Annotated in this window: 108 protein-coding genes and 1 tRNA gene (1 of these 109 running past the window's edge); 69 read left to right on the top strand and 40 right to left on the bottom strand. The window is 34.7% G+C overall.

The window, feature by feature from the left end; genetic code table 11:
* The 3 genes from mscL to VI621_RS02335 all read right to left on the bottom strand — a co-directional run.
* A protein-coding gene (gene mscL, locus VI621_RS02345; protein ID WP_324216787.1) for a large conductance mechanosensitive channel protein MscL crosses the window boundary here: on the bottom strand, positions 1-7 show its beginning. The gene continues 407 nt to the left of window position 1, outside the view; the window shows 7 of its 414 coding nt (coding positions 1-7); its start codon is at positions 5-7; its stop codon lies off the left edge, out of view.
* 94 nt (positions 8-101) lie between these two features.
* Positions 102-2,546 carry a bifunctional UDP-N-acetylmuramoyl-tripeptide:D-alanyl-D-alanine ligase/alanine racemase gene (locus tag VI621_RS02340; RefSeq protein ID WP_324216786.1) on the bottom strand — a complete coding sequence of 815 codons (2,445 nt, stop codon included), beginning with the start codon at positions 2,544-2,546 and terminating at the stop codon, positions 102-104.
* Between the two features lie 3 nt (positions 2,547-2,549).
* Complete coding sequence (locus VI621_RS02335) at positions 2,550-3,179, bottom strand: thymidine kinase (protein WP_324216785.1); 630 nt, start codon at positions 3,177-3,179, stop codon at positions 2,550-2,552.
* A 102-nt stretch (positions 3,180-3,281) separates the two neighbouring features.
* Between VI621_RS02335 and VI621_RS02330 the strand changes: the two genes are divergently transcribed.
* Positions 3,282-4,277 (top strand): hypothetical protein, encoded by a 996-nt coding sequence (locus tag VI621_RS02330; protein ID WP_324216784.1) that lies wholly within the window; start codon positions 3,282-3,284, stop codon positions 4,275-4,277.
* 69 nt (positions 4,278-4,346) lie between these two features.
* On the top strand, positions 4,347-5,048 hold the full coding sequence (rsmI, locus tag VI621_RS02325) for a 16S rRNA (cytidine(1402)-2'-O)-methyltransferase (RefSeq protein ID WP_324216783.1): 702 nt from the start codon (positions 4,347-4,349) through the stop codon (positions 5,046-5,048).
* A gap of 9 nt (positions 5,049-5,057) precedes the next feature.
* Here the strand turns inward: rsmI and ade are convergent, their stop codons facing one another.
* Positions 5,058-6,680, bottom strand: a complete 1,623-nt coding sequence (ade, locus tag VI621_RS02320) for an adenine deaminase (protein WP_324216782.1) — start codon at positions 6,678-6,680, stop codon at positions 5,058-5,060.
* A gap of 153 nt (positions 6,681-6,833) precedes the next feature.
* Here ade and recJ point away from each other — a divergent pair, with 153 nt between their 5' ends.
* Entirely contained in the window at positions 6,834-8,531 is a 1,698-nt protein-coding gene (recJ, locus tag VI621_RS02315) for a single-stranded-DNA-specific exonuclease RecJ (protein ID WP_324216781.1), read from the top strand.
* 24 nt (positions 8,532-8,555) lie between these two features.
* On the opposite strand, the gene VI621_RS02310 is transcribed toward recJ, so the two are convergent.
* The 6 genes from VI621_RS02310 to VI621_RS02285 all read right to left on the bottom strand — a co-directional run bounded on the left by VI621_RS02310 (position 8,556) and on the right by VI621_RS02285 (position 13,583).
* Entirely contained in the window at positions 8,556-8,960 is a 405-nt protein-coding gene (locus VI621_RS02310) for a DoxX family protein (RefSeq protein WP_324216780.1), read from the bottom strand.
* 29 nt (positions 8,961-8,989) lie between these two features.
* Positions 8,990-9,757: a UDP-2,3-diacylglucosamine diphosphatase gene (locus tag VI621_RS02305; RefSeq protein ID WP_324216779.1), complete on the bottom strand. Its 768-nt coding sequence runs from the start codon at positions 9,755-9,757 to the stop codon at positions 8,990-8,992.
* Between the two features lie 23 nt (positions 9,758-9,780).
* The gene (locus VI621_RS02300) at positions 9,781-10,233 is read right to left on the bottom strand and encodes a 6-carboxytetrahydropterin synthase (protein ID WP_324216778.1); all 453 of its coding nucleotides are present in this window, start codon (positions 10,231-10,233) and stop codon (positions 9,781-9,783) included.
* A gap of 156 nt (positions 10,234-10,389) precedes the next feature.
* Complete coding sequence (locus tag VI621_RS02295; protein WP_324216777.1) at positions 10,390-11,157, bottom strand: enoyl-CoA hydratase/isomerase family protein; 768 nt, start codon at positions 11,155-11,157, stop codon at positions 10,390-10,392.
* On the bottom strand, positions 11,157-12,398 hold the full coding sequence (locus VI621_RS02290) for an NAD(P)/FAD-dependent oxidoreductase (protein ID WP_324216776.1): 1,242 nt from the start codon (positions 12,396-12,398) through the stop codon (positions 11,157-11,159). The genes VI621_RS02295 and VI621_RS02290 overlap by 1 nt, the downstream gene beginning before the upstream one ends.
* Before the next feature lie 102 nt (positions 12,399-12,500).
* Entirely contained in the window at positions 12,501-13,583 is a 1,083-nt protein-coding gene (locus tag VI621_RS02285) for a class I SAM-dependent methyltransferase (protein WP_324216775.1), read from the bottom strand.
* A 206-nt stretch (positions 13,584-13,789) separates the two neighbouring features.
* Here VI621_RS02285 and VI621_RS02280 point away from each other — a divergent pair, with 206 nt between their 5' ends.
* The 31 genes from VI621_RS02280 to VI621_RS02130 all read left to right on the top strand — a co-directional run bounded on the left by VI621_RS02280 (position 13,790) and on the right by VI621_RS02130 (position 42,787).
* Positions 13,790-15,310 carry an aromatic amino acid ammonia-lyase gene (locus VI621_RS02280; RefSeq protein ID WP_324216774.1) on the top strand — a complete coding sequence of 507 codons (1,521 nt, stop codon included), beginning with the start codon at positions 13,790-13,792 and terminating at the stop codon, positions 15,308-15,310.
* A 64-nt stretch (positions 15,311-15,374) separates the two neighbouring features.
* A complete protein-coding gene (gene fabG, locus VI621_RS02275; RefSeq protein WP_324216773.1) occupies positions 15,375-16,106 on the top strand; it encodes a 3-oxoacyl-ACP reductase FabG in 732 nt (243 codons plus the stop codon).
* A gap of 14 nt (positions 16,107-16,120) precedes the next feature.
* Positions 16,121-17,341 carry a beta-ketoacyl-[acyl-carrier-protein] synthase family protein gene (locus tag VI621_RS02270; protein ID WP_324216772.1) on the top strand — a complete coding sequence of 407 codons (1,221 nt, stop codon included), beginning with the start codon at positions 16,121-16,123 and terminating at the stop codon, positions 17,339-17,341.
* A gap of 9 nt (positions 17,342-17,350) precedes the next feature.
* The gene (locus tag VI621_RS02265) at positions 17,351-17,602 is read left to right on the top strand and encodes an acyl carrier protein (RefSeq protein ID WP_324216771.1); all 252 of its coding nucleotides are present in this window, start codon (positions 17,351-17,353) and stop codon (positions 17,600-17,602) included.
* Positions 17,603-17,606: 4 nt separating this feature from the next.
* Positions 17,607-18,482, top strand: coding sequence for a lipid A biosynthesis acyltransferase (locus VI621_RS02260; RefSeq protein WP_324216770.1), 876 nt, complete (start codon positions 17,607-17,609; stop codon positions 18,480-18,482).
* Positions 18,483-18,598: 116 nt separating this feature from the next.
* Complete coding sequence (locus VI621_RS02255; RefSeq protein ID WP_324216769.1) at positions 18,599-19,507, top strand: dialkylrecorsinol condensing enzyme DarA; 909 nt, start codon at positions 18,599-18,601, stop codon at positions 19,505-19,507.
* An 11-nt stretch (positions 19,508-19,518) separates the two neighbouring features.
* Positions 19,519-20,652, top strand: coding sequence for a beta-ketoacyl-ACP synthase III (locus VI621_RS02250; protein ID WP_324216768.1), 1,134 nt, complete (start codon positions 19,519-19,521; stop codon positions 20,650-20,652).
* Positions 20,653-20,657: 5 nt separating this feature from the next.
* On the top strand, positions 20,658-21,092 hold the full coding sequence (locus tag VI621_RS02245) for a hypothetical protein (protein WP_324216767.1): 435 nt from the start codon (positions 20,658-20,660) through the stop codon (positions 21,090-21,092).
* A 6-nt stretch (positions 21,093-21,098) separates the two neighbouring features.
* A complete protein-coding gene (locus VI621_RS02240) occupies positions 21,099-21,563 on the top strand; it encodes an ABC transporter permease (protein ID WP_324216766.1) in 465 nt (154 codons plus the stop codon).
* The gene (locus VI621_RS02235) at positions 21,560-21,964 is read left to right on the top strand and encodes a hypothetical protein (RefSeq protein ID WP_324216765.1); all 405 of its coding nucleotides are present in this window, start codon (positions 21,560-21,562) and stop codon (positions 21,962-21,964) included. The genes VI621_RS02240 and VI621_RS02235 overlap by 4 nt, the downstream gene beginning before the upstream one ends.
* Complete coding sequence (locus VI621_RS02230) at positions 21,964-22,962, top strand: BtrH N-terminal domain-containing protein (RefSeq protein WP_324216764.1); 999 nt, start codon at positions 21,964-21,966, stop codon at positions 22,960-22,962. Before VI621_RS02235 ends, VI621_RS02230 begins: the two co-directional genes overlap by 1 nt.
* A 64-nt stretch (positions 22,963-23,026) precedes the next feature.
* A complete protein-coding gene (locus VI621_RS02225; RefSeq protein WP_324216813.1) occupies positions 23,027-23,725 on the top strand; it encodes an ABC transporter ATP-binding protein in 699 nt (232 codons plus the stop codon).
* A complete protein-coding gene (locus tag VI621_RS02220; protein WP_324216763.1) occupies positions 23,715-24,998 on the top strand; it encodes an ABC transporter permease in 1,284 nt (427 codons plus the stop codon). Before VI621_RS02225 ends, VI621_RS02220 begins: the two co-directional genes overlap by 11 nt.
* Positions 24,973-25,422, top strand: coding sequence for an acyl-CoA thioesterase (locus VI621_RS02215; protein ID WP_324216762.1), 450 nt, complete (start codon positions 24,973-24,975; stop codon positions 25,420-25,422). The genes VI621_RS02220 and VI621_RS02215 overlap by 26 nt, the downstream gene beginning before the upstream one ends.
* Before the next feature lie 140 nt (positions 25,423-25,562).
* Positions 25,563-26,699, top strand: a complete 1,137-nt coding sequence (locus VI621_RS02210) for a beta-ketoacyl synthase N-terminal-like domain-containing protein (RefSeq protein ID WP_324216761.1) — start codon at positions 25,563-25,565, stop codon at positions 26,697-26,699.
* Positions 26,700-26,701: 2 nt separating this feature from the next.
* Positions 26,702-27,316 (top strand): 3-oxoacyl-ACP synthase, encoded by a 615-nt coding sequence (locus VI621_RS02205; protein WP_324216760.1) that lies wholly within the window; start codon positions 26,702-26,704, stop codon positions 27,314-27,316.
* Between the two features lie 2 nt (positions 27,317-27,318).
* Positions 27,319-27,576 carry a phosphopantetheine-binding protein gene (locus VI621_RS02200; protein ID WP_324216759.1) on the top strand — a complete coding sequence of 86 codons (258 nt, stop codon included), beginning with the start codon at positions 27,319-27,321 and terminating at the stop codon, positions 27,574-27,576.
* Between the two features lie 3 nt (positions 27,577-27,579).
* Positions 27,580-28,776 carry a beta-ketoacyl-[acyl-carrier-protein] synthase family protein gene (locus VI621_RS02195; RefSeq protein ID WP_324216758.1) on the top strand — a complete coding sequence of 399 codons (1,197 nt, stop codon included), beginning with the start codon at positions 27,580-27,582 and terminating at the stop codon, positions 28,774-28,776.
* The gene (locus VI621_RS02190; protein WP_324216757.1) at positions 28,776-29,834 is read left to right on the top strand and encodes a beta-ketoacyl synthase N-terminal-like domain-containing protein; all 1,059 of its coding nucleotides are present in this window, start codon (positions 28,776-28,778) and stop codon (positions 29,832-29,834) included. Before VI621_RS02195 ends, VI621_RS02190 begins: the two co-directional genes overlap by 1 nt.
* Positions 29,828-30,601 carry a polysaccharide deacetylase family protein gene (locus tag VI621_RS02185; RefSeq protein ID WP_324216756.1) on the top strand — a complete coding sequence of 258 codons (774 nt, stop codon included), beginning with the start codon at positions 29,828-29,830 and terminating at the stop codon, positions 30,599-30,601. The genes VI621_RS02190 and VI621_RS02185 overlap by 7 nt, the downstream gene beginning before the upstream one ends.
* On the top strand, positions 30,591-31,223 hold the full coding sequence (locus VI621_RS02180) for an outer membrane lipoprotein carrier protein LolA (RefSeq protein ID WP_324216755.1): 633 nt from the start codon (positions 30,591-30,593) through the stop codon (positions 31,221-31,223). Before VI621_RS02185 ends, VI621_RS02180 begins: the two co-directional genes overlap by 11 nt.
* Entirely contained in the window at positions 31,189-31,821 is a 633-nt protein-coding gene (locus VI621_RS02175) for a hypothetical protein (protein ID WP_324216754.1), read from the top strand. Before VI621_RS02180 ends, VI621_RS02175 begins: the two co-directional genes overlap by 35 nt.
* A 14-nt stretch (positions 31,822-31,835) precedes the next feature.
* A complete protein-coding gene (locus VI621_RS02170; protein ID WP_324216753.1) occupies positions 31,836-32,441 on the top strand; it encodes an outer membrane beta-barrel protein in 606 nt (201 codons plus the stop codon).
* Between the two features lie 14 nt (positions 32,442-32,455).
* Complete coding sequence (locus VI621_RS02165) at positions 32,456-32,827, top strand: 3-hydroxyacyl-ACP dehydratase (protein WP_324216752.1); 372 nt, start codon at positions 32,456-32,458, stop codon at positions 32,825-32,827.
* Position 32,828: 1 nt separating this feature from the next.
* Positions 32,829-33,314 (top strand): hypothetical protein, encoded by a 486-nt coding sequence (locus VI621_RS02160; RefSeq protein WP_324216751.1) that lies wholly within the window; start codon positions 32,829-32,831, stop codon positions 33,312-33,314.
* A 10-nt stretch (positions 33,315-33,324) separates the two neighbouring features.
* The gene (locus tag VI621_RS02155; protein ID WP_324216812.1) at positions 33,325-34,503 is read left to right on the top strand and encodes a DUF2062 domain-containing protein; all 1,179 of its coding nucleotides are present in this window, start codon (positions 33,325-33,327) and stop codon (positions 34,501-34,503) included.
* A 10-nt stretch (positions 34,504-34,513) separates the two neighbouring features.
* Complete coding sequence (locus VI621_RS02150; protein ID WP_324216750.1) at positions 34,514-38,182, top strand: 1-acyl-sn-glycerol-3-phosphate acyltransferase; 3,669 nt, start codon at positions 34,514-34,516, stop codon at positions 38,180-38,182.
* A complete protein-coding gene (locus VI621_RS02145) occupies positions 38,183-39,712 on the top strand; it encodes an NAD(P)/FAD-dependent oxidoreductase (RefSeq protein WP_324216749.1) in 1,530 nt (509 codons plus the stop codon).
* Positions 39,712-41,376 carry a C45 family peptidase gene (locus tag VI621_RS02140; protein ID WP_324216748.1) on the top strand — a complete coding sequence of 555 codons (1,665 nt, stop codon included), beginning with the start codon at positions 39,712-39,714 and terminating at the stop codon, positions 41,374-41,376. Before VI621_RS02145 ends, VI621_RS02140 begins: the two co-directional genes overlap by 1 nt.
* A gap of 2 nt (positions 41,377-41,378) precedes the next feature.
* Entirely contained in the window at positions 41,379-42,668 is a 1,290-nt protein-coding gene (locus VI621_RS02135; protein WP_324216747.1) for a phenylacetate--CoA ligase family protein, read from the top strand.
* 45 nt (positions 42,669-42,713) lie between these two features.
* A tRNA-Ala gene (locus tag VI621_RS02130) sits at positions 42,714-42,787 on the top strand.
* A gap of 156 nt (positions 42,788-42,943) precedes the next feature.
* Here the strand turns inward: VI621_RS02130 and VI621_RS02125 are convergent.
* The 10 genes from VI621_RS02125 to VI621_RS02080 all read right to left on the bottom strand — a co-directional run bounded on the left by VI621_RS02125 (position 42,944) and on the right by VI621_RS02080 (position 54,728).
* The gene (locus VI621_RS02125; RefSeq protein WP_324216746.1) at positions 42,944-43,531 is read right to left on the bottom strand and encodes a hypothetical protein; all 588 of its coding nucleotides are present in this window, start codon (positions 43,529-43,531) and stop codon (positions 42,944-42,946) included.
* Between the two features lie 176 nt (positions 43,532-43,707).
* Positions 43,708-44,115 carry a hypothetical protein gene (locus VI621_RS02120; protein WP_324216745.1) on the bottom strand — a complete coding sequence of 136 codons (408 nt, stop codon included), beginning with the start codon at positions 44,113-44,115 and terminating at the stop codon, positions 43,708-43,710.
* A 17-nt stretch (positions 44,116-44,132) separates the two neighbouring features.
* Complete coding sequence (locus VI621_RS02115; protein ID WP_324216744.1) at positions 44,133-45,281, bottom strand: DUF6371 domain-containing protein; 1,149 nt, start codon at positions 45,279-45,281, stop codon at positions 44,133-44,135.
* A 1-nt stretch (position 45,282) separates the two neighbouring features.
* A complete protein-coding gene (locus VI621_RS02110) occupies positions 45,283-46,857 on the bottom strand; it encodes a phage/plasmid primase, P4 family (RefSeq protein WP_324216743.1) in 1,575 nt (524 codons plus the stop codon).
* Between the two features lie 3 nt (positions 46,858-46,860).
* Positions 46,861-47,127 (bottom strand): hypothetical protein, encoded by a 267-nt coding sequence (locus VI621_RS02105; RefSeq protein WP_324216742.1) that lies wholly within the window; start codon positions 47,125-47,127, stop codon positions 46,861-46,863.
* A 4-nt stretch (positions 47,128-47,131) separates the two neighbouring features.
* Positions 47,132-47,413 (bottom strand): helix-turn-helix domain-containing protein, encoded by a 282-nt coding sequence (locus VI621_RS02100; RefSeq protein ID WP_324216741.1) that lies wholly within the window; start codon positions 47,411-47,413, stop codon positions 47,132-47,134.
* Positions 47,414-47,518: 105 nt separating this feature from the next.
* Complete coding sequence (locus VI621_RS02095; protein ID WP_324216740.1) at positions 47,519-49,099, bottom strand: hypothetical protein; 1,581 nt, start codon at positions 49,097-49,099, stop codon at positions 47,519-47,521.
* A gap of 87 nt (positions 49,100-49,186) precedes the next feature.
* Positions 49,187-50,437, bottom strand: a complete 1,251-nt coding sequence (locus VI621_RS02090; RefSeq protein WP_324216739.1) for a phage integrase SAM-like domain-containing protein — start codon at positions 50,435-50,437, stop codon at positions 49,187-49,189.
* 272 nt (positions 50,438-50,709) lie between these two features.
* On the bottom strand, positions 50,710-51,255 hold the full coding sequence (locus VI621_RS02085; RefSeq protein ID WP_324216738.1) for a hypothetical protein: 546 nt from the start codon (positions 51,253-51,255) through the stop codon (positions 50,710-50,712).
* A gap of 62 nt (positions 51,256-51,317) precedes the next feature.
* Positions 51,318-54,728, bottom strand: a complete 3,411-nt coding sequence (locus tag VI621_RS02080; RefSeq protein ID WP_324216737.1) for a hypothetical protein — start codon at positions 54,726-54,728, stop codon at positions 51,318-51,320.
* A gap of 533 nt (positions 54,729-55,261) precedes the next feature.
* Between VI621_RS02080 and VI621_RS02075 the strand changes: the two genes are divergently transcribed.
* Positions 55,262-55,957 carry a hypothetical protein gene (locus VI621_RS02075; RefSeq protein WP_324216736.1) on the top strand — a complete coding sequence of 232 codons (696 nt, stop codon included), beginning with the start codon at positions 55,262-55,264 and terminating at the stop codon, positions 55,955-55,957.
* Between the two features lie 147 nt (positions 55,958-56,104).
* Here VI621_RS02075 and VI621_RS02070 read toward each other — a convergent pair whose 3' ends face one another.
* Together VI621_RS02070 and VI621_RS02065 are read right to left on the bottom strand one after the other, a co-directional pair.
* Positions 56,105-57,361: an aspartate kinase gene (locus tag VI621_RS02070; protein WP_324216735.1), complete on the bottom strand. Its 1,257-nt coding sequence runs from the start codon at positions 57,359-57,361 to the stop codon at positions 56,105-56,107.
* Complete coding sequence (locus VI621_RS02065; protein ID WP_324216734.1) at positions 57,361-57,834, bottom strand: GNAT family N-acetyltransferase; 474 nt, start codon at positions 57,832-57,834, stop codon at positions 57,361-57,363. The genes VI621_RS02070 and VI621_RS02065 overlap by 1 nt, the downstream gene beginning before the upstream one ends.
* Before the next feature lie 202 nt (positions 57,835-58,036).
* Between VI621_RS02065 and fbp the strand changes: the two genes are divergently transcribed.
* Positions 58,037-59,038 carry a class 1 fructose-bisphosphatase gene (gene fbp / locus VI621_RS02060; RefSeq protein ID WP_324216733.1) on the top strand — a complete coding sequence of 334 codons (1,002 nt, stop codon included), beginning with the start codon at positions 58,037-58,039 and terminating at the stop codon, positions 59,036-59,038.
* A gap of 73 nt (positions 59,039-59,111) precedes the next feature.
* On the opposite strand, the gene VI621_RS02055 is transcribed toward fbp, so the two are convergent.
* Positions 59,112-59,543, bottom strand: a complete 432-nt coding sequence (locus VI621_RS02055) for a TerB family tellurite resistance protein (protein ID WP_324216732.1) — start codon at positions 59,541-59,543, stop codon at positions 59,112-59,114.
* A gap of 194 nt (positions 59,544-59,737) precedes the next feature.
* On the opposite strand from VI621_RS02055, the gene VI621_RS02050 reads away from it, so the two are divergent.
* From VI621_RS02050 to VI621_RS02040, 3 genes are all read left to right on the top strand, one after another.
* Positions 59,738-60,331: a HupE/UreJ family protein gene (locus tag VI621_RS02050; RefSeq protein ID WP_324216731.1), complete on the top strand. Its 594-nt coding sequence runs from the start codon at positions 59,738-59,740 to the stop codon at positions 60,329-60,331.
* A gap of 175 nt (positions 60,332-60,506) precedes the next feature.
* Positions 60,507-60,953, top strand: a complete 447-nt coding sequence (locus VI621_RS02045) for a dCMP deaminase family protein (protein WP_324216730.1) — start codon at positions 60,507-60,509, stop codon at positions 60,951-60,953.
* Positions 60,937-62,514, top strand: a complete 1,578-nt coding sequence (locus VI621_RS02040; RefSeq protein WP_324216729.1) for a S41 family peptidase — start codon at positions 60,937-60,939, stop codon at positions 62,512-62,514. The genes VI621_RS02045 and VI621_RS02040 overlap by 17 nt, the downstream gene beginning before the upstream one ends.
* A gap of 6 nt (positions 62,515-62,520) precedes the next feature.
* Here VI621_RS02040 and VI621_RS02035 read toward each other — a convergent pair whose 3' ends face one another.
* The 3 genes from VI621_RS02035 to VI621_RS02025 are packed head-to-tail and all read right to left on the bottom strand — an operon-like array spanning position 62,521 to position 63,952.
* Positions 62,521-63,129, bottom strand: a complete 609-nt coding sequence (locus VI621_RS02035; protein WP_324216728.1) for an FAD-dependent oxidoreductase — start codon at positions 63,127-63,129, stop codon at positions 62,521-62,523.
* 5 nt (positions 63,130-63,134) lie between these two features.
* The gene (locus VI621_RS02030) at positions 63,135-63,335 is read right to left on the bottom strand and encodes a hypothetical protein (RefSeq protein WP_324216727.1); all 201 of its coding nucleotides are present in this window, start codon (positions 63,333-63,335) and stop codon (positions 63,135-63,137) included.
* Between the two features lie 41 nt (positions 63,336-63,376).
* Positions 63,377-63,952: a MarC family protein gene (locus tag VI621_RS02025; RefSeq protein ID WP_324216726.1), complete on the bottom strand. Its 576-nt coding sequence runs from the start codon at positions 63,950-63,952 to the stop codon at positions 63,377-63,379.
* 162 nt (positions 63,953-64,114) lie between these two features.
* Here VI621_RS02025 and VI621_RS02020 point away from each other — a divergent pair, with 162 nt between their 5' ends.
* The 8 genes from VI621_RS02020 (at position 64,115) to VI621_RS01985 (ending at position 75,562) form a co-directional block, all read left to right on the top strand.
* Positions 64,115-64,681 carry a DUF3109 family protein gene (locus VI621_RS02020; RefSeq protein ID WP_324216725.1) on the top strand — a complete coding sequence of 189 codons (567 nt, stop codon included), beginning with the start codon at positions 64,115-64,117 and terminating at the stop codon, positions 64,679-64,681.
* 265 nt (positions 64,682-64,946) lie between these two features.
* Complete coding sequence (locus VI621_RS02015; protein ID WP_324216724.1) at positions 64,947-65,924, top strand: ribonucleotide-diphosphate reductase subunit beta; 978 nt, start codon at positions 64,947-64,949, stop codon at positions 65,922-65,924.
* Positions 65,925-66,088: 164 nt separating this feature from the next.
* A complete protein-coding gene (locus VI621_RS02010) occupies positions 66,089-66,691 on the top strand; it encodes an REP-associated tyrosine transposase (protein WP_324216723.1) in 603 nt (200 codons plus the stop codon).
* 276 nt (positions 66,692-66,967) lie between these two features.
* Entirely contained in the window at positions 66,968-69,349 is a 2,382-nt protein-coding gene (locus VI621_RS02005) for a ribonucleoside-diphosphate reductase subunit alpha (RefSeq protein ID WP_324216722.1), read from the top strand.
* A gap of 347 nt (positions 69,350-69,696) precedes the next feature.
* Entirely contained in the window at positions 69,697-70,602 is a 906-nt protein-coding gene (locus tag VI621_RS02000) for a hypothetical protein (protein ID WP_324216721.1), read from the top strand.
* A gap of 229 nt (positions 70,603-70,831) precedes the next feature.
* Entirely contained in the window at positions 70,832-71,335 is a 504-nt protein-coding gene (locus VI621_RS01995) for an RDD family protein (protein WP_324216720.1), read from the top strand.
* A gap of 72 nt (positions 71,336-71,407) precedes the next feature.
* Entirely contained in the window at positions 71,408-72,751 is a 1,344-nt protein-coding gene (locus tag VI621_RS01990) for a deoxyguanosinetriphosphate triphosphohydrolase (RefSeq protein ID WP_324216719.1), read from the top strand.
* An 87-nt stretch (positions 72,752-72,838) separates the two neighbouring features.
* Positions 72,839-75,562 carry a T9SS-dependent M36 family metallopeptidase gene (locus VI621_RS01985; protein ID WP_324216718.1) on the top strand — a complete coding sequence of 908 codons (2,724 nt, stop codon included), beginning with the start codon at positions 72,839-72,841 and terminating at the stop codon, positions 75,560-75,562.
* A 59-nt stretch (positions 75,563-75,621) separates the two neighbouring features.
* Here VI621_RS01985 and VI621_RS01980 read toward each other — a convergent pair whose 3' ends face one another.
* Together VI621_RS01980 and VI621_RS01975 are read right to left on the bottom strand one after the other, a co-directional pair.
* Positions 75,622-76,572, bottom strand: coding sequence for a DUF3078 domain-containing protein (locus VI621_RS01980; protein WP_324216717.1), 951 nt, complete (start codon positions 76,570-76,572; stop codon positions 75,622-75,624).
* A gap of 39 nt (positions 76,573-76,611) precedes the next feature.
* Entirely contained in the window at positions 76,612-78,381 is a 1,770-nt protein-coding gene (locus tag VI621_RS01975) for a 1-deoxy-D-xylulose-5-phosphate synthase (RefSeq protein WP_324216716.1), read from the bottom strand.
* Positions 78,382-78,935: 554 nt separating this feature from the next.
* Here VI621_RS01975 and VI621_RS01970 point away from each other — a divergent pair.
* The 8 genes from VI621_RS01970 to VI621_RS01935 all read left to right on the top strand — a co-directional run bounded on the left by VI621_RS01970 (position 78,936) and on the right by VI621_RS01935 (position 88,973).
* Entirely contained in the window at positions 78,936-79,667 is a 732-nt protein-coding gene (locus tag VI621_RS01970) for a DUF3784 domain-containing protein (RefSeq protein WP_324216715.1), read from the top strand.
* A 299-nt stretch (positions 79,668-79,966) separates the two neighbouring features.
* Positions 79,967-80,557, top strand: coding sequence for a DUF6705 family protein (locus VI621_RS01965; RefSeq protein ID WP_324216714.1), 591 nt, complete (start codon positions 79,967-79,969; stop codon positions 80,555-80,557).
* 280 nt (positions 80,558-80,837) lie between these two features.
* The gene (locus tag VI621_RS01960; protein ID WP_324216713.1) at positions 80,838-81,686 is read left to right on the top strand and encodes a CPBP family intramembrane glutamic endopeptidase; all 849 of its coding nucleotides are present in this window, start codon (positions 80,838-80,840) and stop codon (positions 81,684-81,686) included.
* Entirely contained in the window at positions 81,683-82,354 is a 672-nt protein-coding gene (locus VI621_RS01955) for a hypothetical protein (protein ID WP_324216712.1), read from the top strand. The genes VI621_RS01960 and VI621_RS01955 overlap by 4 nt, the downstream gene beginning before the upstream one ends.
* Positions 82,355-82,860: 506 nt before the next feature.
* Positions 82,861-84,648, top strand: coding sequence for a serine hydrolase (locus tag VI621_RS01950; RefSeq protein WP_324216711.1), 1,788 nt, complete (start codon positions 82,861-82,863; stop codon positions 84,646-84,648).
* A 131-nt stretch (positions 84,649-84,779) separates the two neighbouring features.
* Entirely contained in the window at positions 84,780-85,652 is an 873-nt protein-coding gene (locus tag VI621_RS01945) for a hypothetical protein (RefSeq protein ID WP_324216710.1), read from the top strand.
* A gap of 142 nt (positions 85,653-85,794) precedes the next feature.
* Entirely contained in the window at positions 85,795-88,449 is a 2,655-nt protein-coding gene (locus tag VI621_RS01940; protein WP_324216709.1) for a DUF7619 domain-containing protein, read from the top strand.
* Between the two features lie 80 nt (positions 88,450-88,529).
* Entirely contained in the window at positions 88,530-88,973 is a 444-nt protein-coding gene (locus VI621_RS01935) for a nucleoside deaminase (RefSeq protein WP_324216708.1), read from the top strand.
* A 116-nt stretch (positions 88,974-89,089) separates the two neighbouring features.
* Here VI621_RS01935 and VI621_RS01930 read toward each other — a convergent pair whose 3' ends face one another.
* The 3 genes from VI621_RS01930 to VI621_RS01920 form a co-directional block, all read right to left on the bottom strand.
* Positions 89,090-90,751 carry a S8 family serine peptidase gene (locus VI621_RS01930; protein ID WP_324216707.1) on the bottom strand — a complete coding sequence of 554 codons (1,662 nt, stop codon included), beginning with the start codon at positions 90,749-90,751 and terminating at the stop codon, positions 89,090-89,092.
* A 63-nt stretch (positions 90,752-90,814) separates the two neighbouring features.
* Positions 90,815-90,964, bottom strand: a complete 150-nt coding sequence (locus tag VI621_RS01925; RefSeq protein WP_324216706.1) for a hypothetical protein — start codon at positions 90,962-90,964, stop codon at positions 90,815-90,817.
* 103 nt (positions 90,965-91,067) lie between these two features.
* Positions 91,068-92,762, bottom strand: coding sequence for an AraC family transcriptional regulator (locus VI621_RS01920; protein ID WP_324216705.1), 1,695 nt, complete (start codon positions 92,760-92,762; stop codon positions 91,068-91,070).
* Between the two features lie 483 nt (positions 92,763-93,245).
* Between VI621_RS01920 and VI621_RS01915 the strand changes: the two genes are divergently transcribed.
* The 7 genes from VI621_RS01915 to VI621_RS01885 all read left to right on the top strand — a co-directional run bounded on the left by VI621_RS01915 (position 93,246) and on the right by VI621_RS01885 (position 97,966).
* Positions 93,246-93,707, top strand: coding sequence for a hypothetical protein (locus VI621_RS01915; RefSeq protein ID WP_324216704.1), 462 nt, complete (start codon positions 93,246-93,248; stop codon positions 93,705-93,707).
* A gap of 67 nt (positions 93,708-93,774) precedes the next feature.
* Entirely contained in the window at positions 93,775-94,896 is a 1,122-nt protein-coding gene (locus tag VI621_RS01910) for a hypothetical protein (RefSeq protein ID WP_324216703.1), read from the top strand.
* Positions 94,897-94,908: 12 nt separating this feature from the next.
* Positions 94,909-95,364 (top strand): hypothetical protein, encoded by a 456-nt coding sequence (locus VI621_RS01905; RefSeq protein ID WP_324216702.1) that lies wholly within the window; start codon positions 94,909-94,911, stop codon positions 95,362-95,364.
* An 18-nt stretch (positions 95,365-95,382) separates the two neighbouring features.
* Positions 95,383-96,546, top strand: coding sequence for a hypothetical protein (locus VI621_RS01900; RefSeq protein ID WP_324216701.1), 1,164 nt, complete (start codon positions 95,383-95,385; stop codon positions 96,544-96,546).
* A 109-nt stretch (positions 96,547-96,655) separates the two neighbouring features.
* A complete protein-coding gene (locus tag VI621_RS01895) occupies positions 96,656-96,997 on the top strand; it encodes a type II toxin-antitoxin system RelE/ParE family toxin (RefSeq protein WP_324216700.1) in 342 nt (113 codons plus the stop codon).
* 4 nt (positions 96,998-97,001) lie between these two features.
* Complete coding sequence (locus VI621_RS01890) at positions 97,002-97,310, top strand: helix-turn-helix transcriptional regulator (RefSeq protein ID WP_324216699.1); 309 nt, start codon at positions 97,002-97,004, stop codon at positions 97,308-97,310.
* 212 nt (positions 97,311-97,522) lie between these two features.
* A complete protein-coding gene (locus tag VI621_RS01885) occupies positions 97,523-97,966 on the top strand; it encodes a nucleoside deaminase (protein WP_324216698.1) in 444 nt (147 codons plus the stop codon).
* Positions 97,967-98,013: 47 nt separating this feature from the next.
* Here VI621_RS01885 and VI621_RS01880 read toward each other — a convergent pair whose 3' ends face one another.
* Positions 98,014-99,558 (bottom strand): ribonuclease E/G, encoded by a 1,545-nt coding sequence (locus tag VI621_RS01880; RefSeq protein ID WP_324216697.1) that lies wholly within the window; start codon positions 99,556-99,558, stop codon positions 98,014-98,016.
* A 401-nt stretch (positions 99,559-99,959) separates the two neighbouring features.
* A complete protein-coding gene (locus VI621_RS01875) occupies positions 99,960-100,250 on the bottom strand; it encodes an HU family DNA-binding protein (protein WP_126743351.1) in 291 nt (96 codons plus the stop codon).
* A 132-nt stretch (positions 100,251-100,382) separates the two neighbouring features.
* On the opposite strand from VI621_RS01875, the gene mutY reads away from it, so the two are divergent.
* The 4 genes from mutY to gldD are packed head-to-tail and all read left to right on the top strand — an operon-like array spanning position 100,383 to position 103,809.
* Complete coding sequence (mutY, locus tag VI621_RS01870) at positions 100,383-101,426, top strand: A/G-specific adenine glycosylase (protein ID WP_324216696.1); 1,044 nt, start codon at positions 100,383-100,385, stop codon at positions 101,424-101,426.
* Between the two features lie 46 nt (positions 101,427-101,472).
* On the top strand, positions 101,473-101,913 hold the full coding sequence (locus VI621_RS01865; protein WP_324216695.1) for a single-stranded DNA-binding protein: 441 nt from the start codon (positions 101,473-101,475) through the stop codon (positions 101,911-101,913).
* A gap of 23 nt (positions 101,914-101,936) precedes the next feature.
* A complete protein-coding gene (locus tag VI621_RS01860) occupies positions 101,937-103,238 on the top strand; it encodes a gliding motility-associated protein GldE (RefSeq protein WP_324216694.1) in 1,302 nt (433 codons plus the stop codon).
* Positions 103,239-103,245: 7 nt separating this feature from the next.
* The gene (gene gldD / locus VI621_RS01855) at positions 103,246-103,809 is read left to right on the top strand and encodes a gliding motility lipoprotein GldD (RefSeq protein WP_324216693.1); all 564 of its coding nucleotides are present in this window, start codon (positions 103,246-103,248) and stop codon (positions 103,807-103,809) included.
* 69 nt (positions 103,810-103,878) lie between these two features.
* Here the strand turns inward: gldD and VI621_RS01850 are convergent, their stop codons facing one another.
* On the bottom strand, positions 103,879-104,271 hold the full coding sequence (locus VI621_RS01850; protein WP_324216692.1) for a heavy-metal-associated domain-containing protein: 393 nt from the start codon (positions 104,269-104,271) through the stop codon (positions 103,879-103,881).
* A gap of 122 nt (positions 104,272-104,393) precedes the next feature.
* On the opposite strand from VI621_RS01850, the gene VI621_RS01845 reads away from it, so the two are divergent.
* Positions 104,394-105,260: a DMT family transporter gene (locus tag VI621_RS01845; RefSeq protein ID WP_324216691.1), complete on the top strand. Its 867-nt coding sequence runs from the start codon at positions 104,394-104,396 to the stop codon at positions 105,258-105,260.
* Positions 105,261-105,308: 48 nt separating this feature from the next.
* Here the strand turns inward: VI621_RS01845 and VI621_RS01840 are convergent, their stop codons facing one another.
* Both VI621_RS01840 and VI621_RS01835 read right to left on the bottom strand, forming a co-directional pair.
* Positions 105,309-107,351, bottom strand: coding sequence for an insulinase family protein (locus VI621_RS01840; RefSeq protein WP_324216690.1), 2,043 nt, complete (start codon positions 107,349-107,351; stop codon positions 105,309-105,311).
* A gap of 13 nt (positions 107,352-107,364) precedes the next feature.
* Positions 107,365-108,693 carry a pitrilysin family protein gene (locus tag VI621_RS01835; protein WP_324216689.1) on the bottom strand — a complete coding sequence of 443 codons (1,329 nt, stop codon included), beginning with the start codon at positions 108,691-108,693 and terminating at the stop codon, positions 107,365-107,367.
* Between the two features lie 264 nt (positions 108,694-108,957).
* Here VI621_RS01835 and rplU point away from each other — a divergent pair, with 264 nt between their 5' ends.
* Positions 108,958-109,584, top strand: coding sequence for a 50S ribosomal protein L21 (gene rplU / locus VI621_RS01830; RefSeq protein ID WP_324216688.1), 627 nt, complete (start codon positions 108,958-108,960; stop codon positions 109,582-109,584).
* Between the two features lie 30 nt (positions 109,585-109,614).
* Positions 109,615-109,875, top strand: a complete 261-nt coding sequence (rpmA, locus tag VI621_RS01825; RefSeq protein ID WP_126743342.1) for a 50S ribosomal protein L27 — start codon at positions 109,615-109,617, stop codon at positions 109,873-109,875.
* Positions 109,876-109,940: 65 nt separating this feature from the next.
* Here rpmA and VI621_RS01820 read toward each other — a convergent pair whose 3' ends face one another.
* From VI621_RS01820 to ahcY, 4 genes are all read right to left on the bottom strand, one after another.
* A complete protein-coding gene (locus VI621_RS01820; RefSeq protein WP_324216687.1) occupies positions 109,941-110,303 on the bottom strand; it encodes a hypothetical protein in 363 nt (120 codons plus the stop codon).
* 291 nt (positions 110,304-110,594) lie between these two features.
* A complete protein-coding gene (locus VI621_RS01815) occupies positions 110,595-111,179 on the bottom strand; it encodes a hypothetical protein (RefSeq protein ID WP_324216686.1) in 585 nt (194 codons plus the stop codon).
* A gap of 434 nt (positions 111,180-111,613) precedes the next feature.
* The gene (locus VI621_RS01810; RefSeq protein ID WP_324216685.1) at positions 111,614-113,938 is read right to left on the bottom strand and encodes a patatin-like phospholipase family protein; all 2,325 of its coding nucleotides are present in this window, start codon (positions 113,936-113,938) and stop codon (positions 111,614-111,616) included.
* Positions 113,939-114,178: 240 nt separating this feature from the next.
* The coding region (gene ahcY / locus VI621_RS01805) for an adenosylhomocysteinase (protein WP_324216684.1) at positions 114,179-115,343 on the bottom strand (1,165 nt) is incomplete at its 5' end.

Here is a 115,343-nt window from a genome sequence, read left to right as displayed (position 1 = left end):
ATCCCATAATGTATTTGTTTTGAGTTAAAAACGATTTGTTTTGTAGTACTAAATTAATGAAAATTAATTTATATTTTAACATAATATTGAAGCTTTAAACTTTATTCTCTGTAAAACACGCGTTTTACTCGTTGGGAAATACTGGTAAGTATTTCATAAGGAATGGTCTGTAATTTATCGGCAATAAAAGAAACGCTTGGGTTTTTGCCAAAAATAATCACTTCATCACCTTCTTTACAGTTAATTCCGGTAATGTCCACCATTAACATATCCATGCAAATGCTGCCAACAATGGTTGCTTCCTGATTTTGAATCATCACGTAACCTATGCCATTGCCCCAATGTCTTGAAATTCCGTCGGCATAGCCAATGGGAATGGTCGCGATTTTGGTTTCTTTTGTAGCTGAAAAACGTCTTCCATAACCCACGCTTTCCCCAGTTTGAATGGTTCTTATTTGTGAAATGATCGATTTTAAAGTGCCTACATTTTCTAAATATTTTTGTTCTTCTGGATCATTGGAAACCCCATACAAACCAATGCCTAAACGAACCATGTCGTATTGTGCTTGAGGAAAATTGCTGATTCCCGAAGTATTCAGAATATGACGAATCGGGTTGATGTGCAATTCATCTATCAATTTTGAAGATAATTTTTCAAATAAATCGATTTGTGCATGTGCAAAATCAGTGTGTTCCAAATCGTCGCTCGTGGCCATATGCGATAAAATACTTTTTACCTCAACAGTTTGGTTTTCTTTTAAAGCAGCAATTAATTCTTCAATAGTATTGGCTTCAAAACCCAAACGATGCATTCCAGTATCGAGTTTTATATGAATAGGATAGTGTTGTAATTGTTTTTGTTCAGCAATTTTCAGGAAGGCTTTCAATCCTTTCAAACTATATATTTCAGGTTCCAAATGATGTTGAATAATCGCTGAAAAGCTCGTGTTTTCAGGATTCAGAACCATAATAGGCAAATCGATTCCGGCATTTTTCAATGAAATTCCTTCATCGGCAAAAGCCACGCCTAAATAATCGACTTTATGATGCGAAAGCAGTTTGGCAATTTCAAAACCGCCGCTTCCATATCCAAAAGCTTTTACCATAACCATCAATTTGGTATTGGGTTTTAGTTTCGATTTATAGAAATTCAGATTATGACTAATCGCGTTGAGGTTAATTTCCAAAACAGTTTCATGCGTTTTTTCTTCTAACAATACAACGATTTTTTCAAACTCAAAAGTCCGAGCGCCTTTAATCAAAATAGTTTCGTTCCCGAAAGATAAACTGTCGAAACCGGCGATAAATGCTTCCGTATTCTTGAAAGTGATGCAGTTTGAAAATTTGTCTTTGAATGCAGAAATGGTTTCTCCAATTCCAATAATTCTATTGATTTTATTGGAAAGAACCAATTGGGAAACTTTCGTATACAATTCCTCATTAGACCAACCACTTTGAAAAATATCCGAAAGGATCAGCGTTTTCTTTTTGTGCTGTTTTTGACTCTCCAGAAAATCCAAAGCAATTTTCAAAGACTGAAAATCCGAACTGTAACTGTCGTCAATTAAGGTCGAATTATGAATGCCGTTTTTGACTTTCAAACGCATTTCCACCGGATATAATTGCGCCATGCGTTCCTGAATGGTTTTTTTATCATAGTCAAAATGCAATAAAACCATCAAACAGCTAATGGCATTTTCCGTGGAAGCTTCGTCCTGAAATGGAATTTCAATCTCGAAATCATTACTCTGATATCGAATTTGTAAAGCCGTTTTATCAGCATTTGATTTTTTGGTGATAAATACATCGGCACTTTTATCTGTAAAACTCCAGCTAAAAGTCTTTATGTTGGGATTGATAAAAGGATCAACCTTTTTATTTTTATTGTAAATGAGCACTTTTACATCGATGAAAAGTTTCAATTTTGCTTTTATTTTTTCATCAAAATCAGCGAAACCTTCATCATGAGCCGAACCAACATTGGTTAAAACGCCAAGGGTTGGTTTGATGATTTTCTCTAACTTTTCCATTTCATTTACGGTCGAAATCCCGGCTTCGAAAATCCCTAAATTGTGTTTTTCATTGATGGAAATTACCGATAACGGAACTCCAACCTGCGAATTATAACTTTTCGGACTTCTGATAATATGGTAATCGGGACTTAACAGAAAATTCAGCCATTCTTTAACGATCGTTTTTCCGTTGCTTCCGGTTATTCCAATTACTGGAAAATGAAAGAGATTACGGTAATATGCGGCAAATTTCTGTAAAGCGTCCAAGGTATTTTCGACCAGAATAAAATTGGCTTTGCCTTCCACTTTTTTTGGAATATGGGTCACAACAAAATTCCGAACCCCTTTCTGGATTAACTCCTCAATATAAATATGGGCATCATTGTTGGGTCCGACCAAAGCGAAAAAAAGTGTAGTAAGGCCATTTTGCATCGAACGGCTGTCAATCGAAATATGATCAATCGTCATTGCATCTGAATTCCCAAACCATTTGGCATGAAGGATCGGGACGATATTTTGTATGTTTAAGCTCAAAAGTTACTCTTTGCTTTTTTTGTTTTTAGATTTCTCTACTTCTTCTTTTTCCTGATTTTCCTTCATGGCATAAAAGTAAGCGGCGCGGCTCAAAGGCTCGTATTCTTCGGTTTCGCCAAGCATCACCAGTTTGTCGCTATCGGCTTTTCTGAAACTATAATGTGCTAAATTTCCGGTGCGGGTGCAAACGGCGTGTACTTTGGTTACGTATTCGGCAGTAGCCATCAAAGCAGGCATTGGACCAAAAGGGTTGCCTTTGAAATCCATGTCTAATCCGGCGATGATTACCCGAATTCCCTGATTGGCGAGGTCGTTACAAACCCTAACAATTTCATCGTCAAAAAACTGGGCTTCATCAATTCCCACTACATCGCAGCCTTGAGCCAGAATCGCAATATTTGCTGCGGCAGGAACTGGCGTGGAACGAATTTCATTGGCATCGTGCGACACCACCATTTCGTCATGGTAGCGGGTATCGATAGCGGGTTTGAAGATTTCGACTTTTTGCTTGGCAAATTGCGCTCTTTTCAATCTTCGGATGAGCTCTTCGGTTTTGCCGGAGAACATCGAGCCGCAAATGACTTCGATCCACCCAAATTGTTCTTTATGATTTACAGTATTTTCGAGAAACATTTTGTATTTTTCTGCTCGTAAAAATGAATAGTTTTTATTACTTTGTAACGAAAACAAATTTATTAAAAAAGACACGTCTTATTCACTATAATTCTAAAAGTTATGAAAAAAAAGTTGGAAGCCGATTTAATCAGCATCGCACACAGAATTTTAAAGCTTAAAAACAAATCAGAACTCATTCAATTACATCAGGAAACGCAAAAACTGTATGAGAAATTGTCTGTTCTGAAATTTGTTGAAGAAAATTTTTCTGATGTAAAACCAACCATTGGTCATGCTGAAATAGAGGAAAAGTTAGAAACGGCATTTAGCGATGATGACAAAGTTGTTGGAGGAATACCAGAATATGCTGTTGAAAGTAATATTGAAGCTGCTCCGGAAGTAATTGTAGAAGAAAAAATCGAGGAAGAAACCATTGAAACCACTCCTGAAATAATAGAGGAAGCAGTAGCCGAAGAAATTATCGAAACGGCACCTGAGAAAGAAGAAGAGACTGTTGAGGAAACTATAGTTGAAGAAGTTCCTGAAACCATTGCGGAAGAACCAATTGCTGCAATTGAGGAAAAAGCCGATTTCGAACCTCATTTCGAATTGTTTAAAGAAGAAGCTGTTTTAGAAGTGCCAGAAACGAAAAACGAAATGAAACAAATTTCTTTTGAAGATTTGTTAGGTGGCTCACACTCTGAACCGATATTTGAACGTGTTCAAAAAATAGAAAAAACAGAAGAAAAAGAAATTGTACCTCAGGCAGAAGCAGAAGTTTTTGCTGAAGTAGAAACTCCTGAAGAAATTAAACCGGAAGAAGTTGTTTTAGATAAAGAAGAAACTAAATTTGAGTCAAAATCCATCTCAACAAATGACAATGCTAACAAAATCATCACTTTTGGTCTGAATGATAAAATTGCATTCGAAAAGCAATTATTTGGAGGAAGCAGCGAAGATTTAAACCGCGTGGTTTCGCAATTGAGTACATTTGACACCTTTGAGGAAGCACAGAATTTCATAGAAGATATGGTGAAACCGGATTATAATAACTGGGAAGGAAAAGACGATTATGCACAGCGTTTTATGGAAATTGTAGAGAAAAAATTCGCTTAAACATATAAAATACCATCTTTTAATAAACACGAATTCAATTAATGAAATTCATGTTTAACTTTTAAATTTATGTCTAAACTATATATCGTTCCCACGCCCATTGGCAACCTCGAAGACATGACCTTCAGAGCCATTCGAATCCTCAAAGAAGTCGATTTGATTTTGGCTGAAGATACCCGTACCAGCGGAAAACTCTTGAAACATTTTGAGATTGGCACGCACATGCACAGCCATCACATGCACAATGAGCACAAAACGATAGAGAATATTATTTCGAGATTAAAATCGGGGGAAAATATTGCCTTAATTTCCGATGCGGGAACGCCTGCGATTTCCGATCCCGGATTTTTGCTGACCCGTGCTTGTGTGGAAAATAAAATTGAGGTGGAATGTTTGCCGGGAGCCACCGCTTTTGTTCCGGCTTTAGTGAATAGCGGTTTGCCCAATGATAAATTTGTTTTCGAAGGATTTTTGCCTGATAAAAAAGGAAAACAAACCCGATATTTGGCTTTAGCCGAAGAAACCAGAACCATGATTTTATACGTTTCACCACATAAATTAGTAAAAACGTTAGCCGAATTTATTACTTATTTTGGTGCAGACCGTCCCATTTGCGTTTCCAGAGAGTTGTCGAAATTACACGAAGAAAACGTTCGCGGTACAGTTCGGGAAGTGTTAACCCATTTCGAAAACAAACCGCCAAAAGGCGAAATAGTTGTCGTTCTCGGCGGAAAAATTGCAGAAAAGCAAAATAAGAAGGAAACAGAATAATTTTTTTATTTACTGGATTTCCAAATTCACGAACGAAAAAGTATTCCCGCTAAACAATCCTTTGTCTGATAATTTCAAATCAGGGATTACCAAAAGTGCCATAAAAGAAAGCGTCATGAATGGCGCTTTTAAAGTACTGCCAAATTCTTTAGCCATAGCGTCTATTTCTTCATACAAAGCACCAATTTCCCAACCGTTTTTATGACTCATTATTCCGGCAACGGGTAAAGCGATTGCCTTTTTTTCGGAACCACTCACGGCGCAAATTCCGCCTTTATTTGCTATAATAAGATTTACCGCTTTACAAATTTCTTCGTCCGAAGTGCCTACGACAACTATATTATGACAATCGTGCGCTACAGAACTCGCAATAGCCCCTTTTTTCAATCCAAAGTTTTTGATAAAAGCGATGGCGGGTTTTGTGTTTTGATATCGGTTAACCACAGCCATTTTCAAAATGTCGTTTTCTGTATCCGAAACGAATTTTCCTTTTTTAATAAGGGAAGCATGATGAATTTCATTGGTAATCAATTGTCCTTCCAGCGCTTCAATTACCCTGATTGTTGACGCAGAACCTGAAACTTCAAAATCACTTACTTCTTTTGCGGTAATGTTGAAATTATTAGGGGTTTCAAAATCAACGTGTTTTACAAATGATTTCCCGTCTTCAGCCACCAATTCACCATTGATGAACGTTTGTTTTACTTTAAAATTAATCAAATCTTCGACAACAATAAAATCGGCAGCATCGTTTTCTTTCAGTAAACCCACGTTCATATTGTAATGTTTCACCGGATTGACGCAAGCGGCCTGAAGCACTTTAAAAACATCAATACCTTCGGCAACGGCACGTACACAAAGGGCATTGATATGACTGACAATCAAATCATCGGGATGCTTGTCGTCGGTGCAAAACATCATGTTTTCGTAATTTTCCGAAAGTAACGGAATTAACGTATTGAAATTTTTAGCGGCACTTCCTTCACGGATAATCACTTTCATCCCAAGAGATAATTTTTCCTGTGCTTCATCAAAAGTAAAACATTCGTGATCGGTCGTTATTCCTGCTGAAATATATTTTTTGATGGGTTCACCACGTAATCCGGGCGCATGTCCATCAACGGGTTTGTTGAAATGTTTCGCCCATTGAATTTTCTTTAAAACTTCTTCATCATCAAATAAAACACCGGGATAATTCATCATTTCTGACAAATAATAAATATCGGGTAAAGCCAGTAATTCTTTAACATCATCGGAATCTATAATCGCTCCGGCAGTTTCAAAAGAAGTCGCAGGAACACAGGAAGGAGCTCCAAAATGAAATTTAAAAGGCACTTTTTTACTGTTTTCAATCATATAATAAACGCCTTCTTTACCCAAAACATTGGCAATTTCATGCGGGTCAGAAATGGTGGCGACAGTTCCGTGAAGTACGGCAATCTTGGCAAATTCGGAAGGAACAAGCATGGAACTTTCGATGTGAATATGAGCATCAATAAATCCGGGAAGGATATAGTTTTTATTCTGATGCTCTTTCGCTGTTATCGAAACGATTTTTTCGTTGTCGACAGTGATTTCTCCAGAATAAATGCGTTTGTTTTCTATATCTACAATTTGTCCCTGAATTTGCATTGACTTCAAAAATTATTAGTGAGGGGCAAAAGTAACTCATTTTTTATCATAATTGATAAAATGATTTATTCCTGATAAAAAAGAAATTGTTGTTCTATTTGAAATTTATAGTAAATTTGGTTTTCAAGTATAAGCCACCTTAAAAGAAAACAGATGCGTTGGAATCTCAAACCAAAACCGGAATCCCAGAAAGTGAAACAGCTTGCTCAGGCTTTGAATGTCGAAGAATTTGTGGCAACGCTTTTGGTACAACGCGGCATTGAAACTTTTGAGGATGCCAAAAACTTTTTCCGTCCATCTTTAGATCATTTGCACAATCCGTATTTGATGAAGGATATGGATAAAGCCGTTGCCAGGATTGAACTGGCGATTGCCAATCAGGAAAACATTCTCGTTTTTGGCGATTATGATGTCGATGGAACAACGGCAGTTTCGTTGGTTTCTTCATATTTAAAAACGTATTATCCAAATATAGCCACGTATATTCCGGATCGTTATGATGAAGGATACGGTATTTCTTTCAAAGGAATTGATTTTGCCGAAGACAACGGAATTTCGCTGATTATTGCGTTGGATTGTGGTATAAAATCCATAGATCATGTAGGGTATGCAAAAGAACGAAACATAGATTTTATCATTTGTGACCACCACCGGCCAGGCCAATTTTTACCGGATGCGGTTGCTATTTTGGATCCAAAAAGAACCGATTGCGATTATCCGTATGATGAATTGTGCGGTTGCGGGATTGGTTTTAAACTCATTCAGGCTTTAGGTGAAAATCGCGAGGAAACCATTGAAGATTTAATGCCCTATCTGGATTTGGTCGCCACGGCTATTGCTGCCGATATTGTTCCGATGACAGGAGAAAATCGGGTTTTGGCGCATTTCGGGTTGGAGGTTATCAATTCCGATCCGCGACCTGGAATCAAAGCGTTGATAAATCAGATAAAAAAGAAAACCTTGGATATTACCGATGTCGTTTTTATCATTGCGCCGAGAATTAATGCAGCCGGACGTATCAAACATGGGAATCATGCGGTCGAATTATTATCGGAATTTAATTTTGAGCAGGCACAGCAATTTGCCTCTGAAATCGAGAAATACAATTCGGACCGTAAAGAGTTAGATAAGCAAATTACCAAAGAAGGATTGTTACAGATTGAAAACAATTTGGAGCAAAAACGATTTTCGACGGTGGTTTTTCAGGAAGACTGGCATAAAGGTGTAATTGGAATCGTTGCTTCCCGATTGATAGAAACGTATTACCGTCCGACTTTGGTTTTTACCAAAAGCGGCGATAAACTGGCGGCTTCGGCACGTTCGGTAAAAGGTTTTGATGTGTACAATGCTTTGGAAGCCTGTTCGGAACATTTGGAACAATTTGGCGGACACATGTATGCTGCCGGAATGACTTTGAAAGAAGAAAACTATTCCATATTTAAAGAAGCTTTTGAAAAAGTGGTCGAAGAAACCATCCATCCCGATATGCTGACACCGGAAATTTCTGTTGATGCCGAAATAGATTTTGCTGATATTTCTCCAAAATTCATACGAATTCTAAAACAATTTGAACCTTTTGGACCTCAAAATATGACACCCATTTTTCTTTCTAAAAATATAAAAGACACAGGATACGCTAAGAAATTAGGCGCTGATGATGAGCATTTAAAACTTTTTGTAAAACAAAATAATTCCGAAGGTATAGCCGCTATCGGATTCGGATTGGGAGCTAAAATAGATTTGACCACAAATCAGCAACCGTTTCAGTTAGTTTATTGCATCGATGAAAATGAGTGGAATGGGAAAGTTACGATTCAATTGCGATTGAAAGATATTCAAGCAGAAGATTAGCCGATTTTGGATTTGATTTTGTTTCTAACCGCCGAATTTAAGTAATGGTTTTGGATTTGAAAGAGCGATTAAGAAATACCCTAAAACGAGTAATAGACTGTATTCGACACCTCCGGAACCTCCACCAACAACAAACCATCCGTTTACAGCATGGACTAACAATATACCCATAATTATTTCGCAAATAAACAGCAAGCAGAGCCATTTTGCAAAATAGCCCAAGATGATTAGTATTGATCCCACAATTTCTATAATCGTAAGCGACCATGCGATTACAGACCCTGCCACAAAATGATTGCTTTCCAAAAAGATTCCAAATCCCTCAACACCGCCTGAAATTAAGCGGAACAATCCATGGATCATAAGAAATAAGGGAAAGATGATACGGAAAATTTGTAAAGATTTTTGTGGAGAAAGGTTAAATGTCATATTGTGTTTTTTAAATGATGGCCTTTTGACTAATCTGTTTTGTTTTCGTATTTTTTCAATTCAAAAGTTTTACCATCAAAAACGCCATAAGTAAAATAACCAATCCAGTCGCCTAAATTAATGTATTTGGAATTCTCGCCGACCTGAATTTCCAAGGGTAAATGGCGATGCCCGAAAACGAAGAAATCATAATGTTGGGTTTCTAATTTCCGTTTGGCATAAAGCACCAGCCATTCGTTTTCTTCTCCCAGAAATTTCACATCTTCATCACCTGAAATCAGTTTGTTTTTTACCGAAAGATAATGTGCCATTTTTACGCCAATATCAGGATGTAACCATCTAAAAAGCCATTTTGAGAATGGGTTTTTAAATACTTTTTTCATTCTTTTATACCCTTTGTCGCCGGGACCTAAGCCATCGCCGTGACCAATCAGAAATTTAGCATTATTGAAAACGAATTCTTTATTAGTGTGATAAACAGAAATGTTTAGTTCTTTTTCGAAATAGTCGCTCATCCATAAATCATGATTACCTACGAAAAAATAAATGGGAATCCCGCTGTCACGGATTTCTGCCAGTTTTCCAAGTACTCTGACAAAACCTTTGGGTACTACCGTTTGGTATTCGAACCAAAAATCGAACAGATCACCTAATAAAAAAATAGCTGCAGCATCAACTTTCACCTCATCAAGCCAAGCCACGAATTTTTGTTCCCGCGGGAAACTTAATTCTGGGGTTGGAGCTCCAAGATGTTGGTCGGAAGCAAAATAGACTTTTTTATTTTCGGATAATTGCATGAGGCTAATTTAGGAATTTTGAATTACAGATTATCACTGGCGTACCATTCTGCAAAAGAAGTGTCGGTTTCCTGAAGTTTTAGGGAATGTAATTCAATTGAAATTGGTAAACGGTTTTTAATTCTTTCGGCAAAATCAATCACCATATTTTCGCTGGTGGGTTGATAGTTTACCAGAATCACATCGTGTCCGCGACTTTTCAGTTCATTAGCCAATTCTAAATGAGGCGTATTTTTGTTAAAAACAGTAGCGTGGTCAAATTGATCTACGATTTCTTCTTTTACAATTTTTTTTAAGTCAGTAAAGTCAATCACCATTCCGAATTTTACGTTGGAAGAGTCCGTAATAGGCGTTCCGATGACCGTAACCGAAAGTTTGTAACTGTGTCCGTGAACATTTTTGCACTTTCCGTCATAGCCATAAAGGGCATGTCCGGTTTCGAAACTAAACTGTTTGGTGATTCTGATTTTACTCATTGCTTTGCGTTTGAACGGCAAATTTAGTGAATATATTCTTGAGAAGGGAAGTTGTATTATAGTAAGAATGCTCTAGTCTTGCCAGAAACTATATCTTTATCTGTTTAAACAAAGTAGAAAAGATATAGCGATTGCAGGAAATAGCTTCAAATGATATTATTTCTTGAATTGCGTCAATGCTTTTACCGTAAAATCAGACAACACCAGTCTTCCGGAAATAGCCGCTCTTTCTGGCAATAAAGTGTCCCATTTTTCGGTGCCTTCCCACAATACTTTTTTCATTTCAGATAAAGCTTCCGGGTTATAGCTTGCCAATTTGGAACAGAAAAGATCCAATTCATTATCTAAATCTTTTACATTGTCAAAAACTTTGGCATACAATCCTTTTTCTTTTGCCCAATAGGCATTTTGCCATTCATGTGCGGCCAGCGTCATTTCAGCTAAAGCAGCTTTTCCTATTTTTCTGGAAACGGCGGGTTCAATCACAAAAGGACCTATTCCAATGGCTAATTCCGATAATTTTATCGCGCTGTCTACAGTTGCCATCGCATAATCGCAGGCTGAAGCTAATCCGACACCGCCTCCAACTGCTTTCCCGTGAATACGGCCAACAATCAGTTTGGAGCATTTTCGCATCGCATTAATTACATTGGCAAAACCGGAAAAGAATTTTGCGCCTTGTTCCAAATTAGAAACTGCGAGCAATTCATCAAAAGAAGCACCGGCACAAAATGCGCCTTCGCCTTCACTTTTTAAAAGAATAATGGTCACTTCGGGATTGTTGCTTAATGCATTTAGTTCATCCGTGAGGCGTTGCAATAGTTCGCTCGGAAAGGAATTGCTTGCCGGATGGCCGAATTCCAACGTTGCGATTTTGCTTTCGATTTTGGTATATAAAGTTCCGTTGGGTCTGTCAGTAGTCATTATTGTCCTTTTTCAAGATTAATCATATGCGCCATATTCTTAATTACATTGTCATGTTTTTTTACAAAAGGGTTGTCCTGATTCCAAACATAACCTGCTAAAACCGCACATATTTTTCTTTTGGCATCCGGATTTTCGGGCTGATGAAAAAACAAGGTTTGAAGATTTCCGGTATACCATTCTTTTACATAAGTCGTAAAAACATTGATGCCGCTTTTCATGTATTCTGAGAATTCTGTTTCCCAGTTTACCGTTTCGCCATTCAATTCTCTGTGAATTAATTTGGCAGCCAACATCCCGGATTCGGTAGCAAAAGCAACTCCTGAGGAAAAAACAGGATCTAAAAACTCCGAACTGTTTCCAGTTAAGGCAAAACCATCACCATACATTTGTTTCACTGAACGCGAATAGTTTTCTAATTTCACAGGCTCGAATAAGAATTCGACACCTCCAAAACGTTTGATGTAAAAATCAGATAATTGAATGGCATTTTTCAACGCTTCTGCATTCTCTTTATTTTCTGAAAGAGAATTGATAAATGTAGTCGGGCCAACCACTCCAAGACTCGTATTGCCATTGGAGAAAGGAATTACCCACAACCAAACTTCGGTTTCCAAAATATCAAAAGAAATCAAAGTTCCTTCTTCGCCTTCAGGCCTGTTAATGTCTTTTACATGGGTAAAAATAGAAGAATGCGGATCTAATTTGGATGGCGTGTCTAAGTCTAATAATCGAGGAAGCACACGGCCATAACCACTGGAATCAATGATGAATTTGGCATGAATTTCTTTAAGATTTCCGTCTTTGTCTTTAACAACAGTGGTAGAGTTTTTTCCTTCGAAAGCTACCGAAATCACTTCGCTTTCAAATTCTAAATCAATTCCTTTTCGGATTACTTCCTGTGCTAAAGTATTGTCGAAATCGGCTCTCGGCACCTGCCAGGTCCAATCCCAGCCTTCTCCGAACTTTTTACTGAAATCAAAAACACAAATTTCTTCGCCACGAATAAAACGGGCGCCTAACTTTTTTTCGAAATTCATGGCATCGAGTGCGGGAAACAAACCGGCTTCTGCAAAGTGATCCATCACACGAGGAATAAGGCTTTCGCCAACGACCAATCGTGGGAATTTTGTTTTTTCAACCACTTTTACCTTTACACCATTATTGTGCAAATAGGACGAAGACACACATCCCGAAGGACCTGCTCCAATTACTAATACATCCACATATTCTTGCAGCATAATTTGATTTTCTTTTATTTACAAAGGTATAATTTATTGCTCTTGTAATTTAAAATCTGTTTTTCAGTCGTTTACAAGATTTTTATTTTTATGATTTACGCCTTATGAAGCTTTTTTACACTTGATAAGGGTGTGACTCATTCCGATGATTTCGTGCATTTCTGCAACAACAAAGCCAGCTTTCTCAATCACTTGTAAAATATCCTGTGAATGAAACATTTGACTGTTACCATTTGCGACAGCGGTAAAATATAAAGAAGTAGCATGCAAGCTATAGGTAGAAGCCTGGAATTTCTGTAAATCCCAAAAGGTTTCCAAAATATAAAAACTGGCATCTTCACTCATTGCATCATGGGCTCTTCTGAAAAGACCATAGATTTCGTCCAGAGAAAAACAATCTATAAATTGACTCATCCAAATAATGTCGTTTCCTTTTGGAAAAGGAATCTCGTTATTCAGTAGATTGGTGTCGATAGCTGTGATTCTGTCACTGAAACCGGCTTCTGCAATGTTTTTTCGTGCTACTTTGGTTTGTCCCGGTAAATCTAAAATAGTTATTTTTACCGTTGGATCGTATTGCGCACATTGCATCGAAAATTTTCCGGTGTTTCCGCCAACATCCAAAAAAGTCTTAGGATGATTGTTAAATAAAATCGGCATTATTTCCGGGAAAGTATAATCGGAATAAAAATGATCGAATTCAAACCAACTTTTTTTAATTTTTTCCGGTAGTTCAGATAATCCTTCATAAACGGTATCCCAATTTCCCAATTCTTTCAATCCTTCCGGTTTTCCATTTACAATGGATGCTTCGAGGTGATTGATGGCAAGATAATTTACGTCCTGTGTAAAATCCATATTGACATTAGTCATTTTATCTCTCAAAATAAAATAACCTGTTTTTGTTAGAATAAATTCATTGTCTTTCAAATAAACCATTTCTAAACTTAAGCCTGCTTCTAACAGTACTTTTACGCCGTAAACAGATAATTTCAATGCTTCGGCAATGGTTTCGATACTGGCTTTATTTTTTTCGAAAAGATATTCTAAAATTCCTAAATTTCTAAGTGCTTTCGCTGCTTGGAACATAATGGGAGCAAAAGCAATTTTCTGTGCATCTAAATTTGCTTGTACCACATTTTTTTTATCAGAACCATAATCCTTCATTCCTACTGCTTCCTTCATTTTTTGTTTTTTGTTTAATACACAAACCTCTTCGTGTTGAAATTAGATCATATAGGTAAGATTTAACCTAATCTGTTATAAATAATAGGCTTGCTTTTCTATACTTAATGATATTGTATTACATTTGCGAGTTCAAATTAACCACATAATTTTTAAATAAAAAAGCAGACTTAGCATATAATTCTGTTAAAAAATAACACTGTTGAATGGGCACAATAAATGAATATTTAAGCTTAAATGATTTTGAAGCTATTGTTTTTAAGAATGATGAGGTAACTATTAGCGATACCGTTGCAAAACGGGTAAATGAAAGCTTTGATTTTTTAAAAGAATTTTCAGAAAACAAAGTCATTTACGGTGTAAATACTGGTTTTGGGCCGATGGCACAATACCGTATTAAAGACGAAGATCGTTTACAATTGCAATACAACCTGATTCGAAGCCATTCCTCAGGAACCGGAAAACCATTAAGTGCAGTTTGCGTAAAATCGGCAATATTGGCCCGTTTAAATACGCTCTCTTTAGGGAATTCCGGAGTTCATCCTTCGGTAATCCATCTAATGGCTGCATTGATTAATAAAGACATAACGCCTTTAATTTTTGAACATGGCGGTGTTGGTGCCAGTGGCGACTTGGTTCAGTTGGCCCATTTGGCATTAGTCTTAATTGGCGAAGGCGAAGTTTTTTACAAAGGGGAAAGAAGAGCAACAAAAGAAGTTTTCGAAATTGAAAATCTTCAGCCGATTCAAGTCGAAATTCGTGAAGGATTAGCCTTAATGAACGGAACTTCCGTTATGACAGGAATCGGAATTGTCAATGTCCATCATGCCGAAAAATTATTGGATTGGTCCATCAAATGTTCTTGTGCGATTAACGAAATCGTTCAGGCGTATGATGATCATTTATCTGCGGAATTAAACAATACAAAGCGTCATTTTGGTCAGCAGGAAGTTGCGCAACGCATGCGCGAAAATTTGACTGACAGTAAATTAGTACGAAAAAGAGAAGATCATTTATATACGGGCGAAAATACCGAAGATGTTTTTAAGGAAAAAGTGCAGGAATATTATTCTTTACGTTGTGTTCCACAAATTTTAGGTCCTGTTTTTGATACAGTTAAAAAGGTTGCGGAAGTTTTAGAAAACGAAATCAACTCGGCAAACGACAATCCGATTGTGGATGTAAAAAACCAACACGTGTATCACGGCGGAAATTTCCACGGCGATTATATTTCTTTGGAAATGGATAAATTAAAGTTGGTTGTCACCAAATTAACGATGTTGGCGGAACGCCAGTTGAATTATTTATTGAATTCAAAACTCAACGAAATCTTGCCTCCGTTTGTGAATTTAGGAACATTAGGATTCAATTTTGGGATGCAGGGCGTTCAATTTACCGCCACATCAACCACAGCAGAAAATCAAATGTTGTCCAATTCCATGTATGTGCACAGCATTCCGAATAACAATGACAATCAGGATATTGTGAGTATGGGAACCAATGCGGCAGTAATTACAGGAAAAGTAATCGAAAATGCCTTCGAAGTGTTGAGCATTGAGTTGATAACGATTGTTCAGGCGATAGATGCTTTGGGTTATAAAGACGAAGTATCTTCGGTTACCCGAAAAATGTACGATGAGGTAAGAGCCATTATCCCGGAATTCAAAGAAGACCAAGTGATGTATCCTTTCATTCAAAAAGTGAAAGAGTACCTGATGGCCGAGTAATATAAAATAGTTACAAATAAAAAACATATCTTATTTTTAGGAATAAGAACAATAGGAATAACGTATGAAATGTGCATTAGTAACAGGTGGTTCAAGAGGTATCGGAAGCGCGATTTGTCAAAAATTAGCGGAAGACAGCAGTTATCATATTTTGATTAATTACCAAGCCAATAAAGAAGCGGCCGAAAAAACATTGGAAGAAGTAATCAAAAGAGGAGCAACCGGAGAAATTATCCAGTTTAATGTTTCTGATTTTGAAGAAGTAAAAACCGCATTAGCAAAATGGGAGGAAGCAAACCCTGAAGCTATTGTAGAAGTAATCGTAAACAATGCCGGAATTAACAAAGACGGATTATTCATGTGGATGACACCAACCGATTGGAGCGATGTAATCAACACCAGTTTGAACGGATTTTTCAACGTGACGAATTTTTTTATCCAAAAAATGCTGCGTAATAAATATGGTCGTATCGTGAATATGGTTTCGCTTTCCGGCGTAAAAGGAACTGCGGGACAAACCAATTATTCAGCGGCAAAAGGAGCTGTAGTGGCTGCAACCAAAGCGTTGGCGCAAGAAGTGGCAAAACGAAAAATTACCGTAAATGCGGTAGCTCCTGGTTTTATCCGTACGGATATGACGAGTCAATTAGACGAAAAAGAATTAATAAAAATGGTGCCGGCAAATCGTTTTGGCGAAGCCGATGAAGTAGCCGATTTGGTTAGCTTTTTAGTTTCAAAAAAAGCAAGCTATATCACCGGTGAAATCATCAACATAAATGGCGGAATATATTCATAACTTTAGTTTAAAAAATGGATAGAAGAGTAGTAATTACTGGAATGGGAATTTATTCTTGTATTGGCACTTCATTAGAGGAGGTAAAACAATCTTTATATGAAGGAAAGTCAGGAATAATATATGACGAAGAAAGAAAAGAATTTGGTTTTCGCTCTGCTTTAACAGGTATGGTGCCAAAACCGGATTTAAAAAATTTACTCAGCAGAAGACAACGAATCAGCATGGGCGAAGAAACGGAATTTGCCTATATGGCGACCATCGAAGCCCTGAAAAATGCTAAAATCGAGGAAAGTTTTTTCGATGAGAATGAAGTCGGAATCCTTTACGGAAACGATAGCGTTTCCATGGCGGTTGTGGAAGCGAATGATATCATCAGAGAAAAAAAAGACACGGCATTAATAGGCTCCGGAGCGATTTTTAAATCGATGAACTCCACCGTAACCATGAATCTTTCCACAATCTTCAGGTTACGAGGCATTAACCTTACCGTAAGTGCCGCTTGTGCCAGTGGTTCGCATTCGGTTGGATTGGGTTATTTTCTGATCAAGAATGGACTACAAGACACCGTAATTTGTGGCGGTGCACAAGAAATCAATAAATACGCGATGAGTAGTTTTGACGGTTTGGGCGTTTTTTCTCCCAATGAAGCCAATCCTACCAAAGCATCCCGACCATTTGACGCGTCCAGAGACGGATTAGTGCCAAGCGGTGGCGGGGCAACCTTAATTTTAGAAAGTTACGAGTCGGCCATAAAACGTGGTGCACCCATTGTTGCCGAAGTTATTGGCTATGGTTTTTCATCGAATGGCGGACACATATCAACACCAAATGTCGAAGGACCGGCAACAGCAATGAGACGCGCTTTGGACCAAGCCGGTTTACAGCCAAGCGCTATCGATTATATCAACGCCCATGCGACATCAACACCAGTTGGCGATGCGAATGAGGCTAAAGCAATTTTCGAAATTTTCGGCGAAAGCAATCCGCCAGTGAGTTCCACAAAATCAATGACAGGGCATGAATGCTGGATGGCGGGAGCGAGTGAAGTGATTTATTCGACATTGATGATGCAACATTCTTTCGTCGCACCAAACATTAATTTGGAAAATCCGGATGAAGACTCAAAAAAATTAAATCTGGTTACGAGCACCATAAATAAAAAAATTGATATATTTTTGTCGAATTCCTTCGGATTCGGAGGGACCAATTCAGCATTAATAGTTAAAAAAGTATAATTTTCAGAGATGAATAAGACAGAAATGATAGAAACAATTAACGGTTTCTTAATAGAGGAATTTGAAGTAGATGGTGATACAATTACTCCGGAAGCGAACTTAAAAGATACTTTAGGACTAGACAGTTTAGACTATGTTGATTTAGTGGTAACGGTGGAAATGAATTTTAAAGTAAAACTGGGAGAAGCCGATTTCGTTGGAATCGCATCTTTCCAGGATTTCTATGATTTAATAGAAAACAAAATAAAAGCAAAGGGATAACCTGATGAGTGAGTGGGACGGAAAATCTAGAGGAACACTGTTAGGCTATAAAATATTTATTTTTTGTATTAGGAAGTTAGGAATAAGGGCGGCGTATGTTGTGCTCTATTTTGTAGCTTCCTATTATTTTTTATTCCTGAAAAAAAGCAATCAGTCCATTTTTTATTACTTCAGAAATCGGCTTAACTATTCGTTTCTAAAGTCGAAAATAATGGTGTTCCGAAGCTATTATACTTTTGGGCAAACCATAATTGACAAAATGGCTATTTCAGCGGGTTTACGAAATAAATTCACCTATGAATTTGATGGTGAAGAGATTTTATTCAAATTGCTGGCCGAAAAAAAGGGAGGCGTTTTAATTAGCGCACACATCGGAAATTTTGAAATCGCGGAACATTTTTTTGGTGAAATAGATCTGAATTGCCAAATCAATTTAGTGACCACGGATAATGAACATTCGGTTATCAAGGAATATCTAGAAAGTGTTTCCACCAAATCAAAAATCAAATTTATCATCGTAAAAAATGATTTATCACACATTTACGATATCAATAATGCACTATCCAACAACGAATTAATTTGTTTTACGGGCGATCGATATTTTGAAGGGGTAAAATGTCTGTCAGCTCCGCTTTTAGGAGAAGAAGCAAATTTTCCGGCAGGACCTTTTTTAATCGCTTCAAGATTGCAGGTTCCCGTGGTTTTCGTTTACGTGATGAAAGAAGCCAATTTGCATTACCACCTGGTTGCAACCGAAGCAAACACCAAACATCGTGATGAAAAAGGATTGCTGAATGCGTATATCGAAAGTGTGGAATCCATATTGAAAAAATATCCATTGCAATGGTTCAATTATTTTGATTTTTGGAATAAATTTTAAAATTAACAACTTTTTCCTTTCCGTATTCGATTTTTTACTTGAAAATGTTAATAGAATTCAGCTATTAGGATAAATTACATTTTTTTTATTAGATTTGTTTTTTTAAATACCAAAAAATGAAAAGTGTCCTTGTTGTTTATTATTCTCAATCAGGGCAATTGGAATCCATTGCAAAAAACATTGCAAAGCCACTTTTGAATTCGAATGAGATTACTGTTGTATTTCATGAAATTCAGATGGAAAAACCCTTTCCTTTCCCATGGAATAACGAGGATTTTTTTGATGTTTTTCCGGAATCTTTTTTGCAAATCCCAACAACTTTAAAACCAATTTCTCCTGAAATTTTAAATACAAAATTTGACCTGATTCTGTTGAATTATCAAGTTTGGTATTTGTCTCCTTCCATCCCTGTAAATTCATTTTTAAAAAGCCCGGAAGCTAAAATACTTTTAAATAATACACCGGTTATAACTATCAGCGGATCCAGAAATATGTGGATCATGGCTCAGGAAAAAATCAAATTTTTGCTAAAACAAAACAACGCTCAACTCAAAGGAAATATCGCTTTGGTTGATCGAGCCGGAAATTTAATTAGCGTTGTCACTATATTTGACTGGATGCTTTCAGGAATTAAAAGAAAATATTTAGGGATTTTTCCATTGCCGGGGGTTTCAGATAAAGACATTGAAGAATCATCAAAATTCGGGGAAGCTATTCTTTCAGGTTTAAAGGATAATAATTTGGAGAATTTACAATCCAAATTAGTGGAACTTGATGCCGTGAGAATTAAACCATTTCTAATTACTGTAGATAGAACAGGAAACAAGATTTTTAAAATGTGGTCCAATTTTATCATTAAAAAAGGAGAGTCAAGAAAAACATGGCTCAAAGTTTTTAAAGTGTATTTGTTTGTTGCAATATGGGTAATCTCACCAATAGTGTTTGTGTTTTACCTAATTTTTTATCCATTGATGCTAAATAAAATAAAGAAAGAAAAATCGTACTATAAAGGAATAGTAATTTAAAATTAAAGAATATGTTTGATGTTTATATAACAAAGACAAGTAAATTTTTACCCAATAAAGTTATTTCTAATGATGAAATGGAATCTTATTTGGGCTTAATCAACAATACAGTTTCAAAAGTAAAAAGCTTGATTTTAAGAAATAATAAGATTACTTCTCGCTATTATGCCTTAGATAAAAACGGAAAAGCCACACACACCAATGCTGAAATGACTTTCAACGCAATTGAGGCTTTATTTGACGATGATTTTACAAAAGATGATTTAGAAGTTTTGTCTTGTGGAACTTCATCGCCGGATTACTTGTTGCCTTCTCATGCTTCCATGGTTCATGGATTTTTTAAAAACAAATCAGTAGAATTAAATTCATCAGCAGGTGTTTGTAATGCTGGTATGAATGCGCTGAAGTTTGGTTTTTTATCAGTACGTTCCGGAAATTCTAAAACGGCAGTTTGTACAGGTTCAGAGCGATTTTCGTCCATGTTGCTTGCAGACCGGTTCGAATATGAGGTTGTCAATTTAGAAGCACTCGAAGAGCAACCCATACTTGCTTTCAAAAAGGATTTTTTACGTTTTATGTTGTCAGATGGTGCATCTGCCTTTTTATTGGATAATGAACCAAAAGGAAAAACTCCATTAAAAATAGAGTGGATGGAAGCGTATTCTTTTGCACACGAATTAGAAACCTGTATGTATGCCGGTGGAGACAAATTAGAAAACGGAGATATTAAACCTTGGTCTGATTATAAGACGGATGAATGGTTAGAACAATCTGTTTTTTCAATAAAGCAAGATGTTAAACTTTTAGATGTAAATATAATTGTAAAGGGAGCGGATTGTATAAAAATGGCATTAGAAAAAAATAATGTTAAACCAGAAGATGTAACATATTTGATGCCTCATATTTCTTCCTATTATTTTGAAGACAGATTGTTAAATAGGCTAACAGAAATAGGTATTGATTTGCCAAAAGAAAAATGGTTTATAAACTTGAAAGATGTTGGTAATGTTGGTGCTGCTTCCGCTTTTTTAATGCTGGAAGAATTAATGAATTCAGGCCGTTTGAAAAAAGGAGATACAATATTGCTTGCTATACCGGAAAGTGGCAGATTTTCTTATGCACTAGCCTATTTAACGGTTTGCTAAATTCTGTGAGTGATTCCAATTCAATATTTGATAAAGATTTTGTGGAAAATTTGATTCCGCAAAAATTCCCATTTGTAATGGTGGACAAGCTTTTGATGTTTTCAGAAAATGAAATAACGGCTGGATTTACGGTTCCGGAAAATAACATCTTTGTAAAAGACGGGATTTTTCAGGAAGCAGGCTTAATTGAACACATGGCGCAATCGGTGGCATTATACACCGGTTATGAATATTTTTTAAAGCAGGAACCAGCGCCTACGGGTTATATTGGAGCTATAAAAACAATCGAAATTTTACAATTACCAAAATTGGGCGAAGAAATCGAAACCACCGTAACGATTCTCCATGAATTTATGGGCGTTACTTTAGTGGATATTGTTGTAAAATTAAATGATAAAGAAATTGCCCGCAGTCAAATGAAAACCGTTTTGGCAAACTAAATAAATATGCAGCATTACGAAAACACCATTGAGATTCAAAACTATCTGCCTCATCGCGCGCCGATGCTTATGGTTGATTTTATTTTGGAACTCAGTGAACTGGAAGTAAAAACGATTTTCGAAATTAAAGAAGACACGCTGTTTGTAGAAAATAATATTTTTGCAGAAATAGGCTTAATCGAAAATGCGGCTCAAACCTGTTCAGCAATCGTTGGCAAATCGTATTATATTGATGAAAATGATGGAAAAAAAGACAATGTAAATGTAATTGGTTTCATCAGCGGCATTAAGAAATTAAAAGTATATCAGTTGCCTAAAGTGGGAGAAGCCATTCAAACGAGTGCCACTCTTGATTCTCGTTTTGACTTTGAGGATTATAGTGTTTGCACCATGTTATGCACGACTTTTCATGATTCAACAATGCTTTTTGAAGCAGAAATTAATTTATTTATTCGAGAAGGAAATAGATGAAAAAAGAAGAAGTACCACAGGATATAGGAAATCTTTCAAATAAAAACATGAAAGAATTGGTTTATGCAACCGATGAGAATGGAAATTATACTACCGCTTTAAGTACCGGTTGGGAGCCAAAAACCATTGCGCTTTCTAATTCTATCGAAGAAATTAAAGAACGCGTTGCTATTGCAAAAGAGCAAATAAAAAGGGGGAAATCAAGCCCAATCTTTTATTTTATGGAATTGAACAGAATGGACATTTCCACATTATCCAGCTATGTCGGAATGTGGCAATGGCGCGTGAAAAGACATTTTAAACCCAAAGTGTTCGCGGGATTAAGCGATAAAATCTTACAGAAATATGCTGAAACTTTTGCTATTTCAATTGCCGAATTAAGAAATTTTAAAACAGATTAATGGAAACTAATTTTACACATCATCAATCTGCTCATTGCGAAAATGGGGTGGCCTCCAATTTATTAAAATTCAATGGTTTGAATATTAGCGAACCAATGGTTTTTGGAATTGGCTCCGGTCTTTTCTTCGTTTATTTGCCATTTCTAAAAATCAATTATGCGCCAGCGACCAGTTACAGGCCGATGCCGGGACAAATTTTCAATAAATTGGCAAAACGATTGGGGTTAAAAATAAAGCGCCAAAAATTTTCAAGTATTGCCAATGCCACTAAGGCTTTAGACGAAAATTTAAAAAATAATATTCCCACAGGATTACAGGTTGGTGTTTATAACCTGACCTATTTTCCGGATGAATATAGGTTTCATTTCAATGCGCATAATCTGGTGGTGTATGGCAAAACGGAAACCGATTATCTAATCAGCGATCCGGTTATGGAAACTGTTACCACATTGACACACGAAGAACTCAATAAAGTGCGTTTTGCCAAAGGGGCTTTTGCGCCAAGAGGACAAATGTATTACCCGATTCAAATTCCTGAAACAGTCGATTTGAAAAGTGCCATCATCAAAGGAATCAAAAATACCTGTCGTGATATGCTGGCTCCAATGCCGATTATTGGTGTTCGGGGAATTAAAATGGTATCCAGACAAATCAGGAAATGGCCAGTTAAACACGGAACCAAAAAAGCGAATCATTATTTGGCTCAAATGGTGAGAATGCAGGAAGAAATAGGAACCGGAGGCGGAGGCTTCCGATTTATTTATGCTGCATTTTTGCAAGAAGCTTCGGTTGTTGTAGAAAACGGCAAACTGAAAGAATTGTCGCTGGAAATGACCGCGATTGGCGATTTATGGAGAGATTTTGCCGTAGAAGCGTCCCGAATTTATAAAAATCGAAGCACACAGGCTAATGCCTATAATACAATCGCCGACCAGCTTTTGAACATTGCCAATAAAGAAGAAGTGTTTTTCAAGGAATTAAAAAAAGCAATTAGCTAAAATGCCTGTTTTGAAACCAATTATCCAAATATCATCCCTTTCAAAAAAATACAAAGATGCCGAAATGTATTCTTTGAATGACTTTACGCTGACAATTAAGGAAGGTGATATTTTTGGACTATTAGGGCCGAACGGTGCCGGTAAAACCACATTGATCTCCATGCTTTGCGGATTAATCAAACCTACTTCCGGAAGTTTTACAATCGATGGCCTGACCTACTCTAAAAATTCAGGCGAAATAAAGAAGATTATTGGTGTAGTGCCACAGGAATATGCCTTATATCCAACATTAACCGCAAGAGAAAACCTAATGTATTTTGGAAGCATGTGTGGTTTAAAAGGCGATGATCTGAAAGAGAAAATAATCAAAAGTCTGGATTTTCTTGGATTATTAAAATTTGCCGACAAAAGAATCGAAACCTTTTCAGGAGGAATGAAACGCCGCATCAACCTGATAGCAGGAATTTTGCACAACCCAAAAGTCCTCTTTCTGGACGAACCAACGGTCGGGGTTGACGTGCATTCTAAAAATGCCATCATTGCTTATTTGAAACAATTAAACAAAAACGGCACAACCATAATTTATACTTCGCATCATTTATCTGAAGCACAGGATTTTTGTACAGACATCGTGATTTTAGACCGGGGGACAATTTACGCGCAAGGCACACCGGCTGATTTGATTGCAACCACGCCCAATGCCAAAAACCTCGAGGACGTTTTTATTTCATTAACAGGAAAAGATTTGAGAGATGATATATAAACTATTCATGTCGGTCTATAAAGAATACCTGCTGCTCAAAAGAGATTTGGGCGGTGTGGTTATTTTATTTATAATGCCTTTGTTCCTGATAATTACGGTTACTTTAATCCAGGACAATACTTTCAAAACCATAAGCGATGCCAAAATTCCAATTCTTTTGGTTGATAATGACAAAGGAAAAGTTTCGAAAACGGTTTATGAGAATTTATCAAAAAGCGATATTTTTAGCGTTGTCACAAAAATTGATGACGAAACCCTTACCGAAATACAGGCCAGAAAAGCCGTTTTTTCAGGAAAATATCAATTGGCGATTGTTATTCCAAAAAATTTGAGTCTGGATTTACAAAACAAGATTGACCAGAACGTAGAGAAAATTGTCAGCAGTTTAGGAATGACCGATACTTTGGCCAAAAAAGAAAATTCAAAAATTTTTGATCAAAAAGAAGTGAAGCTTTATTTTGATCCCGCGGTACAAATGACGTTCAAGAATGCGGTGATGAGTTCTATAGACAAAATGATTTCGCAGATAGAAACACATTCTATTTATACAGCTTTCCAAGATCAATTGGGTGAAAACAGTGCTAGTTTTGAGCAAAAAAGTTTTATCACTTTCAAGGAAATCGTCCCTAAAGTAAATGACAGGGAAATTATTCCAAATTCCGTGCAGCATAATGTCCCAGCCTGGACACTATTTGCCATTTTCTTTATTGTCATTCCGTTGTCCATTAATATAGTAAAAGAAAAAACACAGGGAACTTTTGTTCGTTTGCGAACCAATCCAGTTTCGAGCCTGATTGTTTTAGGCGGAAAAACAGTGACGTATTTAATCATCTGCATGATGCAATTTTATATGATGGTGGCTGTTGCGGTATTTTTGTTTCCGCATTTGGGTTTGCCGTCGCTTCATATTGAAGGCAAATTGATTCTAACGAGCATTGTCGCTTTGTTTTCAGGTTTTGCGGCGATTGGCTTCGGAATTTTATTGGGAACAATTGCCAAAACACAGGAACAATCGGCACCTTTTGGGGCAACCGCCACGATCATTTTGGCAGCCGTTGGAGGCGTTTGGGTTCCGGTTTTTGCAATGCCTAGAGTAATGCAAATCATTGCTCAATCTTCGCCAATGAATTGGGGATTAAACGCATTTTATGATGTGCTTTTGCGAAACGCCACATTTTCAGCTATCTTGCCCGAAATAGCGTTACTATTTTTGTTTTTCATTGGAACCATAACCATAGCATTGTTGTATGATAAGAAGAAAAGAGCAGTATAACGAAGCCTCGCAACTCACCGTGTCCCATGAAATACGGGTACGATTTAACGAAACCGATCCGCTCGGCATCGTTTGGCATGGCTATTATATCACTTATTTCGAAGACGGAAGAGAAGCCTTTGGTCGCGAACACGGCATTTCCTATCTGGACGTAAACCATTATGGATATACCACGCCCATCGTAAAATCCGTTTGCGAGCACAAGCTGTCGTTGCGTTATGGCGATGTGGTACGAATAGAAACCACGATTGTAGATACACCGGCGGCAAAAATGATTTTCAGATATAAAATCTACGATGCCAATAACGAAATCGCTTGCACAGGCGAAACTGTACAGGTTTTTTTAGATGCAAAAGGCGATTTAGTATTAAATTTCCCTACGTTTTTTGAAGAATGGAGACGAAAAGTAGGTTTGTTAAAATAAGAAGCGAAAGGCTCGGGCATATTTAGCAATGCAATTCCCGCCATCCGCTAAATCTTTTCCTGGCTAAAGAAGCCAGAAAAAGGATACCGCTGCTGTCGGGGCTAAAAGACAAATCATTGGATTGCCAATAAATAATAGAAATGCAAAAAGAAGTATTCATCACGCAGACCAACTGCATCACACCATTAGGTTTTGATGTGGATTCTAACATGGAGGCCCTTTCCAAAGGACTCTCAGGAATCCAGCTGCATGAAAATGAAATGATGAGTAATTCGTTTTACTCAGCAATCATTAATTCCGAAGCATTAAATACCGCTTTCACCAAAATTTCAACGGATACTCATTTCACCAAATTAGAAAAAATGCTCCTTTTGGCTTTAGCGCCAATTGTTGCAAAACAAAATATAACTTCAAAAACCGCTTTTCTTTTATCCACCACAAAAGGAAATATCAGTTTGTTAGAAAATGGAAACAATCCGGTTGAAGCTGCACATTTATCGGCTTTAGCCAAAAAAATAAGTTCGTTTTTCGGATTCACAACAGAACCGATTGTGGTTTCCAACGCCTGTGTTTCTGGAATTTTAGCCATCGCAGTCGCCAAACGCATGATACAATCGGGAGTTTATGACGATGCGTTTGTTGTAGCGGGCGATGAGGTTTCCGAATTTGTTTTGTCAGGATTTAATTCCTTCCAGGCCATGAGCGAAACACCATGTAAACCTTACGATGCAGCTAGAAACGGAGTGACGTTGGGCGAAGCCACCGCAGCGGTTTATATGACTTCAAATAAGTCAACTATAAAAAGCGGTGTTATAAAAGTCATCGGTGACGGCGCCATAAATGATGCCAACCACATTTCAGGGCCATCACGAACCGGCGAAGGTTTGTTCAGAAGCATCGAAAGCGCTTTCAAGGAAGCCAACATCGATAAAGCAAAAATAGATTATATTTCAGCACATGGCACCGCCACTTTATTCAACGACGAAATGGAAGCCATCGCATTCAACAGATTGGGATTGCAAAACGTTCCGGTGAATAGTCTGAAAGGATATTACGGACATACCTTAGGCGCTTCGGGACTTTTAGAAACGGTAATCGCGATAGCATCTGCCCGACAAAATCAATTGATTGAATCAAAAGGATATAAAGAATCAGGCGTTTCGCAATCAATCAATATAATTGAAGCCAATAAAGAAAGTGAAATTAAGTATTTCCTAAAAACAGCATCCGGTTTTGGAGGTTGTAATACGGCCGTTTTATTTGAAAAAGTAAATTAATATTGGAGACAAAAAATCACATATCAAACTATTGCGTCATTGAAAACAATGCCGTTTTCTTCAATGGTGAAAAGCGATATGAATTGAGTGGTACTTCATTTCCGGAATTTATAAAAAGTGCCTATAAAAATTTTGAGATTGATTATCCCAAATTTTTTAAAATGGATAATTTGAGTAAATTGGCTTTTTTATCGGCTGAAATGATTTTAAGAGAAGTGGTAAAACCGGATTCAGCAAATGATATCGCATTGGTTTTTGCCAATCAATCGTCGAGTTTGGATACCGATGTGAAATATCAAAATTCCATTGCGAATAAAGAAGAATATTTTCCGAGTCCTGCGGTTTTTGTTTATACCTTGCCCAACATTTGCATTGGCGAAATCAGCATCAAACACCAACTGCAATCAGAGAATGCTTTTTTTGTTTTTGATGAATTCAATATCGAGTTTATGACCCAATATGCGAATCATCTTTTGGAAACACAAAAAGCGGAAAAAGTCCTTTGTGGCTGGGTAGAATATTATCAGGAAAGGTACAAAGCAGTGGTTTATTTAGTGGAACAACAAGGCAAATTAGAACATAACGAACAAGTAGTAAATACAATATATAATCAATAATTATGGAAGCTTTAAAATCAGAATTGAAATCAAAAATAGTAGAAGTTTTAAATTTAGAAGATATTTCTGTTGAAGAAATTAAGGACAACGATGCGCTTTTTGGCGACGGTTTAGGTTTAGATTCGATCGATGCATTAGAATTAATCGTAATGTTAGACAAAGATTACGGAATCAAATTAACCGATCCAAAAGAAGGAAAAGTTATTTTTGAATCTATCGACACGATGGCAAAATACATTACTGCAAATAGAACAAAATAATTAATGGGTAAAAAAGTTGCTATAACCGGAATGGGAATCATTTCTTCGATTGGGAATACCGTCGAAGAGAATTACAATGCGTTAGTAAACGGAAAAAACGGAATTTCTACTATTGAAAATCTGGAAACCATCCATGCAGCCGTCATAAAAGTCGGTGAAATCAAGCGAACCAACCAACAGTTAGAGCAACAACTTCAGTTACCTCCCGATAATAATTTTTCAAGAACGGCTATGTTAGGCGCAATTGCAGCAAAACAAGCAGTTCAAAATGCGGGAATTCAAAATATAAACGAATACAAAACAGGATTAATTTCGGCAACAAGCGTAGCCGGAATGGACATGACGGAAAAGTATTATTACGATTATTTTGAAGAGGAAGCCTGCAGAAAATACATCAGCAGTCACGATGCCGGAGATGTGACCCATAAAATTGCAGAACAGTTAGGATTAAAAGGATTGGTGACCACAGTAAGCACAGCCTGTTCATCAGCGGCAAATGCCATTATGCTGGGAGCCAGACTAATTCAGTCCGGACAATTAGACCGTGTGATTGTGGGCGGAACCGATGCTTTGGCAAAATTCACCATCAACGGATTTAAAACACTGATGATTTTGTCAGATACCGATAATACGCCTTTTGACAACAATCGAAAAGGATTGAATTTAGGCGAAGCCGCAGCTTTCTTGGTTCTCGAATCCGATGAATTAGTCCAAAAAGAAAATAAAAAAGTCATGGCTTACGTTTCCGGTTTTGGAAATGCAAATGATGCTTTTCATCAGACCGCCTCTTCAGAAAATGGGGAAGGCGCTTTTTTAGCAATGCAAAAAGCGTTGAAATCCGCCGATTTACAGCCCTCCGCTATTGATTATGTCAATGCCCACGGAACGGCAACTCCTAATAACGATTTGTCGGAAGGACGGGCGATGCTTCGAATATTTGAAGAAAACATGCCTGAATTTAGTTCGACTAAAGCTTTTACCGGACATACTTTGGCCGCAGCCGCAGCAATTGAAGCGGTTTACAGCGTTTTAGTGCTTCAAAATAATGTGATTTTCCCCAATTTGAATTTTAAAACGCCAATGGAAGAATTTAATTTAATTCCACAAACGACTTTAAAAGAAAAATCCATCAACCATGTATTATCCAATTCATTTGGATTTGGAGGAAATTGTTCAACCGTTATATTCTCGAAAAAATAATGAAAACGTATATCAACGGGGTTGGATGTATTTCGGCTCAAAAAACATTTGACATCGAATTCCTGGAAGAAGTGTCTGTGAATGAAACAGAGAATATGCTTTACGCGATAGAACCTTCCTATAAAGAAATGATTCCGCCAGCCGCGAGTCGCAGAATGGCGAAAGGCGTAAAAATGGGAATCGCGGCTTCGAATCAAGCCTTGAAAGAAGCCAATCTCGAAAAACCCGAAGTCATTATTACCGGAACCGGAATGGGTTGCGTGGAAGATTCGGAGAAGTTCTTGAAAGCCATTTTGGATAATGACGAGCAATTTTTGACGCCAACTTCCTTTATACAATCCACACACAATACTGTTGGGGCACAAATCGCATTGGGTTTGCAATGCAAAGGCTATAATTTCACTTATGTGAATGGGGCGGTTTCGTTTGAAACAGCTTTGCTTGATGCCAAAATGCAGATTGAAAACGACGAAGCCAATTCCGTTCTTGTGGGAGGAATTGATGAAACCGGACAATATACTTCGTCTTTGCACAAACTAATTAATGTAATTAAAAACGAAGAAGACAAGCCCTATTCTGTTTTGAATCCTAATTCAAAAGGAGCCGTTTTCAGCGAAGGCGCAACTTTTTTTGTTTTGGAAAATCAGAAAAAGGAAAGTTCGTATGCTTCAATTGAAGCGGTTTCGATTTTAAATTCTTTGGAAGTTGATGAAGTTGAAAATTATATTCAAGACTTTTTACTTTCGAATAATTTAAAAATTGAAAATATCGATGCACTAGTTTTAGGCAATAATGGAGATGTGGAATTCGACACTTATTATGATGCTGCCAATTCAATGTTTAAAAACACACCTCAAATTTATTACAAGCATTTGAGTGGCGAATACAATACCGTTTCAGCTTTTGGATTTTGGATTGCTTCCAATATTTTAAAAAACCAAGAAATTCCTCCAGTTTTAAAAATGAATTCTTTGGCAAAAGAGAGTTACAATACGATACTTTTATACAATCAATACCAAGGAAAAGACCATAGTTGGATCTTGCTTAAAAAATGCTAAAACACAAATACATAACTATTTTTTGTATTTCCATATTGGTCATTCTATCCTTTTTGAGCTTTTATTCGGAAGTGAAATGGTGGATTTTTCTATTACTTTTTATATTTTGGTTGGGATTGACTTCTTGGGGTTCATTTGACATTCGATTGGGTTACTTTATAAAAACCTATTGTAATAATCCCGAAAAAGAACGAAAAATTGCTATTTCTTTTGATGATGGTCCGCATGAAATGACCGAAAAAGTCTTGGATGTATTGCAAAAACACCATGTAAAAGCCACTTTTTTCTGCATTGGTTCCCAAATAGAAAAACATCCAGAAATGTTTCAACGAATTATTCAAGAAGGACATGTTGTAGGCAATCATACTTTTACACATACAAAATCATTCGGTTTTCTTTCGACCCAAAAAGTGGTGGAAGAAATTTCGCGAACCAATAGAATCATAGAAAGATTATCGGGGAAGAAAGTTTTGTTTTTCCGTCCACCATTTGGAGTCACCAATCCCAATGTCAGTAAAGCGATTTCAGTAACAAAACATAAGGTTATCGGTTGGAATATTCGTTCATTAGATACCGTAATCGAAGACGAAACCAAAATCTTAGAAAGAGTAAAAAACAAAGTCGTTCCCGGCGGAATTATACTTTTGCACGATACTTCTTTAAAAACCGTTAACGTATTGGAACAGTTATTGCTATTTTTGCAATCTGAAAATTACGATGTAATTACCATCGATAAATTATTAAAAATTCCAGCGTATGAAGATTAAAGTTTTTTTAGCGATATTCCTTATTTCAATGACTCTAACCGTTTTTTCGCAAGAGCAAAAAATGTCTGCGAGTGAAATCGCCAATTTTAAAGCCACGGTAGTAAAAGACACCAAAAATATAAAGTCATTAAAAACGGATTTTGTTCAATACAAGCATTTGGATTTTTTATCGAAAGACATTGAAACTTCGGGCAAAATGGCTTTTAAATCACCGAATTCGTTGAATTGGCAATACACAAAACCGTATCAATACAGCATTATTTTTAAAAATAATAAAGTGTATATCAATGATCAGGGCAAAAAAAATACGGTGGATATGGGCAACAGTAAAATGTTTGAAAAAATCAATAAACTAATCGTCGGAAGTGTCAGCGGAAATCTGTTTGATGACAAGGAATTCTCCATCGCTTATTTTAAAACCAAAGAATTTTATATCACGAAATTAAGCCCTAAAACAGCAGCAATAAAGAAATACATCAAACAGGTCGATTTGTATTTTCCTATTCAGGACGCAACGGTTTCTCAAGTAAAACTGATTGAACCATCAAATGATTTTACCCGAATTGTTTTCAAAAACAAAATAATCAATGCGAAAATTGACGACTCGGCTTTTACTAATTAGTTTCCTATCGGTGCTTCTTTTCTCCTGTAAATCCTACCAGATTCAAGGCGTTACAAAGAAAGAAAGTCCAGAGACGGTTTTTAAAAACCACTATTTTTCCAATCCGGAAACCGACTATGTCTATAAAGCGCATATTGAGATTTACGGCAATTCATTAGGCGGAATTTTTATAACAAAAAAAATCAACGATACGACTCATCGTGTAGTTTTCACTACTGAATTTGGCAATACACTTTTCGATTTTGAGTTGTCTGATAACTCCTTTAAAGTCAATTATATTGTAGCAGATTTAGATCGGAAAATCATTATAAACACGTTGAAAGAGGATTTTAGATTGTTATTAAAAACCAATCATAAAGTTCAGGAAGTTTTTGAAAATGAAGCCTATATCGTTTATAAATCAAAAGATAACAAGCGTTATAATTATCTTTTTGAAAGCAAAAAAGACCGTAAACTCATCAAATTGCTTCACACTTCCAAAACAAAAGAAAAAGTTACTTACGAGTTTGGATCAAAAAGCAATACTTTTGCTGAAAATGTTACCATTACGCACCAGAATATTAAATTGAAAATTGAATTAAATCAAATCATTAATTAAAACAAATTTGACAAATGAAAAAAATTACTATTCTGGCATTAATTTGCTTCTTCGGATTGACACAAATGAGTGCTCAGGTTACTTTTAGGCCGGGTTTAAGAACGGGTTTGAATTTTTCGAATATCACGCGAACAGATTCCTCTACCAGAACCGATTTTTATTTCGGGGGTTTTGGCGCTTTGAAATTGACAAAATACTACACCTTGCAGCCGGAAATTACCTATACTAAACAAGGGGGTAATGATTTGATGGTTTCTTATTATGATTACAACACCGATTCGGAAGTAATAGAGAAAAAAGATGTTTCAGTTTCCTATGTTTCTATTGGTTTGATTAATAAATTTACGTTCAATGACAAATTTAATTTTCATTTTGGACATACGTTCGATATTCAGGCAGGACAAAGTTATTATACGTACTCAGAAGTAGATATTACATTTATGGCAGGTTTAGGATATGACATCAATAAAAACTTTGCGATTGAAGGTCGAATTAAAAAAGGAATTGTAGATGTTCTTGATTCGGGTTATTATAGCTCAAATTCCACCTATTACAATTCAGATTATAACACCAACTTTTTGTTTCAATTGGGCGTTTCCTATACCTTTGATATAAAATAATATACCCATAAAACATGTTATTAGAAGATTTTTATAAAGTAGAACAACTAGAGAAAATTTCCGAAGGAAAATACAATGCTACCGTTTTTTTAAATAATGAACACGCGATATTTAAAGGACATTTTCCTGGAAATCCTATAACTCCGGGTGTTTGTATGATGCAAATCATCAAAGAGATTTCTGAAGAAATAGTTGAAAGTCCTTTGTTTATGATAAGTTCATCGAATGTGAAATTCATGGCGCTTATCAATCCTGATAAAAATCCGAAATTACGTTTAGAACTGGAAGTTTCCGGCGATATCGATTCTGAGATTAAAGTAAAAAACACCACTTATTTTGAAGATACCGTGGCATTAAAATTGTCTAATACCTATAAAAAAGCATAACTTGAAAATACTTGTTTCCATATTTATTTCTTTATTTTTCTTTGTCAGCCAAGAGCTTCCTGACATAAGAGAGCAGTATTTTTCGGCGACAAAATCTAAGGAAATCGCTCAAAAATTCTATGCGGTAATGTCAAAATGCAATAAAGACACTAAAACTTTATTGGCTTATGAAGGCGCGGCGATTGCCTTAAAATCAAAATACACAGGAAATCTAAAAGCAAAAAAAGCATTATTTATTGAAGGCGTGACCCAAATTGAAGAAGTCATAAAAAGCGATCCTAATAATGCCGAAATTCGACTAATTCGGTTGAGTATTCAAGAAAATACGCCGAAATTACTCAAGTATAAAACCAACATCGAAGAAGATAAAAAATTGCTTTTGGCTACTTTTGACAAGCAATCCAAATCTTTAAAAGAATACATTCGAAATTACATCAAACAGTCAAAAGTTTTCTCCGAAAAAGAGAAACAAATGCTGTTAAAATAAAATGCAACCTATGGATTCTGCGGTAACTCTTAGCGAAAGAATTACAAATACAAAGGCTTGTGTTATTATTCCCACTTATAATAATCACAAAACATTGCGACGCGTTGTTGATGGTGTTTTGCACTATACCAATAACGTTATCGTAGTGAACGATGGTTCGACTGATACGACCAAAGAAATTCTAAGTTCCTATCCGCAAGTCACACAGATTCACATTACAAAGAATCGCGGAAAAGGGAATGCACTTCGGGAAGGTTTTAAAAAAGCCAAAGAATTACAGTACGAATATGCCATTACGATTGATTCAGACGGACAACATTTTCCGGATGACATACCGGTTTTCTTGGAGGCACTGGAATTTGAAAATAGACCAGTCTTACTCATCGGAAGCCGAAACATGAACCAGGACGATGTTCCGAAAAAGAGCAGTTTCGGAAATAAATTTTCTAATTTTTGGTTTTGGTTCGAAACCGGAAACCGATTGGAAGACACGCAATCCGGTTATCGATTGTATCCGTTACAATTTATTCCGAATACACTCTTTACCAATAAATTTGAGTTTGAAATCGAAGTTATAGTTCGGACAGCGTGGAACGGTATTCCTGTGAAAAACATTCCAATAAAAATTCTGTACGATCCGAACGAACGTGTGACCCATTTTCGTCCGTTTAAAGATTTTACCCGAATCAGTATTCTCAATATTATTTTGGTATTAATTACGCTTTTGTATATCAAGCCGAGAGATTTTTTCAGAAGTTTTAAAAAAAAAAGTTTTAAGAAATTCGTTCGCGAAAATATTCTGGAAAGCACTGATTCCAATTCAAAAAAGGCCGCATCAATCGCATTAGGCGTTTTTGTGGGAATTGCTCCTTTTTGGGGGTTTCAAACTGCGATTGTGATTGTTCTTGCTGTAGTTTTACGATGGAATAAGGTCTTGGCATTCGCCTTTTCCAATATCAGTATTCCCCCAATGATACCTTTAATCATCTATGGATCCTTGCAAATCGGGGCGCTTTTTGTGACTTCAAAAGCAGGGTTAATTTCCGGGAATAAAACTGCCTTTGAGCTCATTCAAAATAATTTGACACAATACGTCATCGGAAGTTTTGTTTTAGCAACAGTTACGGCGATTCTTTTTGGAATTACAAGTTATTTGTTACTTTCGTTTTCGAGAAAATTATCCAAGTAAAAAAGCAAAAATGCACAAGTATTTTATTGAGTTACATTTCTTTGTTCAAAAAAACAGATTTCTTTCTGTCGGAATTGCCTTTTGTCTTTTGCTTGTTTTCGGATTTTTTGCCTCACGAATTCGTTTTGAAGAAGATATCACCCGAATTATTCCAAAAAACGAAAAAGCCGATGTTACCGCAAAAGTGTTGCAACAACTCAATTTCTCGGATAAAATCACCGTAATTATTGAAAAAGAAAAAAATGGCGACGTCGACGATTTATCCGAAATGGCGACCGTTTTTTTAGACAGCATAACTTCCTGCGACGAATACATCAATGGAATTCAGGGAAAAGTTGACGAAGAAAATATTCAGGAAACGTTTGATTTTGTGTATTCGAATTTGCCTTTGTTTTTAGAAGAGAATGATTATTTGCAAATTGAAAATAAACTCAATAAAGACAGTGTTTCTTCACAAGTTCAAAAAAACTACAGAACGTTAATTTCTCCAACAGGATTAGTGGCAAAGGATTTTATTTTGAACGATCCGCTTGGAATTTCTTTTATTGCCTTAAAAAAACTACAGCAACTAAGCCTTGGCGATGAATTTCAGTTGCAAAATGGATTCGTAATAACGAAAGATAATTCGAAATTACTGCTTTTCATCAATCCGAAATTGTCAGGAAGCGAAACCGAAAAAAATACGCTTTTTGTAGATAAACTGAACACGATAAAAACCAATATCAACAGTCAGTTTAAAGGAAAAGCATCGATTGATTATTTTGGTTCGTCACTTATTGCAGTTGCAAACGCAAAACAAATAAAACACGACATCATCACCACAGTTATGATTTCGTTAGGCGCGCTGATGCTGATTTTGATGTTGTTTTACCGCAAAATACTAATTCCGATAATCATTTTTATTCCTACGATTTTCGGAGCGCTTTTCGCTATGGCGAGTCTGTATTTCCTGAAAGGTACCATTTCGGCAATTTCAGTGAGTATTGGCGCAGTACTTTTGGGTGTAACGATTGATTATTCCTTACATATTCTGACGCATTATAAACACAATAGCGATGTAAAAACATTATACAAAGACATCACGATGCCTTTGATAATGAGCAGTACAACTACGGCTGTTGCGTTTTTATGTTTGTTGTTTGTCAACTCCGAAGCTCTAAAAGATTTGGGGATTTTTGCGGCGATAAGTGTGGTGGTTTCGGCTTTATTTTCGCTAATCATTATTCCACATTTATACAAACCGAAAGCTCAGGACGAAGGAAAGAGAAACATTTTAGACAAAACCGCGGGTTTCTCATTCGAGAACAACAAATTCCTGATTGCTTCAAGTTTGATTGTAATTGTAGTTAGTTTTTTTACTTTCGGAAAAGTGAAATTCAACAACAATCTCTCGGATTTAAATTTCATTCCAACCGAAATACAACAGGCTGAAGCCAAATTAGAAAGCACGACCAACTTAACTTCTAAATCCATTTATTTAGCTTCTTACGGCAATACGATGGAGGAAGTTTTGGAGAAAAATAATGTATTGTTCAATAATTTATCTTCCGAGAAAAAGGCAGGAGAAATTTTAAATTTCAGTTCTATTGGAGGTGTCGTTTTATCAAAAAAAGCACAATTAAATCAAATAGAAAACTGGAATTCTTTTTGGACAGAAGCAAAAAAGAAATCTGTTGCAACGGATTTAATTTCAAGCGGAAATGCCATCGGTTTTAAATCATCAGCACATCAGGGCTTTTACGATTTACTGAATAAAAAGTTCGCCCCGATTGGTTTTGAAGAATATGCCAAGGTTAAGGCTCTTTTCTTAAACGAATTTATTGCCGAAAAGAATGGTTTTTATACGATTTCATCAGTCGTGAAAGTTTCGAATGCACAACGGGATGGTTTTGTAAATAAAATTTCAAAAGACAAAGAAGTGGTTGCTATAGACCGGCAACAAATGAATGAAACTTTTTTAGGAGAACTAAAAAATGATTTCAACAGTTTGGTCAACTATTCATTTCTGGCAGTGATTCTGATTTTGTTATTCTTCTTCAGAAAAATAGAACTAGTTATTATCAGCGTGATTCCAATCGTGATTACCGGAATTGTAACCGCTGGAATTATGGGTATATTCAATATTCAATTGAATATTTTCAGTATGATTGTCTGCACGTTAATTTTTGGCCATGGTGTTGATTTTAGTATTTTCATGACTAGCGCACTTCAGAAAGAATATACGTATGGCAAAAGTGAAATGGCAACCTACAGAACTTCTATTTTATTAGCGGCTTTAACCACAATTTTGGCTATCGGCGCTTTAATATTTGCGAAACATCCGGCACTCAGATCCATTTCTTCGGTGTCATTGATTGGGGTTTTTGCAGCGTTAATTATCACGTTTATTTTCTATCCTATATTATTCAGAATCTGTGTTTTTAATAGAGTGAAAAAAGGAAAATCGCCTATCACTTTACGATTGTTTATTCATTCAGCGATATCCTTTATTTATTATGGTTTAGGTGGATTTGTATTGTCGATAGTAGGTGAAATCGTGATGAAAATTGTTCCTTTAAAAAAAGAAACCAAAATGAGATGGTTTAGAAGAACCATGTCGGTTTTTATGAAATCGGTTTTGTATTCGATTCCCTATATGTCCAAACGAGTGATCAATACAAATGGGGAGACTTTCGACAAGCCGGCAGTAATTATATCGAATCACACCTCGTTTTTAGACACTTTAGCAATAGGAATGCTTAGCCCCAAGATTATTTTTCTGGTGAATGATTGGGTTTATAACTCGCCTTTCTTTGGACGAGCGGTGAAATTAGCCGGATTTTATCCTGTTACTCAAGGACTGGAAGGCGGTGTGGAACACTTGCGTGAAAAAGTAAACGAAGGCTATTCGCTAATGGTTTTTCCGGAAGGATCGCGTTCGGAAGATAATGTGGTGAAGCGTTTTCATAAAGGGGCTTTTTATTTGGCGGAGCAATTTAATATAGATGTATTGCCGGTTTACATACACGGAAATTCAGAAGCATTGCCCAAAGGCGACCATATTATTTTTGCCGAAAAGATTACATTTAAAATTGGTGACAGAATCAAAGCTTCGGATGTTTTGTTTGGAAAGGATTATGCCGAAAGAACCAAGAAAATCAGTAAATACTTCAAAGAGAATTTTGCGAATCTGAGAGCTGAATTAGAAGATGAAAATTATTTTAAAAACAAGCTATTTTTGAGTTTCTTATACAAAGAAAACGAAATCGTTCAGGCGGTTAAAGAAGATTTTGAAAAGAAAAAATCAGTTTATTATAATCTGAATAAATTCATAAGTCCAGAAGCTAAAATTCTGCATTTAGCGAATGATTATGGGCAATTGGATATTCTGCTTGCGTTGCAGGAACCAAAACGAAAAATTAATAGCTATATTACGGACGAAGAAAAACGCAATGTTGCCCAAACGAATTACATAGTAAAAAAACGCGATATCCAATATCTAGATGCTGTACAGGAGAATGACGGCAAATGGAATACCCTTTTGATTTCTGATGCAAGTACTGATGGTATGGCGAATTTGGATGGTACAAGTTGCAATCAGGTTGTTTTAATTGAAAAATTTGAATTGAAAAACCATTTTATAAATTTCGGTTTTATAGTAATTCATGAAGATTCCGATATCTTGGTTTTGAAGAAATAAATGGAAGCAAACAAAAAATACGATATTGTGATCATCGGAAGCGGCTTAGGCGGTTTGGTTTCGGCAATCATTCTTGCAAAAGAAGGAAAAAGTGTTTGCGTGCTAGAAAAAAACAATCAGTATGGTGGAAATTTGCAAACGTTTGTGCGCGACAAAACTATTTTTGATACCGGAATTCATTATATCGGTGGACTTTCCGAAGGACAGAATCTGTATAAATACTTTTCGTATATCGGAATCATGGAACATCTCAACCTCAAAAAAATGGATGAAGATGCTTTCGATGTGATTTCTTTTGATGACGATAAAACTGAATATCCGTATGCTCAAGGTTATGAGAATTTCATCAGACAATTAGTGAAATTTTTCCCTGAAGAGGAAGAAACAATTAAAACCTATTGTGAAAAACTAATATATACTTGCGATTCCTTTCCGTTATACAATGTAAGAGCAGGGGATGGATATCAAAAAGAAATTCTTTCTATTAATGCCAAAGGATATTTGGATGAATTAACGGATAACGAAAAATTGAAAGCGGTTTTAGCAGGGTCTAATTTTTTGTATGCCGGTATTGCTGATAAAACGCCGCTTTACGTTCATGCCTTATCCGTAAATTCTTTTATACAAAGTTCTTGGCGTTGTATAAATGGGGGCAGCCAAATTACCAAACAACTCATCAAACAGCTGCGAAAATACGGCGGAGAAATCTATAAACATAAAGATGTTGTAAGTTTTGGTTTTGAAGAAAACAAACTGGTTTCTGCAAAAACCAAAAGTGGAGAAGAGTATTTTGGGGATATTTTTATTTCCAATATAGAACCCAAAACAACATTGAAAATGATTGGCGAAGACAAATTTCGCAAATCATTTTATAGCAGGATTCAGAGTTTGGAAGTATTGCCTTCTGCGTTTAGTTTGTATCTGGTTTTTAAACCTGGAACTTTTAAGTATTTAAACCATAATTATTATCATTTTAAAGATAGCAATCGTGTTTGGGAAGCGAATGATTATACCGAACAATCGTGGCCTGAGGCATATATGGTGTCTATGAATGTTTCTAATAAAGACCAAGTTTGGGCAGAAAGTCTTACTGCGATGACCTATATGAAATTCGAAGAATTCCAGCAATGGGAAACCACCCATAATACCACTTCAGAAAAAGCAGATCGAGGAGTAGCCTATGAAAATTTGAAAGAAGAAAAAAAAGAAGTTTTTCTAAATGCAATTGAGAAAAAATTTCCGGGAATCCGGGATTGTATTCAGTCGGTTCATTCGTCATCACCTTTATCGTATCGGGATTATATTGGCGGTCACAACGGAAATTTATATGGATATGTAAAAGATTCCAATAATCCGATGAGAACCTTTATTTCGCCGAAAACTAAATTGGAAAATCTGTTTTTAACTGGGCAAAGCATCAACATGCATGGTGTTTTAGGCGTGACGATTGGCGCTGTAGTCACTTGTTCGGAAGTTTTAGGGAAAGAATATCTGGTCAATAAAATTAATAGTGAATTAGAAAATAAGTAATGAAAAGAGCCTTTCATATACTAATTTCCTTCTGGCTTACAACGAGTTTAATTTCTTGTGGAATTTCTAAATCAATACACAACCAACCCCAATTATCAGGTTACCATCAAGAAATACCGGTTGTTAAGAAACACTCCGACACGCTTTTCTCCTCAGGAAAAAATTATTTGATTAAGAATAAACAACAGCTTTGGGAATTATATGTTTCCGGAGACCCGTTAGAAAGAGGGTTGGTTACAGGAAGTCTGACTCAAAACTTACTTCAAAAACAAGATCGCATTTTCTTTTCAAGAGTGAAAGAAATGATTCCGTCGAAATTCAGGCAAAAAATTCTCCGACAATTTTTGAAATGGTACAATCGCAAGTTATATCTTCATATTCCGGAAGAATATAAAACGGAAATCTACGGTGTCTCACAATATGCTTCAAGTGATTATACTATTTTTGGATCAAAATATTTACAAAGTCTTTATCTTCATGGCGCACACGATATTGGGCACGCTTTACAGGATTTAGCACTTGTAGGTTGTTCTTCAATGGCGGTTTGGGGCGATAAATCCGAAGATGGTTCTTTGTTGATTGGCCGTAATTTTGATTTTTATGCAGGTGATGAATTTGCGAAAGATAAAATCATTGCTTTCGTAACCCCAGACAAAGGTCATCCCTTCATGATGGTTACTTGGGGAGGAATGATTGGGGCAGTTTCCGGAATGAATAAAGAAGGACTTACAGTTACTATTAACGCTGGAAAATCGAAAATTCCCGTAGAGGCCAAAACGCCAATTTCTATTCTTGCTCGCGAGATTTTACAGTATGCCACAACTATTAATGAAGCTATTGCCATAGCAAAAAAGCGTCAGGTTTTTGTGTCTGAATCTATTATGGTAGGAAGCGCAACGGATAAAAAAGCAGTTTTGATTGAAGTTTCTCCTGATAATTTCGGAGTTTATGAGGTGCAAAATAACAATCAATTGGTTTGTTCCAATCATTTTCAAAGTGAAGCATATCAGTCTGATAGAAGGAATACAAAACAAATTAAAGAAAGTCATTCGAAATATCGATTTGACAGAATGCAGGAATTATTAGCCGAAAACGAGAAAATGACACCGGGAAAAATGGCTCAAATTCTCAGAGATAAAGAAGGTTTGCAGGATTTAAAAATGGGTTATGGAAACGAAAAAGCGCTTAATCAATTACTGGCTCATCATTCTATAATTTTTAAACCCGAACAACGTATGGTTTGGGTATCTTCGAATCCGTATCAGTTGGGCGAATTTGTAGCTTATGATTTGAATAAAATTTTCAGTAGAAATGCAGCCAATTTTGTAGTTTTAGAATCCGAAGAATTAAATATTCCAAAAGATGATTTTCTAAAAACCGAAGCCTATAAAAATTATGAAAAGTATCGGGTTTTAGATAAAATTATAGATAAAACTCTTGATGAAGAAGGAAAATTAGACGTTGATTTCATCAAAGAATACCAATCATTAAATCCAAATCATTGGATTGTTTATTATAAAATAGGGAAATATTATTATGAGAAAGGTTGGTATAAAGCAGCCGAACTAGAATTCAAAAAAGCAGCAACCAAAGAAATCACAACGCTTCCGGACAAACATCGAATAGATGATTATCTGAAGAAAATAAAACGAAAAATAAAGTAAGTATGATTCCCACAATAGAAAAAGCAACTGCAGCAGAAATTAAAGATTTTCAAGAAGTTAAACTTCAAGAATTGCTTGTGTATTTAAATGGAAATTCACCTTACTATAAAGCCTTGTTTGCTAAAGAAAGTATCGATATTCATTCGATTAAAACATTGGAAGATTTGCAAAAAATTCCAACGACAACAAAAACCGATCTTCAGGAAAATAACGATGATTTTTTCTGTGTACCGATGCATAAAATCATTGACTATGCTACCACATCGGGAACTTTAGGGGATCCGGTTACTTTTGGTCTGACCGATAAAGATTTAGATCGTTTAGCATATAACGAAGCGATTTCGTTTACCTGCGCAGGAATAAAGGAAGGTGATGTCGTTCAGTTAATGACTACGCTTGACAGGCGTTTTATGGCGGGTTTGGCTTATTTTTTAGGATTACGAAAACTAGGCGCCGGAGTCATCCGCGTAGGCGCCGGAATTCCCGAATTGCAATGGGATTCAATTTTGAAATACAAACCAAAATATTTAGTTACGGTTCCGTCTTTTTTATTGAAATTAATCGAATATGCCGAAAATAATAAGATAAACTATAACACTTCCAGTATTGAAGGCGTGATTTGCATTGGTGAAGCCTTGCGTAACCAAGATTTTTCACCAAGTCTTTTAGCCAGGAAAATAACGGATAAATGGAAAATCAATTTATTTTCTACCTATGCGTCTACCGAAATGAGCACGGCTTTTACCGAATGTGAATTTTTTCATGGTGGTCATCAACATCCGGAACTAATCATCACGGAAGTTCTAGACGAGAATAATCAACCCGTAAAAGAAGGAGAAAGTGGCGAATTAACCATTACAACGCTCGGAGTAGAGGCAATGCCTTTATTGCGTTTTAAAACGGGCGATATTGTAAAACTGCATAGCGAAACTTGTGACTGCGGCCGGAATACTGTTCGAGTCGGTCCCGTTGTTGGCAGAAAACAGCATATGATAAAATACAAGGGAACCACGTTATATCCACCAGCGATGCACGATTTATTGACATATTTTGAAGGGATACAAAGTCACGTGATTGAAATCTCCACTAATGATTTAGGAACCGATGAAATTCTGATTAAAATTGCGGTGAAAAATAACTCTAAAGAGCTTTTAGATCAGATAAAAGATCATTTTAGAGCCAAATTGAGAGTAACGCCAAAAGTTGAATTGGTAACTTTGGACGAATTGAATAAAATCATTTTTACGCCAATGAGCAGAAAACCGATAATTTTTGTAGATAAAAGAGCCTAATAATTATTGTGTGACAAAGATTTGAATTATATTTGCCAAAATCCTGGGGGATTAGCTCATTTGGCTAGAGCGCTTGCCTGGCAGGCAAGAGGTGATCGGTTCGAATCCGATATTCTCCACTTACAAAAACCGTAATACGCTATATTTAAAGCTATTGCGGTTTTGTTATTTTACACTTTGTACGATTATTGTACGGCTGATTAAAGATTCCTTATGAGATTGCTTTTTTGAGAGTAAAATAAAGATTGTTTTTTCGGCTTCATTTCGTGCATTTCTTACATCATTGCTAATCGTTCAAATGTATCGGTTGGATAAGTATTTGAAATATTAATTTTATCCATTATTATTTTATAACGCTTTGTTTCTTTGCCGTTATAATGAGTTCTGAAATGTTTGCTGTATAGTTGGTCATAAACCTCATCTTTTAAAACTGCCTTATCAAAAATAGAATACATCATTCTTGTACTCTTGGATAATATTTGATTCTCATACATTAGATTTTTAAATGCTTCCCGATGCAAAAAATAACTGCTATGTAAATATAATTTTCGGCAATGTTTTCCAGTATTCGGACATACAAAATACAAAACCTCTCCTTTGCCTAAATTAGATGGTTTGCTTATTATGTGAACTTTGTAGTTTATAGGCTCTCCATTAGATTTATAATCTAATATTACAAATGTTTCAAATTCATTTTTGGTTATACTTATACCAATGCTCGAATGTCTTTGCCCGTTTCTGCTCCAAGTTACATTCCCAGATTTTGTACCATAATAGGTTAAATAGTTCCAATCTTTTAATTTTTTGATAGATAGATATAAGCAATCTTCTACTGTTGTTGGATAATTGGCATAACGTGGCATAATTGACGGGATTTAAAACCTAAATTATTAGGGAATATTGAACTATAAATATAACGAATTTAAAGCAAAAAACCTTATATTTGTTAAGGTTTTACGCATTGCCTGTGTGAAATATTTGAACAAAAAAAGAGGGTTTCCGTAATGGTTACCCTCTTATGTTTTTTCTGCTTTAAGCATTACTTTTCTTTTAATACAACTATGTCGAATGTTTTATTATTTAAGACTTTTACATAATATTTTGATTGTATAATTGCTCCAAAAGAATTAGTTCCCTTTGCAACAAGATATGTATCGTAATATGCTATGTCACTTTCATTTTTAGCGGAATTTACAAATTCAAATTGTTTTTGATATTTGACTTTTTCTAATCCAGTACTTATTCTAATCATTTCTTTAATTATAGGCAATCCGATTTTAGCTTCTTTAAAGTTTACAGTTTTAAAAACCTCATAATTTACAAATTCAAAGCTATCAGGATTTTTTAAATTAATTTTTACAGCATTGATAACCTTTTCTTTAATTTCGTCTTTTTGCGTACAATTAGCAAAGATTAAAACAAGAATAAAAAGACTAATTTTTTTCATTTCTTTTGTGTTTTTGATTAATAATTATCAAAGCTAACCTTTAGTAAAGAATTAGTAGTGAGGTTTTCCGTAATGGGTTTATTTTTTATATCAAAATAATAGTCTGCCAAATCAAAACCATTGCAAAAATCAGTTTGCTCAATCAATTCACTAACTGCAATTTTAAATCCGATAGAATTTAACTCGGTGGCTTTGTTATTCCAGTTGAAATATTCGCCTTTGTCAGGAAACAAAACAATGTTTCTTTTTTTGATAGGTTTCAACAAATCAAATTTTAAATTTTGTTTGCTTCCTGTGGCAATCCAAATGTATTCGGGAATAAAAATACTCATTATTATTGCCGTCTTTTCGCTTTCAACTATTGCAATAGTTTTTTGATAGTCTTCTTTTACAAGATTCAATCCAAATAAACATTGATTAAGATTAAAATCAGGCTCTTTAGTGGCTTTGTGTAACCAATTAATGTGATTGTAAGGTTCTTTTATTCTTTTGCCTGTAAACCTATCATACTGCATAATCTTACAAGCGTGAATTTGCTCTTTGTCATCAATTTGCCAAAACGCTGTTGAGTTGCTCCAAAAATGGTTTGTTCCTGTAATGAAATAATTTTGCATTGCTTTGAAAACCTCATCTTTTGAGAAATGGATTTTCAGAAACTCGGTTAAATTGTCAATCATTGGCTTTTCAAAGTACATTTTGTCCAATAATTCCAAACTATGAAAACTTGGTGTAAGTTCGGACGGTTGTTCTTTGGCAATAACTACGTTTATAAAACCGATGTCATCAGTATTAAAGTACTTACTTCCATTTGTTAAATATGGAATAGTGCTATTTTTTAAAAACCATTCATTTAAGTAACAATCGTTTTTTGTTTGCTCCAGTATTTGCGACTTTGGAATAATATTTATAATTCCGTTCATATCAGTCAATTTAATTGCTTTGTCTGAAATGCTTTTTATTGATAAACAATTTATCAAATAACCTCTTTTACCTTTGGGAGGTGCTTTATGATAATTACAGTTTTGCTCCCTGTCACATTTGCCAAAGTCATCAGTTAAATAGTTTCCTGTTTCTGCTTCAATGTATTTGACAAATGTTTTTTGGGTGCAACTCGGACAAAGAAACTTTTTACTGCTTTTGTCAAGTGAGTATTTGAAAGTTTCCATATTACAAAGTCAAATAATTACCGTTTGTAACATAAGCTACGTTACCAATATCAATACGTTTAACATAGATTTTATACGCCTGTAACCGCTTCATAAAGTTTGACTTATTTACTGGGCGAAAACCGTCTTCAATGCAAAATACTTTGTATTGTTCGTATAATGTTTTTATTAAAGTATATTCATTGGTTGCCGTTTTATACTCAAATTCATTAATGAATATTTGCACACTATCGCTTTGCTTTTCGTAATCGCTTCGGGCGTTCTCAATTGCTTCACATTTACTAAAATTCTTTTGCTCCAGTAGTCTGTCAAGTCCTTTCAAAATCCAGTTGAAAACTCCCGATAATTCATTTTGAATTATTTTGTTTGGCAATTGTTTGTCCTGTCTGTCTTCGGGAATAGTTACATCAAAGCCAATAATTAAAAACCGTCTGAAATAAGCGTTTGTGTGTTCAACATCTTTTGGTAATTCGTTACAATTGAAAATTAACTTTGCATATTCTTTTAATATCATTGGGTTGCCATAGGGCAAACGTGCTTCAATTGGTTCTCCCGATGCCATTTGTTTAAAAACATCAGTTTCCAGTTTGCCGTTTATCTCACTTGCATAGTTTACAAGTTTATTAGCGATTTTTGCCCTATAATAACCGTTTACATCGGTCAAACTTTGTAATGAATAGTTGCTTACGTTTTCGCTCCCTAAAAGGGCGTTTAAGACTTCAAAACAAACACTTTTGCCATTTGCACCAGTACCAAAGAGAATAAGCATTTTTTCAAGTTTCAAAACACTTGGTTTTATAAAAATGTAACCTAAAAACTCGGCAAATACTTTTTGTTTGTCTTTGTCTGGCAATACCTCGTCTAAAAACTTTTGCCAAAGAGGTGCGGTTGCTTCGGGTTCATACTCAAACGGCAATTGGTGTGTAATGAAATCTTTTTGCTCAAAGTTTCGTAAACCTCTTTTTGTTGGTGTTATCTCGAACGTACCATTTTGTAAATTGATTAAAACACAATCTTTTTTTGGCTCGGGTTTTGGCAAATAAGCGTCTGCCATAAATTGTTTAAATAACTCATCTTGAAACGTGTGAATTTTAGCTTTAAATTTTTCAACTCCCATTTTCAAAGCTGTTTTGCCTAAAAACGATTGAAGCAATTCTTTGTTTATTTCATTCCAATAAAAACCATTATACAAATAAATAAAGGATTCGTTTTTGCATAAATCCCACTTATTGGCATTGGCAATCTCTAAAAGTTTTTCAATGCAAAGGATTAAATAATGGTTTTTTGATAGTCTATAACTGTTTAACCTCTTTTCTAATTTATTGTATTGTTCCCTTTCGGCTTTATTGTCTTTGCTCAAACTACCGTCTTCATTATAAACAAATGGTTTTAATTTCTCAATATCATTACGGACGGTTTCAATATCAGGAAATGCCAGTATTTCAAAGTCTATTTGTCCGATGCTTTTTGTGAGTTCCTGTAATATATTATCAGTTGTATTTTTAGGTAATTCAATATTTTTAGTAAGGTGTATAATATCATTTGTAATTAGGGTTTTTAGGTTATCTTTTTCCATAGTCTAAAACATTTTTAATTGGTTCGACTTCGGGAATAAATCAGGGTTGGTAGTGTAAATTCCGACTTTGTTATGTCCTGTGATTTTACATTTACGATAACCAATTAATTCGATACGGTTCTCATCTCTAAAAGTTCTAACATATCTACAAATATTTTCACGCATTACGCCTGTGTAAATGTCAGCTTCTTTCATTGTCTTTGGATTTTCAAAAAAAGCATTGAACACTTTTTTTACTTGGTCTTTTGCGGTGTTGCCTGTGTTGTTCATAATACTATTTTTTTAATTGTATTAAACATTCCAGTAACTCTGCTTTTTTGTAGTATCTACGGTTTGCGATACCGTGACAAATAATTTTGCCTTTGCGTGTCCAATGGTATAAAGTTGTTTGTTCGATTTTGAGAAACTCACACGCTTCGGCTCTCGTTAATAACTCATCAGGGTTGTGAGTGTTGAAGTTCTTTTTAAAGTCAGCTAATTGACTTTTGAAAACATTTGTTATAAGTTCCGTAAATTGTTCGGGACTTACATTTTGAAGTAAAATTGAATTTTGCATTTTGCTTATATTATAGATTAATAATAAGCAAATTTGCGTTTGAGGTTGTGCCTTAAAAGACCGTGTATTGTACCTTTTTAGGTATGATTTATATCTTTGATTTAATTAGCTTGTAATAAGTTTATAAGTTGCCATTCTGTTTTTATTTGCACTACTTTTTATATCGGTATATTTTATTTTTTCAACTGATAAATGATACGTGTCATTAATCCAGACTTTGATATCAGTTAATCCAATATTTTTATGGATTAAGTTATTATACTTCATTACTTGAAACATAAAGTCTAAATCAGTTCGCTGACTTTCTGTAATCTCAAAATGGTTAAACATATTTTGCCAAATTTGGAAAGCATTATCTTTAAATATGTCATTATGTTTATTGATAACCTCGTCAGATATAATGTCTTCGATTTGTTGAGGTGCTTCAGTAGTGGTTCTTAATTTAAAATATTCTAAATCAATTGCGTTGCTTATGAATAGTTTTGAGTTTTCAAAGTTTTCATTTAAGGGACTTTTTTTAATGTCAATATCAAATACATCTTTTAAAGAATTAATGCAGTCGGCAAATAACTCAATACAATATTCTTTTGCATCAATAATAGTAATTATATTGTCATTGAGTAGGTCATTCTTTAATGTCCTCTTATTAAAAAATTCAATGTCTTTTAGTTTTCGCAAAACTCTATCTTCATTTATTTTTATAGCCGTTAAAAAACCTCTGTCGTTTGATTTTTCATATCCATTAACAGCTTTAAATAATGCAATTAAATAATTAGTCAAAAAGTACAACTGTTTGTTGTAGTCGCTTAATAATCCGTGTTTTTCTTTTAAACTTTCATTATTGAAAAAGGATTTGTTTGTTCCCAACCATTCCGAAAAATAGTTTCCTAAATAAATATGGTTTGGTGTTCCGTCTTCATTCAGTTTTGTAATTACTTTGTTAAAATGTTGTTGGTTGTATGACTTTTTGTACTCATCTATTTTATAGTTTTCGTTACTGGCTATATTATAATATTCATTATTTATATTTTCAATAAAATTTGTAATCACTTCTTTAAATTTACTCTCGGTTTGTTTATTTTTTAATTTTTCTAATCGGTCGCAAAAATCATTTTTAAATTCAATTTTACTTTCATTAGATAGTTTATTGAAAATGTAATCATAACGACTTTTGTATTCTTTCAAATCATTAATGACTTTGTCATATTCATTGCTTTTAAAAGCCCAAAATACTTGAAATGCAAAACGCTTTGTTTCAATATAATGATTGTAATAATCATTATTTGTCCATTCAATATGATTACGTTTTTTGCTTAAATATTCACTGTAAAATTTTATTTGATTTTGTTCAGAAAATGAAAGTTTATCTCTATCAATTAATAATAGATTTTTTATTTCAGTATCAATAAAATTTACTTCGGTTAAAGGGAAACCTTTTTGGGTTTTACAAAAAATGAAATTATCAGGATTTAAAAGTATATTGTTGTTTATCGTATCTAATTTTGAATTTACTTCTTTGTTTCCATCTTTTTTTGTAACACAATCACTTTGAAAATAATACCAAATATTTATATTGTTGTTGTAAATTTCGTCAATATTGTCAAAATCAGAATTAAGCCTTGTAAAATTAGCTTTCAAAAATAATTGTTCTAAACTTTTAAAAAATCCATCTGCGTTTTTGTTCATTTGAATAAAGATTTAATACTTTGCCTGTGTTATTAATGTATGAAATGTACAAAATGCACCTAAATAAATAAACTTTTTATTTGCAGTCTAAAAATATTTATGGGTTTCTTTTGCTAAATCTTTATTGCTTTTGCCTATGTAAGTCAAAAACATACTTTCAGTACTATGTCCTGTAATGTTTTTAAGTAATGATGTTGGAATAGTTCCGTAAAAATTTGATGCAAACGAACGTCTGCCAATGTGAGAGGTTACCAAGTCGCATTTTTTAAACATTTTTGTTTCTTTACGATAAATTCCGCTTTCGGGTGCGGTTTCTGTTTTCATACTGCCGTGAACCATTTGAGTAATTTCGGCAATTTCGCAAACGGTTTTAATGTAATCATTATACTTTTGGTCTGAAATAGCATAAGGAAACATTCCGTTTCTTTTTTTGAGTATCTCAATAACTTTTGGGTGTAATGGAACGGTCATAATTTTATCGGTTTTCTTTTGAGTAAATTCAATAAAACTTTTGCCGTCTTCAATTCGTATCATATCATTTGTAAACCTCAAAAAGTCTGAAACTCTTTGCCCTGTGTAACAACTAATGATTAACCAGTCTTTAGTATTTTCTAAACTTTCGGTTAATTTGTTCTTTTTGATATTCTCTATTTTTTCTAACTCATCAAAGGTTAAATGAATGCTATCGACTTTGAAATATTTTACTTTGATATTGTATAAGTCAGGGTTTACATTTTCTTTTTTGCTTTTTGCGTGAATACAAATAGTTTTAATAAATCGTATTGTTCTCGATATTGTGTTTGGTGCGTAATTTTGGGTAACACAATAATTTTGAAAAGAGGTTTTGAAATCGGTGTCAATATCAGTAATTAAAAGAGTTTTGTTTATACTACTTTGGTATCTTTTCAAAAGTTGTTTAACAACATTACATTTTTTTATTGTGCTTTCGGTTACTTCATTACGTTTGAACTCTTTGTATTTGTCAATATAGTCTATCAGTTCCGTTGGTAATACTTCAATTACTTTTATAGGATTGTAATATAAATCAATTTGAGTTTGTAGCCAGTTTTTGTTAACCTCATCAGGATTGATTTTATTAAAAGCATTTAAGATATGCGTTTTAATGTTATCGAGTTCTTTTGTAATGTCGGCTTGTTTTGTTACAAGTTCAGCATCTTTGGTCTTTTTTGTATGTTGTTTACTCCAATACTCTTTTGATACTTCATACTTTGTATTTGCTCCAAAGACAAAATCAGTATCATTGTAACGATACAATAAACGTAAATGTAAAAATGCGTTTTCTTTAGTTGAGCGGTATAAAAAATTGATAGTTGCCATAATTAGTAATATTTGAACAATACAAATATAATTAAATTGTACGGTAATTGTACGGCAAAAGTCTGTGTATTGCAATTTGCTGCAATTTGCAATACAAAATGTTTAATTCTTAAAAGCTTGTAATCATTGATTTTATTAGTATTTTTGTAATGAAATAGGGCGCTCGTGAAATTTTACTTTACGTTTTTAGTGGTGCGATATTCTCCACAAAATAAAAAAAGCAATTGCTAATCAGGCAATTGCTTTTTTGTTTTATATGAATTTTCTGTTTATTATTTTGGCAATGGAGCACCAACCGCAACTTCACATTTGTGTCCGGCTTGTCCGTGTGGCGGATTCATTCCGGGAGCAGTTGCTGCAGGAGCATTTAAAATAGCGGGTGTATTCGAGGTTGTGAAAGTCGAATTGGCTGCCGGAGTAATTTTACCATCAGAACTAATAGTGGCAGGTGTAACTGTAGCCGGAGCGTTTTCAGATTGCTTCAGTTGAGTAGTCGCTTGCGGAGCAGTTTTACCTGCAGGCGAATTTAATGGCGCCCCAACCGGTATATCGCAACGATGTCCGGGTTGTCCGTGTGCCGGATTCATCCCTTTTGCCGTACTAGCCGGTGCTGCGGGAGTATTTGGATTTACAACAGCAGTATTTTGCTGCATTTGCGCTGGTGTTACCGCAGTTGCAGTATTGGGATTTGCTGTTTCAGCAGTTGGAGCAACTACTTCCGCACTAGAGGAACTTTCTTGAGGTTCAAGCTCTTTTTTGCAAGAAATCAGTGCTATGGAAGATACTAAAAGTAAACTTAAAATGGATTTTGTATTCATCAGTATATTTTTAAAGAATTCAAATATAAGGATTTCCAATATTTTTCAACACAAATTTAGTGTTAAAAAAATGCCCTTAACTGGATACTTCCGGTATGAATGGCTTTGCTGGTTTCGCTTTTCCGACCTTGATAATTCACATTAACATCTAAGTATTGGGTTAGGTTTTTTTGTATTAATAAGCGCCAGGTTAAATTTTTCCCTGCTTGCAAACCTTCTAACATTTGATAAGCAACAGGCGATAATTCATTTCCATTGAATTTATTTTCATACAAAGAAAATTCGCCATTCATCGTAAATTGTTTCTCACTGGCATAGGTAAATGAAGTTCCAAATCGTTGCTGTGCCAAGGTTTCTAAATCACCAATGTGATTTTCCTTTTTCTGATATTCATAAAATAAATCCCAACTCGCATTTTTAGAAAATAAATAAGAAATCTTAGGAGCCATTTGATACCCTTTTAATTCAAAGTTTTTGGAACCATAATTTTCAGAAATCGTATTGGATTCGATGGTTTTTCCACCAAAACCGAACAACCAGTTTTTTTGATATAAATGCGCATATTGCAACTGATGCGAACGATTAGAGCTTTCCTGAGAACCCACAGAAAGCAGGTTTTTCGCCCGACTAGTCAAATACGTGTAAGTAACAGAATGTTTTTGTTTCCCGCGATTGTAAAATAAACTATTTCTGAAACTGGAATTCAAACCTAACAAATTGGTGTCATTTGAAGTAAACGGATTAAAGTCGAAATCACTGCCGTTTCGTTCTATTTTCCGTTCGGTTAAAAATGAGGTTTGGTTATAAAAATACGATAGAAAATGCTTGAATCCTTTCTCATTTTGCCATTGATTCGGATTTATAGTAACCGATTGTGAAAATTTGTTCTGATGGGTTTTCAGGAATATCTGATTGGGCAAAAATACGCGGACATATTTGGCCTGATCCGTAAATTGGGCAACTTCAAATTCTTCCAGTTCCTGGATGCCGTTCCCGTTATAATCATTCCAGGTATAGACACCCTGTCCGGGATCGACTTCAAGATAGGTGAATTCTTGTTGCGGAATAGTTCCCGAAGTGGTTTCGTACGCCGTTGTGATTTGAATTAATTGATTAAAAAATCGATCATTATACAACAATCTGGAATTCAGAGAAGGCTCATCTGCTCTCGTTTCATCAACAAATTTCAAGTTTCTGTAATTCACAAATATTGACAAATCACTTTTTTCTGTCTGAATTAATTTTGACTTCACATAATAAGATTGTGATGTATTGACCCGTTGCAAAAATCCGTTTTGCAAACTGTCATTGGTTCGATTTAAATAACCCAATTCCACATATACTTTCGTGCTGTCGCCACGTCCGACGAAAGCACCATATTCTGTAAATCTTTGGCTTAAAGCCGAAAATTGATTGGTGGATTTTAATTTTTCCTGATTGTCTTCCAGCCGCAAAGTCGCACCAATCCAGTTTTTATTGAAATGATATCGTGTCTGGGTTTGGTTTCTTATGAATTTTGATTTGGCATAATCTCCATCGCTGTTCAGGAAACTGCCGTTGTTTTGAATGTTCCAATTTTTGAATTTAAATAAGCCATTAACCACATGACGATTACCGGAAAAACTTTCGGAGAAATCCAGTTTTTCAAACTGATAGGTAAATGTTCCTTTTTGCGGTAAATTAAAATTCAATCCCGAAATCAATAAACTTTGATTGCCTGTCGGATTGGTCAAATTCCAGTCTCTGTCGAATTCAATGGTAAATAAACGTTCAATGGTTCTGAATTCTTTTTGAACCAATTGGTAATTCGCAAAAGCATCAACTTCCCATTTTTTAGAGAACAATCTCTGTTTGGCGTTTATTTTTCCGGCGAAACCCTGATTGTCTTTGTCATCATTGGCAGAAAATAAATTTCGATCGTTGTTGCTGATGCCAATTTCAAAATCGACAATCGTTTTTTCAGACGGATTGTATTTTCCTAAAACAGTCGCAATCTGGATTTTTGTAGGCGGAGCCAATCGGATAATGGGTTCGTAATTTCCTTGTGAAATTCCATTTAAAGGAGCCACATATTCGTAAATTCTTCCAATGGCTGCGCTATTCGTCAGAATATAATTCCCCTGATTGTTTCCAACCAAAGTAAATCGGACATTGTACAATTGATCAGTGGAATTATTCGAATATTCGAAAACTTCAATACCATTTATAAAAGTCTTTTTATATAAAATTTTATTTTCGGAATAGCTGTCAATATAAGCTGAAGGCGCGGTCATCAAGTCAGGATTATCGCCTGCATTGACTAAAATTTGTGCCTGATCCTCGGATAGATTTTGTTGCAAAGGCTGGTTCTTCACATCATTTTCGGAATATACATAACCACCAATACTCCATTTTTCGCGTTCGTGTGTTGCGCCGGTATAGGTTACAAAACGGGTGTAATTCCTATCGGAATATTGGTATTCAATGTTAATTCGCATTTCGGAAGTGATTGGAAAAAGCGAGGTGAATTTGATCTCTCCCGCATTATAATCAATGGTGTAATCATTGTTTTCGCCACGTTTCAAAAGGATTCCATTTACATAAACCCGTTCGGAGCCGGAAATCACAAGAATAAACAATTCGCCATTGGGTCCTCGTAATTTATAGGGCCCCTGATTGCCTTCCTGACCCACAAAAGTACTTTTGGCATATTGTCCCCGAACCAAAGCTGCCGATGCAAAAACAGTGGTTTTTTCCTCAGGTTTTCCAAATTCAAAATTGGCGGCAATTCCCTGTACTTTTTTATTGAAATTCAGAAATTTAGATTTTCGGTTTTCCAAGAATAAATCACCGGCCCGAATGGTCCATTTATCGGAGAAAAGCTCGATGAAAATTTGATCGAATTCGTCCAGTTTCTGTGAATATCCGCCTTCCTGCAAAGGAATATTACTGTCCTGGATGGAAGCGCGAAGACTTACTTTATCTGAAATTTTACCCGTAATTTGCAAATCCAAAGTGGAATTCACCACCGCATTTTGATTGTTTCCAATGGTAACGCCACGCGTGATGCTTCCGGACGTATTTAATCCGTCAAACGGGACAAATTTCTTTACTGAACCTGAAGAAACTTTATACAAATCACCCAAAGTGGCATCGTTACTCACCACACGGCTTTTATCGTAAATACTGTATTCTTTGGTTAAATAATCAGGAAATTTTAAGAAACGGACGGTTAAAGTGTCGTTTAAAAACGGAGCGTTTTCTTTAAAGATTAAATCTCCTTTTTGGAAATTCATTTTATAAAAAGAAGTGTCAATCGGCGTTCCTTTGGCGTCAAGCAATTTAAAAAAGCCTGAATTAACGCTTAAGCTGTCAATTCGAATGGTGTCTCGTGTTGCAATTATTTTTTTGGTTTTGTACGGCGTGTTGATTTCCTGAGCTTGAAGCCCAGAAAAAAAGCCGATTACAACCAAAAAAAGTAATTTTTTTAACATAAACAGTATAACGGACAAACCTCAAAAGTAGTGTGTTTTGATCAGATGTTTCGATTTTTGAGAAAAATTAATGTATGAAAAAATTTAAATATATTTTGGAGAATTAGGTTTAAAATCGGTATAGAATTTCTTGATTTGATTATCATAAATGATGAAAACTAAAAAAACGGAAACATTTTTGGGTTTATAAAAAAGCTTCTTTCTTGCAAATAAATAAATTATTGGCTGTTTTTAACATTTTCGGCATTGACTATACTTGCAAAGTATTAAAAATCTGCACTTTAACAGATATTTATGTTTTGTGGCGATAATATTATATTTATATTTTAAAAAAAAATTAGATTTACTATATAATTGAAATATAGATGATTACAAAGATAAATACTCCCCCATGTATTTCTTTCATTTAGTTTAATTACCTCAAATTTTTACGTTTTTTTCTTTTTAGGGCAACTATACCCCTAAGGTTTTTTATTGAGATTATGTATAGAATTTTAAGCTGAATTTTTTTATTAACTAAATTTTTAAATATTATGAGAGATTTTAAATTGTTATCGGGGCTAATTGTAGCCGTTTTATTAGGAGTGGGTTGTTCAAAAGAAGATTCTCTGCCTTCAGCTGCAGAAAACAACTCTTCGGTCCAAAGAAATGGCGCCCCAAGCGGAGCACACTACAATCTGAACATTATTGGAAAATCAAATCCAACAACAGCAGATTTGGCTAACAGTAACGGCCATCGCATTTTCGTTCCTTTAGTAGGAAGATCAAAGATTATGCTAATTGAAGGTCCAGATTATGCTGTAATTGATGCCAATGGGTCAGATGGCACCGCCAGTTTCCAATTACCACACCCTGATCCTGAAGGAACCGGATCATCCTCGTACTCTATTTATGCTCGTGCACTTGGGACACCAGGAGGAAGTGTAACTATCACAACATGTGCAGATGCGGATTTAACAGACGGATATTATGAAGTTTGTTCTGCTGAGCCTTTAACGATTTCGCGTTCTAAAAATGGTGCGCCAAAATTTACCAATGTTAGTACAGAACTACTTACAATCCTTGTTCCTAATGACATACTCAATACCGACGGTACTGTATTGCTAGAATCTGGCAGATATCCAATTTTTGATGATGCTTTAGAAAATTATTTCTGGCAATATGATAACGATGGATTAAAACTTTTACAGTTAAGATTCTATGAAATTTCAACGGATATTACTCCTTGAGAAGAATATTAGTATTTTGAATAAACCCATCAATACATTTGGTAGTGATGGGTTTTTTAATTTACGATTTATGGGTAATGTTGGGATTAAGCCTAAAAGTTGCACTCGGAATTTTAAGTTCACATAATTCTGCTTTTGAAACTCAGATTAATTCTCCTTCGCCACAATCTGCATCGTTTCCCGGCTCACTTGTTTTAGTAAAACATCTTTGTTTTTTTCGACCATCTTTGCGGCTTTATCATCAAAATGACGAATGGTGTAAAGCGATACATTTTCATTATAGGTAACGGCAAATTTTTTGGAAAGTATGTTTTTCAACTGGTTGAAATTTCCAAATTTATCATCAACACAAACCGAAAAACTGATGGCGGAATTCTGAATCAAATCGACTTTCATTTTATACTGATGCAGTAAAGCAAAAATTTCACTGATATTTTCTTCCATAATAAAAGAAAAATCTATGGAGGAAAGTGAAATCAACAATTGGTTTTTCTTTACGATAAAACAAGGTAAAAGCGGTTCTAAATCGGCGCCTTTGCTTACACTTGTTCCGGGTAAAGTCGGATTAATAAAGGATTTTACATACAATGGAATTTCCTTTCTTTGCAATGGCTGCAATGTTTTTGGGTGAATTACGGTGGCGCCATAAAACGCGAGTTCGATAGCTTCACGATACGAAATCTGATTCAGCAAAGTGGTATTTTCAAAATACCTCGGATCGGCATTCATCACGCCGGGAACGTCTTTCCAAATCGTTACACTTTGGGCATTGAGGCAATAGGCAAAAATTGCCGCCGTATAATCCGAACCTTCCCGACCTAATGTGGTGGTGAAATTATTTTCATCGGAACCCAAAAATCCTTGGGTAATATTCAGGATTTTTTTCTTGACATTTTTCGAAATATTCTTTTGCGTCAAATCCCAATCTACCGTTGCATCACGATAATTATTGTCGGTTTTGATGAAGTTACGCACATCAAGCCATTGTGTTTTTATCCCCATAAAACTCATGTAATGACTGATGATTTTGGTCGAAATCAATTCGCCAAAACTCACAACCTGATCGTACACAAAATTGTAATTGGGTGATTTATTCTGGTTTAAAAAATATTCTAAATCTGCAAATAGTGCATTCACATCAGCAAAAACAGCATTTTTTTCGTCCTCAAACAAGTCCATCAATATTTGATTGTGGTATTTTTTGACTTCCTGAACCGAAGATTGTAAGGCAGGAGATTTCTCAAAGTAGTTTTTGATGACTACTTCCAAGGCGTTTGTGGTCTTTCCCATGGCTGAAACCACTAACAATACATCTTCGTAGCCTGTTTTTTGCAAAACGTCATATACGTTTCTGATTCCGGCAGCATCTTTTACGGATGCGCCACCAAATTTGAATATTCTCATTATATTTTATTCAAAAAATTATCAATTCCTATTTCGTCCATCTGAACCATATACCAGTCTTTCAATACTTTTGCGCCCGATTTCTCATAGAAATCAATTGCTGGCGTGTTCCATTCCAGCACATTCCATTCTATTCTTCGGACATTGTCTTTTTTGCCTTGCTGAATGATTTCAGAATATAAGGCAAAACCCAAGCCGGTTCCGCGCATTTTTTCTTTGACAATCAAATCTTCCAAATGAATGGTTTTGCCTTTCCAGGTGGAATATCGGTAATAATATAGTGCCATTCCTACGATTTCGTCATCGACTTCAGCAATAAAAGTTTGGAATAAAGGGTTTTCATTAAAACCGTCTCTTTCCAAATCAGCTACGGTTACCACGACTGCATCAGGTTCTCTTTCAAAAGTGGCTAATTCCTGGATTAATTTCAACACTGAAGGCATGTCTTCCTTTTTACCTGTTCTAATATTCATATTTATTTGGAGCTATTTCCTGTTTTCGTACTTATCTTTTTTGGTTTTCATTCTTAAACCCAAAAAAGGATATCGGTTCAATCAAGGCTAAAATTATTTTGTTAAAAAAACAAATATACAAATCCGATAAACTATCTAATAAAAATCATTTCATTTTCACAAAAATACCGATATTTGTGAACAGAACTACAACGAAATTATAATGAAAGAACGCAACAAGACTTTAGGTGAATTTATCATCGAAAAACAAGAGGATTTTCAATATTCATCTGGGGAATTATCTAGAATTATCAACGCTATTCGACTTGCGGCAAAAGTAGTCAACTATAAAGTCAACAAAGCCGGTCTTGTGGATATCGTTGGTGCTGCCGGTGAACAAAACATTCAGGGCGAAGACCAGCAAAAACTAGATGTTTATGCCAATGACATCTTTATTCAAACGCTAATCAATCGTGAAATTGTTTGCGGAATTGCCTCCGAAGAAAATGATGAATTTATCACCGTTGCCGGAAACGACAAATGCCATAACAATAAATATGTAGTCCTGATGGATCCGCTGGACGGTTCTTCGAACATTGATGTGAATGTTTCCGTGGGAACGATTTTCTCGGTATTCAGAAGAATTTCTCCAATAGGAACTCCGGTAACAATGGACGATTTCTTGCAGCCGGGTGTTAATCAGGTGGCAGCGGGTTATGTAATTTATGGGACTTCAACCATGTTGGTTTACACAACAGGTCACGGAGTTCATGGATTTACATTAAATCCAGCAATTGGAACTTTCTATCTTTCACATCCTAACATGCAGTTTTCGAAAGACGGAAATATATATTCTATTAACGAAGGGAATTATGTTCATTTCCCGCAAGGAGTGAAAAATTATATCAAATATTGCCAGTCAGAAGAAGGAGACAGGCCTTATACTTCCCGTTATATCGGAAGTTTGGTTTCAGATTTTCATCGAAATATGATCAAAGGCGGAATTTATATTTATCCAACGAGCTCAAAAGCACCGAAAGGAAAATTAAGATTACTATACGAATGCAGCCCAATGGCATTTATAGCCGAACAGGCTGGGGGAAAAGCATCAGATGGTTTCGGAAGAATTATGGAAATTCAACCCACAGAATTACACCAACGGGTTCCTTTTTTCTGCGGAAGCTACAATATGGTAGAAAAAGCAGAAGAATTCATGAGCAAATAAGAATAAACAGTAATTCATAAAAACAAAAAAGTCCTGATAATTCAGGACTTTTTTGTTTTTATGAATTACAGAACTATTTGTTCATGTGTTGCATTTCGAAAACGAAAGTATCCAAATCAACATTTTGAACCAGTAAAGACAAAGCTTTATCTACAATAAAACTCACGTTTCCAGGAGTAAAACCAAGTGCCAAAGCAAATTTTATCAGGATGTCTTTTTGTCTTTGACCCAAAATATGATCTGCAAAAACCATTCTTGATAAATCATACAAACGCTCCAGTCTTTGCGTATATAAATAGGGAGGATTAATCGGATATTTCATCGGATTTTCCAGAATTTCTTCATATTCCTCTTTGGATATTTCTAACTGTTTGGCCAATTTGTCCAAGAATAATTTTTCTTCCGGACTCATATCGCCATCCGCAGTAGCCACTCTTACAATGGCAGAAAAATGACCTTTATTTCTGCTCTTAAATTCGTTATCAAATAAATCTGAAAATGACATAAATTGTTTCGTTTTAATGTTACACAAATATAAGGTTAATTTTAGATTTTAGCGTTTACCAATTTCTAAATAATTTTGTTTTTGTTCTTTTAAAAAATAAATTAAGATATAATTACGTTTAACAATATCAGTTCAGACTATTTTCAAAATAAATCGTAAGTTTGACTTTCCCTAAATCTTTAATACCACTTACAATGTCAGAATTCTGGATATATTTTGAAATAGGCATGCGACATGTTTTAGACATCAGAGCCTATGATCACGTTTTGTTTTTGATTGCTTTAACGGTTCCGTATGCCTTCAAAGACTGGAAAAGAGTGTTGATTTTGATTTCCATTTTTACTATCGGTCACACCTTGGCATTGATACTTTCGGTGTTCGGAGTAGTAATTGTAAAAGCCAATCTGATCGAATTTTTAATTCCGATCACCATTTTAGTAACGGCCATTTTTCATCTTTTTACTGCTGGAAAATCTTCTAAAAATGAGAGTATAAGCGTCATCGGCTTTATCACTTTGTTTTTCGGGATTATACACGGACTGGGATTTGCCAGTTATTTTAACTCAATTCTAGGCGGAAGCACATCGGATAAATTATTGCCGCTATTAGAGTTTGCCCTGGGAATTGAAGCCGCGCAGATTATTGTGGTTTTTGTGGTTTTGATATTGTCTTACATAGTTCAAACGTTCTTCCGATTCTCAAAACGCGATTGGACCTTGGTGATGTCGGCTTTTGTAATTGGCGTAGTCTTACCCATGATTATCGAAAGTCCAATTTGGAACAGATAATTAAAAAACGGAATGATTTTTAGTTTTAGCAGCGAAAGGTTTGCGTACTTTTGCAATTCATATTCCTGCTGTCCGCTTTATCTTTTTCTGTCCCGTTAAAAAACGAGACAAAAAAAGGATACCGCTTCCATCAGGGCTATCAGATTAATCATTTGAATTTTTGGAATTGTCATACATGGAGAAGAATAAATTAAATAAATACGATAAAGCTTACCTTAGAATTGCTACAGAATGGGGGAGACTTTCCTATTGCAAACGCAAGCAAGTTGGCGCCATAATAGTTCGGGACCGAATGATCATCTCCGACGGATATAACGGAACGCCATCAGGTTTTGAAAATTGTTGCGAAGACGACGAAGGTTTAACCCAGTGGTTTGTGCTTCATGCCGAGGCAAATGCCATATTAAAAGTCGCCAGTTCCACACAATCCTGTGAAGGAGCAACATTATATATCACGCTTTCTCCCTGCAAAGAATGCAGCAAACTTATACATCAGTCAGGTATAAAAAGAGTGGTTTATCAGAATGGCTACAGAGATGATTCAGGACTTCAGTTTCTAAGAAAAGCAGGAGTAGAAGTAGAGCATATTTCAGTTTTAGAAGAAAATGAAAACCAACACTAAATATTTACCAATATTAATTTTCGCCACACTCGCTTTGGGTGTGTTTATTGGTGCGTTGCTCAATTTTCCGTCAGAGGAAAGTTCTTCCCGATTCAATAGTCATAAAAACAAACTCAACAAATTAATTAATTTTATTGATAATGAATATGTCGATGATGTCGATACCGATTCCATTGTTGATCTTGCCGTAAATAACATTCTCGAAAAACTAGATCCACACTCGGTTTATGTTCCGCCAAGCCAGCAAAGTGAAGTTGCCGAAAGCATGAAAGGAGACTTCGTGGGAATTGGCATCAATTTTTATATGCATAATGATACGGTTGCCATAATAAAACCGGTAGAAGGCGGACCTTCAGAAAAAGCAGGCATTAAAGCGGGAGACCGGATTTTATATGCCAATAAAGACAAGTTATTCGGACGAAAATTACCGAGTGACAGCTTGTTTACAAAATTAAAAGGGGAAGTAGGCTCAGAAGTTGCGCTAACCATTTATCGAAAAAGCGAAAATAAAAAACTTCAATTTAAAATAAAACGCGATGTCGTCCCTATAAAAAGCGTCGATATTGCCCTACTGATAAATCCAACTACAGGGTATATAAAAATCAATCGTTTTGCCGAAACCACTTATGATGAATTCAGGGAAGGGCTATTAAATTTAAAAGAGCAAGGGGCAAAGGCTTTAGTTATCGATGTCCGCGATAATGGCGGTGGTTATCTGGAAAAAGCCATAGAAATTGCCGACGAATTATTAAAAGACAGAAAGTTAATCGTTTTTACCAAAAACAAAAAAGGACGAATCGACAAAACTTTTGCCACAAGCAACGGTGATTTTGAATCTGGGAAAGTTTTTATTTTAATCAACGAAAATTCAGCATCCGCAAGCGAAATCCTGGCCGGGGCGATTCAGGATAATGATAGAGGAGTTATTATTGGCCGCCGCTCTTTCGGGAAAGGGCTGGTACAACGCGAAATGGAATTTGATGACGGATCTGCCGTACGATTGACCATTGCGAGATATTACACGCCAACTGGACGCTCGATCCAAAAATCGTATAAAAACGGAAATGAAGACTATTTCAAAGAATTCGACAAACGTTTTGAAAACGGCGAATTGTATAAAAAAGACAGCATTAAAGTCGATGATACCTTAAAATTTAAAACACCAAAAGGCAAAACGGTTTATGGCGGTGGCGGGATTGTTCCAGATGTTTTTGTACCAATCGAAGCAGAACACGGAGAGGAAGGTATCGCTTATTTGATGCAATCCGGGGTGGTCAGTTATTACGTTTTCGAACAATTAGACAGCAAAAGAAAGGAATTCAAAGGATTGACTTTCGAGCAATTTCTTTCCAAAATAAAAAAAACAGATTTGTATTTTAAAAACTTCCAGCATTATTTGTCAAAAAATGGTTTGATTCTAAAACTTGAAGGCAATAAATCTTTAGTCAAAAGATATTTGACCGCTGAATTTGCCAGACAATTATATGGTGATCAGAAATACTACGAAATTGTTTTGAAAGATGATGCGATGATTAAAGCAGTTTTAAAAATAAAACCCTAAAAACACTTACTTTTTTATGCTGTCATGAGCATGAGTCTGAATGCCGCCATTCCAAAAAGTAAGAATGTCAGTAGCAACAGCAGCGCCGCTTCCGGAAGCAATCGTTAATTGACTTCTCCAGCCAGCTAAAGTTCCAACAACATAAATGCCTTCTGCGACTTTATGGTCAATGTTTTTAAGCTGGATTCTTTGTTTTTCGGGAAGCGATTTTTGATGTGGTTCAACAAAGTGCATTAAACCATCAATAGCGAACATATTTGAAGCGCCGATTCCGATTACGATATTTTTAGTTTGGTAAGCGTTTTTATTGGTCGTAACCAAAAAATCAGGAAAATCACCTTCGATTTTCAGTACTTTTTCATCAGGAATTTGTTCGATATGAGGATAGGTTTCAGATAAATGGATAATACTCTCAACAAGTAAATCCGAACCCAATGTGCCTGGAGGAATTCCGTAAGCATTATTAAATAAGGCTTCCTGAAGGGAAGATGTTTTTTGATGTGTAACAATTCCGATTTTTTTGTCAATGACAAATGATTTCTTCCTGGCGGAACCCAAAACTAAAGCGCATGACATTCCTGAAACGCCACCGCCAATGATTAAAACATCAAACATCAAATTTATTTATCTTCGGTTCTTTCTTCGATCATTTTAGACAGTCTAAAAATCAAAAGAATAAAAATTGCACAAAAAGAAGCGGCAATTCCAATTAATGCGACTGAACTTTCACCTTCGAAAAGGTGATCGAAATCGAGCAGCGTAATGTTGAAGATAATTAAAGCTAGAGCTAAAACGACTAATATAGAAGTAAAAATTTTCATTTTCGTTTTTTTAGTATGTTGTGAAATTAATAAAAAATATCTTAGATAAACAACCCTTTAACATTAGAAGCAAATAATTTAACAGCGATGGCCAGTAGCACCACGCCAAAGGTTTTTCTGATTACGCCTAAGCCATTTTGTCCTAATATTTTTTCGATTTTAGCAGATGATTTCAAAACGCCATAAACCAGTATGATATTTAAAACGATGGCAATAATAATATTTATGGTTTGAAATTCTGCACGAAGTGATAATAAAGTGGTCATAGTACCGGCTCCGGCAATCAGCGGAAAAGCAATTGGAACAATAGAGGCCGAACTGGCTTCTTCATCGCGATAAATGCGAATGCCTAAAATCATTTCCAGCGCTAAAAAGAACAAAACAAAAGAACCTGCTACAGCAAAAGAATTCACGTCAATGCCAATTAGTTTCAATAATTCTTCTCCTATAAAAAGGAAAACAATCATAATCATACCGGCAACTAATGAAGCTTTTCCCGATTCAACATGACCGTGTTTTGCTCTTAAATCAACAATAATGGGAATCGTTCCCACGATGTCAATTACGGCAAAAAGAACCATTCCTACGGTAGCTATTTCTTTAAAATCCAGTTCCATTTTGTGTTGTTTTTGAAGGTGCAAAAATATTTCAATTTCAATAAGCTTTAGCCAAAAGTACGTTAATTTTTAATAATCACTATTTTCTTGATTTTTAGTGTTTTAACATTTTTTATTTTTTTGAATTTGTTTTTTTTGCATTTTATGAATTACCTTTGCAAAATGTTTCAAATAGGAAAAACCATCGTCTCGGAAGACATTTTAGAAAAAGATTTTGTTTGCAACCTTTCAGCTTGCAAAGGAGCGTGTTGTGTCGATGGCGATGCAGGAGCACCTTTGAGTGAAGAAGAGACCAAAATTATGGAGGCTATTTATCCAAAAGTAAAACCCTTTTTACGCAAAGAGGGCATTGCTGCTATTGAAGCGCAGGGAACTTGGGTAAAAGGAACCGATGGCGATTTTGAAACCCCATTAATTGATGAAAAAGATTGCGCTTACGTAATTTTTGACGGAAAAACCGCGCTTTGCGGTATCGAACAAGCCTACAATCAAGGCATAATCGACTGGAAAAAACCTGTTTCCTGTCATTTGTATCCTATTCGTGTAAAAGATTTCACGGAATTTGCCGCTGTCAATTACGACAAATGGGATATTTGCGATGCTGCCTGTTCTTTGGGCAAGGAATTAGAAGTTCCGGTTTATAAATTTGTCAAAGAAGCTTTGATCAGAAAATTTGGCGAAGACTGGTATTTGGAGCTTGAAAAAGTAGCTCAGGAAATCAAAAAATAAATTTCAAGAAACATTTCATTTTAAGTTTTTATTCGCAGTTAAATTCCTATATTTTACGGGACTTGAGTTAATATATTATTTTTTAATATATTGATTTAAAGAGTTTTAGTGTTTATAAGAAAAGTAAGAGCAATTTTTTACTTTGTTAAAAACTCAAGGCAATTGTGAATAAGTTTGGCTTTTTAAAACCACAATAATTCACAATCTTTGTAAACACCATTTTACTAAAATAATCTTTTTATAATTCCATAAAAGTCAATATACTATGTCAGCAGTCGAACCTATTTTACAAGAAAACAAAAACCGTTTCGTGATTTTTCCAATCAAACACCATGATATATGGGAATGGTACAAGAAAATGGAGGCGAGTTTCTGGACTGCGGAAGAAATTGATTTGTCGCAGGATTTGAACGACTGGAACAATAAACTGAACAACGAAGAGAAATATTTTATCAAACATATTTTGGCATTTTTCGCGGCTTCTGACGGAATTGTGAATGAGAATCTTGCTGAGAATTTCGTGAATGAAGTGCAATATGCTGAAGCAAAATTTTTCTATGGTTTCCAGATTATGATGGAGAACATTCACAGCGAAACATATTCGTTGTTGATTGATACCTATGTGAAAGATGAGGTTGAAAAAGACCAATTGTTCAATGCGCTGGAAGTTTTTCCGGCTATTAAGAAAAAAGCGGACTGGGCTTTGAAATGGATTGAATCCGATTCGTTTGCCGAAAGACTAATTGCTTTTGCAGCGGTGGAAGGAATTTTCTTTTCAGGTGCATTTTGTTCTATTTACTGGTTGAAAAAACGTGGGTTGATGCCAGGTTTGACGTTTTCTAACGAATTGATTTCTCGTGACGAAGGTGTTCACTGTGATTTTGCTGTGCATTTGCACAATCACCATTTGGTAAACAAAGTGCCGAAAGACAGAATCAGAGCCATCATTGTTGATGCTTTAATTATCGAAAGAGAATTTATTACGGAATCACTTCCGGTGAGTTTGATTGGGATGAATGCCGTATTAATGACACAATATTTAGAATTTGTTGCCGATAGATTATTGGTGGAATTAGGATGTGACAGAGAATACAACACAGCGAATCCTTTTGATTTCATGGATATGATTTCGCTTCAGGGAAAAACCAACTTCTTTGAAAAGAAAGTGGCGGAATACCAAAAATCAGGTGTGATGAATACCGATTCGGATGCGCAAAAAATTAGCTTTGACGCGGATTTTTAGAAATAGTTTAGCGAAGTCTCCGACTTCGTGATTGTGAGAAGCGGTCTTCGACCGCCTTTGATGGGAGATAAAATTAAAACTAAGGGCGGGAGAGTTTCAGGCGCATCCGTAATGCCGTAGACTTCACGGAACGAAATTTTTTATTTTGGACTAATAATTATTTCATGGAAGAAAACGGATATAAAATAAATGATCAAACAAAAGCACATTTCATAACTGCAACAGTAATTGATTGGGTTGATGTTTTTTCGAGAAAGAAATATCGAGATATTGTCATTGACAGTTTGAATTTTTGTATACACAATAAAGGAATGATTTTGTATGGATTTGTAATTATGTCCAATCATATTCATTTGATAGTTCAGTCGAATGATGGGAAATTATCGGATTTGATTAGGGATTTCAAGAAGTTTACGGCTAAATCAATTTTGATTGCGATTGAGAATAATCCCGAAAGCAGAAGGGATTGGATGTTGAAACGATTTGAGTTTGCTTGTAAAAGTCATTCTCGAAATGAAAAATACCAGTTTTGGCAATATGGAAATCATCCGGAAGAAATTTACACAGAAAAATTTCTTTGGCAAAAGCTGGATTATATACATCTGAATCCTGTTCGAGCCGGGATTGTTGAAAAGGCTTCGCATTATTTGTATTCAAGTGCAAATAATTATGTGGATGGGAAAGGATTATTAGAAATTGAGAAGGTGTCAAATCCGGTCATTGATGTTTTGGATTCAAAATTATTTACGAATAGTTTGAGTTGGTAACAAGAAAGGTCGGGAGACCTTTTAACGCATCCACGAAGTCGGAGACTTCGCGGAACCAAGAATGAAACGGGAAAGCCAAAATTTATTCGGGAAATCCCGAGCTATAAAATTAGGTTAGCCCCGATAGAAGAGGAAATCCTTTTATTTGTCATTCTGACGAAGGAAGAATCTCAAATAAAAGATTGCAACGGATAGCGGGAATAGCTTCAAATAAAAAAAACAGATTAAAGAGTTCTGAATTGAAACTCATAACTTATAACTTATAATTCTAAAAGTATGGATGTAGTAAAAAGAGACGGCCACAAAGAGCCGGTAATGTTTGATAAGATTACGGATAGAATAAAAAAATTGTGTTACGGATTGAACGATTTGGTCGATCCTGTAAAAGTGGCGATGCGTGTAATTGAAGGTTTGTATGACGGGGTTACGACTTCGGAATTAGACAATCTTGCGGCGGAAACTGCGGCCTCAATGACTATTGCGCACCCGGATTATGCACAATTGGCAGCGCGTATTGCAATTTCGAATTTGCATAAAAACACGAACAAATCATTCTCGGAAACGATGAACGAAATGTATTTTTATGTAAACCCGAGAAATGGACAAAAAGCGCCATTGCTTTCGGATGAAGTGCATAAAGTGATTATGGAGAATGCGGAATTTTTGAATTCTCATATTATCTATAACAGGGATTTTAACTACGATTATTTCGGTTTTAAAACATTGGAACGTTCTTATTTGCTGAAATTGAACGGGAAAATTGTCGAAAGACCACAACATATGTTGATGCGTGTTTCTGTTGGAATCCACTTAAATGATTTGGAATCCGTGATAGAAACGTATGACTTGATGTCGAAGAAATTCTTCACGCATGCAACGCCAACATTGTTCAACGCTGGAACTCCGAAACCTCAAATGTCTTCTTGTTTCCTTTTGGCGATGCAAGATGACAGTATTGACGGAATTTATGACACGTTGAAACAAACGGCAAAAATCTCGCAATCGGCAGGTGGAATCGGACTTTCTATTCACAATGTTCGTGCAACAGGATCATATATTCGTGGAACCAACGGAACATCGAACGGAATTGTTCCGATGTTGCGTGTTTTTAACGATACGGCTCGTTATGTAGATCAGGGTGGTGGAAAACGTAAAGGAAGTTTTGCGATTTATATCGAAACGTGGCATGCGGATATTTTCGAATTTTTGGACTTGAAAAAGAATACCGGAAAAGAAGAAATGCGCGCCAGAGATTTATTCTTCGCGATGTGGACTTCGGATTTATTCATGAAACGTGTGCAGGACGACAGTTATTGGACTTTGATGTGTCCTAACGAATGTCCGGGATTGTATGATGTGTACGGCGAAGAATTTGAAGCGATGTACATTGATTATGAAGTTAGAGGAAAAGGCAGAAAAACCATCAAAGCACGTGAATTGTGGGAGAAAATTCTGGAATCTCAAATCGAGACCGGAACACCATACATGTTGTATAAAGATGCGGCCAATAGAAAATCAAACCAGAAAAATTTAGGTACGATTCGTTCTTCGAATTTGTGTACCGAGATTATGGAATATACCTCGCCAGACGAAGTGGCGGTTTGTAACCTGGCGTCGATTTCGTTGCCAATGTTTGTTGAAAATGGAAAATTCGATCACGATTTATTGTTCAAGGTAACGAAACGTGTGACAAGAAACTTGAATAAAGTTATTGACAGAAATTATTATCCGGTAAAAGAAGCCGAAAATTCCAATATGCGTCACCGTCCAATTGGATTGGGAGTGCAAGGGTTGGCCGATGCTTTTATCTTGTTGCGTTTGCCTTTTACATCTGATGAAGCTAAAAAATTAAACCAGGAAATATTCGAAACCCTTTATTTTGCTGCCGTAACCGCTTCTAAGGAAATGGCTGTCGAAGAAGGAGCGTATTCTACTTTCAAAGGATCGCCAATGTCTCAGGGAGAATTCCAACATAATATGTGGGGAATGAAAGATGAAGAATTGTCTGGAAGATGGGATTGGGCTTCTTTGAGAAAAGAAGTTATGGAACACGGGGTGAGAAATTCACTTTTGGTGGCGCCAATGCCGACGGCTTCGACCTCTCAGATTTTAGGAAACAACGAAGCTTTCGAACCGTATACTTCAAATATTTACACCCGTAGAGTTTTATCAGGCGAATTCATTGTCGTGAACAAACACTTATTGCACGATTTGGTAAAACAAGGATTATGGAATGAGGATTTGAAGCAAGAAATCATGCGTCACAACGGTTCTGTTCAAAACATTGATGCGATTCCTCAGGACTTGAAAGAATTGTACAAAACCGTTTGGGAAATGTCTATGAAAGACATCATCGATATGTCACGTCAACGTGGATATTTTGTAGATCAATCGCAATCGTTGAACTTGTTTATGCAAGATGCCAATTATTCGAAACTAACGTCAATGCATTTCTATGCATGGCAATCGGGATTGAAAACCGGAATGTACTATTTGAGAACGAAAGCGGCAGTTGATGCGATTAAATTCACCTTAAACAACGATAAAAAAGTAGAAGAAACACCAGCAACTGAAGAAATTGCAATCGATGATTTTAAAGCGATGTTGCTTAAAGCACAAGCTGCAGGACCGGAAGATTGTGAAATGTGTGGGTCATAATTAGTATATTTTAAAAATAGCAAAGGCTTCTTAATTGAAGCCTTTTATAAGAATAATAATTTTAAATTTATTTGCGGAGGTAAAAAAAATCATAAAAAAAAGGGACATCTGCGATATCCCTAACTTTGAAACTTAATAATAAAAGGCCCTGGTAAGCTTTAATTAAGTTAAATATAGAAGGTAAAGGTTACCTCACCTGCTTATTTTATACTACAAAAGTATAGAATTCGAAACTTCTTTCCAAGTTAAATTTTTGCAGAAATCAGCATTGTTAATATTATTATTCAATGCCTCTTACGTCATAAGGCGTCCAAGAGTTATCAACAAATTATTTAAAAAAAACAGGAATGATAAATTTAATTATATACAGATTTTCGCTTTTAAATAAAGCAAAAGCACAACAAGTCTTAAACTTTTACAATGAAGAAGATGACTTATTAGACACTATGAATGACTTCTGTAGTCATATTCATAAAAACATTAGGGGTTATTCAGATAGTCTAGGGAAATCTAGAACTTTTACGCTGACTGATGTTCAAAAGAAAGATATGGATAAAAGAATAATTACAGGTTATTTTGATTCTGCTTATACTGGTGAAAACGGTAAGATAAAAGACGGTAAGACTAATGTTTTGAAGTTTGATATTTCTAAAAACGATTTGTTTTCTAAAGACTTTTTTTTTCTTATTCATGTTCCAAAGAATTCTAAGTTTGGTTTTTTAATCGTTCAGAAAAAAGAAAATCATGGCGTAAAAATGGTTTTTGAAAATGCTTTTAATAATTTCATGAGATTAAAAGGTGTCTCAAATTATTTTCTGCAATTAAGACAGGCGCCACCAAGATATTTTATTAAAAACTTTTTGGAATTTGGTAAATTAAAGGAATTTAGATTAATAGAAAGTAGTTTAAAATCAAGCGTTGATTTAATAAATATTGATTTAGGAAGAGAAGAAAGAATCTTTAAACTTAATAGTAGTTTGAATGATGTGCAATACCTAAAAGATGTGCTGGTCAAACTTTTTAATTCATTTTCTCCGACCGATGAAAAGATTCCTTTTTTGAATAAAGGAGAGTTTGATGAAATAGCTTTTGTTTTAGGATATGGAGACGCTTCAAAAACTTTTTATATTAAAAATCAAGAAAAGATTAGGTCAAATATAGATGTAACGAATTTAGTAGAATTTGAAGATGGAGAAGCAACAACTGATTCTCTCATTAAAATTTCCTTAGAATTAATTAATTTTGCAGCATAGTATTTTTCATTTATAAAATTAAGGGAGTGTTTGAGTTTTCAAATACTCCCTTTTTTATTTGTTATTTTTAAGTTCAAAAATTGAATTACACACAGCTTTAATTGGAATTTAATAAAGCAGTTTTAGTTAATAATAATGAATATTCTGATTAATACTATAAGAATAATTCACTATATTTGAAATAGTTGCCAGCGTTATTGGCTCTTTTTATATTTTAAAAACAATTAAAATGGAAAATAAAGACTTTACGGTTACTAAAGAGCTATTCGCTACTCGCGGGCAACGTTTCTTGAATTGCCTCATTGATTTAGTGATTCTGTATATTATTTGGATCAGCATAGGATTTACCCTTATTGTCATTGCGGACATATCAAATAGTTATGAATTATCCGAAAGGATTGAAACCATGAACGGTTTAGAGCAATTTTTGTCAGGTACTGTCATCATGATTTTATATTACGGGTTCATGGAGATAAATTTTTCCCGCACCATTGCTAAATATTTCACCAAAACATTTGTAGTCATGAGGGATGGTTCGAAACCAGATGCTAAAACCATTGTCAAGAGAACCCTATGTCGTTTTATTCCATTTGAAGCAATTACTTTTTTAAACATTCATTCAAGAGGTTGGCATGATGCTTTTTCGCAAACCTATGTGGTAAAAAAACATGAGTTTAACGAAAAGAAGCGATTGTTTGTTCCTTCCGACCAAGTTGGAGATAATGTAATTTAAAATAAAAAACAGCTGTCATTTTGATAGCTGTTTTTCTTTATATTCGCTTATTCAAAATCCAAAACAAAAACGATGAACTGGGAACAACTTTTATCTCTAAAACGACAAGGCGACACGACCAAACGATTGCGAAAAGAACAGGACGACACGCGTTTGGGTTTTGAAGTCGATTACGACCGAATCATTTTCTCGTCGGCTTTTAGAAGTTTACAGGATAAAACACAAGTGATTCCGTTGTCGAAAACGGATTTCGTGCACACCAGATTAACGCACAGTTTAGAAGTGTCTGTCGTTGGACGTTCCATAGGAAGGTTGGTTGGAAAAAAAATCATCGAAAAATATCCGCATTTAAAAGAAATTCACGGCTTTCACATGAACGATTTTGGTGCCATCGTGGCTGCGGCTTCTTTGGCACATGATATTGGAAATCCGCCTTTTGGGCATTCCGGTGAAAAAGCCATTGGCGAATATTTTTCTATTGGCAACGGCCAAAAATACAAAGACCAGCTTAATGACAAAGAATGGCAGGATTTAATTGATTTCGAAGGCAATGCGAATGGGTTTTCGGTGCTTTCGAGCACGCGCAATGGGATTGATGGCGGTCTCAGACTTACGTATGCTGTTTTAGGCGCCTTCATGAAATATCCAAAAGAGAGTTTACCCAAAAAACCGACTACTAATATCGCCGATAAAAAATATGGTTTCTTTCAATCCGATAAAGCATCTTTTCAGGAAGTGGCTTCCGAATTGGGGATGATTTCCAATAAAACAGGAAATGACATTGGCTACGAAAGACATCCGCTGGCTTATTTAGTCGAGGCTGCCGATGATATATGTTACACCATTATCGATTTTGAAGACGGAATGAACCTTGGTTTGGTTTCCGAAGATTTTGCGTTGGAATATTTAATTAAATTAGTAAAAGACAGTATTGATACGAAGAAATACAATTCTTTAACTACTAAAGAAGACCGAATCAGTTATTTGCGTGCGTTGGCCATCGGAAGTTTGATTAACGATGTGGTAAAAGTTTTTGTCGAAAATGAAAAAGCGATTCTGGAAGGGAAATTCCCATTTGCCCTGACCGATAAAAGCAAATACAAGGCACAAATGGATGATATCATCAAGTTGAGTGTGAAAAATATTTATCAAAGCAGAGAAGTAATCGAAAAGGAATTGACTGGTTATCAGATTATAAATACGTTATTGGATAAATTCACAACCGCTTTTAATAATGATTTTGAAGGAAAGGCAACCAATTTTGACAAGTTGCTACTGAAGTTGCTTCCGGAGAAATTCCATGTCGAAAAGGATCATCTGTATGACCGATTGCTTCACATTTGTCATTTCGTTTCATTGCTTACAGATGGCAATGCATTTATACTTTATAATACAATTACTGCATCTAAAAGTTAAATTATCAATGTTTTACGCTTAAAATTGCGTATGTTGTAAAAAATATTTATTTTTGGATTCTTAATTAATTACACATTAACCAAATCAATGAAAAAAATTACCCTACTATTCTTGTTTCTTATTCCGTTTATTGGTTTTTCTCAATCCAATAATGAAAAGATTCAGAACTATTTGAATGCAAACTACACCAAGTTAGATCTTACAAATAATGACATTAATGACTGGATTGTTGAAAGCGAAGCAAGTTCTACTAGCACAAACATCAATAATTTCTATGTTAAACAGCGTTACAACGGGACTGAAATTTTTGGAGCCGTTTCCAATTTTTGGATAAAAAACGGTGAAGTTATCAATGTTGGCAGCCGGTTTGTTGACAATGTTGCCCAAAAAGCAAATGCTGTAACTCCAACATTATCAGTTCTTCAGGCATTGTCAAAAGCAATTACTGTATTAGAAATTTCTAATTCAGGATCTTTTGAAATAATTGAAACAAAAAGTCCTAAAGAATTTAAAATCAGCAACGGGGTATTGGTTAATGATCCAATCTCGGCGGAATTGGTTTATCAGTTTACAGCTGATAATAAGCTAAAATTAGCTTGGGATTTTACGATTTACGCACCTGGATTTCAACATTTATGGAGTGTTAGAATTGATGCCTTAGACGGAAAAATGTTGGAAAAAAATGACATGGTTATTTCTTGCAGCTTTGGAGAAAAGTCTAATCATGCTACACATGACCACTCAATAAATTTCACAAAAACTTTTTTTAAAGAGACACAATCTGTTTTACAACCGATGGCTGGATCTTATAGAGTAATCCCTTTCAATATAGAAAGTCCTAATCATGGGCCAAGACAATTGATTTCTAACCCTGAAAACGCAACAGCATCTCCTTATGGATGGCATGATACAAACGGCGCAACGGGTGCTGAATTTACCTATACAAGAGGAAATAATGTTTATGCTCAAGAAGACGGAAATACTAATAATGGAACAGGAATTAGTCCAGATGGAACAGCAAGTTTAACTTTTGATTTCCCTTATGGTGGAGTTACTGCTCAGCCATCTACTTATTTAAGTGCTGCTACAACTAATCTGTTCTATATGAATAACATCATGCATGATGTATTTTATCAATATGGTTTCAATGAGATTAATGGTAATTTCCAAAAAAATAATTATGGAAATGGTGGAGCGACTAGTTTTTTAGGAGACGCTGTTTTTGCTGATTCACAAGACGGTTCTACTTCAACACCGCAAAATTTAAATAATGCTAATTTTTCTACTCCGGTAGATGGTTCAGCGCCAAGAATGCAAATGTATCTTTGGAGTTATGCAGCACCAATCCACCCATTAACTATCAATTCGCCAGCAGATATTGCGGGAACCAGACAAGCTAATGATAATGTTTTTTCTCCGGGACATGTAAACATTCCTGTAGCACCAGCACTTATTCAATCAAATTTAGTGTTATATGATGATGGAACCCCGGATCCTGGTACAACTGATAATGCTGACGGATGTGGACCGGCCGTAAACGCTGCAGCCATCAATGGTAAGATTGTAGTGATCAGAAGATCTTTGGCAGAAGCTTCAGGAGGAACTCCTTGTGCTTTTACAGAGAAAGTAAAAAACGCACAAAATGCAGGTGCAACAGCAGTAATTATTGTTAATAATGTGGGGCCATCTCCTACCGTTTCGGCTTCAATAAATATGTCTGGTGCAGATGCAACTATTACAATTCCTGCGATTAGTGTAACTCAAGCAATTGGTGAAGCATTAATTACAAGAATCAAAATGGAAACAGTAAATGGTAAACTCCAATTGGGCGAAGCTCCGTTTGTAAATTCTGATGGAGATTTCGATAATGTAATCATTGCTCATGAATATGGTCATGGAATTTCAACGAGATTAACAGGAGGTCCTGCAAATTCTAGTTGTTTGCAAAGTTCAGAGCAAATGGGTGAGGGTTGGTCAGATTTCTTTGCGCTAATGTTGCAAATGAAAGCAGCTGATACCGCTAATGATGCAAGAGGAATTGGTACTTTCGTATCAAGCCAGCCTACAACTGGATCAGGGATTAGACAATATAAATATTCTCCAGATATGGCTGTTAATCCTTTTACTTTTGGAGATACAAACGGAATGCAATATAATGACGCCGATGGGAATCCTCGTATTGACGTGCATTCAGTAGGTTCAGTTTGGGCTACTATTTTATGGGATTTAGCTTGGGCTTACCGTGCTAAATATGGTTTTGATTCAAATATATACAATGGAACTGGAGGTAATAATAAAGTATTGCGTTTAGTTGTTGATGCTTTAAAATTACAGCCATGTAATCCTTCATTTGTTTCTGGTAGAGATGCAATATTAGCTGCAGATCAAGCTACAACAGGAGGACAGAATTATTGTATGATCTGGCAAGTTTTTGCCAGAAGAGGATTGGGAGTTAATGCTTCTTCAGGAACTAATAGCGGTGTTGCCGGAATTAATGACCAAACAGAAGACTTTACTGAACCGGCTGCCGGTCCAAATTGTACTTTATCTATTGATTATTTTGAAAACAGCAATATGATTAAAGTATATCCAAACCCTTCTAACGGACAGGTTAATATTCATATAGCCCAATTCACAGGGAAAATAAATCTTCAAGTGGTTGATATCAACGGAAGAGTGGTTTATAATGTTCAAAACGATAATTTCAATATCGACAAAACAATCGATTTAAGCCATCTTCAATCAGGAATTTATATCTTGAAAATCAATGGTGAAGAATTAAATCATACTCAAAAAATTATTTTAAACTAAGTTTAAAATTAATCCAATAAAAAAAGCCTGTAACTTCTGTTACAGGCTTTTTTGTTTATTTAGAAGTTGTAAACCATACCGACGCCAAGCATTTGTTTTAATTGTACTTTAGGGCCTACAGTTACTTGCTCTCCGGCGACGTCTTTTTTAGCTTTAATGTCATCGTCATAAATTAAATGAGTCCCAACATTAGCTTTCACATATTCGTTTACCACCAAATCCAATTGCAATTGCCAGTCGACATCAATATTTCCAAATTTATTGATATAATCAGAATATAAGCTCAATCGATTTTCTAAATTAATGTTTTTGAAGATCTCTGCTTTGTACTTACTGGTAACCAAAAAACCCAATTCTGTTTTAGATAATTCACCCTCCGTAATCAAATTTCCATCAACATCATAGGTTGCGCCTTTTACACCGAAGGCACCTTGGTTTGCCAATCGTTGGTCCAAAACCAGAGTGTTTTTTAATGTCAATGGAGAAATGTAAACCACAACATGCTTCTCTTTATTGGCATATTCGGCGCCGATTCCTATGAAAGTATAGGCAGGAGCAAATGGTTTCGATATCGCCAAATCAGTATTTGGATACGCATAGCCGTTTGTAAATTGGGTATTAAAGTTGAATTTGGCAGAATGGTACCAATTAGAAATGGTGTCTTTTCGATAGCCAATTGTAGAATTAAACTGTAGCGCATCATCCGTTTTTCTCATTTCAATACCATCTTGCTTGTTCATACCGTAACGGACGATCAGCTCATTATGCCATTTGATATTATCGCGTAAATAAATTCTGGTAAAATTGCCTTTCAACAAACCCGAAATAGAGCTGGTTCCTCCGGCGCTCCAGTTTACAAATGCAATTTCGGTCAAGTCGAATCCAACGGTGTTTTTCTTTTTCCAATTAGAAATGGTATCGGTATTTTTAGTAGTAATGATTTTTTGCGAATAGCTGCTTAGATGACTAATAAGCAAAAAAAAGCCAATAAGAAAGTGGTTAGTTCTCATAAAAATGGGGGGGGTGAAAGTTTTAATAATGGATTTTAATTAATAACCTGACAGCATTATTTCTAAACTCTTAACGTCAATTTTACAATATTGTTGTAGCTCTTCAACGGTTCCGTGTTCGATAAATTCGTCGGGGATTCCCAATGTTTTAATGGGTGTCTGATAATTATTTTTCGAGGCAAATTCTATAATGGCACTGCCGAAACCGCCTTTTATCACGCCATCTTCAATAGTGATTATGGATTCGAATTCATCGAAAATAGCATGTAATGCATTTTCATCCAATGGTTTTACAAAGGCAAAATCATAATGGGCGATGGCATCCGGATGATTTATTTTGGCTAAAGCCAAAGTTACATTATTCCCAATCGGACCATTTGATAAAACGGCTACTAATGAACCTTCTTTTATATAATTTGCTTTGCCGATTTCGATTTTCTTGTAGGGTTTTTGCCAATCCACAATAACGCCGCGGCCTCTTGGATATCGCATGGCTATGGGATGCGGCAAACCTAATTGTGCGGTATATAAAATATTTCTCAAACCCAATTCATTCATTGGAGAATAGATAATCATATTCGGAATACAACGCAAATAAGCCAAATCGAAAACGCCGTGATGGGTTGCGCCATCTTCGCCAACCAAACCCGCCCGGTCCAGACAAAAAATGACCGGTAAGTTCTGTAAAGCGACATCATGAATCACCTGATCGTAAGCACGCTGTAAAAAAGTAGAGTAGATGTTGCAAAATACCACCATGCCTTGTGTTGCCATTCCGGCTGATAACGTCACGGCGTGCTGCTCGGCGATTCCCACGTCGAAAGCGCGTTTCGGAAAAGCATCCATCATGAATTTCAGCGAACTTCCTGTTGGCATGGCAGGGGTTATTCCAATGATTTTCTCGTTTTTTGTGGCCAAATCCAAAAGGGTCAAACCAAAAACATCCTGATATTTTGGTGGCAAATGGTCTTCGGATTTCAAATGAATTTCTCCGGTCGTCTTATCGAATTTCCCCGGTGCGTGGTATTTTACCTGATCCTCTTCTGCTTGCTGTAAGCCTTTTCCTTTGGTGGTAATGATGTGGAGAAATTTTGGGCCTTTTATTTTTTGCAACCGTTTCAGTTCTTTGATAACCGCAAAAATATCATGCCCGTCAATCGGTCCCGAATAATCAAAATTCAGGGATTTGATCATGTTATTCTGCTTAGGGTTTTTCCCCTCTTTTACAGCAGTAAGGTATTTTTTCAAAGCTCCGACGCTAGGGTCAATTCCGATAGCATTGTCATTCAGAATCACTAATAAATTGGCATCGGTAACGCCGGCGTGATTCAATCCTTCAAACGCCATACCTGATGCAATCGAAGCATCGCCCACCACCGCAATATGCTGTTTTTCGAAATTTCCATTCAGATTGGAGGCAATCGCCATTCCCAAAGCGGCAGAAATCGCGGTAGAGGAGTGGCCTACGCCAAAAGTATCATAGACGCTTTCGCTTCTTTTTGGGAAACCGGAGATACCGTTCAATTGTCTGTTGGTATGGAATTGTTCCCGTCTTCCCGTTAATATTTTATGTCCATAAGCCTGATGGCCCACATCCCAAACCAATAAATCTTCGGGGGTATTAAATACATAATGCAAGGCAATGGTAAGTTCCACGACGCCTAAACTGGCGCCCAAATGCCCTTCTTTTATCGAAACAATATCGATAATAAAATCACGTAATTCACGGGCTAACTGAGGAAGTTGTTGTTCGTCAAGTTGGCGTAAAACGGCCGGAGAATTGATATGTTGCAGTAAGTTTTGTGACATCTTAGTAGTGTTGTGACAAATTTACGGTAAATATATGTATTGGGTTGAAGAAATTACAAGAGTGGTCAGCGAACTCGAAAAACCTTTGCATTTCTCCAAATCCGAAAACATCGGAAATTTCGTTTAAAAAATTATCTTTGTGTTTCGAAATAATTGACATAAACCCAATAACTTTAGAACAATACATTGACAATATAAACAGAAGGCACAAACTTGGAAATGTTACGGAACATACTTTTCGGGGCGTTTTACAACACTTATTGAACGTTTAATTCCTGAAATCAGAGCCACTAACGAAGCCAAAAGAATATCATGCGGTGCTCCCGATTATGTATTGATAAAAAAAGATATTCTTGTTGGTTTTTAATTTAAATAATACGCTCCCAAAATATTGCCGGAAGACTATAAAGCAGTAAATTAAAGATTAGGTTTTTTAATGCAATGTAGTTAGGTTTGTAAGTAAAGACTTCTTATACAACGCTATTGCGGTTAGATTAGAGAAGGTTTTTAAGGAGGCCTTGTTGTATAAATAAGTTAGCAGAAATTTTAAACCAATGATAGTACCAATTTTAATTTTAAGTGCAATATTTTTTGCAATAGCATTTATTGTTAATGAAAATAATGCCAAATATTTACTTTCAGGCTATAATACAATGTCCGAAGTTGAAAGACAAAATTTTGACATTAAATCATACATTCCATTTTTTCGAAATTTCCATTTTTTCCTTGGATTTTCATTATTAATCATATCTATACTTTTACTTTATTTTGTAAATTCAGATTGGAGTGGAATATTTTTAGGTACTTATCCGATACTTGCCTATGTTTATTTTATTTGGAAATCAAATCAATTCGCAAAAAATAAAAGTAAAAAGCAAAATATTACAACATATATTGCGATGAGTGTTATGTTTTTACTTTTTGTGGTAATTATTTATGAGTTTAAAAGCGGTCTAAAAGACAACGAAATTATAGTCGATAATAAGAAAATAGAAATAACTGGTGAATACGGAACAGAAATAAACATAAGTGATTTAAAATCCATAGAATTACTTGACAAGTTGCCTGAAATTTCATCCAAAACAAATGGTTTTGCACTCGAAACAATTAAAAAAGGATTTTTCAGAACTGTAAATGATGAAAAAGTAAAACTTTTAATTAACTCGAAGAAAACACCAATTATCTTATTAATTACAAATGACAACCAAAAAATATATTACTCATCTAAAGACAAATCCAATGAAGAAATATATAACGAAGTAAAAAGAGAAATAATTAAACAATGACGATCTGCTAAAAGCGGCTCCTATGAAAAGCATCATTAAGTTATAAATAGCTTTTGAATTGGGTTATATGTAGTTTTTTTTGATTTCAATAAGCCGTAATCTGGCTTGTTGGAAAAGTTGGAAACAACTTTTGGCTTATTAAAAAAGCATTATCCAAATTCATAGCCAATCAAGGATTAGGTATAGCGTTATATAGTGCCACTAACACATTTTCAAACGGGACAAAATTAGCAACAAATTTATTAGGCACGTTCAAAGAAGCCCCTTGTTTTAATTAATAACATAATAAAAAACATACGATGAAAATTATAGTTTTAATATTAATAACGATTTTAACAATATCGTGCAAGGCACAACAAACCATTTCATTATCAACTTACGATGGTTCTACAGATTTAAAAAACAATAATTACATCAAAGATATTGATGGGATTTTAGATCCATTTGTTGGAACTTGGGAATGGAACGACGGTAATAATACTTTTTTTAGAATTAAATTTATTAAAGTCTTACATTACAAAGCTCATAATTTAGAAAATGTATATAAAGATGAATTAATGGGTGGTTATCAATATGTTTTAAATGGAGTTGAAATTGTAAATACATTAAATTTCACTACTACTTTTAATGATTTAGCAACTGCATTAACTTTCGCTCCACTACTAACGGTTCTTGATCGTCCAGCAAATAAAAATTTGCATATTACTGCATCTGATAAAATAAAAGGAAAACTTTGCGGAGCTAATTTTACAATACAAGATTTAAGTTCAAATCCTTTAAAAGCACAATGGCGATTACACAATATTGAAACTTATCGTTCAAGTAATTTACCAAAAAAACCAATTGATTTTTCAATACCAACCGATTTAATCTTAACAAAATTACCTTAACGGTTCTATAATTACTTAGTAGTCAAAAGCGATTTGTTAATAATTTAAATCGCTTTATTTATGGGTGAAAATTAAAAAAAACCTCTTGTAACTGCGGTTCAGTAGATTGTTGGGTTTGTTCAATCCGCCAATGACCGCAACCAGCGGGACGTTAGCAGAAATTTTTGATTGCGTCAACAAAATGATAATCTTGATGTGAAGAATTATTTTAAATTAATAGAAGTTGTAACTTAAGTCTAATTGTCGGTTCTTTGTATTTTGGAAATTTGATTAAATACCAATGATTAAAACTACATTAAAAGATTTTCTGGGATTTATAATTAAGCCTGACGATCGACAAATCGACCTGACTGTAAAAAGTAAATTATATGTTGTTTTAATTTTATTTGGGCTGATTGGTATCCTTTCAATTGTTATCATTGATCCACTTTTAACTTTGGTATCTGAAATGGTACCCATGTCTTATAATCAATATGCTTATTTAACATGGCAAACGTCCATTCTTCTTTACGTTATTTTAGTACCACTTGCAGAAGAATTGTTTTTTAGATACTTCCTGCGGTATAATGGGCTCAAAACAACTTTTATTACCCAAAAAAAATGGACGAAAATTTTTCCAGGTTTAGTTTATGTATCTGTTATTTGTTTTGGTCTTGTCCATCTATGGAATTATTCGAATCGTACTACCTTATTTTACCTTTTATCTCCTTTAATCATTTTATCGCAGTTAGCAGGAGGGTTCATCCTTAGTTATCTCAGAGTCCGATTCAATTTTTTGTGGGGTGTACTTTTCCATGCTATGTGGAATTTGACAATATTTATTATTCCATATGTCAGCTATTCCTCTACTGATGCTTATTCAGAAAAAGCCCTAAACTATACTGTTACCATTGAGCAGGAATTATTTTTTGACGAAGAAAAGCAGCGTATGAAGATTGACAGCGTTGGTGACAAAATTATTTTCATCAATGCGGAACACTATTCGGTTCAACATATATTAGATACACTTTATAGAAAAGGACGATATGTTGCCGAGGATGAATTGATTAATTTAAATTTTAAGTCAAAAGATGGCGTAACTAAAGATGCATTTATAAAAATTTTACAAAAGGAGCTTGAAATACAATGACATTACATACGCAGACGGCGCGGATGTGTCCACAAAGTAAAGGCGGATTTGCAATCCGTGCCCGCAATCCGTTATCTCTAAGCATTAAAAAACAAAATAAAATTAGGCAAAAACAAACACTTAATAGGAAAATAAAAATACTTTTATTTTTTTTACTTGCCTTTATATCCTCTTGCAGTATACAAGGACTTACAAATGATTATAAAAAATTAGAGGAATCCCAAAAAAGCAAAATCGTTGCGCTAAACAATGTTACAGAGTTTAATACAGATTACATATATAAAGTAAACGGCACTCAATTAAAACAAGAATTGAAAGCCCACCCTAAATCAATTGTTTATATTTTTAAGAATGGATGTACTTCTGATTTATGCAAACCACTTATGGTTTATGAAAATTATGCTAAAGAAAATGGATATAAACTTTTTTTAGTGATGGATGGATTTGGCAATTTAAATGAAGCTTTAGCGCAACCTATAACGAGCCCTTTATTTGCTATAGACAGTTATCACTACCAAAAAAAGTTTAGAGCAACATACTCAAGATATTTTGAAAATGATTTAACTAATAAACCTTTCACGGAAAAAAATAAGGAATATTTAGGAAGTTTATTTTTCTTTAAAGAAGATAAACTAGAAAAGATTCTAAAGGAACTGCCAAAAACATAAAAGCCATCCACCAATATTAATTCCTCAAAATCACTAACTTCCATCAACCATCAAAAAGCGCCTTTTTTCAAAAGTTATCTTATACGTGAAGAATTAAGTCATTAATTAACGGTAACCCCGCCAGAGAACTCAAAATAATTTTGTGTGGTGCGCCCGATTATATATTGGCCAAAAAAGATATTTCCGTTGGTTTTAAAATCTGACTATTACCCTCCCCAAATATAGCTAGTACAAATATCCCTAAATTTAGGGATAGTTTGGTATTTGTTTATTATTGTAAATTGCCTAAATATTAACAGACTAAAAGGTTGTAAAGCAGTAATTTAAGAATTTGCTTATTTAATAAACTGCAAGTAGGTTTGTAAATAAAGACTTCTTAGATATGGTTTGTTTTTGTGGACTGAGGGATTTTTTTTAATTAAAATTTCTTATAAAATAAGTAGTACGAGATTTAAAACATGACAAGTTTCTAACTCTAGAATGGAAATAATTAATTCAATAATATTATGAAATCAATTGCCTTTTTTATTTGCTTATGCCTTTATACCAACATTTGTTTTGGTCAAGACATCGAAATCCAAAACAAACTCATTGGATTTGACAAAGAAATGGAAACCAACCTTATAAATTGGAATATGCCAGGTGTTGGTGTTGGTATCGTTAAAAATGGCAAACTGGTTTTTGCAAAAGGCTATGGCTACCGTGATTATGGAAAAAAAACACCAATCACGGCAAACACTTTATTTCAAATTGCTTCTAATACAAAATTATTTACGGCAACAGCAATAGGTTTGTTGGTAAATGAAGGAAAATTAGATTGGGATAAACCAATAAAAACCTTTGTCCCATCTGTTCAGTTCTACAATAATGAATTAAATAATACCATTACCGTCAGAGATATGCTTTCACATCGAACTGGGGTTACCCGACACGATTTAATTTGGTACAAATCTGATTTTAACAGAACTGAATTATTTGATAAATTAAAATATTTAGAACCTGTCCAACCGTTGCGCCAAGGTTTTTTATACAATAACTTAATGTATGCTGCATCGGGGCATATTATTAATTTGGTTGAAGGGAAAACTTGGGAAAGTTATGTTCAGGAAAAAATATTGAACCCTTTAAAAATGAAAAATACCTTTTTTAGTATTGCTGATATGAAAAAGCAATCCGATTATTTTGTACCCTATAATGAAAAAAGAGACACTACTATTCTTTACAAAACAGAATATAATAGCGAAACAGATGGTTTAGGTCCGGCAGGTTCTATCATTTCCAATATTACCGATTTATCACATTGGCTTGCAGCACTTATGAATAAAGGCGTTTATGAGGGCAAGCAAGTAATTCCGGAAGCTGTGGTAAATGCAACAATGGAACCATCCATTGCTATGAATAACGCAGCATTAAGCCAAGGTTATACTGAAATACTTAATCCGGTGTATGGTATGGGACGACAATCGGTATCTTATCGTGGGCATCAATTGGTTTTACACGGAGGTGATTTGAATGGAATTCACTCTCAAATATCCTATATGCCACAAGATAGTATTGGCGTTATTGTTTTTGTTATCGGTGATCATAGCCTTCGATACAATTCAATTGTTTACAATGTTTATGAACACCTATTAGGAATGTCTATTACGCCTTGGAGCGAAAGAGGTTTAAAGAATAGAGATGCAAGCAAGAAGCTAGGTAAAGATGGGAGAGAAAAAGCGATGCAAGGGCAGGTTAAAGGTACAACACCCTCTCATAAATTAAGTGATTATCTGGGTGATTTTGAAAACAATGCTTACGGTATTATTAATGTTGCACAAAAAGATACCCAAATGGTTTTTAGATTACACAATATTAATTTGCCGATGCATCATTTTCATTATAACCGTTTCGATACAAGTAACGATGAAGAAGACGGATTTTATTCCTTAAACTATCAAACCAATCCACAAGGTGAAATTGACCGTTTTGTAATTTCGTTAGATGAAGGCGAAGTCACTTTTATGAAAAAGACAGATGCTAATTTAAGCAAGATTGAAACACTTACTAAATATGCAGGAAAATACAAAATCGGAACAAATACAATAAATGTATTTCTGAAAAATAAAAACCAATTATTTATAGGAGGAGCCCCGGATATAGAGCTAATTCCTTATAAGCCAAACCTTTTTAAAACAAAAGAATTTGCTGATTATACATTTGAGTTTGTTATGGAAAATGGCAAAGTAACCGCGATGAAACAAAAAGACGGAACTGGCGAATATGAAATAAAAAGGGACGAAGGCGAAAAATAAACCTCGTACAACATCGGCTTGGGAAAAGACGGACTGAATACTTCGTAAATCCCGCCTTTCGCCAAGCCTAAAAATGTTGAGTGTCATACTTGAAACACGCTAACCTTTTGACAAACCAATAAACTAAATAAATGGCAGACTATACAGACGAAGAACAGGCAGATAAACCGAATAAACCCAAATCGGAAAACCCCTCAGGCGAAATTATCCCTATTGCTGACAGTAATACTACAAACCAAAATCAAGGAACAGAAAATATGGAAGTACACCACCACGCGCATCATAATCATGGAAAGAAAAACTGGCAAACGTATTTTTGGGAGTTTTTAATGCTTTTTCTTGCTGTGTTCTGCGGTTTTTTGGCAGAGTATCAATTGGAGCATAAAATTGAAGGGGACAGAGAGGAAGTCTACATCAAATCGATGATTGAAGATTTGCAAAAGGACACCACAAATTTGGCTTTGGTGATAAAAGAATTTCAATTTATAGATAAAAGACTGGATACCGTTCTGAAGATGTATCCCAAACTTTCAAAAGGATACAATGATATACTGCACAGAAATCTTAGAGCAGCTGGCGGTTATCCGGATTTTATTTATTCAGACCGAACGATGCAACAACTTAAAAATTCCGGGGCAATGCGACTGATACGAAATAAGAAAGTGACTGAAGGAATTGCAAGTTATGATTCAAAAGTAAGAGATCTTATCAATATTGATATAATAGGTGTAAACGTTGAATTTGAAAGTTCGAGACGACTAATGCGCGAATTGTTTGATCGGGAAGACTTGGAAAAAGACAGGCAAGTCAAATCAATCGCACAGATGGAAATGGGAAATAAAAATTATCTTTTATCAAGTGACAAGGCATTGCTGGGAGAATTTAACAATAACATAAGAGATCTTAAATCAGTATATATAATGATAATGGAAAAGGAAATGATATTAAATAATGATGCCAGGCAACTCATTGCATTAATGAAAAAAGAATATCAATTGGAGTAAATTAATAAAAGCCATCAACCACAAAAAAACGCCGTATTTTCAAAAGTTATCTTATATTTGAAGAATTAAGTCGTAATTTAGCTACAAAACATTAATATTCAGAAAGGTTAAATTGATAGTATGACAAAACAAAATATAAATTATGAAATATAAAATTACTCTATTATTTATTGTTTTAACAACATTATGCAGTGCTCAAATCGTTACTATTCCTGATGCTAATTTTAAAATAAAATTATTGGGCGCAAGTTCCTCAAATTTATTGGCAAAAAATCTGAGCGGGAATTATTTTAAAATCGATGCAAATAGTGATGGTGAGATTCAACAGAGTGAAGCCAATGAGGTTTCTGAATTAAATATGAATTACACGCTGAATGGGAATTATTATTTTATAACAAGTGTTGTTGGGATTACCAACTTTCCGAATTTAACAAAATTGGACCTTAGATCCAACCGTATTGTAAATTTAAATATTACCGGATTGCAATTTCTTTCCTATATTGATTGTAGTAGTAATAATCAATATTTAACAACATTAATAATAGAAAATTTACCGGCATTAGTTACATTATATTGCCAAAACGCCGGAAGCAATACCAGTAATCCTGTATATTCCTTGTTAAATTTACCTAGCCTAAAAATTATAAATTTTGGAAGTTGTAAGTTTTATTCCAATACGCTCGATAATATTACCAGTCTAGAAGAAATTTATGCGTATGGAGGTTTTAAAACAACAGTAACAAGTATTGATTTAAGTAATAAACCCAATCTAAAGATTATTGAATTAGACAATAATAATTTTTCTAACATCACTTTTTTTCCAAACAATACCATAGAAACACTAAAACTTAACGGGAGTGATTTGACTATATTTAACAAAACACTTTTCACCAATTTAAAAATTCTTGATTTGAGCTGGAATAAATTAAATGGTTTAGACGTTTCCAATATGACAACCTTATTAGAATTGTATTGTGATAATGCAAGTACGTCATTTACTTATGATTTTACAACTCTTAATGTCCAGGGATGCTCCAATCTTACTAAGCTAATTTGCTCCAGAAATGTAATTTCAAATTTAAATTTATCTAATTTGACAAATCTGGTCCATCTTGATTGTTATGGTAACAATGATGTTTTTACAAATACAGGATTACATACGATCTCTTTACAAAATTGCAACAGTTTAAAAGCAGTTATCGCCAATTCAAACCCATATATAACTGAACTTGATTTATCATGCTCCAATAATTATACAGAAATTAGGGCGTCCAACTGTACTAATCTTCAAAGGATCAACCTTAAAAATGGAGCAAATGAAAGTTCGATGAACGCAGGAGTTTTTAGTGTTTATTCTTCTCCAAATCTGAACTTGGTTTGTGTAGATTTTAATGAGCAATTTTCTTTTTTACCGAGTACGATTCAACAAAGCCCCTATTATAATTTCACACCAAACTGCAAATATAACACGGTTTTAGGAAATGTAAAATTTGATATAGAGGGCGATGGATGTCAAAATAATGTTGGCATTCCGGGCATAAAAATTCAATATAATTGTACCAGTCCGCAGTGTTACACTTTTTCCGATTCATTTGGTAATTTCACATTATATACGCAAAGTAATTCGGTCACTTTAGTGCCTGTAAATGATTTATTTCCACTATTTGATTTTGGCTTAACAGCTCCGATAACAATAAATTTTACGCCAACAAATATTTTGGCAAATGTAGATTTGTGTTTAGCTCCGGCAGGTATCCATAACGACCTGGAAGTCTCAATTGTTCCGCTTAATATCGCCAGACCGGGTTTTGATTCGAAATATAAAATCATATATAAAAACAAAGGAAACCAGGTCCAATCCGGTTCTTTGAATTTTACATTTGACGATACCATTATGGATTTATTGTTATGCAACCCGATCACCTCAAGTACATCAGCCAATGCTTTGCAATGGAGCTTTACAAACCTTTTGCCGTTTGAAACAAGGGAAATTAACCTGACATTTAATATTAATTCGCCAACGGAAACGCCGCCTGTAAATAATGGCGATATACTGTATTATACAGCAACTATAACAGGCGCAACTGATGTAAATCCAACTGATAACATTTCAAATTTGAGTGAAACAGTTGTTAATTCCTTTGACCCTAATAATAAAATTTGTTTGGAGGGGGCCACTGTTTCACCTGATATTGCCGGAAAATATGTTCATTATGTGATTAATTTTGAGAATAACGGAACGGCCAACGCCCAAGATATAGTGGTACGGGATATTATTGACACTTCAAAGTTTGATATTGCTACACTATCTCCTATAAGTTCCAGTCATAATGTGTATGCCAGAGTGACCAATATCAACGAAGTGGAATTCATTTTTGAAAACATAAATTTACCTTTTGACAATGCAAATAATGATGGTTATATTATTTTTAAAATTAAAACTAAATCAACATTAACTGTTGGAAATACTTTTTCTAATAATGCCAGTATTTATTTTGACTATAATTACCCAATTTTAACCAATACTTTTATTTCTACAATTCAAACTTTAGGGATCGATGACATTTCAGGAATAAATAAACTTTCCGTTTATCCAAATCCAGTAAAAGATATACTGTTTTTTAATACAGTAGAAAATGTAAACAAAGTAGAAGTTTACGATATAACTGGAAGAATTTTAAGTTCAAATGCAGTAAATGAAAACAAAGTAAATTTGAGCGGATTGAAGACTGGAAATTATATTCTAAAAGTTTATACAGAAACGGGAATTACAAACACAAAAATTATAAAAGAATAAAGTCAGCAGAAAAGCATTTAGCAATATTGAGGTTTATTACATAGTTTGAATATCCCACTTGAAATTGTATTTTTGCACTTATGGAAAATCCTTTCGACGATAGTTACTTCATGAAAAAAGCGTTACAGGAAGCTGAAATGGCTTTCGAGAAAGGCGAAATTCCCGTGGGCGCTGTCATTGTTATCGACAACAAAGTCATTGCCCGAACCCATAACCTGACCGAAATGCTGCATGACGTTACTGCCCATGCCGAAATGCAGGGCATTACCTCAGCCGCGAATTATCTTGGCGGAAAATATTTAATAGGCTGTACGCTTTACGTGACACTCGAGCCTTGCCAGATGTGCGCCGGAGCTTTGTATTGGAGCCAGATTTCCAGAATTGTTTTTGGCGCCAGCGACGAACAACGCGGTTTTATCAAAATGGGAACCCAGATTCATCCGAAAACTAAAGTAGTGGGCGGTGTTTTGGCCGATGAAGCTTCAGAACTGATGAAGCGATTTTTTGCCGAGCGCAGAAAGTAACTTTTGGGCCAAAAAAAACTCCCCAATTGCTTGAGGAGTTGCTAAATTTAATCTTTAATTATATTTCTTGTTTTTTTAAGTTTCTCTGCAAGTTGCATTGCTTTATAAATAGAATTTTAATTTTTCTTTCCTGTCGATATTTCTTCAGCCAGGAGTAGCGCATTATATGCATTGACTACTTTTCCGGATTTTGAAAGTTCCGTAAAAGGTTTTAACAGGCCGTTTTTTTCGCCGGGAACCACTACATCTAATTTATATGCCACTCCAGACTCTAAAATAATATTCTTTACTTGTTTTGCAGTAAGTTTAGGATAGTGAGAACGAATCAAAGCTGCCACGCCAGTAACAATAGGCCCTGCCATTGATGTGCCATCTCGATAAGAATATCCTACGATAGGATCAGTAGTTTTTAAAAAATACCCCGGAGCAAAAAGATCTACGGTTTTTTTACCGTAATTGGTAAAATGAGCAAGGAAATATTTATCTCCGTCTAGTGTAATGGCACCTACCTTAATAAAGTTATCGCAAAATTCAACACCTGTTTGTTCATCATAGTCGATAGGGTAGAAAGGTTTGATGTCATTGTCGCTCGAATCATTTCCAGCCCCCGCAATTAATAAAACATCATGTTCTTGGGCATACAAAAAAGCTTCTTTAATCCAATCCGTATGATCGCCGGAAGTATTGCCAAAGCTCATATTGATCACTTTGGCACCATTGTCCACTGCATAATGTATAGCTAAATTTATATCTTTTTCATGCTCATACCCTCCATAAGGCACTGCCAGGATTGGCATAATTTTAATTTGGTCGCTAAATCCTTCAATACCTATTTTGTTTTTTCTATTGGCCCCAATTACACCGCTTACGATAGTACCATGATAAGTCCATTTTGCATTTTTTGACACATTATTATTTCCGTAATGGGTATCTTTTAAATCTAAATCGTTATCACCAATAATTGCTCTGTCATGATAATCTTCATTGTAACTTGTTCTGAATTTATCCTGGACTTTAATACTGTCATTTATCAATTCTGTATAGTCTTTACCTAATCTTATAAAATTTCTTAGCGTCAGGACCTCTTGGGTCAGGGAAGCATTTTCTTTTTTACACTTTCTATATAAATTATCAATCTCATCTATTTCGAAATTGTTTTTATGCAATTGGGCTTCTACTTTTTTAAAACTCTCTCTGTATGATTTTAAATTTTGACTCGCATATTTTTTCAACTCGTTTAAATCTTCTAAATCCTTTTTGAATTGATTTTTTGTTTTTACATACAAAAGAGAATCCTTGATGTTCCCTTCGAAGTTAGGGTAATGGGAGTATTTTTTCTTTAGATTTCTAAGAATTCTAATGGGTGTAATATTCGCATAAGATATACTTTCTCCTTTGGCATTTCCTAAAAAATTCCAACCGTTTACATCATCTGTGTACCCATTTTTGTCGTCGTCAATACCGTTATGCGGAATTTCCTTTTTATTAATCCAAATGGCTGGTTTTAAATCTTCATGGTTAATATCAATATCCGTATCAATGACAGCCACAATGATTTCTTTTCCTTTTTTGTTTTTAATAATTTCCTTGTAGGCTCTGTTTAAACTTGTTCCTGCCAGTGTATCTTTTTCAATATCGAGATGCTGCCATTGCGCTCTAATATTTATTGGCAATTCATTTCTATAGGTAGTAGTAGGATTTTTAATATAATCCTGTTTTGATTGTCCAAAACAATTAAAACAGAAAAAGATTATAAAGATGTATGTATATTTTATCATAAATAATAAAGAAAAAAATTAAATGAGGTTTTCAAAATATTTGAATACCCCATTTTAATATAATTAAGGTCTTCCTCCTCCAACTGTTGGTCCAACAGGCGGGTCGATAATGCCTCCGTCGTTTGTGCCTCCAATAATCGCTTTTAAATTTTTTAGTTTAAACAATTCAAAATTGGATAAACTGTTGCTTGATTTTTGTTTTTGTTTTTTCATTTTAAAGAATTTTAAAAATTAAGTGCCAAACTTACAAGGGTTTTAAAAAAAAAGCAAATACTTATTTTATCAATTCATGAATTGATAGCTTTTATTTTTACAATCATTTGTTTTTCAACTCTTTAATAAAGCAAGAAGGTTTCATTTTTGTATATGCAATGAATGCTCTCGTGAATGTTTGAGGGCTATTAAACCCTGAAATTTCGGATAATGCTTGAATAGTATATTTCAAATGCCTTTTATCTGTTTCTAATTTTTCTAATATATATTCTATGCGAAGTGTGTTTATGTATTGGGTAAAACTATAGTTTTTAATTTCATTAATAACCTTAGATAAATAACCTGAATTTGTCTTAAACTCTGTGGCTAGTGAGTCGATTGTATATTCATTATTTATATACCATTTCTCATTCTCAAATTTTTCAAGACAATTAACAATATGATTAATTACATTTTCTCCAATATTAGAAAGAGATGGTTTTTTTACAGAAAATTTTAATTGGTTTTTATTTATATTTATTTGATGTTCTCGTTCTTTTTTATAGGCTTCAAATAGTTTCTTCTGTTTTTGCAGTTCATTTTCCTTTTTAATGTTGTTTAAATGCCATAAATAAATTAATGCTATAATTCCTAAAAAGAGAATCATAAGAAGTATTATAAATTGAATTTTATCTTTTCGGAGAGAAGTAATTATATTTTGTTTTGATGCAACAACTTTTTGTATATCATAATTTTTAGTAATTCTGTCAGTAATATATTTATAGTTGACATCAAGAACTTTATCCGCTTTAATAAATTGGTCTGAATAGTACAATACTTTTTTATAATCAGCTTGATTTTTATAATAATTTATCAAACGATCGTAAGCTGTAATTGTAAATAGATAAATATCTTTTCTTACGTTGAAAATAGAATCTACTTTTTTATAATATGTAATTGCTCGATTTTCCTGATGAAGTTTTTTATAACATTCACCTATGTAGAAACAGTTTTCAGCATAATTTGAAAAGTCATTATTTTTTTTAATATCTTCTAGTGGATTTTTTAAATCTGTTATAGCTTTTTGATATTGTTTTCGTTGAAAATGATTTTTACCTCGGTTGGAAACAAAATAAGGTAAATAGAAATTCCCATCTTTATAATCTCTGCAATAAGCTATTCCTTTTTTTACGTACTCTTCAGATAACTTAGTATTATTTATTCTTTGATATAATTCACTCAAACCTAATACGTACCTTAAGTAATTTGAAAATTTAGAAACCCTTGCGTTTTCTTCACATTTTTTGTAAATTAAAATTGCTTCTTCATGTTTTCCTTGCGTACTTTTTATAGATCCTATTTTAAAATTGATTCTATCTTCTAAATCCTTAGATAAATTGGGATGCTTATTAGCAACTAAAAAATAATTTAAAGCTTCCTTTGTTTTTCTTGCATCATCATATATGCAGCCTTTTATCCAATATAAAAGGGAAAGATCCTCCATTCTTCTATTTTTTGCAATATTAATTGCTGAGTCAGCATATTTTAAATTTAATTCAAAATTGTTTGATGCTCTCCCAACATAAAAATACCCGTCAATTATTTCCTTTGAGTTATTCTCTTTTTTTGCTTTAAAAAGATAAGCTTTACTATATAAAACAGTGCTTTTTTGGATGCTATTATCTTTATCTATTTGTTGCTTTAATTTATTATAAGAATATTTTTGTAGTGAATCAGGTATGGATACTTCATTTTGCGCTTCTGATAAAATACTTTTAAAAAAAGCTAAAATAAAGATTAAAACTTGAAAATATTTCATACGGAATTTGAGCAGTTTTTATTTTTAAGCAACAAAAGTAGTTTTTTTAACATTATCAGTGCATCGATTATAACTTTTTAATTTGAATTAGTCCATATACTGCGAATAGGAAAAAGCATAAAGTATTTATAAACTGCTTGTTGTGGTTTTGTTTTTTTTCAATTCGTGAATTGGAAGTTATCAATTCATGAATTGATAAATAGACTGTTTGCGCCGTGCTTCTTTTTAACTTTAATTTGCATCAACAAAACAAGATATCTGTTTGAGTTAAACGCAGAGATTGGCCATCTCAAAAAATCGCATGCTACTAAAAATACTTTTCTGGCTTTTGGTAGAGAAAATAAATCAGAAAGAAACTATTTATATTACAAGGTGGGTTAGTAAATAGGTTCCAAAGTAAATCCGCCATAAAAAAGCAGCCTTACTATAAAAATGTTTTCGACGACATACGTAAGACTGCAATTAAAAGTAAAAAACAAAGTTATGAAAAAAATGTTATTCGGCTTAATTGCCACGGTTATGATCTCAAGTGCTTCTTTAGGGCAAACGGTTACTGCCGAAACTCAAAAAAACCTTGTCAACACACAAATGGTTTCAATTGTAAATGGAGCAAAAGCATTCTTTACAAAAGGACAGAGTTATGATGCTTTTTTGGATGCAATGTTGATTCCTTCTCCAACAGTACCTACACAAGATGAATTTTTCAAAAAAGTTTACGAATATGTAAGCAACAATACTGATGATTGTGATATTTTAAAGTCTGATAATTCAGTTTTGTCTAGGTTTGTTATTGACTTATCAAAAAGCCCTAAAAATCAAGGAAGTTCAGCAGATCTTTTTGGAAAGAAAAAATGGTGGCAAAATCTAATCGAAGCTGTTGCTAACATAGCTTTAGATATATTGGTCCCGACCAACGACACCATTATAGTGATCTGGGAGCCTTAAAAAAAATATTCTTGAAGGGCTCAAACATGAGCCCTTCATAGTTTAATACTAACGCTTTAATATACAAATGAAAAAATCATTTTCCTTAGCAATTTTAATACTTTTATCCTCCTGTAGAGAATATAAAGCATTAATGGCTGAACAATCAAAATTTAATTCTGAAAAGAAATTAACCTTTAATGATGATAGTAAAGAAGCCTTTAACGTTAATATAAACGGCATTAATCATAATTTATTTTTTGATACAGGTGCGGGTGTTACTTTAATAAATAATGCCAAGTTTGATTTGAATGATAAAAAAATTATCAGACAGAAAAAAATATATGGCTTTGATAAAAAGACGCTATCTACCTCTACAACATACTCTGTAGATTCTCTAAAAACAAGTTTGTTTACGACTAAAAACAAATATTTATACGTCTCAAAAATAGAGAATATAAGAAATTGTTCTCAAGATAAATACGATGGGATTTTAGGTAATTTTTTCTCTGAAATTGAAAATCAAATCGAATTAAACTATGAAATTGGGTATATTAAAATTGTAGAGAATGAAATTGACAAATCTGGGTATTCAGTATTAGACGCTACGTTTAATCCAATCTCCGGAAAATTTTCTGTAAAAATTGAAGTAAACGGAATTAGTGACTATTTTTTATTCGACACGGGTAATAAAATGGCTATCCTTATTAATAATGGTGTATATAAAGTCCTTCCGGAAAAAGTCGCGACAATTTCTTCACAAAATCTTGCTGTAAATAACACGGTTATGATTGTAAAAATTGATGTATATCAAAGTGTTTTCGCTATGTCTGATGATTTGGTTTTCAATCAATATGTTGGAATAGATAATACATCAGAACGAAGTATATTGAATCAGCAATTCATCAAAAAATTCAATTGGATAATAGACAGAAAAAACAAAAAGGTTTATTGCAAAGCCATTAATATAAATAAATTAAATTCTGTTTATAAAATTCCTTCAAGGAAAGAATTGTCAGGAGAAAAGAATGAAAAACTGGTTGTCACTTTTTGTATTGAAAATGTTTCCAAGTATAATATTGGAGATGAAATTGTTTCTATAAATAATCAAAAAGTAACTGCTGCGAACATTTGCGAAATGCAAATATTACTTAACAAGACTGAAGATTGGGCTACGTTACAATTAGAAACCATCCCTGCCAAAAGCTAAAAATTAATCAAAATGAAATATCTATTCCACCTAGCAACATTCCTGTTGCCATTACTTTGTATTGCCCAAACTGAAGCAAAAATCATAAATGCCGACATTAGAGGACATGCCTGTGCCGGAGGCTTTGGACTTTGCAGTATACAAGTTCCTCCAGAAACCGATTTGAACAAAGCAATCAGTACTTCTAAATTGGTAGCAACCCATCAAGCGGATAATAGTTTTATTTTAGAAATAGATAAACACCAACTCACAGAAAGCGAACAGAAAAGTCTTGTAGGGAAATCGTTAGCGCTAATTTCACAAAAAGAAACTGTCTTTTTTTTTCAGGAAGCCAATTTAATAATTGACGAGAAAACCCTCATATATTTGGGAATCAATTATAAATTTAACCTCCTTAAAGCTGGTAATTATCCTATGGAAATCACTTCAGAAAAAATTTTGGTAACCATCACACTTTCTTATAACTAATCATTAAATTAAAACAAGATGTTCAAATTAATACATTTTCTATTGCTGATTTTTATTCTTTGTTCATCTGCTGTTTTTTCTAAGGAAATAAAACCGAATGATCCGGTTGCGGAACAAATCATGGCAGAATTAATGCAAGAAATGCAACAAGTAAAATTGGAATATAAGCAACGTAATTTTGGTTTGCAAAAAGAACTTGTTGTAGTTATAAAGAGACTAGATAGCCCAGCAACTATCCAGGAACAAGTGCAGCTTCTTGTCAGAAAAGAAAATCTAAAACAAGAACTCAGTATAAACTATAAACTCGAACAAGCCGATATCAGCAAAATTAGATATATAAAAGGGTTGGAGATTATAAAATTGCTTTATGATAAGGTATTGGCTTTAGATCATCATTTTGCAACGATAACTACATTTAATGAGATTAACAAAATTGCAAATCCCAATAGTTATCCGGAATTCGCAAAAATGAAAGAGGTTTTAGTTCAGAAAAAGGATGCTAAAACAGGATTCAATATGTCGAACTTGATGAATAGCAATGTATATACTTCGGTGATTTATTCGTTTGTGTCATTATTTACGAATGAAAACACTACAAAAACACAAAAAGAAGATAGTTTAAAGGAAGTGGAGTGCATATTGGATTTTACACTGCGGATGCAAAATGATTTGAATACAATTTATTTTGAAACCGCTTTTTTACAAAAAAGTAATGAAGGAATTAAAAGCGATTTAGAGCGTTTGTTTGTAGATTACACAAAGACTTTGAAATATAATGCCTCTTTAGCAGCCTGCCGAAACAATGACGATTGGGATACTATTAAGGAGAGCCTTAACCAGTATTTAGTAAATTTAAATAAGACTATAAAAGACCAAGGTCAAACAGCTAAAGCACAAAAAATGCAGATCAATTTAGAATTTCCTATTGATCGATTGTTGCAATTCATTACGCAATACAATAGTTTTATTGACCAAGGTTCTAAATTTTATCAAAAGTTTCATATTATGCTCAACAGTTATGAAAATCAGAAACAATGTGAGAGTAAGATTCCTTTAGAATATCTTAAGATGAAAGATGGAATTGTAGTTGCCATCGATAAATTCAATACCGCATATAAGCCTGTAGAAATTAACGGTTCAAAGATGAAAGAGATTCTTTATGGGGTAAATGAATATGAATAGTTATCCGAAATTATGCTCTAGTCAATCATCGACAGAAATCGTAAAAAAATGAGAGTGAAAGAATCTTCAAATTAGTTACAAAAATGATAACTTTATAGTTAACTTTGCTATGGATTCAGAAAGACAGATTATATTTTACAAAACATATTTTCAAGACTTTTATTTGGATCAGAATGAAAAGGTTCGTGAGAAAATTGCATGTATTTTTAAAGTAATTAATAGCGTTCAAAAAATTCCAGCTAAATTTTCGAAACATCTTGAAGGAACTGATGGACTCTTTGAAATACGAATTGAATTTGAAAGCAATATTTATAGAGTTTTCTGCTGTTTTGATAAGGGAAATTTAGTTGTGCTTTTTAATGCTTTTCAAAAAAAGACACAGAAAACACCAAAAAACGAAATTGAATTGGCAATAAAACTTAAAAAAGAATATTTTAACTCAAAAAACTGACAAAATGAACAAGAATGAAAAAATCAGAAACACTAAAAACTTTGAAGCGTTATTAGATACTGAATATGGGACAATAGGAAATGATAAAAGAGATGAATTCGAAAAAAAAGCACAATATTTCGTGATAAGTGAAATGTTAAAAGAGTTGCGTCGTGAGGCAAAAATGACGCAAGAACAATTGGCTACAAAAGTCGGAACTAAAAAAAGTTATATTTCAAGACTTGAAAATGGGAAATGTGATATCCAGCTTTCAACACTTTACCGGATTTTTGAGTTTGGTCTTGGCAAAAAAATAAATTTAATAATTGGATAAATATAAATGGTTATTTGCCAACAGCGATTACGAAAATCACTAAGTTCCATCAACTATCAAAAAAACGCCGTTTTTTCAAAAGCCGTCTTATATTCGGAAATTTCAAGCAGTTCTTGAAGTCGCGCGACAATCCATATTAGAATTTTATATTTGCTCTATGGACTTCTTCTAACGCATATCGAATATTTCCATTGAAATTGTATTTTTGCACTATGGAAAATCCTTTCGACGATAATTACTTCATGAAAAAAGCTTTGCAGGAAGCCGAAATGGCTTTCGAAAAAGATGAAATCCCTGTAGGAGCCGTCATCGTTATCGACAATAAAATCATAGCCCGAACCCATAATCTGACCGAAATGCTGCATGACGTTACCGCTCATGCCGAAATGCAGGGCATCACATCGGCCGCTAATTACCTTGGCGGGAAATATCTTATGGGATGCACGCTTTATGTCACACTCGAGCCTTGCCAGATGTGCGCCGGTGCTTTGTATTGGAGCCAGATTTCCAGAATTGTATATGGTGCGAGCGATGAACAACGCGGTTTTATCAAAATGAGAACCCAAATTCATCCGAAGACTAAAGTGGTTGGTGGCGTTTTAGAACAGGAAGCTTCAAACCTGATGAAGCGATTTTTTGCTGAGCGAAGGAAGTAACTTTTTGGCAAAAAAAAACTCCTCAATTACTTGAAGAGTTTTTAAATTTAATCTTTAATTACATTTCCTTTTTTGTCAAAGAAATGATATTCTAAATACGTGTAAGCGTCACGAGGTATAATTTTCACCCATTTTTTATGTTCAAAAAACCACTTTGAACGTATTGATGGAAAACCTTTGGTAAGGTATGCACCCACAAATGGATGTACATTAAGTACAGCATCCGGATGGGTCTTAATAATTCTTTCTAAATCAGAAGCAATTCTGTCGATAATCAAAATTGGAGCTTCAATATCCCCTTTATCATTATTAGGATCTTCTTCCCTGGTTTCAATATTTACTTCTGGTCTGACTCTTTGTCTTGTAATCTGGACTAATCCAAATTTACTCGGAGGCAGGATTTTGTGTTTCGCTTTATCATCACTCATTTCTGCTTTCAAGAAATCGTAAAGCACTTTTCTGTTTTCGGGATTCGACAGATCGATAAAATCGACTACAATAATACCGCCCATATCACGAAGACGCAATTGTCTGGCGATTTCGGCTGCAGCTATCATATTGACTTCCATGGCTGTATCTTCCTGATTGGTGGCTTTATTAGAACGGTTTCCGCTGTTCACGTCAATAACGTGCAAAGCTTCAGTATGTTCAATAATAAGGTAAGCCCCTTTGCTCATCGATACGGTTTTTCCGAAGGAGGTCTTGATTTGTCTTTCTATGTTATATTTCTCGAAAATAGGAGTGTCTTTTGATTGATAAAATTTAACAATTGATTGTTTTGAAGGCGCTATTTCTTGTAAATAGTCCTTGGTTTCGTTGTACAACTCTTCATCATCGATATGAATACCACTAAAGGTATCATTGAATACATCTCTTAAAATAGAAGAAGCTCTGTTGAGTTCCCCTAATATTTTTGAAGGATGATGAGCGGTTGGTAATTTTTTACACATTGCAGTCCATCTGTCTAACAGGTTCTGCAAATCTTTGTCTAGTTCGGCTACTTTTTTGCCTTCGGCTACTGTACGAACAATAACGCCAAATCCTTTTGGTTTGATCGATTGCACTAGTCGTTTAAGACGATCTTTTTCTTCTTTGGATTCTATTTTTTGTGAAATAGAAACGCGATCAGAGAACGGAACGAGAACAATAAATCTACCGGCAAGAGAAAGCTCAGAGCTGATTCTTGGGCCTTTGGTAGAGATAGGTTCTTTGACGACTTGTACTAAAATTGACTGGTTGGGACTCAGAATATCTGTGATCGTACCATCTTTGTCAATTTCTTTTTCAAACTGAAAGTTTTTTAGGGTGAAATCTTTTATTTTACCTGCGCTTACAAGTTTTATGAATTTCAGTTGGGAAGCTAAATTCGGACCTAAATCGTGATAATGTAAAAAGGCGTCCTTATCGTGGCCTACATGTACAAAAGCGGCATTTAATCCGGCAACTGGTTTTCTGATTTTGGCAATAAAAATATCACCAACCTGAAAGTTGCTTTTTTCTTCTTCCTTGTGTAATTCAATTAGTTTTCCATCTTTTAATAAGGCAAAATCTACGGCTTCGGAACTAGATCTGATGATTAATTCTTTATTCACACTGTAAATTTTTATCCAGACTTTTAGTTTGAAGTTTAAGGTTTGCAGTTTACAGTTTTACAACTCATAACTCCTAACTTAGAACTCATAACTGAATTGTAAGGATGGATTAAACAATATTTTAACAGGTATTGAACCCGGTGAAACTAATGAATTTGGGATGGCAGATGGCAGAAAGCAGGGTTTTTTATAAATCCCGAATCTTAAATCTTAAATTCTAAAATCAATGGTTTCCATTTCAATGAACTTAATTTTCTAAAAAAGAAAAAAGTAGTTTTAAACTACTTTTTCTTTTTGTGACGGTTAGCTCTCGCTCTTTTTTTACGTTTGTGAGTCGCTACCTTATGTCTCTTTCTTTTTTTACCACTTGGCATATCTTGTAGTTTTTATTGATTAATATATTATTTTGTTTCGTTATTTGTTTTTACTCCTTCAACAAAAATCTTTGCTGGCTTAAATGCTGGAATATTGTGTGCTGGAATTTTTATTGTAGTATTTTTTGAGATATTTCTACCTGTTTTTTCAGCTCTAGTTTTGATAATAAAACTACCGAAACCTCTTAAATAGACATTGTCTCCAGTTTCTAAAGAGTTTTTAACCTCTTCCATGAATGTTTCTACTGTTGCTTGAACATCTCCTTTTTCAAGACCTAATTTTTCTGAAATTTTCGCTACGATATCTGCTTTCGTCATTTTCTTTCTTATTAATAATGTTGTACTATTTTTTGGGTCTGCAAATATATGAATTTAAAAAACAATTAATCAACCTTAAACAATTAAAATTTAATCATATAAACTTTTACTTTTGCTGTCCAATATATAATTATGAATTTTTCTAACTTATTAATCCAATGGTATTTACAAAACAAACGTGATTTGCCGTGGAGAAATACCCAAAATCCTTATCCTATTTGGCTGTCAGAAATTATGCTTCAGCAAACGCGAGTAGCGCAAGGAATGCCTTATTTTTTTTCTTTTACCAATGCTTTTCCAACCGTTTTTGACCTCGCAAATGCTTCAGAAGAGCAAGTTTTGAAACTTTGGCAGGGTTTGGGTTATTATTCCCGAGCCCGAAATTTGCATAAAACCGCACAACATGTAGCTTTTGAACTTAATGGCGTTTTTCCTGACAATTATAAAGAACTCTTAAAACTAAAAGGAATTGGCGACTACACTGCCGCGGCAATTGCCTCTTTCTCTTATAATGAAACGGTTCCGGTTGTGGATGGAAATGTTTTTCGGGTTCTGTCCCGTTATTTTGATGTGGAAACCGATATTGCTTTGGCTTCCGCCAAAAAAGAATTTGCTGCTTTGGCTTTCGAATTAATGCCAAAAGATAATCCGGCATTATTCAATCAGGCGATTATGGAATTTGGCGCTCTGCAATGTGTTCCAAAAAACCCGAATTGCGAAGACTGCGTAATGAATAGGAGTTGCCTGGCTTTGCAAAAAAAGAAAGTTCATTTATTGCCAGTAAAATCAAAGAAATTAAAAGTAAAAAATCGATTTTTTAATTATTTGGTAATTGAAGATGAAGATATGAAAACTATAATTCATAAAAGAACCAATAAAGGAATTTGGCATAATTTATACGAATTCCCTTTGATTGAAACGGAAAGTGAAGTCGATTTTGATACCATTGTGACTGCTGTAAAAAAGCATCAATCTTTCGATAATGAAATCAATTCCATTGCAGAGTTCCATTCAAAAAGTCGAATCCATAAACTTACGCACCAGCATTTGCATATTAAATTTTGGAAAATCAAAGTAGATGGAACGGTTGAAAACGGTATAGATTATGAAGCCTTAAAAATATTTCCTTTTCCGATTGTGATTTTTAATTTCATAGAAAATGATTTTTTGAACTAACTTAAAAAAAGTGTATATTTGAGTTTACCTAAATCTAAGAATTAAAATGAGTGGAACTCTGAATAAAGTGATGTTGATTGGCTATCTCGGGGATGATGTAAAAATGCATTATTTTGATGGCGGTAATTGTATCGGGCGATTTCCTTTGGCGACAAATGAAACCTATATCAATAAAACGACAAACGAAAAAATCAACACAACCGAGTGGCATAATTTAGTAGTGCGTAATAAAGCAGCCGAAATTTGTGAAAAATACCTCACCAAAGGGGACAAGATATATGTGGAAGGAAGAATAAAATCACGCCAATGGCAAGCGGAAGACGGTTCTACAAAATATACGACAGAGATTCAAGTGACCGAATTTACATTTTTGACTACCAAAAAAGAGACTGAAGCAAATAGACAAGTTCCTGCTTCTGAGCCAGCAAAAAACACTAACTTTGACCCGCAAAACACCTCTTTACCAGAGAATGATTTGCCTTTTTGATTGTTTAACTAATCCCATTGAATTTGGACCCGGAACCTCCCAGTTACATAGCATTTTTATCGACTTTAGACACTGAATTATTATTTGGTTTTATAGTAATTTTTGTATTGCTTTTCTTTTCAGCAATGGTTTCTGGTGCAGAAGTTGCTTTTTTTTCATTGACACAAAAAGATTTGGACGATGTTTCGCAAGAAAATCATTCGAAGGGACATCTGATTAATTCCTTATTAGAAAAACCAAAAAAATTATTAGCTACATTGATTGTTGCTAATAATTTCATCAATATTGGAATAATTATTCTGTTCTTTTTTATAAGTAAAACCTTATTTCATTCGATTGCTTCCCCGATTTTAAAATTTGCTATTGAAGTCGTCGTGGTTACTTTTCTGATTTTGTTATTTGGGGAAGTTTTGCCCAAAGTATATGCGAGCAGAAACAACATCAGGTTTGCAAAATTCGTTGTTAATCCCTTATCAATATTAAATAAATTGCTTTCGCCAATCAGTTTGCCGATGCGGGCCATAACTATTTTTTTGCATGAAAAGTTGGCTAAGCAAAAATTTAATTTCTCAGTAGACCAACTTTCTCAAGCCTTAGAACTAACTTCTTCTGAGGGAACATCACAAGGAGAACAAAAAATATTAGAAGGGATAGTTTCGTTTGGGAATACCGATACAAAGCAGGTGATGAGCCCAAGAATTGATATTTTTGCATTGGAAATTGATGAAAGTTTTGAGGAACTTTTGCCAAAAATTATCGAAAAAGGTTTTTCCAGAATTCCCGTTTATCGTGACAATATTGATCATATAGAAGGCGTTTTGTTTGTAAAAGATTTAATTCCGCATATCGACAAGAAAGATTTTGATTGGAAAACCTTACTCAGAACACCTTTTTTTGTTCCGGAAAATAAAAAACTCGATAATTTGCTGAAAGATTTTCAAAGCATGAAAAATCATTTGGCTATTGTTGTTGATGAGTATGGCGGAACTTCAGGATTGGTTTCGCTCGAAGATGTTATCGAAGAAATTGTAGGTGATATTAGTGATGAATTTGATGGGGAAGACATTAATTTTTCTCAAATAGATTATAAAAACTTTCTTTTTGAAGGAAAAATAAATCTAAAAGATTTTTATCGAATTGTATCGGTCGATGAATCACTTTTTGAAGTTAGAAAAGGAGAAGCCGAAACTTTGGCAGGATTTATATTGGAAATACTGGGAAATTTTCCAAAGAAAGGTCAAAAAATAGATTTCAGTAACTGCTTGTTTTCGATTGAAGTGGTGGATAAAAAAAGAATAAAACAAATTAAAGTAACCATTGAATAATAGTATAATGCTTAAAAAAATAATGACTTTTTCTTTTCTGGCAACAGTAGTACTTGCTGTTTTTAGCTGTAAAAAGGATGTGGTTCCAAAGCCTTCCAGTCACCTGCGATTGGATTATCCTGTGGCAGAATATGCCCATTTTGAAAATGATTGCCCGTTTACTTTTGATATGAATTCGAATGCGGTAATCAAACAAAAAGGAGATTGTAATTTCGAGATTACCTATCCTAAAATGAAAGCTACGGTTTATCTGACTTATAAACCAGTAAATAACAATATCAATACTTTGCTGCGAGACGCACAAAAACTCACATTCGAACACGTTATCAAGGCTGATGATATCTTAGAGCAGCCGTATTTAAATCCTTCCAAAAAGGTGTATGGCATGTTTTATCAAGTAGAGGGAAATGCGGCGACTAACACACAGTTTTATGTAACCGATAGCACGAAACATTTTGTTGCGGGTTCCGTTTATTTTTATGCAAAGCCCAACTTCGATTCGATTATGCCCGCCGCCAGTTATCTGAAAAACGATATGCAAAACCTGATGGAAAGTTTGCAATGGAAATAAAAAAAGGAACTCAATTGAGTTCCTTTTTTGTATGCTATCTGTTATAAAAAATAGTTTCTTTCCGCTGAATTATAGTGCTGCTTTATCAGCGGTATTTTTTACATTGGATACTTTATAAGTTTTTCCGTCAGCTGCGGCTTCAACCGTTGCAAACAATTTTTCCGGAGTTTGTTTTGTAGCATCAAATTCTACGGTTGCTGTTTTTTTATCAAAATCTACGGTCGCTTTTTGAACGCCATCCATTCCTGCTAATTCTTTTTCTATTGTTTTAGCACAACCCATAGCACAAGTCATTCCTTCGATATTGAAAGTTGCGGTTTCCGGTTTTACGGCAGCAACTATTTCTTTTGGTGCTGTATTTTCAGTTGAAACTTCTGAGGTTGGTTCGCTTGCTGTTTCTTTGCAGCTTATAAATAGTACACTTGTCAAGGCTAAAGCCAAAAATGATTTGGTAAAGTTCATAATATTCAAATTAAAATTTGTTGTTGGACAATCACTTAATTAGTAATCGATTACAAAAATAACAAAAAAAGGAAGCGGTAATTCATAAAATTATTACAATTTTGACGTTTTAAAAAGCGATTATGAGTTCAAAGCAGTTAAAGTGGTTTTTATTGATTGTTCTTGCCCTGATTTGGGGAAGTTCTTTCATTTTGATAAAAAGAGGTTTGGTGGCATTGACACCTTTTCAATTGGGATCTTTGCGAATTATTTTTGCGGCGGTTTTTCTGTTGATAATTGGATTGAAAAGTCTGGCTTTAATTCCGCTGGGGAAGTGGAAGTACATTGTATTGACCGCTTTTTTCGGTACTTTTTTGCCTGTGTATTTGTTCTCGTTTGCACAAACTGAAATTAATAGTTCGGTAAGTGCGATTTTAAATTCGCTGACACCCTTATATACCTTGCTTTTGGGCGCATTTGCCTTTGGATTATTATTTGAACGCAGACAGCTTTTCGGGGTAATTGTTGGGTTAATCGGTTGTGTATTGCTTATTTTTAATGGAGCGATTAACAATCCGGGGCAGAATTATTATTATGCCATTTTGGTAGTAATCGCGTCTGTATGCTATGCAGTTAATGTGAATTTAATCAAGAAATACTTGTCAGATTTGACTCCTTTAAGCATTACCACGGGAAATTTCACGATATTACTTATCCCGGCTTTGTTGGTGCTTTCTTTTACCGATTTCTTTGCCGTGGTGCAACAACCAGAAGTGCAGCATTCAATCGTATTTATTTTAATTTTAGGTATTGTAGGTACAGGAATAGCAAATATTATTTTCTTTAGATTGATTCAGATGTCTTCCCCCATTTTTGCTTCTTCGGTAACGTATTTGATTCCTATAGTGGCCTTCTTTTGGGGATTGTTAGATAATGAATCACTTTCTTTAATCCAGTTTTTAGGCGCTTTTATTATTCTGTTTGGGGTTTATCTGTCTGCCAGGAAATAAAAAAGACTACCTTTTCAGATAGCCTTTTAGTGTTTGGTTTTATTTTAATTAAATAAAATCGGTATCAGAAACACCTTCGTTGATTTTTACATCAGTTGTGATTAGTTCTAATTCAAGGCCAATATTCAAGGTCGTTTTGTATGGAATCTTAATTCCTTTTACTTCTTTGTAATCACTATAATTAGTGGTTTGGGTCATTTTTTTGCCGCCTTGTTCCATGGTTTTAGACTCGGCTACTTTAAATCCAGATTTCACATCATAATATAAAGTTGACGTTCCGTCTTTGATAACATAAGCGTCACTTCCATTAACAGTTTCAATTCCATCAAGAATAAGTCCTGTTTTTTTAGATAAGGTTAATTCATCAAAAGGATTTGCACTGGCTTTCATATCTGCTAATTCATCACCGGATAAATCTTTTCTTTGTCCTTGCTGAACCATGTAAGCGCCTTTTTCATTGACTACTTGTTTCATCATGGACATTCCCATCGCTTTCATTTCTCTAACTAATTTGTTGCTGGATGTTGTTTTTGATGTCAATTCTACCGCAGTTCCCTGAATGGTTCCAGAAGAAATGGTGTATAAAGATTTAACGGATTTCAACATTTTTTCACCACCAATCACATTGATGTAATTGTCTAAAACTGTTTTTGCAGTTACTCCGTTTGGAATAACTTTTTTCATCACAGGCTTTTCAACAGGATTACCATATTTATCAAAATAAAACATTGGAATTTTTAATTTTTCCAAACCAGGAATCACTTCGCTTCCTTTTCCTACAATGACTACTCTGATATTGTCTGCAAGGAAATATTTATTGGCTACAGCCATAACATCTTCTGCAGTTACCGCGTTGATGTTTTTGATGTAGTTTTCGTAAAAATCCTCAGGAAGTCCTTGGGTTTTAATTCTTAATGCATAACCTGCAACAGTTTGCGGTTTTTCGATTTGCATGACAAATTTCCCGATGTAACCAGCTTTAACATCATTTAAAACCTCATTAGACACTTTTTCAGTTCTGATTTTTCTGATTTCTTTGAAAAATTCCACTACAGCACTATCAGTTACCGAATTTCTTACTTGTGTGGAAGCTTTGAAAGTAGAAATATATTTGTTTGCCCCAATGCTTGAACGAGCACCGTAAGTCCATCCATGGGCTTCACGAAGATTCATATTCAAATAACTGTTGAAATCTCCTCCTAAAATTTGATTGGCAACAATAGCGGCAAAATAATCTTTGTCGCTCATTTTTAAGTTTACCGTGTTCTCCAAAGCAATTTCGGACTGAACGGCATTTGGCATATCTACAAAATTAATTTGAGCATATTGAACATTCTTAGGTTCAGAATAAGTCAAATTTGGAGCAGTTGCTTTTTCCCAAGAGCCAAAAAGTTTTTTAACCGCTTTTTTGACATCTTTAAATTTAACATCTCCAATGATAACTAAATAAGCATTTTCGGGTACGAAATTCGAATTGTAATTTGTGATTACGTCAGCAAGAGTGACATTCTTGATGGTTTCCTCACTTAGGAATTCGCCAAAAGGATGGCTTTTTCCAAAGGCAAGAACATTTTGAACTCTTCCTGCAACTGCAGCAACACTTTTTTCCTGAGTTTTTAATCCTTCGATTAATTTGTCTTTTTCTTTATCAAATTCTGCTTGAGTAAAATTTGGGTTCAAAGCGCCGTCAGCCATTAATTCAAGGATTCTTCCGGCATATTTAGAAAGAGAATTCGCCGAAGCTCCTGTAGAATAAAAGTTGATGTCCGCTCCAAGAAAATCAATTTCTTCGTTGAAAGCATCTTTGGTTATTTTTTTACTCCCATTACCAATTAAACTACTGGTTAAATCTTCAACCCCTTTTTTATCGTTTTGCGCGTAAGGCGTATTGTCGATACTTAGATTAAAAGAAACTCTTGGTAATTTGTGGTTTTCTACTACCAAAACTTTTAGTCCGTTAGGAAGTGTGAAAGATTCCGGTTTCTTGATGTTGATTACTGGTGATGGACCAGGTTTTGGCTGAGTTCTGTCTTGTGCTTGCATAATAATGGTTAAAAACAAGCTTGATAACACTATAATTGTTTTTTTCATGATTCTGAATATCTTAGTTTTGAGCTTTGTCTTTTGATGGAACATAATCCAAAATCAATCTTTGGTTTGGATTTAAATATTTTTTAGCGATGTCTCTGATTTCTTGAGCAGTGATTGATCGATACATGTCAATTTCGGTATTGATTAAGTTGATGTCACCGTATAATAAATAGAATGAAGCCAGGTTTTCGGCAATTCCCTCTACGCTGGCGTTTCCGTTAACATAATTGTTTTCATATTTATTTTTCAGTTTTTGCATTTCTTTATCAGAAAGCAATTCCGTTTGTAATCTAACAATTTCTTCATCTACTTCTTTAATGATTCCTTCAGAAGTGTTTGTTCCTTGTGGCATTCCGTAAAGAATATACATTCCGTAATCTTCCTGACTGTAGCTAAAAGCACCAATTTGCAATGCCATTTTCTTGTCATCTACAATTTTCTTGTATAATCTTGAACTTTTTCCATCACTCAAAATGGTAGAAATCATGTCCAAAACTCTTGCATCACGTGTTTTCATTGATGGCGTTCTGTAAGATGCAACAACCATAGGAAGCTGGATATTTGGATCCTGATAAGTAGCTTTTATGGTTTTGGTAATTGGTTCTTCTGCAAAAGTTTTTCTTACTATGTCAGCCCCTTTTGGAATAGCGCCAAAATATTTCTGAATCCATTCTTTGGTTTTAGCCATATCACTCAAATCTCCTGCAACAACAAGTACTGCATTGTTTGGCACATAGAATTTTTTATTAAAAGCCTGAAACTCTTCTAATTTTGAAGCATCAAGATGTTCCATAGAACCAATAGTTGCCCAACGATAAGGATGGTTGGTAAACATGTTTTTCTTAACCTCTGCGATTAAATTTCCGTAAGGCTGATTGTCAACGCGAAGACGTTTTTCTTCTTTTACCACTTCGTTTTGAGTGTCAACACCAATTTGGTTGATTACAGGATGCATTAATCGTTCTGATTCCATCCATAATGCCAATTCTAAATTGTTCGATGGGAATACTTCATAATAATACGTTCTGTCATCAGAAGTATTGGCGTTGTTAGTTCCACCGTTTGAAGTAACGATTTTGAACCATTCGCCACGTTTGATATTAGCGGTTCCTTCGAATAATAAATGTTCAAAAAAATGTGCGAAACCAGTTCTTTCCGGGTTTTCATCTTTTGATCCTACATGGTACATTACTGAGGTTATTACTACTGGAGCCGACGAATCGTTATGCAAAATAACATGCATTCCATTGTCTAAATTGTATTCTTCAAAAGCTACTTTTTGTGCTGAAGCAACACTGCCAAGCATAAGCATTGAACTTAAAGCCATTAATGAATTTTTCATAAAAGATTAATAATTTTGGTTGATTTTACCGAATTGGTATTTTAAAACGGCGTTTTGTTACATCAAAAATACTTTTTTTTAATCATATTGTGTTTATCTAATTTAATTTAACAGATTTTAACATTTTCAAATCAATATTAAATGCCAAAAACTAACTTTAAAAGGTTGATTTTCAATAAAAATTATTTTTTTGACGAAGTAATTGCAGAATAAATATTAAGTTGTATATTTGCAACCTTAAAAATTAACTAAATATCATTGTTTATGTACGCAATCGTAGAGATAGCAGGGCATCAATTTAAAGTTAGCAAAGATCTAAAGGTTTATGTTAATCGTTTGGCAAGTGAAGAAGGTTCGAAAATTTCTTTCGACAAAGTTCTTTTGTTAGATGATAACGGTACAATCACTTTAGGCGCCCCAGCTATAGAAGGTGCTTCTGTAGAAGCTAAAGTGTTACAACACTTAAAAGGAGATAAAGTAATCGTTTTCAAAAAGAAAAGAAGAAAAGGTTACAAAAAGAGAAACGGACACCGTCAGTATCTTACTCAAATTGTAATAGAAGGAATCAGCGCGACTGGTGGTACTAAAAAAGCAGCTCCAAAAGCTGAAAAAGCAGCTCCGAAAACAGCAAAAAAAGCGGATGATTTGGCTTTGATTGAAGGAATTGGACCTAAAGCTGCAGAAGCTCTTGTTGAAGCTAAAGTGGATACTTTTGCTAAATTAGCGAAGATGACTCCAGAGGCAGTTAAAGAGATTTTAACAAACGCCAGCTCAACTTTGACACATTTAGATCCTACTACTTGGGCGCAACAAGCTCAATTGGCTGCGGATGGTAAAATGGACGAATTGAAAAAATTACAAGATGAATTAAACGGTGGTAAAGCTGTTTAATTAATATTAACAAAATAAAAATTATACGTCATGGCTCACAAGAAAGGTGTCGGTAGTTCCAAGAATGGTAGAGAATCAGAATCAAAACGTTTAGGCGTTAAGATTTTTGGTGGTCAAGCTGCTATCGCCGGGAACATCATCGTAAGACAAAGAGGTTCAAAACACAATCCAGGTGAAAATGTTTACATGGGTAAAGATCATACGCTACATGCTAGAGTTGATGGAGTGGTTAAGTTCCAGAAAAAAGGTGAAAATAAATCATACGTTTCTATTCTTCCATTCGAAGCATAAGGAATTACGATTTTTTTGATATTAAAAAACCCGTTTCGAAAGAAACGGGTTTTTTTGTTTTGGGTTTATTCAGCTTTGGCTTTTTCTAACGCCTCATTGTATTTTACTTTGGCGCTGTCTCTTGCTTCATTTGCTTCGGACTTGATTTTATTCCATACTGATTCCGCTTCGTCAGCCGTTTTTTGTGCTGCTTCTTCCGCTTTTTTATCGCCTTTGGCTACGGCTTCTTTCAAATTTTCTTTGGCAGCGTTTAATTTTTCTTGTGCTGTTTGCATACGGGTGCTCCAATCGACATCGGGGGAAACTTTCGTGGTGGTTACCACGGTTGTCGTGTCGTTGTTAACGTCCGTTGTTTCTACCGTGACTTCTTTTTTACAGGCATTGAATAACAATCCGCAAAGTGCCAAGGGTAATATTATCTTTTTCATTTTATACAATTTTAAGTTTTTATAAATGTATAAAAAAACCCTCACATTTCTGCAAGGGTTCTGAAAATCTTAAATTGAGATTCCTCCTTTCGTCGGATTTTTATTATTACAAAACCAATTTCTTTTGAAAAGGTTTTTGTTTAGTTTAAAGTTTAATGATTCAGTCTACAAATTCTTAGTTTAAAACTGAACTAAATCCATTTTATTACAAAGGTTTTGATGAGGGAAAGCTTTGTATTAGCTCAGTAATATTTCCTATAGAAATAGATTATTGGTTGCTTTATTATGTAGCTACTTTTTCTTCAATTCTTTTGCCTCTTTTTTTAACCGTCTCTCTTCTTCATTTTTTTTCTCAAGCTTCTCTTTTTCTAATTTGCTGGCCTCAACTTCATTTTTGTATTGTTGTATTTTGTTTGATGAAGTTTCTATTTCGTTGTTTTTCGCATCTAGTTTTTCTTCAACTTTGGAAACTTCTTTTTTTATTTTTTCAATACTTTTTTGAAGTTCAAGATCATTAATGTTTTTTGATTTGTTTTCAAGAATAGCCAATTCATCCTGTTTTGTCTTTAAATCAGTATTAAATTTTTCTGCCTTTTCTTCTAGTTTCTTTCTATTTCTTTCTTCTTTTGATAATTTGTTTTCTGCAATTTCAATTTTATTTAGGGAGTGGGACATCATGTTTCGCATTTGCTGCTGTTGCATATACGCTTGTCGATCACTAGCCCATTTTTGATTCATATTATTCATTTGTTGGTTCATATTTCTTGCTTGTTGCTGTTGCATTTGCATTGAACGATTTACCGTATTCATATTGTATTGTGCAGTGGCGAGGATTGGCAATAAGGCTAATGCGGTTAAAATAAGCTTTGTTTTCATAATTCTTGGGTTTTAGGTAAAAATTGGTATTAGCATTTGATAAAAGATGATCTTGTTCTTTTTCCGATTTCAAATATAAGTTTATAATTGTATAACCATAAATAATATTTTATTAATATGATTGTTTTTTCGCCGGATTATCCTAACATGCCCGCGTGAGGGATAGCAGTGAAAATCCTTTTTCGTAACGAAGTGGAGAGAAAGATTGCAACGAATAGCCCGACCTCATTGCAAACCTAAATTTCTGCTTAAACGCAAAAAGTACTGTAACGAGGTCACGCCCAAACAAAAAAACCTCACATTGCTGCAAGGGTTCTAAAAATCCAATAATCTAATTTTAGACTAGTATCTGTAATATCCCGGTTTGAATGGTCCTTCAACTAGAACACCAGTATAATCAAATTGGTTAATTCCAGACGAGTAAGTTAGTTGCTCTAATTAGACGGATTGAATGAAAATCCCACGCTAAAAAACAATCTAACTTTGTCAATATTGTTTATCCATGAGGTGTCAAAATGAATAGGGCCTAAAATGGAAAGATAGGAGATTGCAGCCCCGCCTGACATCAATAAACTTGTTTCTTTATTGTCATCCCAATTTCCTTTTGCATTTAAAGCATCATCTACGTATTCGTTAAAGTTGCCAAAGCCAACGGAAGCGATATTGAAATGTGGAGTCAGGTAAAATTTACCCAAGGGATTCAATTGTACGCCAAGTTTTATAGACATAAATTGAGTAACACTCAGCTCGTCCTCATGCATACCTGGGAATACAAAACGATTACTACCGGAACTTGGAATAAAGCCTCCAAGAAAATATTTTGCAGCATAGCCATAATTAGAAAAAGAACCTTCATTACCTTTTGGCTTGTCTTGAAAAATAAAATTAGCATCAAATCCTATTATGCCAGTAATCTTCTTTTTTAATTGTACTCTTTTTTCAAATGCGAATCCTACTTTAGTGAAGCTATTTGTTGACCCCGAAAAATCGGTTGAATCCGTTTCTGTAAAAGCTATGTTAATGTCATTGCGCAGTGAACGATTTATATTTGCTTTTAAAATTGTTCCATTTGTTGCAAAAAAAACTTTATCCATCCCATTGCGTAAATAATGTGCATTTACTTCTAAATTGCCAAAATTATAGTTGTTAAGAGATAGTACATTATCATTTATATCGGGATCATTTTTAGGTTTCACCACAGTGTAACTATAGTTTAATCCAAATCCAAGATAACTGTTCAGTGAATTCAAATTTCGGTTTACTTCATTATTGAATTCGAAAGCATTGTACAACATATTATCCGCCGATTTTCCATCTACAAAAATTTCCTGCTGCAGCAATGCACCATAGAGCTCCGTTGCCCACCACCAGTCTTTCTTTTTTCCGAAATTTTTCTGAAAATCTATTCTTATTTTTGGTTGTTCTGCGATATCCGCAGTAGCAATAAGGCGGGAAGATTCGGCCAGAACGTTTCTGGCATTATAATTAAGAATTAATCCAACTCCTCTATAAGTGTCGTAATGAAGGGATGCATTAACTTGGTTTTTAGGAAATTCTAATCCGTTTAATAGTAATCCTAATTTGTCTCCGTCGTGAACGAAATAACTGTAGGTGATTTGGTTAAAAAGATTGGTGCCCATGGCGCCATTAATGCCTGCTGTTAAATCTTTAGTGGTATATTTTGTTTGCGTTTTGATATTTGTTCGGGCAATAACAAGAGGAAGATTTTCCTTGCTGATATTTTTATAAACGATAGTATCAATGACAAATTCGGTAGAAACCGTTGGCAGTTCGTGAGTTCGTTGTTTGAATCCTTTTAATTTTTCTGCTAAAGCTGCTAATGCGTCCAGATTTAGATTGGTTGCAATTGTACCATCTTTGTAAATTTCGTTGCTTTTTGTGAAATCAGTTGTGGAAAATCTCAAGTTAGGCAAGTGATCCACTAAGATGTCACATAGTTTACGATTTTCTGGATCCTTGATATTACTGGGAAACATGCTGGTTTGCATCAGTACAGCGATAAAGCTATCCAATTTATCTATTGGTTCCATTCCACCTCCTACATCACTGCCAATTATGATGTCGGCACCCATTTTTTTTGCAATATCGGTTGGAAAATTATTCATTACTCCTCCGTCAACCAGCAGCGTTTTTTCATACGGCATGGTTTTAAAAACCGCCGGTAAAGACATACTCGATCTCATGGCAAAAGCTAAATTTCCTGTGCCAAGAATGACTTCCTTGCCATATACAACATCTGTAGCCATTGCTCTAAAGGGAATGGAAAGATTATCAAAATCTTTGACATTATAGACAGGAAAGGTCAATTCTGTAAGAAATTCTCTTAAATATTGATCGTTTAATAGAGAACTTACGCTTGTTGGTTTTCCGTCTTTGATTCCTATTCCAACCAAATATCTTTGAAACTCACTTTTTTCCTCCACACTCACACTTTTCACAGACATGTTTCCTCCGAGTAGTTTGTCCCAATCGATGTTTTTGGTTATTTTTTGAATACTGTCACCAGAATATCCCATTGCATACATACCTCCGATAACGCTTCCCATACTGTTTCCAACGATAAGATCAGGAACAATGTGCAAGGAGTCTAAAGCTTGTAAAAGAGGAATATGCGCTAATCCTTTGGCACCGCCACCGCTTAAAACCAAAACCACTTTAGGTTTTTTTTCTTGGGCAAAAATAATCTGAGTAAGTGTTAGTGAAAGTAATAGGACGAATAAAGAAACTGTTTTTTTCAAAAGTAGTAGAATTTGATAATATTTAGAAATAGGGGAAGTATTTTACCTCTAGAAAAAATGTTAATTGATTTACAAACATACTATATTTTTGTACAGCACATGTGTTTGATGAAGGTGCATTTCTTAAGAGTTGGTAATTGTTGTTGTCATTAAGCATGAAAAATAAAAAACCCTCGCTCCCCGAAACTTGGGGACTGCAAGGGTTCTAAAAATCCAATTATCTAAAAATCTAATTTCAGACTAGTATCTGTAATATTCCGGTTTAAACGGTCCATCAACAGGAACGCCAATATAGTCTGCTTGGTCTTTACGTAAAACTTCCAATTCAACACCTAATTTTGCCAAGTGCAAGAAAGCTACTTTTTCATCTAAATGTTTTGGTAACATGTAAACGTCATTGTTATACGCCGCGCTGTTTTTCCACAATTCGATTTGAGCCAAAGTCTGGTTTGTAAAGGAATTACTCATTACAAAACTTGGGTGACCTGTTGCACAACCTAAGTTTACCAAACGACCTTCAGCCAAAATCAAAATGTCTTTTCCTGCAATCGTATATTTATCAACTTGTGGTTTGATTTCGATTTTAGACGCACCGTGGTTTTTGTTCAACCAAGCCATGTCAATTTCGTTATCAAAATGCCCGATGTTACAAACGATAGTTTTGTCTTTCATTTTTTCGAAATGAGAACCCAAAACGATATCTTTATTTCCAGTAGTAGTAATGATAATATCAGCAGTTTCGATAACTGTATCTAATTTTTTAACTTCAAAACCGTCCATTGCCGCCTGAAGCGCACAAATTGGGTCAATTTCGGTAACGGTAACAATAGATCCAGCACCTCTAAAAGAAGCGGCAGTTCCTTTACCCACATCACCGTAACCGCAAACGATTACTCTTTTTGCAGCAAGCATAACATCAGTTGCACGACGAACTGCATCAACAGCTGATTCTTTACAACCATATTTATTGTCAAATTTCGATTTAGTAACCGAATCATTAACGTTAATTGCAGGCATTGGTAACGTTCCAGCTTTTACTCTTTCGTAAAGTCTGTGAACCCCAGTAGTAGTTTCTTCAGATAAACCTTTGATTCCGGCAACCAATTCCGGGTAACGGTCAATAACCATATTGGTCAAATCTCCACCATCATCCAAAATCATGTTCAAGGGTTGTCTGTCTTCGCCAAAGAATAAAGTTTGCTCGATACACCAGTCAAAATCTTCCTCATTCAAACCTTTCCAGGCATAAACCTGAATTCCTGCAGCAGCAATCGCAGCAGCAGCCTGGTCCTGAGTAGAGAAAATGTTGCAAGAACTCCAAGTCACTTCAGCACCCAAAGCGATCAATGTTTCAATCAAAACTGCAGTCTGGATCGTCATGTGCAAACATCCTGCAATACGAGCC

This window comes from Flavobacterium sp., assembly GCF_035292545.1.
Lineage (GTDB): Bacteria > Bacteroidota > Bacteroidia > Flavobacteriales > Flavobacteriaceae > Flavobacterium.
Note: the sequence above shows the minus strand (reverse complement) of the source record. Positions and strands in the feature narration are given on the sequence as shown.

Bases quoted from the DNA above. Each gene is read 5' to 3' on its own strand.
- VI621_RS02210 (WP_324216761.1), top strand. From the start codon at position 25,563: ATGCAAAAAGAAGTATTCATCACGCAGACCAACTGCATCACACCATTA.
- fbp (WP_324216733.1), top strand. From the start codon at position 58,037: ATGAAAGAACGCAACAAGACTTTAGGTGAATTTATCATCGAAAAACAA.
- VI621_RS02220 (WP_324216763.1), top strand. From the start codon at position 23,715: ATGATATATAAACTATTCATGTCGGTCTATAAAGAATACCTGCTGCTC.
- VI621_RS02175 (WP_324216754.1), top strand. From the start codon at position 31,189: ATGCGAAAATTGACGACTCGGCTTTTACTAATTAGTTTCCTATCGGTG.
- VI621_RS02195 (WP_324216758.1), top strand. From the start codon at position 27,580: ATGGGTAAAAAAGTTGCTATAACCGGAATGGGAATCATTTCTTCGATT.
- VI621_RS02120 (WP_324216745.1), bottom strand. From the start codon at position 44,115: ATGAAAAAAATTAGTCTTTTTATTCTTGTTTTAATCTTTGCTAATTGT.
- VI621_RS02085 (WP_324216738.1), bottom strand. From the start codon at position 51,255: ATGAATACAAAATCCATTTTAAGTTTACTTTTAGTATCTTCCATAGCA.
- VI621_RS02075 (WP_324216736.1), top strand. From the start codon at position 55,262: ATGAGAGATTTTAAATTGTTATCGGGGCTAATTGTAGCCGTTTTATTA.
- VI621_RS01890 (WP_324216699.1), top strand. From the start codon at position 97,002: ATGAACAAGAATGAAAAAATCAGAAACACTAAAAACTTTGAAGCGTTA.
- VI621_RS01940 (WP_324216709.1), top strand. From the start codon at position 85,795: ATGAAATATAAAATTACTCTATTATTTATTGTTTTAACAACATTATGC.
- VI621_RS02330 (WP_324216784.1), top strand. From the start codon at position 3,282: ATGAAAAAAAAGTTGGAAGCCGATTTAATCAGCATCGCACACAGAATT.
- VI621_RS01905 (WP_324216702.1), top strand. From the start codon at position 94,909: ATGAAATATCTATTCCACCTAGCAACATTCCTGTTGCCATTACTTTGT.
- VI621_RS02300 (WP_324216778.1), bottom strand. From the start codon at position 10,233: ATGAGTAAAATCAGAATCACCAAACAGTTTAGTTTCGAAACCGGACAT.
- VI621_RS01910 (WP_324216703.1), top strand. From the start codon at position 93,775: ATGAAAAAATCATTTTCCTTAGCAATTTTAATACTTTTATCCTCCTGT.
- VI621_RS02240 (WP_324216766.1), top strand. From the start codon at position 21,099: ATGCAGCATTACGAAAACACCATTGAGATTCAAAACTATCTGCCTCAT.
- VI621_RS02090 (WP_324216739.1), bottom strand. From the start codon at position 50,437: ATGGCAACTATCAATTTTTTATACCGCTCAACTAAAGAAAACGCATTT.
- VI621_RS01955 (WP_324216712.1), top strand. From the start codon at position 81,683: ATGACATTACATACGCAGACGGCGCGGATGTGTCCACAAAGTAAAGGC.
- VI621_RS01980 (WP_324216717.1), bottom strand. From the start codon at position 76,572: ATGAGAACTAACCACTTTCTTATTGGCTTTTTTTTGCTTATTAGTCAT.
- VI621_RS01920 (WP_324216705.1), bottom strand. From the start codon at position 92,762: ATGAAATATTTTCAAGTTTTAATCTTTATTTTAGCTTTTTTTAAAAGT.
- VI621_RS02100 (WP_324216741.1), bottom strand. From the start codon at position 47,413: ATGCAAAATTCAATTTTACTTCAAAATGTAAGTCCCGAACAATTTACG.
- VI621_RS01845 (WP_324216691.1), top strand. From the start codon at position 104,394: ATGAGTTCAAAGCAGTTAAAGTGGTTTTTATTGATTGTTCTTGCCCTG.
- VI621_RS02270 (WP_324216772.1), top strand. From the start codon at position 16,121: ATGGATAGAAGAGTAGTAATTACTGGAATGGGAATTTATTCTTGTATT.
- VI621_RS02005 (WP_324216722.1), top strand. From the start codon at position 66,968: ATGGATGTAGTAAAAAGAGACGGCCACAAAGAGCCGGTAATGTTTGAT.
- VI621_RS02105 (WP_324216742.1), bottom strand. From the start codon at position 47,127: ATGAACAACACAGGCAACACCGCAAAAGACCAAGTAAAAAAAGTGTTC.
- VI621_RS01850 (WP_324216692.1), bottom strand. From the start codon at position 104,271: ATGAACTTTACCAAATCATTTTTGGCTTTAGCCTTGACAAGTGTACTA.
- gldD (WP_324216693.1), top strand. From the start codon at position 103,246: ATGCTTAAAAAAATAATGACTTTTTCTTTTCTGGCAACAGTAGTACTT.
- VI621_RS02035 (WP_324216728.1), bottom strand. From the start codon at position 63,129: ATGTTTGATGTTTTAATCATTGGCGGTGGCGTTTCAGGAATGTCATGC.
- rplU (WP_324216688.1), top strand. From the start codon at position 108,958: ATGTACGCAATCGTAGAGATAGCAGGGCATCAATTTAAAGTTAGCAAA.
- VI621_RS01915 (WP_324216704.1), top strand. From the start codon at position 93,246: ATGAAAAAAATGTTATTCGGCTTAATTGCCACGGTTATGATCTCAAGT.
- recJ (WP_324216781.1), top strand. From the start codon at position 6,834: ATGCGTTGGAATCTCAAACCAAAACCGGAATCCCAGAAAGTGAAACAG.
- VI621_RS02230 (WP_324216764.1), top strand. From the start codon at position 21,964: ATGGAAACTAATTTTACACATCATCAATCTGCTCATTGCGAAAATGGG.
- VI621_RS02145 (WP_324216749.1), top strand. From the start codon at position 38,183: ATGGAAGCAAACAAAAAATACGATATTGTGATCATCGGAAGCGGCTTA.
- VI621_RS02070 (WP_324216735.1), bottom strand. From the start codon at position 57,361: ATGAGAATATTCAAATTTGGTGGCGCATCCGTAAAAGATGCTGCCGGA.
- VI621_RS01970 (WP_324216715.1), top strand. From the start codon at position 78,936: ATGATAGTACCAATTTTAATTTTAAGTGCAATATTTTTTGCAATAGCA.
- VI621_RS02055 (WP_324216732.1), bottom strand. From the start codon at position 59,543: ATGTCATTTTCAGATTTATTTGATAACGAATTTAAGAGCAGAAATAAA.
- VI621_RS01820 (WP_324216687.1), bottom strand. From the start codon at position 110,303: ATGAAAAAGATAATATTACCCTTGGCACTTTGCGGATTGTTATTCAAT.
- VI621_RS02050 (WP_324216731.1), top strand. From the start codon at position 59,738: ATGTCAGAATTCTGGATATATTTTGAAATAGGCATGCGACATGTTTTA.
- VI621_RS01925 (WP_324216706.1), bottom strand. From the start codon at position 90,964: ATGAAAAAACAAAAACAAAAATCAAGCAACAGTTTATCCAATTTTGAA.
- VI621_RS01950 (WP_324216711.1), top strand. From the start codon at position 82,861: ATGAAATCAATTGCCTTTTTTATTTGCTTATGCCTTTATACCAACATT.
- VI621_RS01975 (WP_324216716.1), bottom strand. From the start codon at position 78,381: ATGTCACAAAACTTACTGCAACATATCAATTCTCCGGCCGTTTTACGC.
- ade (WP_324216782.1), bottom strand. From the start codon at position 6,680: ATGCAAATTCAGGGACAAATTGTAGATATAGAAAACAAACGCATTTAT.
- VI621_RS01930 (WP_324216707.1), bottom strand. From the start codon at position 90,751: ATGATAAAATATACATACATCTTTATAATCTTTTTCTGTTTTAATTGT.
- mutY (WP_324216696.1), top strand. From the start codon at position 100,383: ATGAATTTTTCTAACTTATTAATCCAATGGTATTTACAAAACAAACGT.
- VI621_RS01990 (WP_324216719.1), top strand. From the start codon at position 71,408: ATGAACTGGGAACAACTTTTATCTCTAAAACGACAAGGCGACACGACC.
- VI621_RS01985 (WP_324216718.1), top strand. From the start codon at position 72,839: ATGAAAAAAATTACCCTACTATTCTTGTTTCTTATTCCGTTTATTGGT.
- VI621_RS02235 (WP_324216765.1), top strand. From the start codon at position 21,560: ATGAAAAAAGAAGAAGTACCACAGGATATAGGAAATCTTTCAAATAAA.
- VI621_RS02065 (WP_324216734.1), bottom strand. From the start codon at position 57,834: ATGAATATTAGAACAGGTAAAAAGGAAGACATGCCTTCAGTGTTGAAA.
- VI621_RS01935 (WP_324216708.1), top strand. From the start codon at position 88,530: ATGGAAAATCCTTTCGACGATAGTTACTTCATGAAAAAAGCGTTACAG.
- VI621_RS02165 (WP_324216752.1), top strand. From the start codon at position 32,456: ATGTTATTAGAAGATTTTTATAAAGTAGAACAACTAGAGAAAATTTCC.
- VI621_RS02280 (WP_324216774.1), top strand. From the start codon at position 13,790: ATGGGCACAATAAATGAATATTTAAGCTTAAATGATTTTGAAGCTATT.
- VI621_RS01835 (WP_324216689.1), bottom strand. From the start codon at position 108,693: ATGAAAAATTCATTAATGGCTTTAAGTTCAATGCTTATGCTTGGCAGT.
- rsmI (WP_324216783.1), top strand. From the start codon at position 4,347: ATGTCTAAACTATATATCGTTCCCACGCCCATTGGCAACCTCGAAGAC.
- VI621_RS01840 (WP_324216690.1), bottom strand. From the start codon at position 107,351: ATGAAAAAAACAATTATAGTGTTATCAAGCTTGTTTTTAACCATTATT.
- VI621_RS02200 (WP_324216759.1), top strand. From the start codon at position 27,319: ATGGAAGCTTTAAAATCAGAATTGAAATCAAAAATAGTAGAAGTTTTA.
- VI621_RS02310 (WP_324216780.1), bottom strand. From the start codon at position 8,960: ATGACATTTAACCTTTCTCCACAAAAATCTTTACAAATTTTCCGTATC.
- VI621_RS02110 (WP_324216743.1), bottom strand. From the start codon at position 46,857: ATGGAAAAAGATAACCTAAAAACCCTAATTACAAATGATATTATACAC.
- VI621_RS01965 (WP_324216714.1), top strand. From the start codon at position 79,967: ATGAAAATTATAGTTTTAATATTAATAACGATTTTAACAATATCGTGC.
- VI621_RS02040 (WP_324216729.1), top strand. From the start codon at position 60,937: ATGAAAACCAACACTAAATATTTACCAATATTAATTTTCGCCACACTC.
- VI621_RS02250 (WP_324216768.1), top strand. From the start codon at position 19,519: ATGTTTGATGTTTATATAACAAAGACAAGTAAATTTTTACCCAATAAA.
- VI621_RS02285 (WP_324216775.1), bottom strand. From the start codon at position 13,583: ATGAAGGAAGCAGTAGGAATGAAGGATTATGGTTCTGATAAAAAAAAT.
- VI621_RS02260 (WP_324216770.1), top strand. From the start codon at position 17,607: ATGAGTGAGTGGGACGGAAAATCTAGAGGAACACTGTTAGGCTATAAA.
- VI621_RS01885 (WP_324216698.1), top strand. From the start codon at position 97,523: ATGGAAAATCCTTTCGACGATAATTACTTCATGAAAAAAGCTTTGCAG.
- VI621_RS02265 (WP_324216771.1), top strand. From the start codon at position 17,351: ATGAATAAGACAGAAATGATAGAAACAATTAACGGTTTCTTAATAGAG.
- VI621_RS02335 (WP_324216785.1), bottom strand. From the start codon at position 3,179: ATGTTTCTCGAAAATACTGTAAATCATAAAGAACAATTTGGGTGGATC.
- VI621_RS02045 (WP_324216730.1), top strand. From the start codon at position 60,507: ATGGAGAAGAATAAATTAAATAAATACGATAAAGCTTACCTTAGAATT.
- VI621_RS01865 (WP_324216695.1), top strand. From the start codon at position 101,473: ATGAGTGGAACTCTGAATAAAGTGATGTTGATTGGCTATCTCGGGGAT.
- VI621_RS02115 (WP_324216744.1), bottom strand. From the start codon at position 45,281: ATGGAAACTTTCAAATACTCACTTGACAAAAGCAGTAAAAAGTTTCTT.
- VI621_RS02215 (WP_324216762.1), top strand. From the start codon at position 24,973: ATGATAAGAAGAAAAGAGCAGTATAACGAAGCCTCGCAACTCACCGTG.
- VI621_RS01900 (WP_324216701.1), top strand. From the start codon at position 95,383: ATGTTCAAATTAATACATTTTCTATTGCTGATTTTTATTCTTTGTTCA.
- VI621_RS01895 (WP_324216700.1), top strand. From the start codon at position 96,656: ATGGATTCAGAAAGACAGATTATATTTTACAAAACATATTTTCAAGAC.
- VI621_RS01945 (WP_324216710.1), top strand. From the start codon at position 84,780: ATGGCAGACTATACAGACGAAGAACAGGCAGATAAACCGAATAAACCC.
- VI621_RS02150 (WP_324216750.1), top strand. From the start codon at position 34,514: ATGCACAAGTATTTTATTGAGTTACATTTCTTTGTTCAAAAAAACAGA.
- VI621_RS01815 (WP_324216686.1), bottom strand. From the start codon at position 111,179: ATGAAAACAAAGCTTATTTTAACCGCATTAGCCTTATTGCCAATCCTC.
- fabG (WP_324216773.1), top strand. From the start codon at position 15,375: ATGAAATGTGCATTAGTAACAGGTGGTTCAAGAGGTATCGGAAGCGCG.
- VI621_RS02030 (WP_324216727.1), bottom strand. From the start codon at position 63,335: ATGAAAATTTTTACTTCTATATTAGTCGTTTTAGCTCTAGCTTTAATT.
- VI621_RS01960 (WP_324216713.1), top strand. From the start codon at position 80,838: ATGATTAAAACTACATTAAAAGATTTTCTGGGATTTATAATTAAGCCT.
- VI621_RS02015 (WP_324216724.1), top strand. From the start codon at position 64,947: ATGTCAGCAGTCGAACCTATTTTACAAGAAAACAAAAACCGTTTCGTG.
- VI621_RS02155 (WP_324216812.1), top strand. From the start codon at position 33,325: ATGGATTCTGCGGTAACTCTTAGCGAAAGAATTACAAATACAAAGGCT.
- VI621_RS02225 (WP_324216813.1), top strand. From the start codon at position 23,027: ATGTATTCTTTGAATGACTTTACGCTGACAATTAAGGAAGGTGATATT.
- VI621_RS02025 (WP_324216726.1), bottom strand. From the start codon at position 63,952: ATGGAACTGGATTTTAAAGAAATAGCTACCGTAGGAATGGTTCTTTTT.
- VI621_RS02190 (WP_324216757.1), top strand. From the start codon at position 28,776: ATGAAAACGTATATCAACGGGGTTGGATGTATTTCGGCTCAAAAAACA.
- VI621_RS02170 (WP_324216753.1), top strand. From the start codon at position 31,836: ATGAAAAAAATTACTATTCTGGCATTAATTTGCTTCTTCGGATTGACA.
- VI621_RS01995 (WP_324216720.1), top strand. From the start codon at position 70,832: ATGGAAAATAAAGACTTTACGGTTACTAAAGAGCTATTCGCTACTCGC.
- VI621_RS02095 (WP_324216740.1), bottom strand. From the start codon at position 49,099: ATGAACAAAAACGCAGATGGATTTTTTAAAAGTTTAGAACAATTATTT.
- VI621_RS02305 (WP_324216779.1), bottom strand. From the start codon at position 9,757: ATGCAATTATCCGAAAATAAAAAAGTCTATTTTGCTTCCGACCAACAT.
- VI621_RS02140 (WP_324216748.1), top strand. From the start codon at position 39,712: ATGAAAAGAGCCTTTCATATACTAATTTCCTTCTGGCTTACAACGAGT.
- VI621_RS02125 (WP_324216746.1), bottom strand. From the start codon at position 43,531: ATGCCACGTTATGCCAATTATCCAACAACAGTAGAAGATTGCTTATAT.
- VI621_RS02020 (WP_324216725.1), top strand. From the start codon at position 64,115: ATGTTTCAAATAGGAAAAACCATCGTCTCGGAAGACATTTTAGAAAAA.
- VI621_RS01875 (WP_126743351.1), bottom strand. From the start codon at position 100,250: ATGACGAAAGCAGATATCGTAGCGAAAATTTCAGAAAAATTAGGTCTT.
- VI621_RS02180 (WP_324216755.1), top strand. From the start codon at position 30,591: ATGAAGATTAAAGTTTTTTTAGCGATATTCCTTATTTCAATGACTCTA.
- rpmA (WP_126743342.1), top strand. From the start codon at position 109,615: ATGGCTCACAAGAAAGGTGTCGGTAGTTCCAAGAATGGTAGAGAATCA.
- VI621_RS02295 (WP_324216777.1), bottom strand. From the start codon at position 11,157: ATGACTACTGACAGACCCAACGGAACTTTATATACCAAAATCGAAAGC.
- VI621_RS02255 (WP_324216769.1), top strand. From the start codon at position 18,599: ATGAAAAGTGTCCTTGTTGTTTATTATTCTCAATCAGGGCAATTGGAA.
- VI621_RS02000 (WP_324216721.1), top strand. From the start codon at position 69,697: ATGATAAATTTAATTATATACAGATTTTCGCTTTTAAATAAAGCAAAA.
- VI621_RS02135 (WP_324216747.1), top strand. From the start codon at position 41,379: ATGATTCCCACAATAGAAAAAGCAACTGCAGCAGAAATTAAAGATTTT.
- VI621_RS02080 (WP_324216737.1), bottom strand. From the start codon at position 54,728: ATGTTAAAAAAATTACTTTTTTTGGTTGTAATCGGCTTTTTTTCTGGG.
- VI621_RS02185 (WP_324216756.1), top strand. From the start codon at position 29,828: ATGCTAAAACACAAATACATAACTATTTTTTGTATTTCCATATTGGTC.
- VI621_RS02010 (WP_324216723.1), top strand. From the start codon at position 66,089: ATGGAAGAAAACGGATATAAAATAAATGATCAAACAAAAGCACATTTC.
- VI621_RS02290 (WP_324216776.1), bottom strand. From the start codon at position 12,398: ATGCTGCAAGAATATGTGGATGTATTAGTAATTGGAGCAGGTCCTTCG.